The sequence below is a fragment of the Leptolyngbya sp. CCY15150 genome, from assembly GCF_016888135.1.
Taxonomy (GTDB): domain Bacteria; phylum Cyanobacteriota; class Cyanobacteriia; order RECH01; family RECH01; genus RECH01.
On record NZ_JACSWB010000147.1, the window covers coordinates 172780 to 288122 of the forward strand.

At 53.8% G+C, this 115343-nt stretch carries 92 protein-coding genes, 4 tRNA genes and 2 pseudogenes (2 of these 98 only partly in view); 54 read left to right on the forward strand and 44 right to left on the reverse strand.

Annotated elements, in window-relative coordinates; genetic code table 11:
- The 3 genes and pseudogenes from psbB to JUJ53_RS25035 form a co-directional block, all read right to left on the reverse strand.
- Nucleotides 1-301: the 5' portion of a photosystem II chlorophyll-binding protein CP47 gene (psbB, locus tag JUJ53_RS06315; RefSeq protein WP_204151136.1), read on the reverse strand. Its footprint begins 1232 nt before the window's first position; only the first 301 of its 1533 coding nucleotides appear in the window; it begins with the start codon at nucleotides 299-301; the stop codon falls past the left edge of the window.
- 590 nt (nucleotides 302-891) lie between these two features.
- Nucleotides 892-1158 (reverse strand): DUF370 domain-containing protein, encoded by a 267-nt coding sequence (locus JUJ53_RS06320; protein WP_204151234.1) that lies wholly within the window; start codon nucleotides 1156-1158, stop codon nucleotides 892-894.
- Nucleotides 1159-1350: 192 nt separating this feature from the next.
- A pseudogene (locus tag JUJ53_RS25035) lies at nucleotides 1351-1509 on the reverse strand (extracellular matrix/biofilm biosynthesis regulator RemA family protein); the annotation flags it as partial.
- 471 nt (nucleotides 1510-1980) lie between these two features.
- On the opposite strand from JUJ53_RS25035, the gene JUJ53_RS06330 reads away from it, so the two are divergent.
- The 4 genes from JUJ53_RS06330 to JUJ53_RS06345 all read left to right on the forward strand — a co-directional run bounded on the left by JUJ53_RS06330 (nucleotide 1981) and on the right by JUJ53_RS06345 (nucleotide 9596).
- Nucleotides 1981-3726 (forward strand): NFACT RNA binding domain-containing protein, encoded by a 1746-nt coding sequence (locus JUJ53_RS06330; RefSeq protein ID WP_204151137.1) that lies wholly within the window; start codon nucleotides 1981-1983, stop codon nucleotides 3724-3726.
- Nucleotides 3727-4378: 652 nt separating this feature from the next.
- Nucleotides 4379-7168: a hypothetical protein gene (locus JUJ53_RS06335; RefSeq protein ID WP_204151138.1), complete on the forward strand. Its 2790-nt coding sequence runs from the start codon at nucleotides 4379-4381 to the stop codon at nucleotides 7166-7168.
- Between the two features lie 261 nt (nucleotides 7169-7429).
- Nucleotides 7430-9349, forward strand: a complete 1920-nt coding sequence (gene sir, locus JUJ53_RS06340) for a sulfite reductase, ferredoxin dependent (RefSeq protein WP_204151139.1) — start codon at nucleotides 7430-7432, stop codon at nucleotides 9347-9349.
- Between the two features lie 97 nt (nucleotides 9350-9446).
- Nucleotides 9447-9596: a hypothetical protein gene (locus tag JUJ53_RS06345; RefSeq protein ID WP_204151246.1), complete on the forward strand. Its 150-nt coding sequence runs from the start codon at nucleotides 9447-9449 to the stop codon at nucleotides 9594-9596.
- 124 nt (nucleotides 9597-9720) lie between these two features.
- Here the strand turns inward: JUJ53_RS06345 and psaJ are convergent, their stop codons facing one another.
- Together psaJ and JUJ53_RS06355 are read right to left on the reverse strand one after the other, a co-directional pair.
- Nucleotides 9721-9846 carry a photosystem I reaction center subunit IX gene (gene psaJ / locus JUJ53_RS06350; RefSeq protein ID WP_204151140.1) on the reverse strand — a complete coding sequence of 42 codons (126 nt, stop codon included), beginning with the start codon at nucleotides 9844-9846 and terminating at the stop codon, nucleotides 9721-9723.
- Between the two features lie 103 nt (nucleotides 9847-9949).
- Nucleotides 9950-10435, reverse strand: coding sequence for a Photosystem I reaction center subunit III (locus JUJ53_RS06355; protein ID WP_204151141.1), 486 nt, complete (start codon nucleotides 10433-10435; stop codon nucleotides 9950-9952).
- Between the two features lie 687 nt (nucleotides 10436-11122).
- On the opposite strand from JUJ53_RS06355, the gene tsaD reads away from it, so the two are divergent.
- Nucleotides 11123-12163 (forward strand): tRNA (adenosine(37)-N6)-threonylcarbamoyltransferase complex transferase subunit TsaD, encoded by a 1041-nt coding sequence (tsaD, locus tag JUJ53_RS06360; RefSeq protein WP_204151142.1) that lies wholly within the window; start codon nucleotides 11123-11125, stop codon nucleotides 12161-12163.
- Here the strand turns inward: tsaD and JUJ53_RS06365 are convergent.
- Nucleotides 12154-13098: an alpha/beta hydrolase gene (locus JUJ53_RS06365; protein ID WP_204151143.1), complete on the reverse strand. Its 945-nt coding sequence runs from the start codon at nucleotides 13096-13098 to the stop codon at nucleotides 12154-12156. The genes tsaD and JUJ53_RS06365 overlap by 10 nt on opposite strands.
- An 858-nt stretch (nucleotides 13099-13956) precedes the next feature.
- Here JUJ53_RS06365 and JUJ53_RS06370 point away from each other — a divergent pair.
- Entirely contained in the window at nucleotides 13957-15453 is a 1497-nt protein-coding gene (locus tag JUJ53_RS06370; protein WP_204151144.1) for an MBOAT family protein, read from the forward strand.
- Nucleotides 15454-15740: 287 nt separating this feature from the next.
- Nucleotides 15741-16331, forward strand: a complete 591-nt coding sequence (locus tag JUJ53_RS06375; protein ID WP_204151145.1) for a chromophore lyase CpcT/CpeT — start codon at nucleotides 15741-15743, stop codon at nucleotides 16329-16331.
- Between the two features lie 185 nt (nucleotides 16332-16516).
- On the opposite strand, the gene rpsU is transcribed toward JUJ53_RS06375, so the two are convergent.
- The 4 genes from rpsU to JUJ53_RS06395 all read right to left on the reverse strand — a co-directional run bounded on the left by rpsU (nucleotide 16517) and on the right by JUJ53_RS06395 (nucleotide 21672).
- Nucleotides 16517-16696 (reverse strand): 30S ribosomal protein S21, encoded by a 180-nt coding sequence (gene rpsU / locus JUJ53_RS06380; RefSeq protein ID WP_204151146.1) that lies wholly within the window; start codon nucleotides 16694-16696, stop codon nucleotides 16517-16519.
- Nucleotides 16697-17030: 334 nt separating this feature from the next.
- The gene (locus JUJ53_RS06385; RefSeq protein ID WP_204151147.1) at nucleotides 17031-18161 is read right to left on the reverse strand and encodes a CO2 hydration protein; all 1131 of its coding nucleotides are present in this window, start codon (nucleotides 18159-18161) and stop codon (nucleotides 17031-17033) included.
- 37 nt (nucleotides 18162-18198) lie between these two features.
- Entirely contained in the window at nucleotides 18199-19719 is a 1521-nt protein-coding gene (locus JUJ53_RS06390) for an NADH-quinone oxidoreductase subunit M (RefSeq protein WP_204151148.1), read from the reverse strand.
- 93 nt (nucleotides 19720-19812) lie between these two features.
- Complete coding sequence (locus tag JUJ53_RS06395) at nucleotides 19813-21672, reverse strand: NAD(P)H-quinone oxidoreductase subunit F (protein WP_204151149.1); 1860 nt, start codon at nucleotides 21670-21672, stop codon at nucleotides 19813-19815.
- 1479 nt (nucleotides 21673-23151) lie between these two features.
- Here JUJ53_RS06395 and JUJ53_RS06400 point away from each other — a divergent pair.
- From JUJ53_RS06400 to JUJ53_RS06430, 6 genes are all read left to right on the forward strand, one after another.
- A complete protein-coding gene (locus tag JUJ53_RS06400; RefSeq protein ID WP_204151150.1) occupies nucleotides 23152-23460 on the forward strand; it encodes a BMC domain-containing protein in 309 nt (102 codons plus the stop codon).
- Nucleotides 23461-23604: 144 nt separating this feature from the next.
- Entirely contained in the window at nucleotides 23605-23946 is a 342-nt protein-coding gene (locus tag JUJ53_RS06405) for a carbon dioxide-concentrating mechanism protein CcmK (protein WP_204151151.1), read from the forward strand.
- Nucleotides 23947-24009: 63 nt separating this feature from the next.
- On the forward strand, nucleotides 24010-24312 hold the full coding sequence (locus JUJ53_RS06410) for a EutN/CcmL family microcompartment protein (protein ID WP_204151152.1): 303 nt from the start codon (nucleotides 24010-24012) through the stop codon (nucleotides 24310-24312).
- Between the two features lie 236 nt (nucleotides 24313-24548).
- Complete coding sequence (locus JUJ53_RS06420) at nucleotides 24549-26516, forward strand: ribulose bisphosphate carboxylase small subunit (protein ID WP_239124817.1); 1968 nt, start codon at nucleotides 24549-24551, stop codon at nucleotides 26514-26516.
- A 237-nt stretch (nucleotides 26517-26753) separates the two neighbouring features.
- Complete coding sequence (locus JUJ53_RS06425; protein ID WP_204151154.1) at nucleotides 26754-27575, forward strand: hypothetical protein; 822 nt, start codon at nucleotides 26754-26756, stop codon at nucleotides 27573-27575.
- Nucleotides 27576-27851: 276 nt separating this feature from the next.
- Complete coding sequence (locus JUJ53_RS06430) at nucleotides 27852-28724, forward strand: BMC domain-containing protein (protein ID WP_204151155.1); 873 nt, start codon at nucleotides 27852-27854, stop codon at nucleotides 28722-28724.
- 30 nt (nucleotides 28725-28754) lie between these two features.
- Here JUJ53_RS06430 and JUJ53_RS06435 read toward each other — a convergent pair whose 3' ends face one another.
- The 3 genes from JUJ53_RS06435 to JUJ53_RS06445 all read right to left on the reverse strand — a co-directional run bounded on the left by JUJ53_RS06435 (nucleotide 28755) and on the right by JUJ53_RS06445 (nucleotide 31853).
- Nucleotides 28755-29420, reverse strand: coding sequence for a glycosyltransferase (locus JUJ53_RS06435; RefSeq protein WP_204151156.1), 666 nt, complete (start codon nucleotides 29418-29420; stop codon nucleotides 28755-28757).
- Between the two features lie 139 nt (nucleotides 29421-29559).
- Nucleotides 29560-31107: a PP2C family protein-serine/threonine phosphatase gene (locus JUJ53_RS06440; protein ID WP_204151157.1), complete on the reverse strand. Its 1548-nt coding sequence runs from the start codon at nucleotides 31105-31107 to the stop codon at nucleotides 29560-29562.
- Nucleotides 31108-31769: 662 nt separating this feature from the next.
- A tRNA-Leu gene (locus JUJ53_RS06445) sits at nucleotides 31770-31853 on the reverse strand.
- 274 nt (nucleotides 31854-32127) lie between these two features.
- Here JUJ53_RS06445 and murA point away from each other — a divergent pair.
- The 6 genes from murA (at nucleotide 32128) to JUJ53_RS06475 (ending at nucleotide 40688) form a co-directional block, all read left to right on the forward strand.
- Nucleotides 32128-33480: a UDP-N-acetylglucosamine 1-carboxyvinyltransferase gene (gene murA, locus JUJ53_RS06450; protein ID WP_204151235.1), complete on the forward strand. Its 1353-nt coding sequence runs from the start codon at nucleotides 32128-32130 to the stop codon at nucleotides 33478-33480.
- A 169-nt stretch (nucleotides 33481-33649) separates the two neighbouring features.
- A complete protein-coding gene (locus JUJ53_RS06455; RefSeq protein WP_204151158.1) occupies nucleotides 33650-33838 on the forward strand; it encodes a hypothetical protein in 189 nt (62 codons plus the stop codon).
- Nucleotides 33839-34000: 162 nt separating this feature from the next.
- Nucleotides 34001-34174, forward strand: coding sequence for a hypothetical protein (locus JUJ53_RS06460; protein WP_204151159.1), 174 nt, complete (start codon nucleotides 34001-34003; stop codon nucleotides 34172-34174).
- 120 nt (nucleotides 34175-34294) lie between these two features.
- The gene (locus tag JUJ53_RS06465) at nucleotides 34295-37483 is read left to right on the forward strand and encodes a phosphoenolpyruvate carboxylase (protein WP_204151160.1); all 3189 of its coding nucleotides are present in this window, start codon (nucleotides 34295-34297) and stop codon (nucleotides 37481-37483) included.
- 271 nt (nucleotides 37484-37754) lie between these two features.
- Nucleotides 37755-39746: a serine/threonine-protein kinase gene (locus tag JUJ53_RS06470; RefSeq protein WP_204151161.1), complete on the forward strand. Its 1992-nt coding sequence runs from the start codon at nucleotides 37755-37757 to the stop codon at nucleotides 39744-39746.
- A 114-nt stretch (nucleotides 39747-39860) separates the two neighbouring features.
- The gene (locus JUJ53_RS06475) at nucleotides 39861-40688 is read left to right on the forward strand and encodes a biotin/lipoate A/B protein ligase family protein (RefSeq protein WP_239124818.1); all 828 of its coding nucleotides are present in this window, start codon (nucleotides 39861-39863) and stop codon (nucleotides 40686-40688) included.
- 73 nt (nucleotides 40689-40761) lie between these two features.
- Here the strand turns inward: JUJ53_RS06475 and JUJ53_RS06480 are convergent, their stop codons facing one another.
- The 4 genes from JUJ53_RS06480 to JUJ53_RS06495 all read right to left on the reverse strand — a co-directional run bounded on the left by JUJ53_RS06480 (nucleotide 40762) and on the right by JUJ53_RS06495 (nucleotide 45267).
- Nucleotides 40762-41574 carry an ABC transporter permease gene (locus tag JUJ53_RS06480; protein WP_239124819.1) on the reverse strand — a complete coding sequence of 271 codons (813 nt, stop codon included), beginning with the start codon at nucleotides 41572-41574 and terminating at the stop codon, nucleotides 40762-40764.
- Nucleotides 41575-41594: 20 nt separating this feature from the next.
- Complete coding sequence (locus tag JUJ53_RS06485; protein ID WP_204151162.1) at nucleotides 41595-42509, reverse strand: ABC transporter permease; 915 nt, start codon at nucleotides 42507-42509, stop codon at nucleotides 41595-41597.
- Between the two features lie 72 nt (nucleotides 42510-42581).
- A complete protein-coding gene (locus JUJ53_RS06490) occupies nucleotides 42582-43736 on the reverse strand; it encodes a spermidine/putrescine ABC transporter substrate-binding protein (protein ID WP_204151163.1) in 1155 nt (384 codons plus the stop codon).
- A 403-nt stretch (nucleotides 43737-44139) separates the two neighbouring features.
- On the reverse strand, nucleotides 44140-45267 hold the full coding sequence (locus tag JUJ53_RS06495; RefSeq protein WP_204151164.1) for an ABC transporter ATP-binding protein: 1128 nt from the start codon (nucleotides 45265-45267) through the stop codon (nucleotides 44140-44142).
- A 506-nt stretch (nucleotides 45268-45773) separates the two neighbouring features.
- Here JUJ53_RS06495 and mrdA point away from each other — a divergent pair.
- The 8 genes from mrdA (at nucleotide 45774) to JUJ53_RS06535 (ending at nucleotide 55173) form a co-directional block, all read left to right on the forward strand.
- Nucleotides 45774-47606 carry a penicillin-binding protein 2 gene (gene mrdA / locus JUJ53_RS06500; protein WP_204151165.1) on the forward strand — a complete coding sequence of 611 codons (1833 nt, stop codon included), beginning with the start codon at nucleotides 45774-45776 and terminating at the stop codon, nucleotides 47604-47606.
- A gap of 381 nt (nucleotides 47607-47987) precedes the next feature.
- Nucleotides 47988-48377, forward strand: coding sequence for a DUF1830 domain-containing protein (locus tag JUJ53_RS06505; RefSeq protein ID WP_204151166.1), 390 nt, complete (start codon nucleotides 47988-47990; stop codon nucleotides 48375-48377).
- 355 nt (nucleotides 48378-48732) lie between these two features.
- Complete coding sequence (deoC, locus tag JUJ53_RS06510; protein ID WP_204151167.1) at nucleotides 48733-49428, forward strand: deoxyribose-phosphate aldolase; 696 nt, start codon at nucleotides 48733-48735, stop codon at nucleotides 49426-49428.
- Nucleotides 49429-49548: 120 nt separating this feature from the next.
- Nucleotides 49549-50502, forward strand: a complete 954-nt coding sequence (gene recO, locus JUJ53_RS06515; RefSeq protein ID WP_204151168.1) for a DNA repair protein RecO — start codon at nucleotides 49549-49551, stop codon at nucleotides 50500-50502.
- Nucleotides 50503-50702: 200 nt separating this feature from the next.
- Nucleotides 50703-52043: an MFS transporter gene (locus JUJ53_RS06520; protein ID WP_343327902.1), complete on the forward strand. Its 1341-nt coding sequence runs from the start codon at nucleotides 50703-50705 to the stop codon at nucleotides 52041-52043.
- Between the two features lie 163 nt (nucleotides 52044-52206).
- Nucleotides 52207-53361: a glycosyltransferase family 4 protein gene (locus JUJ53_RS06525; protein ID WP_204151170.1), complete on the forward strand. Its 1155-nt coding sequence runs from the start codon at nucleotides 52207-52209 to the stop codon at nucleotides 53359-53361.
- 387 nt (nucleotides 53362-53748) lie between these two features.
- A complete protein-coding gene (locus JUJ53_RS06530; RefSeq protein ID WP_204151171.1) occupies nucleotides 53749-54792 on the forward strand; it encodes an adenosine deaminase in 1044 nt (347 codons plus the stop codon).
- A gap of 162 nt (nucleotides 54793-54954) precedes the next feature.
- Entirely contained in the window at nucleotides 54955-55173 is a 219-nt protein-coding gene (locus JUJ53_RS06535) for a hypothetical protein (RefSeq protein ID WP_204151172.1), read from the forward strand.
- Nucleotides 55174-55230: 57 nt separating this feature from the next.
- Here JUJ53_RS06535 and JUJ53_RS06540 read toward each other — a convergent pair whose 3' ends face one another.
- From JUJ53_RS06540 to JUJ53_RS06550, 3 genes are all read right to left on the reverse strand, one after another.
- Nucleotides 55231-56676: a DUF4335 domain-containing protein gene (locus JUJ53_RS06540; RefSeq protein ID WP_204151173.1), complete on the reverse strand. Its 1446-nt coding sequence runs from the start codon at nucleotides 56674-56676 to the stop codon at nucleotides 55231-55233.
- A complete protein-coding gene (locus tag JUJ53_RS06545) occupies nucleotides 56673-57278 on the reverse strand; it encodes a DUF3038 domain-containing protein (RefSeq protein WP_204151174.1) in 606 nt (201 codons plus the stop codon). The genes JUJ53_RS06540 and JUJ53_RS06545 overlap by 4 nt, the downstream gene beginning before the upstream one ends.
- Nucleotides 57279-57717: 439 nt before the next feature.
- Nucleotides 57718-58002 (reverse strand): DUF427 domain-containing protein, encoded by a 285-nt coding sequence (locus JUJ53_RS06550; RefSeq protein ID WP_204151175.1) that lies wholly within the window; start codon nucleotides 58000-58002, stop codon nucleotides 57718-57720.
- Nucleotides 58003-58220: 218 nt separating this feature from the next.
- On the opposite strand from JUJ53_RS06550, the gene JUJ53_RS06555 reads away from it, so the two are divergent.
- From JUJ53_RS06555 to JUJ53_RS06565, 3 genes are all read left to right on the forward strand, one after another.
- Nucleotides 58221-60152 carry a long-chain fatty acid--CoA ligase gene (locus tag JUJ53_RS06555; protein ID WP_204151238.1) on the forward strand — a complete coding sequence of 644 codons (1932 nt, stop codon included), beginning with the start codon at nucleotides 58221-58223 and terminating at the stop codon, nucleotides 60150-60152.
- A 395-nt stretch (nucleotides 60153-60547) separates the two neighbouring features.
- Nucleotides 60548-60997 carry a YlqD family protein gene (locus JUJ53_RS06560; protein ID WP_204151176.1) on the forward strand — a complete coding sequence of 150 codons (450 nt, stop codon included), beginning with the start codon at nucleotides 60548-60550 and terminating at the stop codon, nucleotides 60995-60997.
- A 311-nt stretch (nucleotides 60998-61308) separates the two neighbouring features.
- Complete coding sequence (locus JUJ53_RS06565; RefSeq protein WP_204151177.1) at nucleotides 61309-62580, forward strand: dihydrolipoamide acetyltransferase family protein; 1272 nt, start codon at nucleotides 61309-61311, stop codon at nucleotides 62578-62580.
- Between the two features lie 108 nt (nucleotides 62581-62688).
- Here JUJ53_RS06565 and JUJ53_RS06570 read toward each other — a convergent pair whose 3' ends face one another.
- Nucleotides 62689-63414, reverse strand: coding sequence for a hypothetical protein (locus tag JUJ53_RS06570; RefSeq protein WP_204151178.1), 726 nt, complete (start codon nucleotides 63412-63414; stop codon nucleotides 62689-62691).
- A 628-nt stretch (nucleotides 63415-64042) separates the two neighbouring features.
- Between JUJ53_RS06570 and JUJ53_RS06575 the strand changes: the two genes are divergently transcribed.
- Nucleotides 64043-65098 carry an OmpA family protein gene (locus tag JUJ53_RS06575; RefSeq protein WP_204151179.1) on the forward strand — a complete coding sequence of 352 codons (1056 nt, stop codon included), beginning with the start codon at nucleotides 64043-64045 and terminating at the stop codon, nucleotides 65096-65098.
- Complete coding sequence (gene fmt / locus JUJ53_RS06580; protein WP_204151180.1) at nucleotides 65095-66120, forward strand: methionyl-tRNA formyltransferase; 1026 nt, start codon at nucleotides 65095-65097, stop codon at nucleotides 66118-66120. The genes JUJ53_RS06575 and fmt overlap by 4 nt, the downstream gene beginning before the upstream one ends.
- Before the next feature lie 11 nt (nucleotides 66121-66131).
- Here the strand turns inward: fmt and JUJ53_RS06585 are convergent, their stop codons facing one another.
- The 3 genes from JUJ53_RS06585 to JUJ53_RS06595 all read right to left on the reverse strand — a co-directional run bounded on the left by JUJ53_RS06585 (nucleotide 66132) and on the right by JUJ53_RS06595 (nucleotide 67642).
- On the reverse strand, nucleotides 66132-66485 hold the full coding sequence (locus JUJ53_RS06585) for a carbon dioxide-concentrating mechanism protein CcmK (RefSeq protein WP_204151181.1): 354 nt from the start codon (nucleotides 66483-66485) through the stop codon (nucleotides 66132-66134).
- A 201-nt stretch (nucleotides 66486-66686) separates the two neighbouring features.
- On the reverse strand, nucleotides 66687-66998 hold the full coding sequence (locus JUJ53_RS06590) for a carbon dioxide-concentrating mechanism protein CcmK (RefSeq protein ID WP_204151182.1): 312 nt from the start codon (nucleotides 66996-66998) through the stop codon (nucleotides 66687-66689).
- 56 nt (nucleotides 66999-67054) lie between these two features.
- Nucleotides 67055-67642, reverse strand: a complete 588-nt coding sequence (locus JUJ53_RS06595; RefSeq protein ID WP_204151183.1) for a hypothetical protein — start codon at nucleotides 67640-67642, stop codon at nucleotides 67055-67057.
- A 179-nt stretch (nucleotides 67643-67821) separates the two neighbouring features.
- Here JUJ53_RS06595 and acpS point away from each other — a divergent pair, with 179 nt between their 5' ends.
- The 7 genes from acpS (at nucleotide 67822) to JUJ53_RS06630 (ending at nucleotide 73500) form a co-directional block, all read left to right on the forward strand.
- Nucleotides 67822-68277, forward strand: a complete 456-nt coding sequence (gene acpS, locus JUJ53_RS06600) for a holo-ACP synthase (RefSeq protein WP_204151184.1) — start codon at nucleotides 67822-67824, stop codon at nucleotides 68275-68277.
- Nucleotides 68278-68641: 364 nt separating this feature from the next.
- A complete protein-coding gene (locus tag JUJ53_RS06605; protein ID WP_204151185.1) occupies nucleotides 68642-68911 on the forward strand; it encodes a transcriptional coactivator PipX in 270 nt (89 codons plus the stop codon).
- 16 nt (nucleotides 68912-68927) lie between these two features.
- Nucleotides 68928-69611 carry a YggS family pyridoxal phosphate-dependent enzyme gene (locus JUJ53_RS06610; RefSeq protein WP_204151186.1) on the forward strand — a complete coding sequence of 228 codons (684 nt, stop codon included), beginning with the start codon at nucleotides 68928-68930 and terminating at the stop codon, nucleotides 69609-69611.
- A 1047-nt stretch (nucleotides 69612-70658) separates the two neighbouring features.
- Nucleotides 70659-71267, forward strand: coding sequence for a cell division protein SepF (locus JUJ53_RS06615; protein WP_343327900.1), 609 nt, complete (start codon nucleotides 70659-70661; stop codon nucleotides 71265-71267).
- Nucleotides 71268-71425: 158 nt separating this feature from the next.
- Nucleotides 71426-72232, forward strand: coding sequence for a pyrroline-5-carboxylate reductase (gene proC, locus JUJ53_RS06620; RefSeq protein WP_204151187.1), 807 nt, complete (start codon nucleotides 71426-71428; stop codon nucleotides 72230-72232).
- Between the two features lie 143 nt (nucleotides 72233-72375).
- Nucleotides 72376-73215, forward strand: a complete 840-nt coding sequence (locus JUJ53_RS06625) for a pantothenate kinase (RefSeq protein WP_204151188.1) — start codon at nucleotides 72376-72378, stop codon at nucleotides 73213-73215.
- Between the two features lie 114 nt (nucleotides 73216-73329).
- Nucleotides 73330-73500 (forward strand): hypothetical protein, encoded by a 171-nt coding sequence (locus JUJ53_RS06630; RefSeq protein WP_204151189.1) that lies wholly within the window; start codon nucleotides 73330-73332, stop codon nucleotides 73498-73500.
- A 109-nt stretch (nucleotides 73501-73609) separates the two neighbouring features.
- Here JUJ53_RS06630 and JUJ53_RS06635 read toward each other — a convergent pair whose 3' ends face one another.
- A complete protein-coding gene (locus JUJ53_RS06635) occupies nucleotides 73610-74632 on the reverse strand; it encodes an isochorismatase (protein ID WP_204151190.1) in 1023 nt (340 codons plus the stop codon).
- A gap of 516 nt (nucleotides 74633-75148) precedes the next feature.
- Between JUJ53_RS06635 and JUJ53_RS06640 the strand changes: the two genes are divergently transcribed.
- The 3 genes from JUJ53_RS06640 to JUJ53_RS06650 all read left to right on the forward strand — a co-directional run bounded on the left by JUJ53_RS06640 (nucleotide 75149) and on the right by JUJ53_RS06650 (nucleotide 79717).
- Nucleotides 75149-77149: a GspE/PulE family protein gene (locus JUJ53_RS06640; RefSeq protein ID WP_204151191.1), complete on the forward strand. Its 2001-nt coding sequence runs from the start codon at nucleotides 75149-75151 to the stop codon at nucleotides 77147-77149.
- A 116-nt stretch (nucleotides 77150-77265) separates the two neighbouring features.
- Nucleotides 77266-78381 (forward strand): type IV pilus twitching motility protein PilT, encoded by a 1116-nt coding sequence (locus JUJ53_RS06645; protein WP_204151192.1) that lies wholly within the window; start codon nucleotides 77266-77268, stop codon nucleotides 78379-78381.
- A gap of 112 nt (nucleotides 78382-78493) precedes the next feature.
- Nucleotides 78494-79717, forward strand: coding sequence for a type II secretion system F family protein (locus JUJ53_RS06650; RefSeq protein WP_204151193.1), 1224 nt, complete (start codon nucleotides 78494-78496; stop codon nucleotides 79715-79717).
- 97 nt (nucleotides 79718-79814) lie between these two features.
- On the opposite strand, the gene JUJ53_RS06655 is transcribed toward JUJ53_RS06650, so the two are convergent.
- The 5 genes from JUJ53_RS06655 to gnd form a co-directional block, all read right to left on the reverse strand.
- A tRNA-Ser gene (locus JUJ53_RS06655) sits at nucleotides 79815-79901 on the reverse strand.
- A gap of 124 nt (nucleotides 79902-80025) precedes the next feature.
- Nucleotides 80026-81687, reverse strand: coding sequence for a GH3 auxin-responsive promoter family protein (locus JUJ53_RS06660; protein ID WP_343327903.1), 1662 nt, complete (start codon nucleotides 81685-81687; stop codon nucleotides 80026-80028).
- Nucleotides 81688-81783: 96 nt separating this feature from the next.
- Entirely contained in the window at nucleotides 81784-82650 is an 867-nt protein-coding gene (locus JUJ53_RS06665; RefSeq protein ID WP_204151195.1) for a sugar ABC transporter permease, read from the reverse strand.
- On the reverse strand, nucleotides 82650-83999 hold the full coding sequence (locus JUJ53_RS06670) for an ABC transporter substrate-binding protein (RefSeq protein WP_204151196.1): 1350 nt from the start codon (nucleotides 83997-83999) through the stop codon (nucleotides 82650-82652). The genes JUJ53_RS06665 and JUJ53_RS06670 overlap by 1 nt, the downstream gene beginning before the upstream one ends.
- A gap of 138 nt (nucleotides 84000-84137) precedes the next feature.
- Nucleotides 84138-85544 (reverse strand): decarboxylating NADP(+)-dependent phosphogluconate dehydrogenase, encoded by a 1407-nt coding sequence (gene gnd, locus JUJ53_RS06675; protein ID WP_204151197.1) that lies wholly within the window; start codon nucleotides 85542-85544, stop codon nucleotides 84138-84140.
- Between the two features lie 449 nt (nucleotides 85545-85993).
- Between gnd and JUJ53_RS06680 the strand changes: the two genes are divergently transcribed.
- Nucleotides 85994-86182: a hypothetical protein gene (locus tag JUJ53_RS06680; RefSeq protein ID WP_204151198.1), complete on the forward strand. Its 189-nt coding sequence runs from the start codon at nucleotides 85994-85996 to the stop codon at nucleotides 86180-86182.
- On the opposite strand, the gene JUJ53_RS06685 is transcribed toward JUJ53_RS06680, so the two are convergent.
- Nucleotides 86164-86307 carry a chlorophyll a/b-binding protein gene (locus JUJ53_RS06685; RefSeq protein ID WP_204151199.1) on the reverse strand — a complete coding sequence of 48 codons (144 nt, stop codon included), beginning with the start codon at nucleotides 86305-86307 and terminating at the stop codon, nucleotides 86164-86166. The genes JUJ53_RS06680 and JUJ53_RS06685 overlap by 19 nt on opposite strands.
- A 373-nt stretch (nucleotides 86308-86680) precedes the next feature.
- Here JUJ53_RS06685 and JUJ53_RS06690 point away from each other — a divergent pair, with 373 nt between their 5' ends.
- The 4 genes from JUJ53_RS06690 to JUJ53_RS06705 all read left to right on the forward strand — a co-directional run bounded on the left by JUJ53_RS06690 (nucleotide 86681) and on the right by JUJ53_RS06705 (nucleotide 92237).
- Nucleotides 86681-87739, forward strand: a complete 1059-nt coding sequence (locus JUJ53_RS06690) for a potassium channel protein (protein ID WP_204151240.1) — start codon at nucleotides 86681-86683, stop codon at nucleotides 87737-87739.
- A gap of 69 nt (nucleotides 87740-87808) precedes the next feature.
- Entirely contained in the window at nucleotides 87809-88471 is a 663-nt protein-coding gene (locus JUJ53_RS06695) for a ribosomal protein L7/L12 (RefSeq protein WP_204151200.1), read from the forward strand.
- Nucleotides 88472-88517: 46 nt separating this feature from the next.
- Nucleotides 88518-88904 carry a DUF423 domain-containing protein gene (locus JUJ53_RS06700; RefSeq protein ID WP_204151201.1) on the forward strand — a complete coding sequence of 129 codons (387 nt, stop codon included), beginning with the start codon at nucleotides 88518-88520 and terminating at the stop codon, nucleotides 88902-88904.
- A gap of 582 nt (nucleotides 88905-89486) precedes the next feature.
- Nucleotides 89487-92237 carry an adenylate/guanylate cyclase domain-containing protein gene (locus JUJ53_RS06705; RefSeq protein WP_204151202.1) on the forward strand — a complete coding sequence of 917 codons (2751 nt, stop codon included), beginning with the start codon at nucleotides 89487-89489 and terminating at the stop codon, nucleotides 92235-92237.
- A 16-nt stretch (nucleotides 92238-92253) separates the two neighbouring features.
- Here JUJ53_RS06705 and JUJ53_RS06710 read toward each other — a convergent pair whose 3' ends face one another.
- The 6 genes and pseudogenes from JUJ53_RS06710 to tig all read right to left on the reverse strand — a co-directional run.
- Nucleotides 92254-93462 (reverse strand): 5-(carboxyamino)imidazole ribonucleotide synthase, encoded by a 1209-nt coding sequence (locus tag JUJ53_RS06710; protein WP_239124821.1) that lies wholly within the window; start codon nucleotides 93460-93462, stop codon nucleotides 92254-92256.
- 24 nt (nucleotides 93463-93486) lie between these two features.
- Nucleotides 93487-93978: a pentapeptide repeat-containing protein gene (locus JUJ53_RS06715; RefSeq protein WP_343327904.1), complete on the reverse strand. Its 492-nt coding sequence runs from the start codon at nucleotides 93976-93978 to the stop codon at nucleotides 93487-93489.
- Nucleotides 93979-94066: 88 nt separating this feature from the next.
- Nucleotides 94067-94948: an alpha/beta hydrolase gene (locus JUJ53_RS06720; protein ID WP_204151204.1), complete on the reverse strand. Its 882-nt coding sequence runs from the start codon at nucleotides 94946-94948 to the stop codon at nucleotides 94067-94069.
- A gap of 42 nt (nucleotides 94949-94990) precedes the next feature.
- The gene (gene clpX, locus JUJ53_RS06725; RefSeq protein WP_204151205.1) at nucleotides 94991-96337 is read right to left on the reverse strand and encodes an ATP-dependent protease ATP-binding subunit ClpX; all 1347 of its coding nucleotides are present in this window, start codon (nucleotides 96335-96337) and stop codon (nucleotides 94991-94993) included.
- Nucleotides 96338-96346: 9 nt separating this feature from the next.
- The gene (gene clpP / locus JUJ53_RS06730; protein ID WP_275415732.1) at nucleotides 96347-97057 is read right to left on the reverse strand and encodes an ATP-dependent Clp endopeptidase proteolytic subunit ClpP; all 711 of its coding nucleotides are present in this window, start codon (nucleotides 97055-97057) and stop codon (nucleotides 96347-96349) included.
- A gap of 703 nt (nucleotides 97058-97760) precedes the next feature.
- Nucleotides 97761-99140, reverse strand: a pseudogene (gene tig, locus JUJ53_RS06735) (trigger factor); the annotation flags it as partial.
- A 678-nt stretch (nucleotides 99141-99818) separates the two neighbouring features.
- On the opposite strand from tig, the gene JUJ53_RS06740 reads away from it, so the two are divergent.
- From JUJ53_RS06740 to JUJ53_RS06750, 3 genes are all read left to right on the forward strand, one after another.
- Entirely contained in the window at nucleotides 99819-100880 is a 1062-nt protein-coding gene (locus tag JUJ53_RS06740) for an aspartate-semialdehyde dehydrogenase (protein WP_204151207.1), read from the forward strand.
- A 201-nt stretch (nucleotides 100881-101081) separates the two neighbouring features.
- Nucleotides 101082-101972, forward strand: coding sequence for a 4-hydroxy-tetrahydrodipicolinate synthase (gene dapA, locus JUJ53_RS06745; RefSeq protein ID WP_204151208.1), 891 nt, complete (start codon nucleotides 101082-101084; stop codon nucleotides 101970-101972).
- A 294-nt stretch (nucleotides 101973-102266) separates the two neighbouring features.
- Nucleotides 102267-104126: a ribonuclease J gene (locus tag JUJ53_RS06750; protein WP_204151209.1), complete on the forward strand. Its 1860-nt coding sequence runs from the start codon at nucleotides 102267-102269 to the stop codon at nucleotides 104124-104126.
- Between the two features lie 57 nt (nucleotides 104127-104183).
- Here the strand turns inward: JUJ53_RS06750 and JUJ53_RS06755 are convergent, their stop codons facing one another.
- The 6 genes from JUJ53_RS06755 to JUJ53_RS06780 form a co-directional block, all read right to left on the reverse strand.
- Complete coding sequence (locus JUJ53_RS06755; protein ID WP_239124822.1) at nucleotides 104184-106034, reverse strand: ShlB/FhaC/HecB family hemolysin secretion/activation protein; 1851 nt, start codon at nucleotides 106032-106034, stop codon at nucleotides 104184-104186.
- 397 nt (nucleotides 106035-106431) lie between these two features.
- Nucleotides 106432-107862, reverse strand: a complete 1431-nt coding sequence (locus JUJ53_RS06760; protein WP_239124823.1) for a glycosyltransferase family 2 protein — start codon at nucleotides 107860-107862, stop codon at nucleotides 106432-106434.
- Between the two features lie 376 nt (nucleotides 107863-108238).
- A complete protein-coding gene (locus JUJ53_RS06765; RefSeq protein ID WP_204151211.1) occupies nucleotides 108239-109420 on the reverse strand; it encodes a bifunctional sterol desaturase/short chain dehydrogenase in 1182 nt (393 codons plus the stop codon).
- A gap of 515 nt (nucleotides 109421-109935) precedes the next feature.
- A tRNA-Thr gene (locus tag JUJ53_RS06770) sits at nucleotides 109936-110007 on the reverse strand.
- 69 nt (nucleotides 110008-110076) lie between these two features.
- Nucleotides 110077-110161, reverse strand: a tRNA-Tyr gene (locus JUJ53_RS06775).
- A 75-nt stretch (nucleotides 110162-110236) separates the two neighbouring features.
- Entirely contained in the window at nucleotides 110237-110896 is a 660-nt protein-coding gene (locus JUJ53_RS06780; protein ID WP_204151212.1) for an SDR family oxidoreductase, read from the reverse strand.
- A gap of 587 nt (nucleotides 110897-111483) precedes the next feature.
- On the opposite strand from JUJ53_RS06780, the gene JUJ53_RS06785 reads away from it, so the two are divergent.
- Both JUJ53_RS06785 and JUJ53_RS06790 read left to right on the forward strand, forming a co-directional pair.
- Nucleotides 111484-112149: a DUF1997 domain-containing protein gene (locus tag JUJ53_RS06785; protein ID WP_204151244.1), complete on the forward strand. Its 666-nt coding sequence runs from the start codon at nucleotides 111484-111486 to the stop codon at nucleotides 112147-112149.
- A 324-nt stretch (nucleotides 112150-112473) separates the two neighbouring features.
- Nucleotides 112474-113562 (forward strand): hypothetical protein, encoded by a 1089-nt coding sequence (locus tag JUJ53_RS06790; protein ID WP_204151213.1) that lies wholly within the window; start codon nucleotides 112474-112476, stop codon nucleotides 113560-113562.
- Between the two features lie 18 nt (nucleotides 113563-113580).
- On the opposite strand, the gene JUJ53_RS06795 is transcribed toward JUJ53_RS06790, so the two are convergent.
- Nucleotides 113581-114483 carry a DMT family transporter gene (locus JUJ53_RS06795; RefSeq protein ID WP_204151214.1) on the reverse strand — a complete coding sequence of 301 codons (903 nt, stop codon included), beginning with the start codon at nucleotides 114481-114483 and terminating at the stop codon, nucleotides 113581-113583.
- 188 nt (nucleotides 114484-114671) lie between these two features.
- Here JUJ53_RS06795 and JUJ53_RS06800 point away from each other — a divergent pair, with 188 nt between their 5' ends.
- Nucleotides 114672-115142 carry an Lrp/AsnC family transcriptional regulator gene (locus JUJ53_RS06800; protein ID WP_239124825.1) on the forward strand — a complete coding sequence of 157 codons (471 nt, stop codon included), beginning with the start codon at nucleotides 114672-114674 and terminating at the stop codon, nucleotides 115140-115142.
- Nucleotides 115139-115343, forward strand: the 5' portion of a protein-coding gene (locus tag JUJ53_RS06805) for a LysE family transporter (RefSeq protein WP_204151215.1). Its footprint extends 398 nt past the window's final position; only the first 205 of its 603 coding nucleotides appear in the window; the start codon lies at nucleotides 115139-115141; its stop codon lies beyond the right edge, outside the window. Before JUJ53_RS06800 ends, JUJ53_RS06805 begins: the two co-directional genes overlap by 4 nt.

Below are 115343 nucleotides of genomic sequence, written 5' to 3' on the forward strand. Positions count from 1 at the left end.
TATGGGCGGCTGCTACCCCTTCAAATGACCAAAACCCTGGATCAACACCCGTTTCACCGGTGATGCTCCATCCACCCCAAGAACCCGTAACCCCTAGGCGTGCCATGAAGGGCATGACGAACATGCCTTGCCGCCACATGGGGTTGAGAACTGGGTCGCTTGGATCAAAGATCGCTAGCTCATATAGAGCCATCGATCCAGCCCAGCCTGCCACAAGAGCCGTATGCATCAAATGCACAGAAATCAGACGACCTGGATCGTTCAGGACGACTGTATGTACGCGGTACCAAGGTAGTCCCATCGACTACGCTCCTCCTAATTCGTGTTTCAACGCTTCCTTCAGGTTTATCCTAATCGGTTTGCCGATTATGCTCACGCAGTACCCATTGTAGGCATAGTGTGAACGTGCAATCGAGCAGCCGGCATACTTGCCGGCTAGTTCTTGAAGCGACCTGCCCCAAGCTCTAAACCAGTTTGACAAGACGTTTGTGAAAATGAAAGTGTATAAAGAAGTGTTCCATAAATCGCCTCCATATGGCAAGGAGGAACATGTACCAAAGCAGACTTATTCTGGGGTTTTCTCCGATCGCGACGGGGCGATCGCTTCTCTAACTTGCGGTAGTTCTCTTACCCACCGTAGGGTTGGGTGAGTATCACCCCGCAGTTCCTGCTACCTAATGTAGATTCTACGGGGTTTTCGGGATTCTGACCTTGGTGGCTTCAGATCGTCTTTGAGATGGCTTGGCGATCGTGAGCATCAGCCAAGGAAGCATATATCACTAGGCGATAGGGTGTATGAGTCGATGGATCCTCGGCAAAATCTGAATGAATGTTACTTAACTTAATAAACTGTCGGGCAGGGCTAGACCGATTGATCCAGGAATGGGGCCGTCAACCATCTTTGGGGGCAGTATCTTTGGGGGTGACAAAGCGATTGGCGACGGTTTCTGGTTGGATAGCCGATAAAATAACGTGCCCAAAATCCATAACAATCACGGCCCTTGTGCGGCGACCATAGGTGGCATCGACCAACTGTCCCCGTTCTCGGGCGTCTGTAATTAAGCGTTTAATGGGAGCAGATTCGGGGCTAACGATCGCCACGACTCGATTGGCAGAGACAATATTGCCAAATCCGATATTAATGAGCCGAATATCCATAGGGTTAGGTGGCTTGCTAGCCGATAGAGCAGAACGAGGCACCTGCGGGTGCATGATCAGCCGATGGGTGATGGTTTCCGCCTGCAGTGCAGACAGGGTCAGATGCCATGTTCCTGGAGCTGGCACGGTGCGATCGCACATCTTGGGTGGGTTGATCGTCCAAGGATCGAGCAGGTGGCTGATGATCACGGTACGAGGCGATCGCCCCTGGGTGGCATGGGTCAACTGAGCCTGATCACGGGCGTGATGGATGAGTCGTCGAATGGGAGCTGAGTCAGCATCGACAATGGCGATCAGTTGCCCTGCTGCCATTGTGTGATCAAATCCTAGGTTGATCAATTGTCCAGTCATAGAAAAAACATGGTGGTGCCTAGGGACTAGGGGATGGTGCTAGAGGATGGGGTGACTACTTCACAACGGCTGCTATGTGCATGATCGGTGTGCTGCGTTGCCATCGTAGCAGTGGGGATATGATCTAGGGGATAGGTCGCTTGAGTCTAAGCTAGCCCTCAACATAACCACATCCTAGGGGTTAAAACGACTTGAGAATCCTAAAAAACAACAAAAATCCAGGATTCTCTTAGAAAATCCAGGATCTCATAAACTTTTTATAGATTTCATGGGGCGTGGTCGTTGGGGCCGCAGGGGTGGCGATAGACTGGAGGCTGGGCGTGATGGTGCAACATACTGGGTTGTGGGCACGAATGCTGGCTGCTCAGCTAGATGGTTGCCCACCCAAGCGTTGAGCCCTAGGTGATGGCTAGCTGCCGTGCCTCGGTGCGGTGCCCTAGGTGATGGATAGAACTGACGAGGGATAGGGCTGTGCAACCGGTAGATTTGACGACATTGACGGCGGTTTGTGCTGAGTTGCGAGATGGCTGGCTGCCGGCGCGCCTAGAGCAGGTCTATCAACGCGATCGCCATATGGTTTCCCTAGCCCTGCGCACCCTAGAGGGCCGGAGTTGGCTGAATATTTGCTGGCATCCGCAGGCCGCCCACCTCTGCCTAGGCGGCCCACCGCCGCGGACGCCGGATACTTTTACCTTCAGTCAGCAGCTTAAGCATCAATTGGGTGGTTTGGCGTTGGTTGCCGTTGACCTGATTCATCCCTGGGAACGGGTGGTGGATTTTCAGTTTGCCCAGCGTCCGGGGGAGCCGCCTTTGTGGCATCTCTACGTGGAGATTATGGGCAAATATAGCAATGCAATTTTGACCCATGCCGATCAAACTATTGTCACCGCTGCCCATCAGGTGAGTCGGCAGCAGTCCAGCGTGCGTCCGATTCAAACCGGACAGCCCTACGAGATGCCGCCTCGCATGTTGGAAGATGCGCCGTCACGGCAGGAATCGCTAGACGACTGGCGCGATCGCCTTTGTTTGATTCCCGGTCCCCTCAAGCGCAATCTGATGAAGGTCTATTGTGGGCTGAGTTCTAATCTAGTTGTGTCGATGCTGGAGATGGCGGATCTGTCCCTAGACTGCACCACTGATGACCTGACCCTTGCAGACTGGCAGCGGCTGTATGAGCGATGGCAAGAATGGCTCCAGTCCTTGCACCAGGAACGGTTTAAGCCGGGATGGCGATCGCAGGGCTATACGGTGATGGGCTGGGGGGTAGTGCAACCTGCTAGTAGCGTCCAGGCGTTGCTTGATCAGTACTACACCGATCAGCGTAATCAGCAGATTTTCGACCAACTGCGCCATCAGATCTCCCAGCGGATCCTCACGCTACAGAAAAAGCTCAATCATAAGGTGCAGGATTTTCAGAGTCGTCTCGTCCTGTCAGAGGAAGCCGATCGCGATCGCCAATGGGCTGATTTGCTGATGGCCTATGGGCATGAATGGCAACCTGGCATGACCCAGATTCTCCTGCCTGATTTTGAAACCCATGAACCGATCGCCATTCCCCTCAATCCTCAGAAAACGGGGGTGCAAAATGCCCAATTGCTCTACAAACGTCATCAAAAATTGAAGCGATCGCGGGAGGCGATCGCCCCCCTGCTGGCCGAGGCCCAGGGCGACGTGGCCTACCTTGATCAACTGGAGGTAGCGATCGCTCAATTAGACGCCTACCGGGAGCCTACGGATCTCAGTGCCCTGGAAGATATTTATGAAGAACTGAGCCAGCAAGGCTACATCAAGGATCCTCGCCGTCGCGATCGCGCTGCCAGTGCCCCTGACCCCGAAAGCTTTCATCGCTACCGCAGCCCCAGCGGCTTTGATGTGTTGGTGGGACGCAATAATCGCCAAAACGATGACCTCACCAGCCGTCTTGCTACCGACTATGACCTGTGGTTTCACACCCAGCAAATTCCCGGCAGCCATGTGCTTTTGCGTCTAGATGCGGGCAGAGTTGCCGATGATGCCGACCTGCAGTTCACCGCTAACATTGCAGCCTACTATAGCCGCGCTCGCCAGAGTGACCAAGCCCCGGTGGTCTACACGGCTCCCAAGCATGTCTATAAGCCCAAAGGTGCCAAGCCCGGTACCGTAATCTACAAACATGAAACGGTGATCTGGGGCTATCCCCAACGGGTATCGTCCTCAGCAATCGTCCGGATGCCGTGAGATGAACGGAACTGTTAAGCTGTTGGGCGACTTAGATCTAATCCGCATCTCATCAAACCGCATTTCATCAGACCGCATCTCATGAGATCAAAAGAGTCACGGTGCTGGCTGATGGTTCCACAACCACGGGTTGACGTACCACAACGGCTGAAAAAAATGGTGATTTATGATGGCTTTCTGGGCTGAATTGGGAATCCTTTTCCTTGTGCTGTTGACATACGAGGGCTTCTTCCTTGCCTTGTTCAAGCAACATCATGGTTCAAGCAACATCATGGATACACGATGGACGCGATCGCCCCTGACTAGACCTGCTGGATCATAGTGATAGGTTTCATTCATGCCGCTTTGATAGCCCCTGGCAACGCTGTAACGATCGTTGCCCGTTAAGATAACAAGCCAGCCAAACTTCTTAGGCTGAAGACCATCAGTGAACTGCAGATGTTCAACCTATGGCGTTGAGGACGTGAGGGGGCGATCGCCCCTATGAGATCAGACTTAATGCCGTCTAGTGGATAAACACCCTATCATCTCAATGCAGAGAATATCGATAGGTTGCAGATGAAGCATCCCTGAGTCCAAAACAAAGGCCCCTAGGGCAAGTACCAGCCAAAGTATTCATTCCCGAGTCTAGCAAGGTTTAGAGGATATATTCATGGCAGACATAGCAGGAAATACCATTCAAACTGCGAATACCACCGCTTTTTCCAGCATCGGCCCTCGTCCTACCCGTGTTGTGGATAGGGTGGGGCCAACCGATCGATTTGATTACTACCGTCTTCGTCTGACTGGGCGCACAAGCGTAGAAATTACCCTCAACGGCTTGCGAGACGATGCAAATGTGCAGTTGGTGAATCGCCGAGGGGACATATTAGCCCGCTCCATTAATTCGGGAACGAGCGACGAAGCAGCCGGACGGACGCTCAATCAAGGTATTTTCTACATTCGAGTATTTACACCCAACGCCCGTGCAAATACTCCCTATCGCCTCAACGTCAGTGGATATGCTGATAATGCTGGAAATACCTTTAACCAAACCCTTGCGATTGATCCTCAAAGTGGCCCTGTTGTTCAATCTGACTACGTCAGCACATCAGCAGATCGCAGCGACTTTTATGAGTTTGATCTCGCTGATGTGGCTGAGGTTGATCTCTCCCTATTCGGGCTGGCAAGCAATACTCGCCTAGTTCTCTTTGATGGCGACAGACGACGGATTGATTTCGCCGCTGGCGGCACTAGCGGTACGGAAGCTGGTATTAATCAGATCCTTGGCCCTGGCACCTACTTTGCCCGTGTCTTACCCATCGGGCCAGACGCTGCCACCACCTATCGCTTTCGGGCTATTGCAAGTCCTGCCCCGGATGGGGCTGGCGACACGTTCCCTGACGCCAACAACTTAGGGGTACTGCCTGAACGTAGTGCCACAACTCCTATTCCGACGATCGAGGAGTTGCTGAATGTCAATGATACGGATGTATATCGCTTCAGAACGTCTAATCGAGCTGATGCCCTGCTCGACGTCAACTTAAATCTCAGCAACGCCGATCTTGATGTAGATTTAGAAATCTTTGACTCTAACTTCCAATTGGTCACGTCAACCGTCGGCAGCAACACGGTTGCCCTCAGTGACGTTTCCTTGGCAGCAGATAGTATCTACTTCATCCGGGTGTCGAAGGTTGATAATGCAGCCTTCAGTTTCTTCACCCTTGACCTAGAAACAGAGCTTGATATTCTTGACCAAGCTGGTAACACCCCTGCCGCAGCGTTCAATATCAACAATGAAGCATCTTGGGAACCGGTGAACGGTTCCCGTAGCTTTAACCTTGTCGACTTTGTGGGGGCAGGTATTGATGAGGATGATTACTACACCTTCAATCTTACCGAAGCCAGCTTCATCGATCTGAATGTGATTCCATCGAATATCGATTTAGACGCTACTGCGGATATTCAACTGTTCCGGCAAGGCCCCGGTGGTATCGGTGACCTTGAGCTGCTAGACACTGTGCGCCAACTGGGTAATGTGCCTGAGCAAGTTGAAGGGGTATTTGATGCTGGCACCTACTTCATTCGTGTTTTTCCAGAGGCACAGTCCTCGTTTGCTTTCTACGACCTCTCCTTAGAAGCAACCTCTATTTCCCTCACTCCTGCTTTCATTAAGGACATTGCTCCAGGTGCGCAAAGTTCTTCTTCCCTAGCTCAGCAAATGGCTGGGGTTGGTGGTAGCCTTTTCTTCTCAGCCAATGATGGATCAGGACAGGCCCTCTGGACGACGGATGGTACCTTTGAGGGCACTCAACAACTGCGGGAGTTCTCCAACATCGGTGACATGGTTGCGGTGAATGGATTCGTCTATTTCACGGCAGCGGATGCGGGGCTCAACAATGGTCTAGAACTCTGGCGCACCGATGGGACAGCGGTTGAGTTGGTCAGAGATATTTTTGTTGGCCCAGAGTCATCCAACATTAGCAACTTCACGGTAGTGGGTGATTTGCTCTACTTCACCGCAACAAATTTTGAAGATGACTTTGACACCAACAATGAAGTGTGGGTTGTGGATACAACCTTCGCTGGGGTTAACCTAGCGAATAGCGCTACCTTGCTTGACGTCACAGGGGACAACGTAGGATCGACTCCTAGCGGCTTGACGGCAGTTGGAAGCTCTCTATACTTCCTCTCTGAAACCGATGTGGGTCCGCAACTCTTCAAGAGTGCTAATGGTGCTGCCCCAGTGGCCATTGATACAGGTAGTGTTAACCCCTTGGGTAGCTTTGCCGAATTTCAGGGCTCGCTTTACTTCACGGGCTCTGCTCCAGTTATTGCAGGTGGAACGCCTAACCTATTTACCCTGGATGCAAATGATGCCTTGGTGGAGGTTGATCCCTTACCAACAACGATTCAGACTGCAAACTTTGGTAATTTGACGGTGGCGGGCGGCAAGCTGTTCTTTACGGCAAGTGCCGCATCGGGTGTTGAGCTCTACGCCTATGACCCAACGCTTAATGTAGGATTTCGCTCGTATTTGGTGGAGGATATTAATGTCAATCCAAACATCAGCGAAAGTTCTAACCCCTTGCAGCTAACGGCAGTGAATGACCTTCTATACTTCTCGGCTGATGATAGTACAGGACGTCATCTGTGGGTGAGTGATGGAACGGGAGGAGGAACCGAGAAACTGCTCTTTAATAACGCTCCGGTTGCAACTCCTACGAACCTGATCGCGGTGGGTACTACGCTTTACTTCACCGCAGATGGGGGGGCTGGATCAGAGTTATGGCGGCTCTTCCCAGACGGTAGCGATGTGGAGCTGGTTGACATTGCTGGCGATGTAGCTTCGAATCCGGGCAACCTCACTGTGGTGAACGGACGCCTCTTCTTCCGAGCAGACACGCCGGACGCTGGTCGTGAACTTTGGGTCGTAGGCTTGCCAGAGGAGGATCTCGCCTAGGGTTTCTCACGCCATCTTATAGATGGGATGCGGGTAGGGGCTTGCTCCTACCCAGACCGCCAGACTTCTGGCGGTTTTTTGCTGGATGTTGGGTGTTTGCAGGTGCTGGCCACTCGACAGACATGACATTTCACTTCGACGATCGTTGTAGCCTCAAGCTTGATGATAAGATCAAAGGAGCTGATTCACCCTAATTCCGACCGAATTACCGGGGATAGTTAGCTTTATCGTTTGTGCTCACTGATCTGTCGTTTGCGTCCCATGGTCACCACTCCCATCCAATCGTCTGCTTCCGTTAAACGTTCGAAGGCTGAAGCGCTCAAAGAACGTAGCCATGCCCTGCGAGAGCCTGTTGCCACGGAGATTTTGCAAGATACCACTCATTTTTCTGAAGATGGTCTGCAGATTCTCAAGTTCCACGGTTCTTACCAGCAAGATAATCGTGATAACCGGGTTAAGGGACAGGAGAAGGATTATCAATTTATGCTGCGAACCCGTAATCCTGGCGGGTTTATTTCATCGCAGCTCTACCTCACCCTCGATCGCTTAGCGGAGGAGTATGGCAATCAGACCCTGCGGGCCACTACTCGTCAAGGTTTCCAGCTTCATGGTGTGTTGAAGCGGAACCTGAAGACCGTGATTGCGGAAATTGTCCGAAATATGGGGTCTACCCTAGGAGCCTGCGGTGATCTGAACCGGAATGTGATGGCTCCTCCAGCTCCCTACAAGAATCGTCCAGAGTATGTTTATGCTCAGGAGTATGCCAATCACATTGCTGATTTGCTAACGCCCCACACCGGCGCGTACTACGAAATTTGGCTGGATGGTGAAAAGGCGGTGACCTCGGAGGTGAATCCTGCGGTGGTGGCGGCGCTACAGCCCAAGGGCAATGGCACTGTATTTGCTGAGGGAGAGGAGCCGATTTATGGCACCTACTACATGCCTCGTAAGTTTAAGTGTTGTGTGACGGTGCCGGGGGATAACTCGGTGGATCTCTACTCCCAAGATGTCAGTCTTGTGGTGATCACCAATGACCAGGGTGACCTAGAGGGATTCAATGTGTTGGCGGGTGGCGGCATGGGACGCACTCACAACAAGGAAGAGACGTTTGCCCGATTGGCAGATCCGATTTGCTATGTGGACAAGGATGATGTCTATGACCTGGTGAAGGCGATCGTGGCGACTCAGCGAGACTATGGCGATCGCGTCAATCGTCGCCATGCCCGCATGAAGTATTTGCTGCATGATTGGGGTGTGGAACGGTTTAGCCAAACCCTAGAGCAATACTTTGGTCAACCGCTCCAGCCGTTCAAGCCTTTACCTGAGTTTGAGTACAAAGACTATCTGGGCTGGCATGACCAAGGCGATGGCAAGCTATTTTTAGGCATCTCCATCGAGAATGGGCGGGTGCATGATACGCCTACCCTGCAGCTTAGAACGGCGCTGCGGGACATTGAGCAACGCTTTGCTCTGCCGATGCTGCTGACAGCCAACCATAACTTGGTGCTGTATGACATTGATCCGGCGGCCAAGTCCGAGATTGATCAAGTTCTGCAGCGCTGTGGTGTGGTGCCGGTGGAGAACCTGGATCCTCTCACGCGCTATTCGATGGCCTGTCCGGCCTTGCCGACCTGCGGGCTGGCGATTACGGAATCGGAGCGGGTGCTGCCCAGCATTAACGATCGCATTCAGGCGGTGCTCAAGCGGGTGGGGTTGCCGAATGAAACCATTGTCATTCGTATGACCGGCTGTCCCAATGGCTGTGCTCGTCCTTACCTGGCGGAGCTAGGGTTTGTGGGACAGGCGTCGGAGGCCTATCAAATTTGGCTGGGCGCGAGTCCTCACCAAACGCGTCTGTCTGAACCCTACATGGATCGTATGGCGATCGCCGACCTAGAGAAGACCCTAGAACCGCTGTTCACCCAGTTCAAGCAACAGCGGCAGGTTGGGGAAAGCTTTGGCGACTTTTGCCATCGGGTTGGCTTTGAGGCGCTGCGGCAGTTTAGCGCTACCTATCAGCCCAAATCATCGCGATCGCCCAACCGCTCTCGCTATCGAATTGGTGTGGGGGATGAGATCTACGCCCAGCTCAAAACAGCGGCAGAACAGCAGGGACGCCCGATGACGGAGGTGGCAACAGAAGCGATCGCTGCCTACCTGAAGACGGTCTCCGATTCCTAAGCCTCCCTTGACGATCGCGCCAGGGTTCTCCACAATGGAGAAAGACTGTAACGTTTTGTAAACGGTTGTGCTGCTAATGACTAACCCTCAACCTTCTGTGACTCCCAAGTTGACAGAGCCGAAATTTGGGTTCAACGACTATTCCGAACGCTTGAACGGACGGGCTGCCATGATTGGATTTGTCCTGACCTTGGTAATTGAGTACACGACGGGCCAAGGTCTTTTGGCTTGGTTGGGGCTGTATTAAGCCAGTTTTAGGCATGAAGTAAAGACACAAAAAAACCGCCAACTTGGCGGTTTTTTTGTACGTGAGCAAGCATCTAGGGTTTTAACCCTAAGTCTGGCAAACCGTTTGGGCCTGGTTGATAGGGTTAGAACGGTGTAAACAACAGGTCTGGGTAGAACCGGTTGAATTCAATCAAGATACCAGCCGTGACCAGCATCCAGGCTGCTGCCAAAACCGGCGCGGTAGACAAATACTTCAAGAGATCCTGCATGAGCTAGACTCCAATCTCAACTTAGGAATAAATCAGTCGTCTCGAAAAAGATGATCCGCTGAGCCAGGAGCGATCGCTCCTACCCTTACGGAAACAGATGTGCCTAGCGGGGAGAAACCGTAATTTCTGCATCCTTAGCCACGAGTTCACCGCTCGAAAATTCTTTCAGAGCAGCCAACGGCCAAGCAAAGCCCGTTAGCATCACCTTGGTAGCTAGAGGAACATCGATCACGATTTCCTTCTCTTCGGCATTCTTTTCACCGCGAACGGCAATTAGGTAGGCACGGCCCACCCAACCAATCCATCCGGCAATGTAGAGGAACATTAGACCTGGAATCATAAATTCGCTGGCATGGCTCCAGCGACCATCAGCCACTAGGTGAGGCAACCCATCGGTGCCGCAGAGGAGGCTGGAATCAGCATATTTTACGAAACGGGCTTTGGCTTGAGGCGTTGTAGCGGCAGCAGCGCGTTGCTGGAAGGCAGCAGACTCACCACAGGGGGTTAGTCCAGCTACATCAGCGGAGGCTGGAGGAACAAAGCCAATCCAAAGACTAATAACTAGAAGTAGAGCAAACAATCGTCTCATTGGAATTGCTTCCCTTTATTACGAAAAACAAAGATTTTTGTACAAAAATGAAGTTATGGATGCGTTTAGCAGTTGAACTTCAGAGCAATCATACTCTTCTGAATGGTCTCAGTAAAGCGCAACATCCCATTCATTTTCATACCCTTTCAAGCATTGAAAATGTTTAGAGGTAACCCATCAGCAATATCAATGGATCTATTAGAGAACATCTCCAGATCTATTGCGATGCATCTATCGGTGTGCGATCGCTCAACCCCTTGATTTAATGGGCAAAGCGGTGGCACAGCTATGTCAACAAAGTCGATCTTGATCAGCCTGTAAGCTGAGTTTCAGGATGGACTAGGCTGGACATAAACCTCAAAATTAGTATCTTCATGAACTGGGACAGAGGTGTATGGTTCTTGATATTTGTTAACATTTAGAGCCGGGCGATCGCTACGTTTCGATACCAGTTTGGAATCTGATCGATTCTGTTAATCTCTATTTCTCTACCAAACAGTGCAGCAAAAGACAAAGTCAAGCTGTAAATCGTTACAGTTATGAAACAGTCATGAGTTTGTGAAGGAGCGATCGCCCCTTGGGTAACCGGTTCATCCTGTAGTCTGAAGGGATGTAGTGGGTAGGATGTCCTACTCCGATGATTCTTTCATACCCTGTTCTTCAGCGGCTCTAATTTTCTATCCCCGTATGGTAACAACCCTCGCTATTGAAACCAGTTGTGATGAAACTGCCGTCGCCATTGTGAGCGATCGCCATGTGTTGAGCAGTGTGGTGTCCTCTCAAATTGACATTCACCGCCAGTATGGGGGCGTGGTGCCGGAGGTGGCGTCTCGGCAGCATGTGGAAACCGTGAACTGGGCGATCGCTCAAGCGCTGGAGCAAGCGGATCTGCCCTGGGATGGCATTGATGGCGTTGCGGCTACGGTGGCACCGGGGCTGGTGGGAGCGCTGCTGGTGGGCCTGAGTGCGGCTAAAACCTTGGCTCTGCTGCACCAAAAGCCGTTTTTGGGTGTCCACCACCTAGAGGGGCATATCTGCGCTTCTTACCTGACGGAGCCGACCTTGGAGTCGCCCTTTCTCTGTCTTCTGGTGTCGGGGGGGCATACGAGCCTGCTCCATGTTCAAGGCTGCGGGCATTACACAACCTTGGGGCAAACCCACGATGATGCAGCCGGGGAAGCCTTTGATAAAGTTGCTCGCTTACTAGACTTGGGCTATCCAGGCGGCCCGGCGATCGATCGCCTCGCGGCCCAGGGAAATCCCCAGGCCTATGCTTTGCCGGAGGGAAAAATCTCCCTGCCCCAAGGTGGCTACCATCCCTACGACTCCAGCTTTAGCGGTCTGAAAACGGCTGTCTTGCGGTTGACCCAGTCTCTCCAAGCGCAGACTCCGGACTTACCGGTGGCGGATCTAGCAGCTAGCTTTCAAGCCACGGTGGCCCGATCGCTCACCAAACGGGCGATCGCCTGTGCCCTTGATCATCACCTCAGCACCATCGTGGTGGGGGGCGGTGTGGCGGCTAACAGCGGCCTACGGCAGCATCTGACGGCGGCAGCGTCTGACAAGGGGCTGCGGGTGATTTTTCCGCCCCTGAAGTTCTGCACCGATAATGCCGCTATGATTGCCTGCGCAGCGGCGGAGCATCTGGCCCACGGACGGCGATCGCCCCTATCTTTGGGGGTGCAGTCACGCATGGCGGTGGAGGATGTGCTCAAGCTTTATGCATGAATGGTCAAAATCTGGCGAATATACTGCGCTACGGCGTCGGGATGTTCGAGCATGGAGAGATGCCCACAGTTAGGGAGCTGTAGAACATTGTGACCACAGCATTCAAACAGGGAATGGAAACTCGCTAGATGGTTCACATACTTGGGTTCCATGACGTCATCTTGCTCTCCCGCTAAGAAGTAGACCGGTTGTGATAACCCTGCTACAAGACGTGGCAGGTCATGAACCTCGGCTTCTGTGGTTGAGTCTAAGAGTGCGCCTAGGGCCGCGGTTGGATGGGCAGCGACCCAATCCATCAGACGCTGGCGTGCCCACTGACGAGAAATCGGCTGGGCCACATTCATGCGGGCAAAGGGAACATCAAGGAGCGGCACGTAGGGCAGCCAGCGAGGGCGTAGCTTGACGAGCTGAGTGCCGGCCATGCGAAACCGCTCAAATTCTTCTTTTAGATAAATGCCACCCCCCGAGTTCACGCAAACGACGCCAGCGATCGCACTCGGTGACTGATGGGCAGCCCAAAGGGCAATGCTACCGCCGAGGGAATGCCCCACAAGCCAGGCATTTTGAATGTTCAGGGTTTGCAGTAATTGCAAGAGGTCTTCGGCGTAGGCGGCAGGTGTATGGGCATACTCCGCCCTAGACGTCGTCACCTCAGTGAGCGATCGGCTACAACTGGCTCCAACGGCGATCGCTTCTGAGCGCTGCTCTAGGGTTTGGGGATGAATGTTGTAATCGGCTATGGGCTGAGACTGACCAAATCCTCGCAGGTCATAGGATAAGCACTGATAGTCAGCCGATAGATGCTGAATGACGGGTTGCCAATAGGCCTGGCTCAGGAGCCATCCATGGACAAAGACCAGCACTGTCGGCACTGCCGTTTCAGACGTTAAAGAATAGGCGTGGGGGAGGCCACGAATGTCAACGCTTCTAACCATATCTCTATACTATCCCGAAGTGCTCCTTCCCCGGGAGCACCTGCTGTGCCTACATCAATGTACCATCCTGGCTCAAGGGTGCCGTGCTCCAGGCACACAGGGGGGGAACGTATCTGCAGGAGCAAGGGTGTAGGCGACGGGGTCTCCCCGCAAAATGTTGTAACGCCTCCGGCCGTTCCGGGAACGTATCTGCAGGAGCAAGGGTGTAGGCGACAGGCCTTGTTGAGGCCTGGACGACATTGGATCTAGAAAGCCGGGTTGTCCACCAAGGCCTCCCTGTTGATTGAGGGCTGTTGATTGAGGGCTGTTGATTGAGGGCTGTTGATTGAGAGCGGAGAGTTGCCAAGAGCTTGGCGTCGGAGGCGAGCTGCAAATCCTCTCGCGACCCGTGGTGCCCATGCCCCTGTCAGCATCACGGGCGACGGTCAGTCTGGTTGTGAGGTTAACGAGTGATGACATCAGCTTTGTTTTGATCATAAAAAGAGTTAAAATTTCTGTGTAATTCAATACATTATGAGGTTTTTCCTGATGTTTTTTAATCGCTTAGCCAACACAGTTTTTACTCGTCCCAAGCGATCGGCTCAGATCGATGGGGATGGGCAGGAGAGACAGGATGTAGCTACGCCTGAACAAATCCAGACGCAAGCCCATCGCAGTCAGCTTATGAACTGGTTTCGTTGGAATCGCTCATCTGCTAGCTAAGTCCGTTGATGGCTCTGGCAAGATTGCTCTGGCTGCACGGCGCGTTCTTCCGTGGAGTGGGGCCAGTCTGCTGGAGGTGCCCCTATACTGGCGATAGTAAAATGAGCGGTGGGATCACAGCCCGATCGCCAGCTCGATCGCCATGGAGCACAAGCAATGACATTACTGTCCATTTTGTATGGCATCTTTCTGCTCAGCGTCCTGGGAGTGTACTGGGCAGTTGAGGGGCGATCGCTGCGATTGTGGGTCTTGCTGCTAGCTAGCTTGGTGTTCTACAGTTCCCTGCAGCTTCAGTACGTGCCGTTGCTGCTCGTCATTGCCTTGGTGACCTTCCGCATTGGGCTAGATCTGGGAGCCCCGCTCGACTGGCGCATTGACAATGTGGACTGGGACTTTGCCCAGCAAGACTGGGGCCGCCGCCGCTTTAGATTGCTGTGGCTAGGCATTGTGGTGAATGTCTTGCTGCTGCTGGGCTTCAAGTATGTACCCTTTGTCCTGTCATCCTTGGGGCTAGCCTTTGCCTGGCCCGCTGCCCAAGCGTCGGCGAGTTGGGTGGCTACCCAGATTATGGCTCCCTTGGGCATTAGCTTTTTCTGTTTTGAATGTATCGCCTATTTGGTGGATGTCTATCGAGGCGCGCCTGCCAGCCAAAGTTTTCTCAAATTTGCTACCTATAAGCTGTTTTTTCCTAAGCTCATCTCGGGGCCGATCACCCGTTTTCATCCCTTTATGCAAGAGGTGCAGGCGGCTCAGTTTCCCAGCACCGTCAAGATTGTGGATGCTCTATGGCTAATTGCCTGTGGGGCGGTGAAGAAGCTGCTGTTGGCGGATCACTTGGGCACGTTGGTGGATCTAAGTTTTGCTAACTTGGAGCGGGCGGGGAGTGGCGATCTATGGCTGGCGGCGATCGCCTACGGGTTTCAGCTCTACCTAGATTTCAGCGGCTATGTGGATGTGGCGCGGGGTACGGCCATGCTCATGGGTTTCTCGCTGCCTCAAAACTTTGACTTTCCCTACTTGACGACCAATATTGCCGACTTTTGGCGGCGCTGGCATATGACCCTCGGGGACTGGCTGCGCAACTATCTCTATTTTCCCTTGGGGGGATCGCGCCAGGGTCTGAGTCGCACCTGCTTGAATTTGCTGATCATTATGCTGATTGCCGGCATTTGGCATGGTGCGGCCTGGGGGTTTGTGGTGTGGGGAGCCGTCCATGGTGTAGCGCTGGTGGTGCATCGTCTCACCCATGCCCTGTCAGAGCGATCGCCTCAGTTGGCTCAATGGTGGCAAAGTATTCCCGGTACGTTGGTGGCTTGGGGCGCGACCCAGTCGATGGTGTTTGTGGCCTGGATCTTTTTCCGCCTGCCGAATCTGCGAGATTCCTGGTGGGTGCTCACCCATTTGTGGGGACATCCGGCGGATGTGCAGTTTGGGCAAAAAATCTATGTGGAAACGCTGCAGATGGGACGGGCAGAAATTGCTGTGATTCTAGGGGCGATCGCCTTGGTGATGATTGCTATCTATGGCGTGCAGCGAGGGCTCAAGCTACAGCTCAATTGGCCGGTCAAAATCCTGCTGGTGCCCATTTGCCTTTTCGCCGCTTGGCTCCTGGCTCCTAGCGAAAGTTCTCCCTATATTTACTTTGACTTTTAGGCAGAAGTGGGCGTTCAAAAGTCTCGTACAATGCAAGGGGTGGCGATCGCTGTCAGTGCCGTGAAGATGGCCTTGTGGGCTGTTGTAAAGCTCGAAGACCCTCACCCCAAACCCCTCTCCCAGGTCGGTAGAGGGGCTCTGAAAACACCTGTATTTTCTTGCTCTCCTTCTCCTCTTGTAATAACAAAAGGGACTGGAGGATGGGGGGAAATGATGGGTCAGTTGGCCTTATAGGTACGCCAAGGTAGGGCGGCGATCGCTCCCTATGTTATTCGTTTAATATGCTCATGACCCATTCTACAGATATCAAAACCCTAGCCCGCTGGATGGCGGCAGACTTTAGTAACCAGCCTCAAGCGTTTGAAAATCCACCCTTTTTCGCCCATATCCGTGTCTGTATGCGCCCCCTGCCGTTGGAGCAGTTGTCGGGGATGAGCTTTTTGGTGGAGCAAGCCTACGATATTAATTTGAATGCGCCATACCGTCTGCGGGTGCTGAAGCTGCTAGACTTGGGCGACCATATTGAAATTGAAAATTATCTCGTCGCGGATCAAGAAGCGCTGTTTAATGCTTCTCGCCACCCAGAACGCCTGAAGGATGTGACGAGCGATCGCCTCCAGAAAATGCCGGGCTGTAATATGGTGGTTCACTGGACGGGCACGTCGTTCAAAGGCGTTGTTGAACCGGGGAAGGCCTGCATGGTGGAGCGCAAGGGGCAGCTCACCTACCTGGATAGCGAATTTGAAATTGACGCCGATCGCTTTATTAGCCTCGATCGAGGGCGGGATCCCAATACGGATGAACATCTATGGGGCTCCATCGCTGGCCCATTCCACTTTGTTCGCTGGGCTAGCTTTGCCGATGAAGTGATGCTGTAGACAAGCTTGATCTGCCGCGATCGCATGGACGCTAGAAGCTTGCTGCCTACGGGCTAGATTGTAGGATTGCTTGAGGTGAAGATAAATGGGGGCGATCGCAATGGGGCGATCGAGAAGGGTCGCATCATCAACGCCCCTTCCTCCCCGCTTCAAGGTTGACAACAGGTGTAGCGATCGCCGCTTGGTTAGCGAAACCGCCGTTTCCGTCGAGCCATCACCGCCTTCCGCTTCCGCTTTTCCTGCGGTGTTTCAAAGTGTCGATGGCTTTTGACATCTGCCAAAATTCCTGCCTTTGAGACCTGACGCTTAAACCGACGCAGTGCTGACTCAATTCCTTCATTTTCTCCTAAGAGCACCTGGGTCATGTATGACTACTCCTTCTAACCTAATCAACAATTTCAGTCCATCTGTGGAACCCGCCCACCTGAAATCAGGATATGTGCGTTAGATCCACACAATCGTCCCGCCGTTTGCTGCGCTAGTTGCAGTCACCAAAATCTTCCATGGGAAAAGAAGCGTCAGGATACTTCAGTTCACCCAGATTGGATCAAACGGCGCTACATTAAATCATTTTCTATTTTAACCAAGGGGCTGAACTCAGCACGATTTTTCCATCAAAAATCTGCTAAGAACAATCGATAGTCGGTTAAGGGCTATGCCTAGATGGGGCACGAATGGGCTCTAGCACGACCTGTCTGGCTAGATTTGAACTTCTTGAATCCGAGATGTGACGAAGCGATTCATCCAGTTTTCTAGGTAGGCTCGATTGGCGCGCCGTTCGTCTAAGGTGGTGGTAGACAGGGGGTAGGGCGCTAATCCTTGAATGGTGGCAGTGGTGACGCAAAACATAGATTTCTGAAACGTCTCACAGATTTTCACCCGTAGATCATCGTCTTGGCGGGTACTCTGCTGATAGAGATCGCGCAGATAATCGGGTAAAAAGTGACGCATATCTTGCATCAGCAAGGTGGGGGGAATGCCGGAACCACCGACAGGGAGAGGGTCGGCAAAGAGGGCACCGTAGGCGAAGTCTTGCTGGTAGAACGGAATTTGGTAGGCCTGAGCGTTGTAGGAAATGGTGCCCGGAAAGGGAGTGCCGCGAAAGAAAATGGCCTCGACGTAGGGTATGGCGGTGTCGGCGAGGAAGGTTAGACCAGCGGAGGGGGGAATGATCTCATGGGTGCGATCGCCCAGTTGGACGTTGTAGACAATGGGCTGGCTGGCCGCTGCCACAAGACCCTCGCGAATATGGCTGACCACGTCAGGAATAGTTGTGATCTCTCCCGCATCGTAGCGATCGGAGAGCGACAAAAACATATCGCTCATGACCCGCCAGAACTGGCCAAGACCGCTGTAGTAGGCCATCATCCGCAGTTGTTCTGGCAAGAAGTCGGGAAATAAGCGATGCAGCCCCAGCATGAATGGATTGGTTTTAAATTTGTCGCGGATTAAGACCTCGGCCCGCTGACGAAAGTCTGGGGTATCGAGGTAGGCATCTAAGCCACCGCCGCCATGCCAAAACATTCCTTTCATGCAATATTCGGCATATTCGTAGTTGATGCGATCGTGCCACCAATGCTGAAGCAGTTTCGTGAATGAAACTTGACCGTTGAAATACTTGAAGAAGGGCAAGATCACCAAACATTGATGGTCGGCAATGTAGTTCAAATTGATGGAATAGGCATCCAGAACAACCCCGTAGCTTTTGAGGATGCCGACGACTTCGGTGACGTGGACGGGGGAGTCGGGAAGCAGGGCCTGCCCCGATTCTAGCTGGTAAATATAGGCAGCAAGGGGATGCTTGGAGGGATCGAGTTGGGTGCTCAGCATGACAAACTGTGGGTGATGAATCGACGTATATAAACCGCTAGGGCAGCAGCCGGGCCGGCTCTATCTTGGCGGTGAGGGCTACGGGCGGTGGCGTCCTCATCGACATTCTGGTCAGGAGCATTCCTGACTCAGATTCACTCCAGCGCACGAGCCAGTTGGGCTGGAGTCCTAAAACTAAAATGAAGGCTACCAGCACTAGGGCCGGGATGCGATCGTTCCAGTTGACCCGGGGGAGTTTGTCAAAGGGAGCATCCAAGCGGCCAAAGAAGACCCGATTGATCATCAGAAGAAAATAGACAGCGGTGAGCCCTGTTCCCACCATACACAGCAGCGTTTGAATCGGGAAGATGGGGAAGCTGCTGCGAAAGACCATAAATTCGGCAATAAAGCCCACCATGCCAGGAATGCCAGCGCTGGCCATGGCCGCTAAAATCATCAAACTGCCAATGAGGGGAAGCCCCCGCTCGGGATTTAAGAGCCCCCGCAAGACTTGGACATCGCGGGTGCCGGTTTTTTTGTACACCACGCCCACTAGGAGAAAGAGCAGGGCAGAGATCAGCCCATGGCTGACCATTTGGGCGACAGCCGCAATCAGGCTCAGGCGGGTGGTGGCGGCGGTAGCTAGGAGGACAAAGGCCATGTGGGCGATGGAGGAGTAGGCAACCACCTTTTTCATGTCCTGCTGGGCGATCGCACAACAGGCACCATAGAGGGCTCCTACGGCGGCCCAGGTGGCTAACCAAGGCGCGAGATAGGCCCAGGCATCCAGAAACATCGACAGGCCAAAGCGCAGGAGACCATAGGTACCCAATTTCAGCAGCACGCCGGCTAGGAGCACCGAGACGGGGGTGGAGGCTTCCACGTGGGCATCGGGCAGCCAGGTATGGAGAGGAATGAACGGTGTTTTAATGCCAAATCCTAGCAGAATGCCGGATAGCAGCAGAAGCTGGGTGCCGAGGGGGAGGAGTTGCGATCGCCCTGGATCGTAGGCAAAGCTGCTGGCTCCCGTAAACCAAACGGTTCCTAAAAAGGCGGCGAGAATCAGCACACCGGATGCGGCGGTGTAAATCAAAAACTTGGTGGCGGCGTATCCGCGTTTCTGCCCGCCCCAGATGGCAATGAGAAAATAGAGGGGCAGAATTTCGATTTCGTAAAACAGGAAGAACAGCAGTAGGTTTTGGGCTAGAAATGCACCGGCCACGCCCACGTTCAACACAAAAATTAGCGCGTAGTAGAAGCGAGAGCGGGGAATGTCTGGGTCTGTGGCAGCGATCGCCACCACGTTGAGCAGCGCGTTTAAAAACAACAGGGGTAGCGATAGCCCATCTAACCCCAGGCTATAGTTCAACCCAATGGTGTCGAGCCAAGGCAGCAACTCGGTAAACTGCATTTCGGTGGCAGTTAGGTCAAACTGACTGCCGATCACGATAGTCCAAACGAGTAAAACGATCGCGAGCACCAGACTCACACTGCGCACCGTGCGCGATGAGACGGTACTCGGAAAGCAGGAAATGACGATTGCTCCTAGGAGAGGTAGCCAAATTAAGGCACTCAGCATCTGTTGTTGTTTTGCTCCCTACATCACGGCTCAAGTAGATGGATGACTGGTGGATCGAGTGGTTGTGATAGGCGACACAGCTTTTATGCAGCCCTAGGATGGCAGATTGACGGTGACCATCAACAACAGCCCCACCCCCAGCAAAATGGTTAATGCATAAAATCGGAATTGCCCTGAGACGTTGTAGCGCAATCCTTGCCCGCTAAAAATGGTCGCTAACCCTACCAGGTTGACGGCTCCATCAATGATGTAGCGATCGATCCAGTCTGATAGCCACGATAACCAGCTCACGGCGGCTACCACCGTGACGTTGTAGATCTTCTCGATGTAAAAGTCGTAGGCGAGGAGATCTTGTAAAAACCTGAGGGATATGAGGGCAGGGCGTGACCAGGCCCGTCGTAGCTCTATGGAAAATCCGATGACACAGCCGATCAGACCGGCTGCCAACTCGATGGGCATTGCGATCTGGGAAAACAAGCTGTCTTGAGCAATTAATGGCGTGATTGGACTCAGCCAAAACTGCCAGTGTTGGGGCACAGTGTAGGCTATCAGGGTGACGATGCTTAGGGTCACCATGGGAATGGCCATGGGCCAAGGCACCTCTGGAGCCCGGCGAGTTTTGGCTTGGGGGGTGCCTAAAAAGACGAGCCGAAACACTCGGGTGAGGTTAATGGCGCTGAGGAGGTTGGCAAAGGCCAGCACGGCCAACAACCACCAAGAGTTGGTCCACGTTCCATCGAGCCAGCGATGCATCGTCCAAAACATGCCCAAGGGCGTTACAGCCACGAGCCCGGCTGAGCCGACGACAAAGGCGGTGGTGGTAGCCGGCATCCGCGACCACAGACCACCCATTTCGGTGATGTTTTGTCCACTGGTGGTCATAATGATGCCCCCAGCACTCATGAAGAGCAGCGCTTTGGCAACGGCATGACTAAAGAGAATCAGCAGGGCAATATCCACATGCCCCAAGCCCACGGCAATAAACACCAACCCGAGATAGGCACTGGTGGAGTGGGAGAGGGTGCGTTTGATGTCAATCTGAGCGATCGCCATCAGCGAGGCTCCAATGGCTGTGACGGTGCCAATGGCGATCAGCGCGTTTGCCGAAACCGGTGAAAGGGTGAACACGGGCTGCAGCTTGATCAAGACATAGGCCCCTGATGACACCACCACAGAATTCCGCAAAATTCCGGCTGGATTGGGCCCTTCCATGGCTTCATCGAGCCAGAGATTTAAGGGGAATTGGGCGCATTTGCCCGTGGGGCCAGCAATCAGGGACAGTCCTAGAGCTGCTGCAGCCCAAGGAACTAGAGGCGTGGCATCTGCCCAGTCTGCCAGCTCAGAAAAGTTGAGCCCTTCGCCATAGCTGGATAAGGCCACTAGCCCCATCAGCAGAATAATATCGCCCACCCGCTTGGTCAAAAAGGCGTCTCGGGCTGCGGTTACTACAAGGGGCTGAGCATACCAAAACCCTACCAAGAGATAGGTAGACAGGGTCAGCATCTCCAGCAAGCCGTAGCTGAGGAAGAGGGAATCGCTGAGGGCAATGCCAGCGAGCGCTCCTTCAAAGAAGCCCATCAGCCCAAAGAATCGGGCTAACGACCAGTCTTTTTCCATGTAGCCTAGGGCGTAAATCTGGGCCAGCAAGCTAATGCAGGTCACCAGTTCCATCGCTCCGAGGCTGATGGGAGAAATTTCAATGGTGAGGGCAATGTCTAGATCGGCTGCGTGGAGCCATTCCAGAGCAAGCTGTTGTGGCGGCTGCCCCCAAACTTGTATAAAGCCAATCGACCCATGCACAAAGGAGAGCAGGGTCATAAAAAGGTTAATATAAGCGCCCGGACGCGGCCCTGTGCGATGAACCATCCCCGCCGACCAGGGTATGGTCACCAGTGCTCCCGCTACGCCATAAAACGGAACAAGCCAAATTGTCTGCAGCAAAAACTGGGTCATTACAGGCGATAGAACAGTTCTACAAAGAAGTTTTAAAAAAGAGGCAAGGACGGTCGAGATCTCACAGGAACAAGGAACATGTTGTTGGCGGCAAAGAGCTAGAGCGATCGCTGCCGAGGCTGAATGAGCCTGTAGATCTCCTTGACCTCATGAATTATCTCAAATATTTGTGACTGTTATTAGAGACTTTTCTTAGAGACGTTTCAGCAAGGACGGTTCCAAACATCATCCTGATTGTGACATAAGACCTCCCCCTCACCGGATGGCTTGCTCCTATCAACTTGATAAGAAGCCGTTATGAAGCGGTGATAGATGAGGGCATGGCGAGTGGATATCCACAGCGATCGCTTGCCTCACTCCCATCGATCGCGGCTCATTGTAACCCTTACTCCCCTAGGGATGTAGGCTCTGCGATGCGCTCCTAGAAGGGCTCCTCCATCAGATTCAACCTGCCAGAGAATAGGAGATGGATGGGTGCGCCGGGATTCTATAGGGATGCGATCGCTGCCTGCAACTGCTGTTCTGAATCGATGCATGGAGCCAAAAAGATATATTTGTTAACACAATTAAGCTGAAGCGATCGCTGTGTTGTTTAGATTTATAGCTATAAGTAACAAAATATGAATCAATCTAACCTAATGTTGAAGGCACTTTTGAACACAAGAAACCGGGGCAACAGCTTGGTACTATTAAAGGCAGATCATCAGAGTTTGTGAGTCAAATATCCTCTAATGTGTTTTGAATAATGTGTTTTGAACCTTTAGTTGATTTGAATCCTTGTCTTCAATGATCATCTTCTCAACTTTAGTTGCCTGAAAGGATGTTCAATTAGTGCTTAGATGATAGAGGCAGACGTTGATCGCTGGATGAAATGGTGAGCATACAATGCATCTAATGAGCTTTATGCACCTTAGATGATGTTAATCTTCACAATTTGACAGTTTTGATGGTAAGGCTAGTGACAAAGCGATCGCAATCATACGAAGCCCCCCAATCTAAATGTGTGAATGTGTGAGTATCGTAACCTCGCCTGTCTTCGGTGAAGCTTGATCGTTGACCCGTCATTCCTAAGTTTTAGTTCTCTTTTGCTTAGGCTAGCAGTCAGATGTACTCAACATGGTGTCTTGTTGAGGCGGTAGGCGCTGTTTAGCGTTCAAGGATAAACAATGCAGCCGGGCAGACCATGGCTCTATCGAAAGAAGGGTCGGTTTGTGGATGCATTCATCCCTCTGATCCCCTATCTCCTTGACCGGTTATCCCTGGTTCGTACACCCAAGAATGGCTGTATGATAAGTCTGGATTATTTTTCGCATAAACAAGAATCATTTTGCTTTATATTGTCAAACCTGATCCACCACCTGTATTCTTAATCTTGGGAATTTTACGGTGCTTTTCTGAATAATTAAAATCGACCATCCCGTCGATCACGTCAGAAAAAGGTTTAGAAGTTTTGTCAGTTTTCTTTGTGGGAGACGAGAGATGCCAATCGCAGTCGGAATGATTGAAACCAGGGGATTTCCCGCTGTTGTGGAAGCGGCTGATGCCATGGTCAAAGCGGCGCGTGTCACTCTAGTCGGCTATGAAAAAATCGGCAGTGGACGTGTCACCGTGATTGTGCGTGGCGATGTCTCTGAAGTACAGGCTTCCATATCAGCAGGGATTGACTGTACAAAGCGGGTGAATGGGGGGGAAGTTCTCTCCACCCACATCATTGCTCGCCCCCACGAGAACTTAGAGTACGTGCTGCCCATTCGCTATACCGAAGCCGTTGAGCAGTTCCGGACTTAAAAGAGTCTCGTTGTTGGTGTTTGCATCAGCACCCTTGGTTTGTCTTCAGTTGTACCTTAAGGTGTCATTCTGAAGATAGGCAGGGAACGAGTGCCACGATACAAAAGTTTGTTCATTACGTTAACTGGAAGGGAGTAAGGTCTCATGTCAATTGCAGTTGGAATGGTAGAAACGCTAGGGTTCCCCGCTGTTGTGGAAGCCGCTGATGCGATGGTCAAGGCTGCTCGGGTCACCTTGGTGGGCTACGAAAAGATTGGTAGCGGTCGCGTGACCGTGATTGTCCGGGGTGATGTCTCTGAAGTGCAAGCTTCTGTGGCTGCCGGTATCGAGAATGTGAAGCGCGTCAACGGCGGTCAAGTTCTTTCCACCCACATCATTGCTCGTCCCCACGAAAACCTAGAGTATGTGCTGCCGATTCGCTACACCGAAGCCGTTGAAGCATTCCGGGAAAGCGTCACCGGTATTCGTCCGATGAACCGTCCATAGACCTGAAGCAGCTTGCTAAGGTTTGTGGAATGGTAGTCAGCGCTCAACAAGATCCGAGGTTCGATGCAGATTGCGAAGGTGTGCGGTACGGTCGTCAGCACTCAAAAAGATCCAAGTTTAACTGGGGTCAAGTTCTTGTTACTCCAATTGCTCGATGAACAGGGAAACCCGTTGCCCGAGTATGAGGTGGCTGCAGATACGGTGGGTGCTGGGGTTGATGAATGGGTGTTGGTGAGCCGAGGCAGTGCTGCTCGACAGGTGAGCGGCAGTGAATCGCGTCCACTGGATGCTTTGGTCATTGGCATTATCGATACCGTCAGCCTAGACAATCGCTTGTTTTACAGTAAACGCGACTCGGATCGCTGACGTTTAGGGTTCGGAGGTAAGGGCGATCGCTTCTGGTTGCTCTTACCTCTAGAATTACCGGCTGGGGGTGAAGTCTAAAAGGCAGCGATCGCTGCATCCATCTAGGGATGTTTGATTGCCGTCTGGAGTTTAGGCAAGGGAAGCATCGCCCTAGCTTACTGGTTTGTATTGCTTAGAAGGGAATGCTTATGGTAGCTCATTACTCCGCTACTCCCCCAACACCATGGTCTAAAAGCTTGGCACAGCCTCAAATTCACGACACGGCCTACGTTCATTCATTCGCCAATATCATTGGTGATGTTTGTATTGGAGCTGGCGTAGTGGTCGCTCCAGGGACCTCCATCCGGGCGGATGAGGGGCACCCATTTTTTATTGGTGAGGGCAGTCGTGTTCAAGATGGTGCTGTCATTCATGGCTTAGATCAGGGTCAAGTGGTGGGAGATAATGACCGCTCCTACTCCGTTTGGATTGGGCAACGAGTCACCCTCACTCACATGGCGCTGATCCATGGCCCAGCCTATGTTGGGGATGATTGCTTTATCGGATTTCGCTCCACCCTGTTCAATGCTCGCATTGGTCAAGGCTGCATCATTATGATGCACGTGTTGATTCAAGACGTGGAAATTCCACCTGGAAAATTTGTGCCATCTGGTTCCGTGATCACGTCTCAGCAACAAGCCGATCAGTTACCGGATGTGCAAGAAGCCGATAGTCGCTTTGTGCAACATGTGGTGGGTGTCCATGAATCCGTGCGATCGCATCCCCATCAAGCGGAGAACGCCGTGCAGGTATCTACCCTGCGCCGTGAGTTAGAGCAGGTATACCAAGCAAGTGGTGATAGTGCTGACAGGGTCAATGATAGCGATGGGCAGGTACAACGTATGAAATTGAGTCCAGAAGTAGTAGAGCAGGTGCATCAACTGTTGACTCAGGGCTATCGCATTAGCACTGAGTTTGCCGATGCGCGTCGATATCGGATTAGTTCGTGGAAGACAGGGCCGTCGATTTCTGCCGGACAGCGATCGGAGGTGATTGCTGCCCTAGAGCGATGTTTGGATGAACATAGCCAAGAATATGTCCGCATGATTGGTGTGGATACGGGGTCTAAGCGACGGGTGGCTGAGGTGATGTTGCAGCGTCCGGGCGATCGCAATGGCAACTCCGCCCCCTCCCAGGATCGTCGCTCCACCTCCAACTATTCGCCCTATCAGTCTGGGCAAGCGATCGCCTCTCCGTCTTCCGAGCCTGTCTCTGGCGATATTGCTGAGCAGGTGCGTCAGCTTCTATCCCAGGGTTACCGGATCGGTATGGAGCATGTGGATGCTCGCCGCTTCCGCACAGGCACGTGGAAGAGCTGCGCCCCCATTCAGTCTACGCGCTTGAATGAGGTGATGGCTGGCTTGGAAGCCTGTATGGCAGACCATGCCGGAGAATATGTGCGCTTGATTGGCATTGATACCCAATCTCGGCGACGGGTCTTGGAAACGGTGGTGCAGCGCCCCGGTGAGGCACCGAAGTCTGTTGCCAGCGGCGGACAGCGCAGCAACGGTGCCAGCTATGCATCGGCACCCTCCGCAAGCAGTGCGGGCCTGAGCCGTGAAGTGGCCGATCAAGTCCATCAACTCCTGTCCCAGGGCTATCAGATTGGTACAGAGCATGTGGATGCTCGCCGCTTCCGCACAGGCACGTGGAAGAGCTGCTCACCCATTGAAGCAACCCGTCCTAACGATGTGATCGCCGCATTAAACGCCTGCATGGTCGAACATGCTGGGGAATATGTGCGGATGATTGGTATTGATACTCGGTCGCGCCGCCGGGTGGCAGAGGTGATGATTCAACGGCCAGGCGATAGCGCTCCCAAGGCTTCTGCATCGAGCAGTAGCTACGCGGCACGAACCAGTACGTCGTCTTCGAACGGTTCTGGATCACGATCCTCGTCAACATCTGTAGGCAGTGATGTGGCAGATCAGGTGCGTCAGCTCCTGTCCCAAGGCTACCGGATCGGTATGGAACATGTGGATGCTCGTCGCTTCCGCACGGGTACGTGGAAAAACTGTGCGCCGGTTCAATCCACCCGCCCTGATGATGTGATGTCAGCCCTGTCTGCCTGTATGGCGGAGCATCAAGGTGAATATGTTCGCCTGATTGGGATTGATACCAAATCCAAGAAACGGGTCGCTGAGATCATGGTTCAGCGTCCATAGCTGACCTCTGACTGACGTCTAGAACTGGCGGTTGCATGAAGGATGCTAAGCCGCCAGGCTAGGCTTGGTTCAATCTGTTGATCAAGCATCATATGCCAGACCTGTGAGACAAGAGAGAACTAGATGCGGACGTCTAGGAGCATCGATCTGTTTCGGTGACCGCGTCTGCTTTTAGATGATGCAGTTTTCATCAATCGAATTGTTTCACGTTCCTGGTTTCCCCAACGAACTGAGTCCATGAGTTTGCCACTCCTGCCACCTACCAATGACACCCATTTCATCCTCAGTGGCGATGTGACCCTGCATCCTGGAACAGCGATCGCTCCCGGCGTGGTTCTTCAGGCTGATCCTGGAAGTCGCATTATTATTGAGGCAGGAGTGTGCATTGGTATGGGTTCGGTGCTGCATGCCTACCAAGGTACGGTGCATCTTGAACAGGGAGTGATTCTGGGCCTGCAGGTGTTAGTGGTAGGAGCAGGACGGGTGGGGCAGAATGCCTGTCTTGGATCAGGGGTGACCATCTTTGCCTGTGATGTGGCGGCAGGATCTGTGGTACCAGCAGGAACGCTCCTCGGGCAGATGGGGCGGCAAGCGGTGGCCCAGGCCGGAACATCGCCCTTCATCTCTAGCCCAACGGCCTTACCGCAGGCGGTGGGGCAGGTTGTGGAGCAGATCGTGGAGCATACCGTAAGCGAAACGCAGTTTAGGTCTGTAACCTTAACCGATCGAGAGCTCAGCGCGGATCCTTGGGAAGACGAAAGCAGTGACGCTGAGAGCAGTCTTAGATCGCACCATCCGTCTACAGGATCTACACCACCAAAGCCGTCTTCAGAGCTATCTCCAGAACCATCTAAGGCCAACGCATCGGCAAGCAACGCATCGGAGAACGGTGCAACGGGGGGCGGCTCCGATGCACCGTCCTCCCAGCTCACCTCCCAGCCAACGATGCAGACCCCCGTCTATGGGCAAGCCTCTCTCGATCGCTTAATGGGCATGTTGTTCCCCCATCGGCAAGCGCTGCAATCAGACTCAGACGAGCCGAATACGCCTAATTCGTAGGGCACAGCTATGAATCTACGAGATAATTTTAATGGCAGGCTAAGATAGAGCTAAGCAACCCATGTTGTTGGGTTCGTCTAGTTTGATTCAGTCGTCTCTGGTGAGTTGACCTTGCTAGAGAGAGCAAAACATTCCCGGAAGCGGGCGGTTATCTAATGTAGCGACTCAATCCGGTCGAGGCTCAATCATGGACGGTGATGATCCGACGCTCATGTCATCTCCATGATGGTCAGCACGCGGTGTAGATGCTCACCCACAGGACGCACGAGGGCAATCATGGAGCTTCGTAATCCACCATCAAAATTTATTCAAGCCGCTGGGCGATCGATCGACTTCCGAGATCAGGCCCTCGGATTGGTCTCGACCCGCAGCTTTCCAGCGATCGTGGGCACTGCCGATATGATGCTCAAGTCATCTGGGGTGAGGCTTGTGGGGTATGAAAAAATTGGTAGCGGTTACTGCACGGCGGTGGTGCGAGGCAACCTATCGGATGTGCGCATTGCGGTGGAGGCTGGAGCTGAGACTGCTGAACAATTTGGCCAATTCATTTCAAAGCTGGTAATTTCTCGACCGTTGCCCAACCTTGATGCGGTGCTGCCCATTGGCAGTCGTCTTGCCAGCATCGTGGAGGGACGCGGCCATAACCGTCTGAGTAATCAAGCGGTTGGCTTGGTGGAAACCCGTGGTTTTCCAGCCATGGTGGGAGCCTGTGATGCCATGCTTAAGGCGGCTGATGTGCAGCTTGCTTCCTACGAAATGGTGGGGGCAGGGCTCTGCACAGCCATTATTCGGGGCCGGGTGGCAGATGTGGCGGTGGCGGTGGAAGCTGGGATGCATGAAGCAGAGCGCATCGGTGAGCTCCATGCTGTGATGATTATTCCTCGGCCGCTGGATGATTTGGAAGATACGCTGCCGGTGGCGAGCTGTTGGATTGAGCGGCCCGAACCGCTGTCTATCCCCCTCGATCTCCAGGATCCTCAGGAAGAAGAGCTAGTTGAACTGCCCGATTTGCGATCGCTTCCCCAGTCTCAGGAAGAAGCGCTAGAACCTCCCATGCAGGATGAAGAGGTTCTAGAAGTTTTTGAGCCAGAAGTAGTACAGCATCCAGAATCTCTCTCCCAAGATTTGCCTGATCACGATCGGGGTTAGGCAGGACAGGGATCTTGGATGCTGCCCGTATTAGCTAACGGATTGGACGGCGAAAAACTCGCAGTGGAGCTGGTTGAGCAGGGAACGGTACATCACGTCTAGTTCGTCTACCGTTGCCGCGCCATCCAGGGCGATCGCTCCTTGGTGAGACGATTCTCCGTCAGGGTGGAGGGCAATCACTTGATCGGCCCCATCACGACAGGCCTTCTCGGTGTTGATCTGGGCGCTGGCCAGCATAGGAATCGTAGTGGCATCCTGATAGCGATCGCTACCTAGGGCATGGTGCGTGTGAATCAACTTAATGAGCTGGCGTTGCTTAAGCTCCAGCCCGACCCAGCCCGATAGCCAAGAATGGGTATGAATCAGCGGATAGAGAATGCCGGATTTACTTTGGTATTGAACAAATGCTTTGACAAAGTCTGGCAACACTTGATAAGTGTCATCGGCAGACAACGGTGCTGCTTCTCCAGCCATCAGTCGAATGGTGCGACATCCGTCCAGATGCTCAACCTCAGAGAGCTGCTCTGGATCGGTACATCGAGTGAACATATCCACCTGCCAACCCATTTGGGCTAGTCCTTCACCCAGCTTTTTCACATAAGCACTCTGAACACTAGCGATACCGTTTGTTGCCAACGTCGCTGGATCAGCATGGACGGAAATCAAGGCAACATGCCCTCTTCGTTTCGCTAACATAGTCTTTAAGTATGAATACTCACTAAGTTGAATCCCCCTAAGCTTACGCTGCTTGGGGACAAAAGGCATCAACCCAGAGACCTACTCCTTTAAGGCAAATTTAACGATTCCCCTCATGAGTCCCAAGATTTTCTGTGGCTCATTCACCGTCCTGATCAAGGTTGGCCGGCGTAGCATGATCGGTGTCGAGCTGAAGCTGATCTAGATTCCGCACCCCAGATGCCGCGTGATCCTCATGGGAATCGGTTTTAGTCGCTAGGCTCGATTCCTTGGATTTGACCTGCATCACAACCAAGGTCATGTCATCCTCGGCGGCGCGACCATGACCGATAAATCGCCAGATTTCATTAAAGAGATGGTCGAGGATGGCTTGGGGCCCCGAGCAATGGTGGCAGGCCCACTGGAAAGCAGCGGTGAGATTTTCTTCATCAAAGCGATCGCCCTGGCGGTTAGCCGCATCGGTGAAGCCATCGGTGTAGTAGATGAGCGTATCGCCTGGGTAGAGCTGGATTTGGGCATCGTAGTACTGGGTGTCTACATCCAGCCCAATCAACATGCCTAGGGTATCTAGCCGGCGAATTTTATTGGTTTCCGCTTGCCAGAGCAGGGGTGGATTGTGGGCGGCGTTGCTGTAGGACAGCACTTGGGTCTCGGTGTCGTATTCGGAATAGAACAGGGTCACAAAGCGATTGGAGTTTTCCAAGTCGCCATACATGACGTGGTTCAGGTGCTGCAAAATCCGGGCGGGGGAGTGGCCGTTGAGCACTTCAGCCCGCAACATGCCCCGCAGCATGGTCATAATCAAGCCAGCCGGGACACCTTTGCCCATCACGTCGCCAATAGCTAAACTCCAGCACTGAGACTCGGAGCGATCGCCCTTGCGAGGACGAATGCGATCGTAGTTGGCAGGAATGAAGTCGTAATAATCGCCACCGACCCGGTTGGCCGTTTGACAAAGGGCCGCCAGATCTACTCCTTCAATGGTGGGACAGTGGCGCGGCAAAAGCTGAAGCTGAATTTCTGCACCAATTTCTAGTTCGCGATCGAGGCGTTCTTTCTTGCGCAGTTCTGCCGTTAACTGATCGTTTTCAATCGCTACGGCGGTTTGGTCGGCCACCAGGCGAATCAGCTTTTGGCGGGTTTCCGTCCAGGCATAGTCTGGATCATGGCTAAAGACATAGAGCCGTCCCCGCTCTGCATTTTTGATGAGAATGGGGGAGCCAAAGAGGCGCACCTCTGGGCCCAAGAAATGGCTCACTTGGGCATCGAGCACTTCTGTAAGGTTCGGCAGCGGCAGGATCACCCGTCCAGAATTGCCCGTTGAGGCGGTGGTAATTTGGCGGGTGGCAGCCTCTAGGGCCCGGCGCACGTCTTGACATTGGCGTCCGTCCTGACAGTGCAGCCGTTCTAGACGCATCTGCCCATTGGGCTTGAGCAAAATCAACGCTCCGCCGTCGGCATCGGTCACCCGGCTAGCAATCAGCGGTGTGAGTTCTAAAAACTGGTTGAGGTTGTTGAAGCTCCGCAGCGCAAAACCTAGGGAACTGAGGAGGTCTTGAATTTTATTTTGTTCACGGTGGAGGCGCGAGACCAATTCCTTCAGCGCAAAGACAGGCGTCATCTCTGACGATGAATCGCCAGGAGGATCAGGAGGGCTTGGCTGTCTAGGAATGGGTGCAGCAGTCATGAACTTAACAACATCAACAGGAAGAATAGATGAACAAAGGATGGATGAGCGAAGGATACAAGCGGAGCGATCGCCCTCTGGCTCAAATGATGCTATGGACGGTAGATAGGCTACATCTCAGGAAGCTCAACCGATTCATAAGGTGACGACCCAGCCTTAGAATCCGAGCTTTGCGCCATCATACAGCAATGCTAAATGATTCTTGCTGAGAAAACCGGAGAACCAACATTTTTCATGACATTGAACATGACATTGAAACTGGTTCTAGATATGAGCGATGGATTGGATGCTTCAGTATAGTTCAGGCATGGTGATCTCTATCTCGCCGGTGGGGCACAGGTCAAGGCGATCAAAAAGGCAACCAAATGACGATTATTGATGCCTGAAGCAGCTTTGATTGCGAGAATGATAGTTATGCCCAGTATTGCTAGGATCTAGTACTCTGAGGCGGAAGTAACCCACCTAGTTGCTAAGGCGGGAAAGCTTGTTTGTCCTGGAATCCCTTTTCGTTCTTCTGTCTTCGTTCTTCTGTCTTCGTTCTTCTGTCTTGCAGTACTAGGCAGCTTGCCAAAAATGAAGGTGACCAGTTGAGACTGACCACCTTCATTAAAAAATCACAGACCGATCGCTTGTCAGGACTCTGATTTTTTCGTCTAAAATTATGCGGAACCCGGGACTTGAACCCGGAAGTCTTTGCAGACACTAGAACCTGAATCTAGCGCGTCTACCAATTCCGCCAGTTCCGCATCAGCTTTTGGCTGCGACTATCAATCATCGCTTGTCTTGAGGCATTCGTCAACCCAGTCAGGGGGGATTTTTTTTGAGTTTACCCATGATTAGGTTAAGGTTGAGTAAACCTTGAATCATGCTTCGTGGTCAGATCTGAGCCAAAGGGCGATCGCCTTTTGTTTCCTTGGTTTTTCTAAAATGTGATATTCAGATCTAGACATTTGGCTGCTTTTCGGTAGAATCAGAACCGAAATCTTCATAACCCTACATAATTTTTGGGAGGACAGACCCATCGCTCCTTCGTCCCGCTCATCTAACTCCGCTTCTAGTGCTGAATCTAGCAACGCGGTGCTTCACATTCAGGGTGGTGCTCGTCTATCCGGGCAGGCCCACGTCAGTGGTGCAAAAAACTCTGCGCTTGTTTTGTTGGCTGGTGCATTGTTATGCCCTCAGGATTGTCGTTTGCGCAATGTTCCTTCGCTGCTAGACATCGACCGCATGATGGAAATCCTAGCCACCCTGGGTGTCAAGGTTGAGCGGGACGGTACTGCATTGGTGATGAATGCCAGCCACATCTCCCAATCTAAGGCTCCCTACGAACTCGTGAGCCAGTTGCGCGCTAGCTTTTTCATCATCGGGCCTCTGCTAGCTCGGCTAGGCATTGCTCGGGTGCCCTTGCCCGGCGGCTGTGCCATCGGTGCTCGCCCGGTTGATCTCCATGTGCGCGGGTTGCAGGCCATGGGGGCCAATGTGCAAATCGATCGCGGTGTGGTTCATGCCTACATCCCAGGGGTGCGTAAACGGCTCCAGGGGGCACGCATCTACCTCGATTGCCCCAGTGTGGGCGCAACGGAAACCTTGATGATGGCTGCGACCCTGGCTGAGGGAGAAACCATCCTAGAGAATGCGGCCCAGGAGCCCGAGGTGGTGGATCTGGCCAACTTCTGTCGAGCGATGGGGGCCAAGATTCGCGGAGCTGGCACCAACACCATCGTGATTTCTGGTGTTCCTAGCTTACACACCACTGACTATGCCGTGATCCCAGACCGGATTGAGGCTGGAACGTTTTTGATCGCTGGGGCAATTACCCATTCCGATATCACCGTATCGCCTGTGGTGCCCGAGCATCTCACCGCCGTGATTGCCAAACTGCGCACGGTGGGTGCAACGGTGCTCGTGGAAGCGCCCAACCGGCTGCGGGTGATTGGGGCCGATCGCTATCGGGCCACTGACCTCAAAACCTTGCCCTACCCCGGTTTTCCCACGGATATGCAGGCTCAGTTCATGTCACTGCTGGCGCTAAGTGAAGGCAACAGCATTGTCATTGAGAATATCTTTGAAAACCGACTGCGCCACGTTGCGGAACTCAGCCGCATGGGGGCAGACATTCGCGTGGAGGGCAACACCGCGATTATCTGCGGTGTACCGAAGCTGTCTGGTGCGCCGGTGGTGGCGACCGATCTACGGGCTTCGGCGGCGCTGGTGTTGGCGGGCTTGGCGGCGGAGGGAACAACCACACTCCAAGGTTTGCAGCATCTCGATCGCGGCTATGACAACTTGGAATGGAAACTGAAGCAGTTGGGTGCTGATCTACGCCGTATTCATGGCGATGCAGAACCAGTCTTGACCTATGCTCCGGTGTAGCGATCGCCCTTAATCTCTAAGTCCATTGGGATTTGGCTGATCGACCCATACCCTCTTCCTATCTAGGGAGGGGGTTTTCCATTAGATATGGTGCAAGTGTGATGAAGCGCGGCAAGATGGAAGATAACGCACCTTTGATGTTGATATTGAGCTTTTTCCTACATACACCATGTCACAGTCTAGATTTCCCTCCGAGCTTCTCCTCAGCGCAGCAACCGTTCCGGTGCTCCTGGGCATCATGGGCGGCAAGCTGATGGCCGATGTCATGCTGAGTGTTGGGCAAGCTAGTGAAGAACTGTTTCGGGGCGATCGCTTGCCCGTTTTGCACAGAACCACGCCGCCGCCGTCTGAGTCCTAACCGGGGCGATCGCTCGGGCATCGCGCGGTGTTCGTTCTCTGGTGGACAAATGTAGCCCGCGATACGTTCTAGTCCGAAAAAATGTATCAAAATTGCCAAAATCTATGGGATATAGCCGGAATTTTGAGCATTTGCGGCTTCTGAGGGATACTAGATTTTGGCTTGGGTTCTACGGGCTGGGATGGCAATCATTCTGACCTGCAAGGGCGATCGCAGCTCCTATCCTTTGGCTATGGCATGACCATTCCAGCGCGGATGTATGCTAGGAGGCTAGACATGAGATGGCGATCGACTATTGTGAGCCTAGGGCTTTGGGATCCTGTTGCCGCAGGCTAAGGGTACTGGCATGATCAGTGCAGGGTTGATAGACCAACCGTCGTTGGCTTTGCCGTTGAAGACCGCCTCGGCCTTAGGGACGTCCCATACAATTATCGAGTATTACCGCTAGGACAGACTATGAGTTCATCTCCTCACCCCTCAGATGATGCGTTTCGTTCCGGTACAGTGGTCGAACCATCTACACCTCCCGCTAGCGATCTTTCTCCAACCTCCACATCGGATCTTCTCTTTCGGCATCGCCTGAGGGTTGTAGAAGATTTATGGGAACAGGTGCTACAGCAGGAGTGCGGCCATGAAACCGTGGCATTGCTTCAGACCTTGAGGTCGGTCTGTTCTCCAGAAGAAGCGGTGATTGAAGGCGCACCTAAGGTGATTGACCTAATCGAACGCTTAGACCTCACAGAAGCTATTCGTGCGTCTCGCGCCTTTGCGCTGTACTTTCAACTGATTAACATTGTCGAGCAGCATTACGAGCAGCGAGGGCAGCAAGAGCAATACCGAGAAGCGACTCAGCGCTACGCTACCCTGCGCAATGGGGAACAGGAAGGCAACGTTCCTAGCCTAGCCCGTACCTATGCCCAGCAGGCCAGCGCCCGTAGTGCGGCGGCAGAACGCGGCACCCAGGCTGAAATTTTAGAGAAAAGCCTGCAGGATTCGGTGATGGCTCCTCGGGAGGCCCGCACCCTACAGGGATTATTTCCCCAGCTTTTCCAGCTCAACGTTCCGCCTCGGCAAATTCAAACCCTGATCGACAACCTCGATGTGCGGCTGGTGTTTACGGCCCACCCCACGGAAATTGTGCGGCATACCATTCGCGATAAGCAGCGCCGCATTGACCGAATTTTGCGCCAGCTCGATCAAATTGAAGAACGGCTGCCCTCGATCGCTTCCTCGTCGTCCCAGGAAATGGTGGATTTGTGGGAAGAACTGACGGAAGAAATCCGCCTATGGTGGCGTACGGATGAGCTGCACCAGTTCAAGCCTACGGTGTTAGACGAAGTAGACCATACCCTGCACTATTTTGATGAAGTGCTGTTTGAGGTAGTGCCCAAGCTCTACCAACGGTTTTGTAAATCCCTCAGCGATACCTTTCCTCGGCTGCGGCCACCCCGCTATAACTTTTGCCAGTTTGGCTCGTGGGTTGGATCAGACCGCGATGGCAACCCGTCGGTGACGCCGGAGGTGACCTGGAAGACGGCTTGCTATCAGCGCAACTTGGTGATTTCCAAGTACATTGGCTCGATAGATCACTTGACGCAGTTGCTTAGCCTGTCGCTGCATTGGAGTGATGTCTTGCCTGACCTGCTCGATTCCCTAGAGCAGGATCAAATGCATATGCCGGATGTGTATGAGCAGCTTGCCATTCGCTATCGCCAGGAGCCCTATCGCCTCAAGCTGGCCTACATCAAAAAGCGGCTGGAAAATACTCGCGATCGCAGCCTGCAACTGTATGAGGGTGACTGCTTCCAAGATGAGCATCCGATTCTCAATCCTGCGATTATCTATCGGTCGGGGCAGGAACTCTTAGCTGAACTCCATCTGATTCAGCGTAATTTGACCGAAACAGGCCTGAGCTGCCAGTGGCTCGATAGTCTGATCTGCCAGGTGGAAATTTATGGGTTCAACCTAGCTCGTTTGGATATTCGTCAGGAAAGCTCGCGCCATTCTGACGCGCTGCATGAGATTGCTGAGTATTTACAGGTTTTGCCGCGCCCCTACGATGAACTGCCGGAGCATGAACGGATCGGCTGGCTGGTGCAGGAGCTGAAAACTCGGCGTCCTTTGGTGCCGACGGAGCTACCTTTCTCTGAAAAAGTGTGCGAAACGATTCGTACGTTTCGCATGGTGCGTAAACTCCACCAAGAGTTTGGCCCCGAGATCTGTGAGACCTATGTGATCAGCATGAGCCACCATGTGAGCGATCTGCTGGAGGTGCTGCTGTTGGCGAAGGAAGCAGGGCTCTATGATCCTGCCCTCGGTGCGGGTTGCTTGAATGTGGTGCCGTTGTTTGAAACGGTGGAGGATCTCAAGCGGGCTCCGGCGGTTATGCGCCAGCTATTTGAGCTGCCGCTTTACCGTGCCTTGCTGGCTGGGGGCTATGAGGCGATGGCTGCAGAGGCTGCTTCCCGTAGTCATGAGGCGGAGATGAATGGATCGGCCCATGCCACCTCGATTCCTGCACCCCAGGGCGATCGCCCCATGGTGTCTCTCCAAGAAGTGATGCTGGGCTACTCGGATAGCAACAAAGATTCCGGCTTTTTGAGCAGTAACTGGGAAATCCACAAGGCCCAGCAAGCGCTCCAGCAAATTGCCGAGGGCTATGGTGTTTCCCTGCGCATCTTCCATGGGCGGGGTGGCTCGGTGGGGCGGGGCGGTGGCCCCGCCTATGAAGCAATCTTGGCCCAGCCGGGACGCAGTATTGCCGGTCGCATCAAAATTACGGAACAGGGCGAGGTGCTGGCCTCAAAATACAACCTGCCCGACTTGGCGTTGTATAACCTAGAAACCATCACCACGGCGGTGGTGCAGGCTAGCTTGCTGCGCAATGGGTTTGATGACATCGAACCCTGGCGCGAAATTATGGAAGATCTGGCGGCGCGATCGCGGGAGCACTATCGCGGGCTGATTTACGAACAGCCGGACTTCATCGACTTTTTCCATCAGGTGACGCCGATTGAAGAAATTAGTCAGCTTCAGATCAGCTCTCGTCCAGCCCGGCGGGGCGGTAAAAAGGGGTTGAGTAATCTGCGGGCGATTCCTTGGGTGTTTAGCTGGACGCAGACGCGCTTCCTGTTGCCCTCGTGGTATGGCGTGGGTACCGCTTTGCAGGACTTCCTAGAGCAAGCTCCGGAAGAGCATCTGAAGCTATTGCGCTATTTTTACTACAAGTGGTCTTTCTTCCGCATGGTGGTGTCGAAGGTGGAGATGACCTTGTCGAAGGTTGACTTGGACATTGCCCATCATTATGTGAAGGAGTTGACGCCGCCGGAAGATCGCGATCGCTTCAATCGAGTCTTTGAGCAGATTGCTAGCGAATACTACCTCACCCGTGATTTGGTGTTGGCGATTACGGGGCATGAACGGCTGCTAGACGGCGATCCTGAGCTCCAGCGATCGGTGCAGCTTCGCAACAGCACCATTTTGCCCCTCGGCTTCCTGCAGGTGGCCTTGCTGAAACGGCTGCGGCAGCATAAGACCGATACCCAGTCTGGGGTGGTGCGATCGCGCTATAGTCGCGGTGAGCTGCTGCGGGGGGCACTGTTGACCATCAACGGCATCGCTGCCGGAATGCGCAATACGGGCTGATGCCTGCTCCAAGACCAAGGCGATCGCCCTTGAGTAGGGAACTGGAACACGGGGGGCGATCGCGGTTGAAACAGTTCTCTACCGCTGTGGATAGCGTTAGGTGATGCTAACAGGACTCCACGATCTACCCATCAGGTTGCGCGATCGCTGCATTATCATAGAACAGCCAACGTTGTTCCTCTCAAATTGTCAAATCCTCGGGACGAACGACGGCTCTGGCTATAGGATATAAGTTCAAACCTGTTAGGGTCGTTGGTGAGCCGATAATCTCATGCTGTGTTGCCTCAACCCTCAATGCTCAACTCCTCACAACACAGATGACGCGACTCAGTGCGCCAACTGTGGACAGCCACTGGTGACCTCTCTGCGGGGGCACTATCGTCCTGTGCAGCTTTTGGGACAGGGAGGATTTGGGCGTACCTATTTGGCAACGGATCAGGATCGCTTGGGCACCCGCTGTGTGATCAAGCAATTTTCGCCCAGGGTGCAGGGCACGAGGTCGCACCAAAAGGCGGTGCGCTTGTTTAACCAAGAGGCGGTACGGCTGCATGAGCTGGGTGAACATCCTCAAATTCCCAATCTGCTGGCCTATTTCGAACAAGACGGCTATCTTTACCTCATTCAGCAGTTCATCAAAGGGCAAAATCTGTCTCAATTGGTGCGGCGGCAGGGCAGTTTTTCTGAGCCCCAACTGCGCGAGGCCCTGCTCGATATTTTGCCGGTGCTGACGTTTGTGCATGACCATCAGGTGATCCACCGCGATATCACCCCCATGAATATTCTGCAGCGGCAGGTGGACAATCGCTTGGTGTTGATTGATTTTGGGGTGGCGAAACAAATTTCCGAAGCTACCGACAACCTCACCGGCACCCGCATTGGTACGGAGGGCTATGCACCCCTCGAACAATTTCGCAGTGGGCGCGCTTATCCTGCCAGTGATCTCTACAGTCTAGGTGCCACCTGTTTATACCTGCTAACGCAAACTCGTCCTGATAGTCTCTACGACCCCCTTGCGGGACGATGGATCTGGCGAGAGTATCTGGTGCGGCAGGAGAAAAGCATTAGCGATCGCTTGGCGGCAGTGCTAGAGCGGATGCTGAAGGATCTCGTCACTGAGCGCTACCAGTCTGCCACGGAGGTGATTCAAGATCTAACCCGAGTGGTGGTGGGGAGTCCGGTGCCGCCACCGCCCCGCTGGCGAGCTGCTAGCCCAGGGATGCCGTCAGGATCAGCGATCGCTTCCCCTCCCACAGCTCCTCCCTTAGCCGAAGACACGATCTCCTCCGTGCCCACCTCCATCTCTGGGATGCCGTCGGGTGCTCCCTCGGGCTCATCCCCAGCCTCTCGTCCTCCCACCTCTGGCCCCACGGAGCAAGGCTGTTTGCATGTCCTAGAAGGGCATTCATCTTGGGTGACGGGCATTGCCCTCAGTCCTGATCAGCGCATCGTGGCTAGCAGCGGTTTGGATGACACCATTTACCTCTGGGATGCGTTTACGGGGCGGAGTATGGCCAAGCTGACCGGCCATGCCCGAGGCGTGAATGTGGTGATCGTTAGTCCCGATGGTACAACTCTGCTTAGCGGTAGTGATGATTACACCATTAAAGAATGGAATCTGAGCACGGGTAACCTGATTCGTACCTTGAAGGGGCACTCGCGGGATGTGAATGCCTTGGCAATTAGCGCCAATGGTAAGCTGCTGGCCAGCGGTGGCGAAGATCGGACGATCAAGCTATGGCAGATGGGTACGGGCACATTACTCAAGACCTTGGTGGGGGTTGCAGGCATGATTAAGTCTGTCGCCATGAGTCCCGATAACAGTGTTTTGGTCAGCGGTGGGTTTGATAACAAAATTAAGTTCTGGAGCCTGAGGACAGGCGAGCAGCTCAAATCTTGGGTGGCTCACCATAATTCGGTGAATGCGGTGGCGGTAAGTCCAGATAGTAAGCTGTTGGCTAGCGGCAGCAAAGATCGCACGGTACGTCTTTGGGATCTGGCCACCGGTCGGTTGCTGCACACCATGGCGGGGCATAATCGAGATGTCAACACGCTGGTGTTTAGTCCTGATGGACGGATGGTGGTGACGGGAAGTAGTGATGCCACCTTGAAGTTTTGGGATGTGCGGGATGGTTCTTTGTTGCGATCGCGTCGGGCTCATTTAGATTCGGTGAATGCGATCGCCCTCAGTGGGGATGGCAAGATTCTCGTGAGCGGTGGTTCTGACAAGATGGTCAAAATTTGGCAAGTCGCTGATTTGCTATGACCCAGGGATGATCTAGTCATCCCCAAGCGATCTGCAAGTGATCTGCAACTGATCCTCTGGCGATCGCCCCTGTCTAACCGGTTCAAGATTTAAGGTGATGGTGCATAACGTCTGATGACTGAAGCTATAGACGCCGTAAAAACGTCTCCGACCTGGCGGTTGATTCCCCATTTACAAGCACCAGGCTCGGTGCAGATGGCCATCGATCGCTGGCTGCTGGAGCAGCATCGTGCCGGACATCATCCCCCGGCGCTGCGGTTTTATACCTGGTCTCCCCCGGCGATTTCTGTGGGCTATCACCAACGGCAGCTTCCCGATCATTGGGCAACGCTGCGCTGGCAGGATGCTCCGCTGGCGGTGGTGCGCCGTCCTTCCGGTGGGCGAGCGGTGCTGCATCAGGGTGATCTCACCTATGCGATGGTGACTTCTGGGCTGAAGGGCGATCGCTCCACGGTCTATCGCACGCTTTGTGAGGTTTTGATCCAAGGATGGCGATCCCTGGGAGTTGCTTTGCACTACGGTGATGCCCAGGGCGGCTATCATCAGCATACGAACTGCTTTAGCCTAGCTACAGCGGCAGACCTGATCACCGCCAGCGGCACTAAGATGATTGGCAGTGCTCAACTGCGGCGAGGGGCGGCCATTCTCCAGCATGGCTCCATGCGCCTCCATCCCGATATCGCCCTAGCGCAGCAGGTCTTTCTCCTGGATAAGCTGGGTGACGAACAACCTCTTTTGCCTGCACCGCTGCAATCCCTAGCCGATGATGTTCTACGCCGGGTGATTAGTCATGCCCTCGCCCAAGCAGCGGAGGCTGTGTTGAATATTCAGCTCCAGGAACAACCCTTGACCATGGCGGAGTGGGAGCAGATCATGGCTGAGCATGATGCAGCTATCTCAGGAGATGGGACGGCAACTGTGCCTGATCAGACCTCAGACTAGAGCTGGATTATAGGACTAGAGACCGAGCTCCACGGCCACGTTGAATCATTCTGTGATGCGTGGGCGATCGCTGCTAACGCTGGGATCGAGTTTCTCCCCGATATCGAACATATTCAGCCAGGAAGGCCAGCAGGGCAGAGGTTGAAATTAACAGCACGCTCAGGGCATTGATATCGGGTTTAACGCCGGTGCGGATGCGGCTGAAAATTTCAATGGGCAATGGATTTGCGCCGCCGCCCGCCGTGAAGCTAGAAATCAGCAGGTCATCCATACTGAGGACAAACGACAGCAGGCAGCCCGAGATAATCGCGGGCATTAACTCGGGTACCAAAATCTTTAGGAATGCCTGCACAGGCGTAGCTCCTAGATCGAGGGCTGCTTCTTCCAGCCGTGGATCGAGGGTGGCCAGCCGTGAGGAGACCACGACGGCAATGTAGGCCAGGCAAAAGACCATATGGGCGGCGATGATCGTCCATAAGCTCAAGGGAATCGCCATGGTGGCTAGAAATACTAGGGTAGCCACGGCGATCGCAATGTCAGGAATAATTAACGGTAGATAGGATACGCCTCGATATAGACTCTTGCCGGGAAAGCGATACTTGGCTAAACCAACGGCCATGAGCGTGCCCAACACCGCCGATAGGGCTACGGCCACGGTGGCTACAGTGACGCTGTCTTGGAGTGCGGATAGAATGCGTCCGTCGTTGAATAGGCGGACATACCACTGCAGGCTGAAGCCTTCCCAACGAGCGCTGTAGCGGGAGGCGTTGAAGCTAAACACCCCTAAGACCAGGATGGGGATGTACATGAACCCAAACATGATCAGGGTGATAATCCCTAGGATGGGGATGGGAAACCGTCTAGGAGGCTGGGACACGGGTTTCATGACATTCTCCTGCAAGACCCTTAGGCTTTTGTAGCGTTGCGATCGCCATATTTCATCAAGAGAGCGATCGCAATGCTGACGGCGACAATCAGCAGCATACTCAGAGCCGATCCCAGCCCCCAGTTGCGCACTCTCAAGAACTGGTTGTAGATCAGTCGCGACATGGTGCTACTGGATGCTCCACCGAGCAGCTCGGGTACAACAAAGTCACCCAAGCTGGTGATGAACACTAGCAAGCTGCCAGCGGCAATTCCCGGTAGGGTTTGGGGGATGGTGACTTTCCAAAAGGTTTGTAGCGGCGTAGCCCCTAGATCCGCAGATGCCTCTAACAAGCGAAGATCAAGCTTTTCCAGTGAGGCATAGAGAATCAGCACCATGTAGGGCAAAAAGCTGTAGCTGAGACCAATACCCACGGCCACTTCGGTATAAAGCCAGTTTTGGGTGGGCAGTTGGAGGAGGGATAAAAAAGAATTGAGAACACCTGTGGGACGTAAAATCGACACCCAGGCATAGGCCCGCAGGAGAGATGATGTCCAAAGTGGCAGCACGAAGGCGATCAGCAGCAGCACCCGCCAGCGCTTCGGCGACTTCAGCGCAATCCAGTAGGACACTGGAAATCCTAAGATCAGGCAGGCTGCGGTGGTGACGAGGGCAAACCCCAGCGATCGCTCAATCACATCTTGATAGGTTTGGTTGAGGAGCTGAATGTAATTTCCTAATCCGTAGGCTGGCGGTGCCGCACCAGGCCGCAGTCCGGGTAGAAAGCTGACATCTAGAATGAGCAGCGTGGGCAGCACGAGGAGCACCACTAGCCATAGACCGGCGGGGCCCAGCAGCAAGGTAGGCTGTATCCACCGCAGCCAGCGCCGAGGTGGCTTGGAGGGGGGACGGCTGGTCTGGAGGGTGCTCGGTGGCGTTGGTGTGGAGGTTGACATAGCTCACCCATGGGCTGGGGTTGAGTTGGGGCTGAAACCAATCTAGTTCAAGCAGGGGCAAGTTGAAGGGGGCTAAGCGCTGGACAGCTCCGTCCATAAGCGATCGTAGAGTTCAATCGCCTCTCCTACTGGGGCGATGCCTTCACATTTTGCCAAAATTTCCTCGGGGGGGAACAGGTCATCGTTGGCTTTGAGGTCGTCGGGCAGTAAGTCGAAGGCGGGTTGAATGGGTGTTGCAAAAAAGAGCCGACTGACGACCTCTGCGGATACTTCAGGCTCGTAGAAGAGGTTCATCCAGGCATAGGCTGCCTCAGGGTTGGGGGCAGATTTGGGAATGACCATGGTATCGGTCCACAGGGAGGAACCGCTGTTGGGGACGACGTAGACGAGGGATGGATCTTCCAGGGTGGCAGCGATCGCATCCACGGAATAGGCCATCACCAGAGCTAAGTCGCCACTGAGTAGCTGATCTTCCCAGCCGAAGGACTGGAAGGACGCCAAGGCAGGCTTTAGCTCTACTAATCGCTGGTAGGCTTCTTCAATCTCGGCTGGGTTGGTGGAATTATAGGAGTAGCCAAGGGAGCGTAGGACGGCACCCATCACTTCACGCACATCGTCCAGCAGCGTCATGCGGCGGAAGAGCTGCTCTTGGTTGTCCCATAGATCGCTCCAATCGCTGGGCTCAAAGTCTAATTGACTGGTGTTATACAGCAGCCCTGTCGTGCCCCAACTCATAGGAATGCTGTGGGCATTACCCGGATCATAGGTAGGATTCTGCCACTGGGGAAAGAGGGTGTCTAGCCCCTGAATCTTGGCGTGATCTAGCTCTGACAGCATGTCTAGCCGGATCATTTCCTCCACCATGTAGTCTGATGGATAAATAATGCTGTAGGCGTCCCCGCCGCCGGCCTGCATCTTGGCGAGCATGACCTCATTGGAGTCATAAATATCAATGACTACTTCAATGCCTGTGCGCTCCGTAAAGAGCTGGGCAAGCCCTTCATCGGTGTAATCTGCCCATGTATAGATGTGGAGGGTCTCAGACTGAGCATTGGCAGACCCACCGTTTGAGGCTGATCCGCTTTGGACATTGGAAATGCCACGGCGGCAGTTAGACAATGCTAAACCAGAGAGAACTGCTGCAGAGGCTTGTAAGAACCGTCGCCGGCTTGTTGAGATCACCCGAGGCGATCGCCCTAGGGAGCGTTGGGGATAATGATGCTTCATGGATAGTGAGTGACCCTCCGGCATACAACCTGGCAGGTGCGTCGATGCTCGACGCGTACCATAGAAACGTAGACGCTACACCTCGTCATGGCTACTCATTCCCAGGAGGATGGGCTGAACCCTGGTTCAGAGAACATAGACCATGGGCGTGGGAAGCTTAAATCAACATGGGATACCCATGCCGTCGAAGAGCGATCGCCACCATGCCCGATGGGCAGGTTTTGATGGTTCACGGCGCAAGGCCTGAGAGATTCTGGGATCTGCGCAGATGACCAGAGCGAAACCCACGCCACGTTAGGTGTTCGATATATCGACAGACAAGATGCCCCCGGAAAATATCATTCCCTGTCTAGGCTTGTCAATGGGGGGCGATCGCCCGTTTCTTTTGCTGACATTCTTCTGCTTACATGGTTAGCGCCAGACAGTCGGTGGCAGACCAGTAGACATGAATGGGCGTGTGGGGTTCGGGCAGGCTTTCTAAGCGATTGGGCTGCAACACCGTGAGGCTATCTCCCGACAAAAGCTCTATCAGGTAATGAACGTGGGTGCCTAAGTACATGACATGCTTCAGGCGACCTTCAAAGCAGTTGCTGTCGGCTGTGGGCAGGTCAAGGCTCACCTGAATTTTTTCAGGACGCACACTCACCACCACGGGGCTATTGGTGTCGCCTGTCCAGTATTCCGATGGTTTGACGCGAATTTTCAGCCCATTTTGAGTGGTGACCTGCATATCGGCCGTGTCGGATGCTTCCACATAGCCCTGGAATAAATTGGTATCCCCAATAAAATCCGCCACAAACGGGGTTGAGGGATGCTCATAAATCTGGCTAGGGGTGCCTATTTGCTCAATTAACCCACCCCGCATCACCGCAATCCGATCAGACAAGCTCAGGGCTTCTTCTTGATCATGGGTCACCATTACAAAGGTGACTCCTAAGGTTTGGTGGAGGTTGGATAACTCGACCTGCATCTCTTTGCGAAGCTTGAGGTCGAGTGCGCCTAAGGGTTCATCCAAGAGCACTACGGCAGGACGGTTGACCAACGCCCGGGCCAGGGCCACCCGCTGTTGCTGTCCTCCCGACAGTTGGGCCGGAAAGCGTTGGGCATAATCATCCATTTTGACGAGCTGCAGCACGTCAGCTACCCGCTGTCGCACCTGAGCCCGACTACATTTTTTGATCCGCAGCCCAAAGGCAATGTTGTCCCACACGGTCATGTGGTTGAACAAGGCGTAGTTCTGAAAGACCGTGTTGACCGGGCGACGGTAGGGGGGCACGTAGGACATCGACTGCCCACGGATATAGAGGTCACCGGATGAGGGTGTTTCAAATCCTGCAATCAGGCGAAGTGTGGTGGTTTTACCACAGCCTGATGGCCCCAAAATACTGAAAAACTCGCCCTTCTGGATGCTGAGATTAACACCCCGAACAGCGGTTTCTCCATCAAAGACCTTGAACACGTTGCAGAGTTCTACATCGATCCCTGCACGAGTTTCAGTTGCACGTTGGCTTTGAGCAACGGTCTGAGGCATGGCATCATATCCCCCAGTGGCGACTGATGAAAGGCGGAATAGCCCTTCGATAGCTTCAATAGCTTAATTGGTTTTTCAAGACTTGTGAATGTCTTGATGATGAATGGGTTGCTCCCCATTTAGACGCTTACCATAACACAAGTTCAGGTGTGATATGGAGGGCTTACTGTCTAATATGCCCAAAAACATGCCTGGACTATCGTTTGGCTCCCTCGATGGGAGAACATCATTCAGCGCTGAAACAAAACGACATCAATCGCTGTACACTAGCTAAGCGGGAGATCTATGGCAAGCTCAGGATAACCAGATAGGCCACTGTGGTCGTCACTTAGGCGATCGCTGATCAAGGTAACGGGCAAGCATCTTTAACCCAAATAGCATTCACACCCTAGCATTCACGTTGTCTGTGCCCTAGGGATGGGCAAGCATTGAGATTACTCTACCAGACTGCACGTTCTGTGCTCGTTGTACATGCCGATGTGCCGAGCGTTTTAGCCACATTGTCTATGACTCTGACCCAGAATCGTCCGAAGCCTCAACTCCGTCAGCGCAGTCCTCGCACTGTGGGACGACAGTACCAGTCTGTGCTTGTTCTTTTGGTGATATCGGTGTTTCTGTTGGGCGGTATGGGTGGCCGTCTTGCCTATCTTCAACTGCTGGAGGGCGATCGCAACCGCCAACTCGCGGAAGATAATCGCATTCGTCTCATCCCGCAGCAGCCTGAGCGAGGTCGCATTCTCGATCGAGAGGGGCGAATGTTGGCCGGTAGCCAGCTATCCTACTCGGTGTTTCTCTGGCCGGTTGCCAATACCGAAGAAGACTGGCAGCCGATTATCCGTCGCCTAGCGACGATCATTAATGTTCCAGCCGATACGATTCAGAATCGTCTAGAACAGTCTGGCTATGGATCTCCATCCTTAGTGCGCATTGTCCGCAGCGTTGACCCAGATGTCGTCACCGCCCTGGCGGAGCTAAGTTCTGACCTCAATGGTGTGCAGGTACAGCCAGAAACAGAGCGCTTTTATCCCTACGGTGAGATTGCAGCCCATGTGTTGGGCTACACCGGAGAAATGAGTGATGAAGAGCTGATTGAGCGTGAGGACGAAGGCTATCGCCTAGGGGATATTACTGGGCAGATGGGTGTGGAAGCTGCGTTTGAACCCCTTCTGCGGGGGCAGTGGGGCGGGCAGCAGGTGGAAGTCGATAGCTATGGGCATGTGCTTCAGGTGCTGGGGCAGAAGGAGTCGGAGGCGGGCAGTGATGTACAGCTTACGTTAGACCTCAAGCTCCAGTGGGCGGCGGAGAAGGCCTTGGGCGATCGCATTGGAGCCATTGTCGCCATCGATCCGCGCAACGGCGAAGTGTTAGCCATGGTCAGCCGTCCGGTGTTTGATCCCAATATTTTCTCCAACAACATCACGACAGCTCAGTGGCAAGCGCTGCAGGAGCAGGAATTTCCGTTTGTGAACCGAGCCTTGCAGGGCTATCCTCCTGCCAGTACGTTCAAGATTGTGACCACAACCGCCGCGATCGAATCGGGGAACTACAGCCCAGATACGGTGTTGCCGACCTTTCCCTTTATTCGGGCCGGTGGTATTGAGTTTTGGGATTGGAACAATGCTGGATTTGGCCCCCTTGGATTTACCGGTGCCATGGCCTACAGCAGCGATACCTTTTTCTACCAAACCGCCATGCGCATGGGTAGCCAGCCCCTAATTCAATGGACACGTCGCTTTGGCTTTGGGCAAAAAACCGGCATTGAGCTGTCTTCGGAAGAGTCATCAGGGTTGGTGCCTGATGAAAGCTGGAAACTTGAAAACATTGATGAGTCCTGGTTTCAAGGCGACACCATCAACATGTCTATTGGTCAAGGCTATCTGCAAGCGTCGCCCCTGCAGGTGGCGATCATGTTTGCGGTGGTGGCTAATGGGGGCGATCGGGTCACGCCTCATCTGCTGAGAACGGCTGAGCCTGTGGAGCGGTATCGCGAGAGTTTGGGCATTAGTGAGGAAACCTTGCGAGTGCTGCGCCAAGGCTTGCGAGAGGTAATTACCTATGGAACAGGGGCTGGGCTGAATGATGGCAACACGCCACCGATTGCAGGGAAGAGCGGTACGGCAGAAGATCCGCCGCGAAAATCCCATGCCTGGTTTGGAGCCTATGGCCCTGCGGACAATCCAGAAATTGTGGTAGTTGCCTTTGCTGAAAATGATGGTGGCGGCGGTAGTTCGGTGACGGGGCCGATGGTGCGTCAGGTATTGAATGCCTATTTTGGTGATGCACCGTTGCCAACGCCGCGTACCCCACCTCGTCCCGTGGATGATTCGTTAGATCCTTAGGGGCTAGCGTTGAAGCCGATGGTGTGGATGCTGAGACTTCAAACGCTGAGACGTTGGATGCTGAGACGCTGGATCCTGAAACTAGCAATCGCGTTTAGCTCCCTAAACGAGCGGCAGCCCTGAGGTGAAAATGGGCGTGGGTGCGTTGGGGCGGCGGGCTAGATACAAAAAGTTTTAGGTTCTTAGAAAAAGTACACCAATCCCTCAAAATTCCTCAACAGAGCAGGGGGAAAACCTTTCGGGGATCAGGGCAGATGAAACGATACTGCGCCGCTAATCCGAGACAGAGTATTGGTAGTCGGGTTTACAACTGATCTAAATCGCAGAGTGTTAGGTTAAAGGCGCAGTCGAATTTTTGGCATACCTCTCCTCCACAAGCTTATGGCTCAGATTCTTGATTCCCTTCCCACAGGCGTTGATAACCCTATCACGTGCTGCTACGTAAATGCTACCAGTAAGATTCAGATCGCTCGGATTACCAATGTTCCCAACTGGTATTTTGAACGGGTTGTTTTTCCTGGACAGCGATTGCTGTTTGAAACATTAAAGCATGCCCAACTGGAGATTCATACCGGTATGATGGCAAGCGCAATTTTGTCGGATACGATTCCCTGCGATCGCCTCGAAGTTGAGGAAGCAGAAGATGGATCGATTCGCTTTCTTGATCGCCGTCAGCCGGATGATGAAGCGTCTGACTACTCAGCCCCCATGCCGGTGGCTTCGGTATCTACGGCACCTCAGGCTTTGGCTGTGGCGTTATCGGCCGATTAGTCTTGGTTGTGTTCCAAGAGCGATCGCTCGTTGGTAATGTGGTATTACATCTGCAGGTTCAGAATCCTTTGCATTTTAGGACGCCCAATTGCTTAAAACCCTAGGCTGTCTAGGCATCTGATGACTTTTTTTGAATAATGGCTTTAGAAACACAAGAAACAATGGGGACATACCAACCGTATGTCCCTTTTTTCTTCGGTGTGGCGGGGCCTAGGGGTCTACTCGTTCCCGTCGTCTGGTCAGCGATCGGGGCGACACATGAGCGGGATAGCACAGTTTACGAAACATCCGATCACCCATACCTTGAGGGGAGATCTAAGCGACAATGGAGAATGGTGTTGCTTAGGGATTGATCATGGCCGCTGCTCATTCAGACCTTGATATTGCTCCCTTTATTGATCATGCCCTGCTCGACGTGACGGCTACGCCTGAACAGGTGGCTCGGTGCTGTGATGAAGCCGATCGCTTTCAGTTTGCCTCCGTTTGTGTCTATCCCATCCATGTGCAGCAGGCGGTGGAATATTTGCACAATAAAAATCCTAAGGTTTGTTCGGTGATTGGCTTTCCCACCGGCGCAACCACGGCGGCCGTTAAACTCTATGAAGCCCAAGAAGCCGCCGACCATGGTGCTACCGAGTTGGACGTGGTGATGAACATTGGCTGGCTGAAAACTGGGCAGAGCCAACTGCTGCATCGGGAATTGGCAGATATTTGTGATGCCACGGGGCAAACGGTGAAGGCGATTTTAGAAACCCATCTCCTCACCTACGAAGAAAAGCAACTGGCCGTTGATGTGTGCTTAGATGCCGGGGTACAGTTTCTGAAGACCAATACGGGCTGGTTTGGTGGCGTCACGGTGGAGGATGTGAAATTTCTCAAGGCTGCAGCCCGCGATCGCATCGGCATTAAGGCGTCCGGCGGCATTCGTACCTTTGAGCAAGCCATTGAACTCATCCTGGCTGGTGCAACCCGTCTGGGCACGTCTCGTGGCCCGGCCTTGATTCAGCATCGGCAGGATCCCAACGCCGAGAGTTCTGCGTCAGCCTATTAGTCGTCTCTTAGTTGTCTTGAAGAATCTAGCGCTGAGGGTAGACGTTACCTCTTGTTTGTGACTGGATCCCCGAGTGGTCATAGTCTGTTCGTGCCCCGTTCGCGCCTAACCCCATAGTTCATGCCCAAAACCTACAAGGCCATTGGAATTAACCTCAAAGGGATGCCTCTCGGTGAGAGCGATCGCTTGCTGACGTTGCTCACCCGTGAGCAGGGGCTAATGCGAGTCGTAGCTCCTGGCGCGCGTAAACACCACTCCAAACTAGGCGGGCGCAGCGAACTGTTTGTGGTCAACGACCTGCTGATTGCCACGGGACGGAGTCTTGATAAAATTGTCCAAGCAGAGACCATTGAATCGTTTCCAGGGTTAAGCCGGGATCTGAGAAAGCTCACGGCAGGGCAATATTTAGCAGAGCTGGCTCTCGGTCAAGCCATGGGGGATCAGCCCCAGGATGAGCTCTTTGACCTGGTGGTTGAACATCTGGGGCGCATTGCTGCCTTGCCAGGGGCCTTGGCGATCGCCACGCTCACCCATGCCATGTTTCACCTGCTGACCCTAGCCGGCCTGTCTCCCCAAGTGCAGCTTTGTTGCATGACTCAGCAACCCCTGAGTCCAAACTTTAGCCAGGCAGGATGGCGGGTTGGGTTTAGTCCGGCTGCAGGTGGTATTGTGCAGTTAGATCCTGCTGTTGGTCTACCGAGGCATCCCGATCGCCCTCGCCGCCCACCGATTCAGCCACCGGATCAAATGGCATCGCCTACGATCCCTAGGCATCGTCATCCCGCTCGCGTTCAGCCCGCGATCGCCTCCATGGGTGCCTTGGAACTCGCCGTCTTACAGCGACTTTCCCAACCGCACCTCATTCAAGCCGACGGTCGGCTGATGATGGGGGGCACGATGGATGGCACGGCTGCCGCTGCGGCATCGCTGGTGGAAGCCGACCCGATTCCCCCTGATGTCTGGCTGTCTCTAGAGCGACTCCTGCGCCACTACGCCCAGTATCATTTCGATCGCCCAATTCGGTCGGCCGACTTAATTGAAACCTGTTTTGCAGGTGTTCCCCCCGCGCCCTAACGCCATCCACCCTCCGCTATGCCGTTGTCAGATTTATGAAGCGATCGCCCCCGTCTGATTTTGACTATCCCGTCTTTCATTCCAGTCGGCTTGAGCCAGACGGTGGTGATGCATGGAATGCGGCACCTGAGGTTTCTATCCCTCCAGAGCGATCGCCCACGATCCAGCCTGATCCCGCATCTCACCACGATTCAGCCCCTATGCCCTCTCCCCTCCCATCTTCCCCGGAGCAAGACTCTGGTTTCTGGCCAGTTTTAAGGAACCGTAACTTTCTGCTGATGTGGATTGGGCAAGTGTTTTCCCAACTCGCAGACAAGGTGTACCTGGTGCTGATGATTTCGATCATCGCCAACCACTTTCAGGGGCCAGGGCAAAGCATTAGTGGATGGGTTTCGGCGATCATGATTGCCTTTACCATTCCCGCCATTTTATTTGGCTCCATTGCTGGCGTCTTCGTCGATCGCTGGTCGAAAAAAGCTGTTCTAACGAGTAGTAATCTCCTGCGGGCAGGATTGGTGTTTCTGCTGCCAATTTTGCTGGTCATCTTCGAACCCTGGGTCGAGATCTCTCAGATTCCTGCAGGATTTGCGGTTCTCCTCGTCGTGACTTTCTGTATCTCGACCTTAACCCAGTTTTTTTCCCCTGCCGAGCAAGCAACCCTACCGTTGATTGTGCCGTCTAGGCATTTGTTATCGGCTAATTCTCTCTACACCACCACCATGATGGCGTCGGTGATTGTCGGCTTTGCTGTGGGAGAACCATTGCTGGAAGCTGCGGGGCAGTGGGTGGAAGCGGTTGGTGCATCTGTTGGTTTGGATTCAGAGGGTGGAAAAGAAGCGATCGTTGGACTAGGCTATGGAATTGCGGGATTAATTCTCCTGTTTTTGAACACCAACGAAGCGGCCCTCGATCCCCATCGAGAACATCCCCATGTCTGGCAAGATATTCAAGATGGGGTGAGGTATCTGGGCAAAAACGACCGTGTGCGAGCGGCGCTGATTCAGTTGGTGATGCTGTTCTCTGTCTTTGCTGCCCTAGCCGTACTGGCTGTACGACTGGCGGAAGTGATCCCCACGATTGAATCAGATCAATTTGGTTTCCTGTTGGCAGCCGGCGGCGTTGGTCTGGCCATGGGTGCAACGGGTATTGGCCAATTTGGACAATCTATGCCCCGTGCGCGCCTGAGTTTGTATGGGTCTCTCGGAATGGCGATCGCCCTCTGTACCCTTGCTTTGTTCACCCAACAACTGTTGCCAACGCTAATCATTATTGGACTACTGGGCATGTTTGCTGCCATTATTGCAGTACCCATGCAAACCACCATTCAGGCTGAAACTCCAGAAGCCATGAGAGGCAAAGTTTTCGGCTTGCAAAATAATGCCGTTAACATTGCTCTAAGCCTGCCCTTAGCCCTAGCTAGCGTAGCGGAAAGCTATCTCGGCCTGCAAACTGTCTTTGTTGGTTTAGGCGGGATGGTTGCCATGGGAGGTGTCTTAACCTGGTATATTTCCCGTAAGGGATCAATAAAAACCAGCTCTTAAATAGCTTCTTTCGATTGAAATTCAGAATAGCCTCAGGCTGCTCGTCAGAATAACATAGCTCTCAAACGGCATACCGCTGAGACATAGGGATTATGACATCAAACCTTTGATCTGACTGCATCTGTCGTTCGTCCCACTTTTATATCATTTCAAATTCACTTGAATGCACATCGCTTGGCTTGGAAAAAAATCCCCCTTTTGCGGGAATGTCACCTATGGTCGAGAGATCACCAATGCGCTAGTTCATCGCGGGCATCGCGTCAGCTTTTTACACTTCTCCCAAGCAGATTCCACTGAATCGACGGCCCACAATCAGGGGCATGATGAAGTATCGATCCCATTTTTATATAAATCCCAGATTGCCACGATTCCCTCTCCCCGATCGGGCAAGGTCTTGTTTGATGCCCTACGGGATTTGAAGCCAGATTTAGTTCATGCCTCGCTGACCCTCTCCCCGCTTGACTTCCGCCTTCCCGAGATCTGCCATGAACTCGGCATCCCCCTCGTGGCCACCTTTCATCCTCCCTTTGATCGCAAGCGGCGCAACCTCACGTCTAGCACCCAGCATCTCACCTACCAGGTCTATGCTCCATCCCTAGCGCAGTACGATCGCGTCATTGTGTTTTCCTACATCCAGCGCGACCTCCTGATGAAGCTGGGCGTGCCGTCCGAGACTGTTGCGGTGATCCCCAACGGTGTGGATGTGGAAAAATACTCCCCCGGCTTCTCCAATATCAAACGCGAAGTTCAGGCTGAACGGCTATTTGTTTACCAAGGACGGGTTGCCCTTGAGAAAAATGTGGAGTCATTACTCAGGGCGTGGCGACAGGCTGATCTAGCACCCAGTAGTAAGCTGCTGATTGTGGGCAATGGCCCCCTTGCGCCGTCGCTGCGGGCCTTTTACGCCTTGGATAGCAGTATTGTTTGGCTGGGGTTTATTTCCGATGAAGCGCGGCGGATCGAGATCTTGCGGGGAGCTGATGTGTTTATTCTGCCTTCCCTGGTGGAAGGTTTATCCTTGTCTTTGCTAGAGGCGATGTCCTGTGAAACGGCTTGCCTAGCCACCGATGCCGGTGCTGATGGCGAGGTGCTAGAGACTGGCGCTGGGATTGTCTTGAATACCCAACGCGTTGCCACCCAACTGCAAACGCTGATCCCAGTTTTCCAAGATCATCCCGAACTCGCTGCCCTTCTCGGACGAAAGGCACGACAGCGCGTGTTGGATCGCTATACCCTCAGCAACAATATCACCGCCCTAGAACACCTCTATGACCAATTGGTGAAGCGATCGCAGGTCTTTTTGGGCACCTCTGTGTAGCCATTCTGTATTGCGATTCGATGAATGTTGCGGCTTAGACAGATTAATTTGTCTATCATTTTATTAGGTGCTTACTCCTAGCACTTAATGAAACTTCACTATGTGTTGCTGTTGTCGGTCGATGCCGCTCCATCCCATTTGGAGATCAGGCTCGGCCGATTCTAATAAAACTGAACAACGTGGATCGCATCGCATATCCCTGATTGACGGACAAAACTTGTTAGCCAAATTCTTGAAAGCCCTCACCCCAGATCTCCCCCCAGTGGAGATCCGTAGGGGTGAATCAACTCCTCTCGATCTCTAGGAGGGCTTGGGGATAAGGGCTGTAAGCTTTTGTCAATCAACCAGCGAAGACTCAGTCAACCTAATCTAGTATCAGAGGTTCTTGTGGCTTTATACGCAGAATTGCATCGCCATCTCGGTGGCTCCGTCGTGCCGAGAGTGCTGTGGCGGTATCTCCATCGCCATCATCCCGATCAGGTGTCCCAGTTTCAAACCTACGATGACTTTGAAACCTTTTTCACTCGCCCACGTAATACCCTGGATGAATATCTAGAGCTGCACACCTTGGTGGAGCATGTGCAAACCCTGGAAGCCCTGCCCTACTTTGTATATCGTTTGATGCGCGGGGCCTATGTGTTTGAAAACCTAGCCTACCTGGAGTTGCGGTATACCCCCTACCTACGAACGCCCAATCATCTCAGTCAAACAGAACGGATCGATCAAATGGGAGCGATCGTTGAAGCGGTGGGGCAGGCTAGTCAGATTGGTGAGTATCCCATTGTGACTAGCCAAATTTTATGTATGCATTCCCGGCTACCCTACGAGGTGAATCGGGCCATTGTGGATCTGGCTGCCCAGATGCCGCAGTATGTCTGCGCCATTGATTTAGCTGGGGGCGATGCTCACTATGCTGAACGCCTAGATGAGTATGTAGAACTGTATCGCTACGGGCGATCGCTTGGGCTGAAAACCACTGGGCATCTTTACGAAACGCCCCAGGGTTGCTATCCAGAACTGTTGCCCTACCTGATGCGCATTGGCCATGGCATTCAGATTCCTTTGCTGTATCCTGAACTGCTGCGGCAGGTGGCAGCCAACCAGCAATGCTTAGAAGTCTGTCCCACCACGTATCTCAAAACCGGGACGTTGGAGGATATTGAGCAACTTAAGGTCGTCTTCGATCGCTGCTTTGAAGCCGGCGTAGACATTGCCATTTGCACCGATAACGCTGGGCTCCACAACAAGCGCCTGCCGTTTGAGTATGAAAGCCTGCTCACCCACGACATCATTGGCTTTGAAGAACTCCAGACCTGCCAAGACGCGGCGTTTAAACATGCCTTTGCCTGGACGCATCAACAACAGCCTGCTTCCATTCTGAGTAATGTGTTGCGTCCCGAGCCCAAACTTGTGGGGTCGAGCAATTCCTAGGCATCTCCGTGGGCTGAGCAGAGCTGAAGCCCACGCCTCTTCTGGTGGTGCATTGAAGCAAGCCAATCGGAGTGCTATGGTTTGGGAGTTAGAGACGCGGTTGCCCTGTGTCTCGATCCCCACAACCTAACCCTTCGTCGATTTGATAGTGATCCCGCTGCTATGACAGAAACCCCGTCTCACCATCAGCCCCACTGGGCTATGCAATTCCTCCAGCTCTTAGCCCTGTTTTCCATGGCGATTTTGCTCAGTGGTCTAGCCACGAACTACGTCTTCCATCGACTTCGGCTATTAGCAGGAGATGGGGTGAGCTGCACGCGCTATCTACCCGACGGTGGTGTTGAGCGGCTTTATGGTGCTACGCAATGCGATCGCAACTAGTTCGGTCTAGGCTGGCGAAGCAAAGCTCAGAGGCAAAGATTCAGGAGCCAAGGAGCACTAGAACCCTTGCCACGGGCTCACCTGGAGCACACCATCTTGAGTAATGACCACCAAAAACTGTCCTTGATCGTCTTGGCGATCGCTGTCCGTCGCTGCTGCGCTGAGGGTGGGCAAGGGTGTTTTGCTCAGAAACTCTGATGCTGCATCATCCAGAGGTTCATAATCAACGACTACGCCATCGGGGGTCATGTTGACCCGATAGCTGATGTCTGTAGAGAGCGATCGCCGATCGGCATCCTCCAACCCATCCAGGATCAGGTCGTATAAGTCCCAATTGAGGTTGGCGAGCTGGGCAGGATCCGTGATTTCAGTCCCCAATTCTACGGGCTCTTGCTCTGCCGATGCCTCCGGCAAGCGGCCGTGCCATGGGCTGACTTCTACGGCTCCAGCGGGCGTAAAGACCACTCGATATTGGGCCACGGGCTCCTGTTGTGCTGCCTCTGGATCCAGCAAGGTGTATTGCAGATCGGGCAGGGGTGTTTCATCGACCCGGACTAGGGCGGCATCGTTGACATATTTAAAGCCCAAGACATCGCCATTCTCAGCCACCGCCACTCGGTAGACCAGCGCATCTTCAAAGCTATGCTCCTGAGTCCAGCTATCAAACAGATTTTCCTGAAGCTGCACCATTAATTGATCAACTACATCTGGCTCGACAATCAGCGGCGCATCGCTAAACAGCACCTCGGTTGCTTCATCGCTTGCGGCATCTAGGTCACTGCCTGCATCCAGGGATTCTGCTTCTTCGGAGGAGGCTTCGCTGGGGGGATTGTCACCGCTGGCCACCGTATCCGTCGAGTTGGCTTGCACATCGGTGACCGCTTCTGAAGGCGATTCCTCCGATGGGCGAAACTCGGGTACCGGCACAAAGAAGAAGGCGATCGCGGCGGTTGCTAAGCCGGCCACGCCCAAAGCTGCTGGTAACGCTCGTTTGGCCAAAGGCTGTTTGGGAGTGGTTTGACGCTTGCGCACTGGCGTCAGGCTGAGCGTTAGCCCTGGAATCGTTTGGCTATCGGCATAAAACTGATCGATAGCTTCTACTAAGTCAAACAACTGCACCGTCATTAAGTCAAAACTGATGGACTCTGACTGGGTGCGGGCCGGATCATCCGTCAACGCTTGGGGGTAGATGGTCAGGCGATGAAAATTGGACGAGACTTGTTCGATGACGACGGGTTTGGCGCGATCGCCTCGCTCACGGCTGTAGGGTACACCGCTCAAAAATTGCTGGGCGTAGGCGCTGGCGGTGGCGATGAGCTGCTCGAAAAACTCACGCCCGCCTTTGATGGAGCGATCGTGACCATTAAACCGACATTCAAAGCTCGTCAAAATAGACAACAGGGGGCGTCCGGCTGAGTCGCCATTCCCCAAGCCCACCTCTTCTCCCCAACCATCGAGGGTGAGGGTGCAATTTGGTAAGCTATACAGCCGCTGAATACTCATGCCACTTCCCCGTCAAACACACTACTCCAAAGGCGCTGAGTTCCTGATGTACCGGTGCAAAATAGGAGCTGACCGAGTAATAGGAGAGCCAGTTCATTCAGCTTTTCATCCGTATCGTAGGCCATGACGCCAGCCCGTTTTGGATTCATCCGCGAGCGGAAATGGGCCCGAAAGCGCTCCAAATATTCTGCCAACCGGAAGTGATGATCGGGCGACAGTTGCTTTTCCTGAAGCTGTTGATGGGCAAGCAACAGTTGACGAATCAGCACGGTTAATCGACGGGCCAGGCTACAGGCAATCAGCACCAAGGCTTTGCCCTCTGCCAGGGTGAGAGGACGACGTTGGCTATTGCGACGAAACGGATTGGTGCTCCGCAGCCGCCAGAGCATGACCCGATTTTTAATAATGCTTTGCAGTTCTAGCTCTTTGGCGGCCTTGAGGATGGCTTCTGAACCACTGAGGTCGAGCGCTTCAATCGCCAATAGAATCAAGTCAATCTGCAAACGGGCCCGACGCGGACAGACTCCATCCGCAACTGGCATATCTGGCAGGATATCCAAAATCATAGGCACCGGCTTGGCAGGAGGATGGTGTACTTGCATTACCCTCGCGAAAACATTCAGCAGAATTGTATCAAAACCGAGGATGACTTTTAGAGAAGACGGGCAGAAAACCCCTAGGGTAACCCAGTGTATTTTCTAACCGACCGGTAGGTCACCGTTGCGATCGCCAAGGCTACCCCCATGGAAGGTCGCCCAGACATTCCCCTAGTCTGCCCTCAAACATGTTCTTGATGAACATAATGCTAGGCTACATTCTCCAGAGGTTGACTCCGTAGGCAGGGATCTAGCACAACCGCGCTGATGGGTAACGTGCGGCCTTCCAATGGTAGGGTGTTACGCGCCAATTTGGGTAAATCTGACGCAATTTTGTAGACGGCGATCGCTTGGGTAGGGTTGCAGGATGGAGGCTGATGGTGCAACCGTCGTTTCCAGCGTAGGTTGCCAACGTAGACCCTTGAGTCTGACGGAGGCTGCTGCCCTAAGCTTCAACGGTGACCCCGCGCCAAAAGGCAACATAGCTTTTAATATTCTGAGCCGCCGTCTTGGGCTCCGGATAATACCAGGCTGCATCTTTATTGGTTTTGCCATTCACGTCCAGGGTGTAATAGCTAGCAACGCCTTTCCAGCCGCAGGTCGTGTGGGTTTCGCTGGGGGTGAAATACTCCATCTGCAAAGCATCAGGCGGAAAGTACTGGTTGCCTTCAACAACTTCACAGCGATCGCTCTCAGCAATCACAACTCCATTCCAAATTGCTCGGGGCATCGTTTTACTGTCCTTGGTGACTAGGGTTTAGATCTAGGGCGCGTGGGCCACTGTTCTTATTATGACGGGCGTAGCCAGTAGATATTCTGTCTACCGCTATGTCAATCTAGCAGCATTCCGCAGTACGCTAGACCCAGCATTGTAGGAGACGGATTGTGGCTCAAACCCCCGCAGCTCACTATGGTTTAACGGCGGATGACCAACAGCGTTTGGCTCCCATGATTGACTATCGCGCCGTGCGATCGCTTCCCGAGATTTGGGCGATCGCGGCCCAGCGTCCAGATGTGGCCCAGCAGGTGGCCCTCCATGCACCTCACAGTAAGCCCGAGGTGCGTATCACCTATAGCCAGCTCCATGAACGGATCCAACTCTGCGGCGCGGCGCTGCAGCATTTGGGAATCTGCAAGGGCGATCGGGTGGGCTTGATTGCCGACAACAGTCCTCGTTGGCTGATTGCCGATCAGGGCATTATGGCTGCGGGAGCTGTGGGCGTGGTGCGCGGTGCCCAGGCAGCGGTGGAAGAACTATGGTTCATTCTTAAAAACAGTGGGAGCACGAGTCTGATCGTGGAGGATCAGGCCACGTTTCTAAAGCTTAAGGCAGGTTTGGCAGAGCTGCCGATCCAGCGGGTGATGTGGCTGAGCGATGAGCCGGTGCCCACCGAGGATTTGGGCTACCCGGTCTTCAATTTTTCTAGCCTGCTGGAGCAAGGGGAGGGGCGATCGCTGCAGCCCGTGCCCCTCGACCCCAGCGACCTGGCCACCCTGCTCTACACTTCCGGCACCACCGGACATCCCAAGGGCGTCATGCTCACCCATGCCAATCTGCTACATCAGGTCACCACCCTGGGTGTTGTGGTGCAGCCCAAGGCGGGCGATCGCGTGCTCAGCATTTTGCCCACCTGGCACGCCTACGAGCGCTCCTGTGAATATTTTCTGCTTTCCCAAGGCTGCACCCAGGTCTATACCAGCCTGCGCCACGTGAAAGAAGACCTGAAAACCTTTCAACCCCATTTTATGGTGGGTGTGCCTCGGCTTTGGGAGTCTATCTATGAAGGCATCCAGCGGCAACTGCGCGAACAGCCGGCCTCTCGCCAAAAGCTGGTCAACACGTTCCTCACCAACAGCCATCGCTACATCACGGCTAAACGCACCTACAGCGGTTTGAATCTGGAGCACCTGCACCCTTCAACCCTCGAACGGATGCTGGCAGGACTGGAAGCGATCGCCCGCTGGCCCCTGCATCGTCTAGGCCATCGCTTGGTCTACAGCAAAATCCGTGGCGCAACCGGCGGCAACATTAAGCAGGTGATTAGCGGCGGCGGTTCCTTGGCAAAACATTTGGATACCTTCTTTGAAGTGATTGGTGTGGAGGTGCTTGTGGGCTATGGGCTTACCGAAACTGCGCCAGTGCTCACGGCACGTCGCCCTTGGAACAATCTGCGAGGATCTGCCGGGCAGCCGGTTCCCGGTACCGAAATTCGCATCGTCCATCTCGAAACCCGTCAACCTCTGCCGGTGGGCGATCGCGGCCTCGTGCTAGCCCGTGGCCCTCAGGTCATGACGGGCTATTATCAAAATCCTGAAGCAACGGCCAAGGCCATCGATGCCGACGGCTGGTTTGACACCGGCGATCTGGGACATCTCACGGCAGGCGGACATTTGGTGTTGACCGGACGCGCTAAGGACACCATTGTCCTCACCAATGGCGAGAATGTAGAACCCCAGCCCATTGAAGATGCCTGTGTGCGCAGTCCCTATGTTGACCAGATTATGCTGGTGGGCCAAGATCAGCGCTCCCTGGGGGCTCTGATTGTGCCCAACTTAAATGCCTTAGAACTTTGGGCCAATCAGCAGGGTAAAACCCTTCAGGTACCTGAAGGCGTCAGCCTAGACAAACCCGACCCCCAACCAGGGCGATCGCCCCTGTCTATGGAGGATGGGATGATTCAAAGCCTGTATCGCCAAGAATTAACCCACCATGTGCAAGATCGGTCAAATTACCAAGCCAACGATCGCATTGGCCCCTTCCGGCTGATTCTGGAGCCGTTTTCTATGGACAACGGCATGATGACTCAAACCCTGAAGATTCGTCGCCCTGTTGTCTACGATCGCTATCGGTCGCTGATCGACGAGATGTTTGAACATTAGCCAGCCGATTTGAGACCCAGGCAACCAATTCCGTCAGATTGCGTCGAAATCATCCAGGCGGCAATTGTCGGCCATTTTAGGGACGCGATCGCGGTATGATCAACGGGACGTTTAGCCCACCTTCATCGATCGTTCTAGGCATGGTGCGATCGCCCAACAGATGATCCTAAAGCTATTGGCCCTGACATGAAGGCTGAATTGCGTCATCAGGCTGCGATCGATGTCATAACGCTCTATATCAATGCGGCATCACGCTACCGTGACGCAGTCTGACGACAGACCTTACCGGGCTGTCATCCAGCGCGGCAGCTACCGGTATTCGTGAGTGGCCGTGCTAGGGTCGGTGCATCCGTCTTACAACTCATGTTACTCCCAAGATTTCTACGCAGTTGCCCATGGAAGCTTCACAATCACACCTATTACTGAAACGGCTGATCAACATCAAAGTTGTTGTGACTCCCCGTTGGAAAGAAGAGGTTCAACAACAGTTGCAAACCCAAATCAACCAACTGGATGGTCAGCTTCAGCAGCTTGAGGCCCAAGGACAGCGGATGGTGACAGAGGTTCAGAAACAAAGTGGGTCATCGGATGACCCCGCCGTGAGCCAACAAATTGGCAGCATTCAAACCCAAGTCAACCAAAAGAAAAGCGAGTTGCTAGAGAAGAAAAACCAAACTCTACAGCAGCTTCAACAGGTGCAGCTCCTAGAAATGGAGCAAGAAGTGGGTCAAGGGCAAATTGAGAGCTTCTTCCGTATTGAGAAGGGCGATAACCTGATCCGCAAAATGCAGGTGGAAATCCTCATGCGGGATGGAGTGGTGGAAGATATCCGTGGCGATCTCTAACCTCATCCTTCGTTGACCTATGGGGCGATCGCTGCACCCTGATTGCGGGCAAGCGATCGCCCCTAAAGCTTTACTGGGTGACCTATCTGGGGGCATGATTCATCCCTCCAGGGCCAGATTTGGGGAACGATGAACCGGTCTCCAGTCCCCCATTGATGTTCCGTAATGAAGCGGTTTCAAGCTACAATCTAGGATCGCGACCGTGAATTGGCGAGGGCGTCTAAGAACACCTCTGCTGCGTTCATGGGTGCTACCCTGCTGGTTTGCGAGAACTTCGCAGTGCTGTTGTTGATCGAGTCAGACGCTACCCCATGATTCATGAAGTATTCATGCCCGCTCTCAGCTCCACGATGACCGAAGGCAAAATTGTGTCTTGGGTCAAATCACCGGGAGACAAGGTAGAGAAGGGTGAAACCGTCGTTGTTGTGGAATCCGATAAGGCCGACATGGATGTAGAGACCTTCTATGAAGGGTATCTGGCCAGCATCATTGTCCCGGCTGATGAAGTTGCGCCCGTGGGGGCTCCCATTGCCTTGGTGGCAGAAACCGAGGCAGAGATTGAACTAGCCCAGCAGCAGGCCAGCGCCATTCAGGCAGGAACAGCAGCACCGGCAGCTTCTCCAGCCCCTGCGCCTGCAGCAGCTCCAGCGATCGCCTCTCCCACAACCTCCCAAAATGGAGCCGTTAAGTCTGGCCGCTTGGTGGTTTCCCCCCGGGCTCGCAAGCTTGCCAAGGAGTTCAAGGTTGATCTCAACACCCTCCAGGGTAGTGGCCCCCACGGCCGCATTATTGCCGCAGATATAGAAGCGGCTGCGGGTAAAGCTCCCACTCCCCAGCCCACCGCTATTGCACCGAAGCCAGCGGTGGCAGCCCCTGCGCCGATCGTGCCCGCTCCCGTTGCTGCGCCCCTTGGGGAAGTCGCCAAGTTCAACACCCTGCAGCAAGCGGTGGTGCGCAACATGATGACGAGCCTCCAAGTGCCCACGTTCCGGGTTGGTTACACCATCACCACCGATGCCCTCGATGCCCTTTATAAAAAGGTGAAGTCAAAAGGCGTCACCATGACCGCTCTGTTGGCGAAGGCCGTGGCGGTAACGCTGCAGCGCCATCCCTTGGTGAATGCTTTCTATACCGAACAGGGCACCAGCTATCGCTCGGAGATTAATGTAGCGGTGGCAGTGGCCATGGAGGGCGGTGGTTTGATTACCCCTGTCCTGCGTCAGGCTGATCAAGTAGATCTCTATTCTCTATCGCGCACCTGGCGAGATTTGGTGGAGCGATCGCGCCTGAAGCAGCTTCAGCCCGACGAATATTCCACCGGTAGCTTTACCCTGTCTAATCTAGGCATGTTTGGCGTCGATCGCTTCGATGCCATTTTGCCGCCGGGTCAAGGTTCAATTCTAGCCATTGGAGCCTCTCGCCCCCAAGTGGTGGCCACGGCTGACGGCATGATGGGGGTGCGCAATCAAATGCAGGTCAATCTCACCTGCGACCACCGCATCATCTACGGTGCGGATGCCGCCGCCTTCCTGCGGGATTTGGCCCAGTTGATTGAAACCAATCCCGAATCCCTCACCCTATAGTTGTCCCGCGAGTGTGACGCAAGACCGCCCCTTGGATCTAAAACGAGTCAAGGGGCGGTTTTATATAGAGCGTCTAATGGTGTGGTTTTTGAGTGACGGCTCCTCTGGCTAACGATAGGCCTGGGGCCCTGTCCAGATATTATTGACTAGCTCTCCAAAGACCACAGGGCGATCGCCCACGTCGGCCTCCACCGTTTGCCCATGGAGATTCACGGCCCACACCGGCCACTGCTCTTCGCCCATATGGCCGGCCCGGAAAAGCACCCGGTCGGGATCAGACTGGCTCCATCCCAGCAAAATAGCGTTGCTATAGTTCACCGGGGTGGGGGCAATGGTGTGGGCTTGGCTCTGGTGCTGATCCCAGACGACGGCATAGTCGGACGCTAAACCGGTACCAAAGAGCGATTCAAATTCCCGAGCCAGGATGCGATCGCCCGCCTTCGACCAAGCAATGGGAATAATCATGGCGATGCTGCCAGGATGTTCGGCTTCGTCTCCCGAAACAAAGGGATTGTCGGCTAGGGGCGATGAGGCGGTAATCACCTGCAGAGCACCGGTTTTCAGGTTTTCTAGAAACAGCACGCTAGCCACTTGGGTCTGCGTGGGATCAGGCTGGATGCGGAGCTGAATGCGACTATAGGCAGCGTAGCAGCCATCAGGAGAGACCAAGGAAGGACTGCGGTAGTAACGCAAAATGGGCGATCGCTGCGCAGGATTCTCCGTGACCATGGTCATCACCCAGGTCCAGGGGACTGGGTACGGGCTATTCAAGGGGTCTAGGCGGGTGGAAGGTTCGGTCATGGGCAGTACCATCAGCAGGCGTCGTGCTGACATGGGGTTAGCAAAAAATGAAGCGTATTTAGGCGATGGCGGTAGGGAAGCCAAGATGCTTCTCTTGGCAAAGCATAGGGTTTTGCCTCCGCTCTCCAGAGCGATGACGGGGATCGCTTTCCCGTCATCGCCGGTGGCACACTATCTACCTCAAACTATTCCCACTCCGGTGAGACTGTTTCCGGTGGAAATAGCCATCACGGTACTATGGGATAGACATAGCTATGGATAGGCTCGATAGCCATGAAAACCGGTAGGCTTGATGGTTGTACCGCAGGGGGTGGCACAACCCTGAAGGATTTGTACCTGCGCAGTATTCGCACTACCCAAGCGTCTTGGCTACCATAGCCAGATGCACAGATCTGTAGCTCTTTGCCTAGGACTCAGCCGCCTCACAGTAGCAGCCGCCTAAGCTCTGATGTATGGCAACGCCATACAGGTTGATATGCTCCTAATTACAGGTATAGCAAGGGAAGAGGGAACTGCCATGGAAAACGCTGAAACTCTTTAATAGACTTAACGTATGCAGCGTTACATAGACATCAATCGTTAGATTCTGTCTGTGGCCAGCAGTTCTGGGATGTCCCACTCTTCGTTTGCTCTTCGTTTTAATTGTTTTACTGGTTCAACTATGGTGCCCTCGTCTCAGCCTCCCCATGACTCTCCTCCCCCTCAACCACCTCCAGAGCGATCGCCCGGTCTGCTGTATGGCTTGTTGGTTTTAATCTTTCGCCTATTACTGTTGGGAGTTGGGGGAAGCCTAGCTGTTTTGGTAGGTATTGGCGTTGCGCTGTGGCGACCCGGCACCGTTCCTGATCGGCCCATGTTAGAGGTTCTGTTTCGCCAAGTGTCTGCATGGCGCAGTGGAGAATGGTATGCCCCTGTTGAGCCAGAATCCACGTTGCCACCTGCGATCCCCCGGCTGGAGTCCCTTCCTGCTCCATCAGATGTCAATGTATCGGATGCAGAGCCTGACTCGGGAGAGACGGAGACCTTGGAAGAGCCTCTGCCGCTTGATGAGGAAGAACGGGAAGCGGTCGCTACAACCGTGGCTGAATTGCAAACCGAGGTGGAGGCCTTAGGCGATCGCCTCCAAGACTTGGAAGTCCAGCTTGATGGAGCCCCCCGCTCGGGGCCCGTGGAAGAGCGACTGCGCCGCCTCGAACGTCGTTTAGATCCTGCTAGTGCTGAGTCTTCGTCGGATGAAACGGCTGGTTTAGATGAGACGGCTGATGTAGACGGGCCGGCCGAACAGCCGGCTGATCCTCCGGCAAGGGCTTCAGAGACAGAGGCTGCTCCGATCACCACGACATCTACCCCTAGCCTCTCTCCAGACACCCTGCGGGTTACTCTCCCGAGCGATGCTCTATTTCAGACCAATGACGCACGATTGGTCGATGGGGCCGAAACGTTGCTCGATGATATTGCCACGGAGCTGCAAACCTATCCCACGGCTACGATCCGTATCGGCGTTCACACCGCTCCTACCCCAGACAGCACGGACGGTCTGCCGCTATCCTTTGCGCGATCGCAACAGATTCGTGATGTCTTAGCGCCCCAGCTCGGCCCTAGCTATCGCCTGGTGGCGATCGGCTATGGTTCGACTCGTCCGCTGATCCTGTCCACGGATCTGTCTGCCCAGCAGCGCAACCGCCGCGTTGAAATCACCATTGATCCCCGCCCATGAAGATCGTGTTTTTTGGTACGCCTGACTTTGCCGTGCCTAGCCTAGCGCGCCTCCTGCAGCATCCCGACCTGCAAGTTTGTGGCGTTGTCACCCAGCCTGATAAGCGTCGAGGGCGCGGCAAGAGCCTCTCTCCCTCTGCCGTCAAAGCCTTGGCGGTGGAGCATCAGCTTCCGGTTTGGCAACCCCGCCGCCTCAAAAAAGATCCCCAAACCCTAGGTGAGCTAGCGGCTCTCAACGCCGATGCTTTTGTAGTGGTGGCCTATGGGCAACTGCTATCGCCGCAGATCCTAGCCATGCCGCGACTGGGATGCATCAATGGGCATGGTTCCCTCCTGCCCCACTACCGAGGGGCTGCACCTATCCAGTGGAGTTTGGTGCAGGGAGAGGTGAAAACTGGCATCACCACCATGCAGATGGATGTGGGGATGGATACGGGCGCTATGTTGCTGAAAGCTACCACGCCCATTCATTGGTGGGATACGGCGGCGACGGTGGGCGATCGCCTGTCCCACCTAACGGCTGATCTGCTGATCGAGACGCTACTGGGGCTAGATGCCGGTACTCTGGAGGCGATCGCCCAGGATGATGACCAAGCCACCTATGCACCGCTAATTCAAAAAACTGACTACGACCTAGACTGGTCTAAGAGTGCGATCGCCCTTCATAACCAGATCCGTGGCTTCTTTCCCAACTGCGTCACCGAGTTTCGGGATCAGCCCCTCAAAATCCTGCGTACCATTCCTATCCCGCTGCCTAGTGACGACATGCCGGATGAGTTCGCTGGCCTACCGTCCCAACTCGCCTCGTTAGATATTGCTGCTGCCAGCCAAACTAGCCAACTCGGCGATATTGTTGCCATCCTCAAAAAAACCGGCCCCATCGTGCAGACGGGAGCCGGTTGGTTATTGCTGTATCAAGTACAGCCCGCTGGGAAGAAGCCTCAGTCGGGTTGGGACTTTGCCAATGGATCGCGGGTGATGCTGGGCGATCGCTGCCTCTCCCGTGATCTGACTAAAGATTAGCGGTGTAATACCTAGCGATTAAACGAAGACCCTAGAATGCGCGGTTGTTCCACAGCATCCCGGAATTCGGCAACGTCATCACCGTAGGCGATCGGCAGCACGCACTCCACGTTTTCGTGGGGGCGGGGGATAATCACCCAAGATTCTAGAGCGCCCCCGTAGACGGTTTCGACGGCAGCAATGCCGGCCTCCATCGCCGCCTTGACTTCCGACACATCTCCACGAATATTCACGGTAAACCGGGCACTTCCCACCCGGATATAGCCCACCAAGGTGACACGCCCAGCTTTCACCATCGCATCCGCTGCCGCCAGCACTGCGGGAAATCCCTTCGTCTCAATTGATCCAACCGCAGACAATGACATGTATGCTCTCCTAACCATCGATAAACAATGCTGGTGGGCCTGCTTCTATCCCCACCGACGGCGCGAATAGTTTGTATAGACTCAACTCAATTCTACGGGCCTACGTCCCCAAAAACCCGGGACTTGTTGACCAGATAATCGGTTGAACGATAACAATTTATAAGCGCTGTGTATAGTTTTATTTATGCCTATGCCAAGGGCTTAATAGACTCGGAAGGCTTCGACTTGATCGGTGTAGTGGATGGGCAAGACTGACACAATGTTTTCCGGCGGATTCGGCACGGTGTAGTGGGTCATAATTTTGCCCCCGAAGCAAGCTTCTCCCGCTTCTAGCCCGGCTGCCATGGCAGAGGCTACCTCCGAAACGCTGCCACGAATGGCAATGTAGAAGTTTCCCCGCTCTGCCTTATCAAAATACACCAAGGTCACGCGCCCTGCCTTGAGCATGGCGTCGGCCGCTGCTAAGGTTGCTGGAAACCCCAACGCTTCAATGACCCCCACGGCTTGTGGCATTGCATCGTCTCCTTCAAGACATAAAACGTAGACAGGCGATCGCCTGCAGCCTTTCACTATACCTTGATCAAGCCCGGTTGCGCGATCGCTGCAATGACTCGTATACATCCCGAGTCTGGCTGTGACCATTGGTAATGGCATTCCCGAGGGTTGCCCCAACAGAGGTTGAGATAGACCTCGGTGCGAGCTGCTTCCAGTTCTGCCCATTCGGTTTGGTGAATCCATTGCTCCACTTGGTCGGGCGTTGCTGGCTGGGGATCATGGCCGGCCAACCAAAATGACATGCCCTGGGTCACCCGTTGCCAAAACTGCAGCACCGCCGCCGTTGCCTCAATCAGAATCTGCTTATCGTCTGGAATGGCGATGAGCTGGCTATGGAGTTCCGGCGATCGCAAGCTTTGGTCACGGAACTGATGGGTGCGCCAGATTAGCCCAGACACCTGATGTTCAAGCTGGTATTGATGAATTTGTCCTTGGAAGTCTCGGTAGCCAAACACTTTGCTCAACTGTCCTGCCCCGATCGCCTTGGCCACAACGGGGTTATCCAGCCGTTTCTCCGACGACAGCAGGAGCCGCTCTCCTTTCCAATGCGCTCGCAGCTCTTGATCGAGAATCTCGATGAGGTCTTGAGTGGTGTAAGGCATGGACGCAGGTGTACAGCAACAACAATGGGATGATAGGCGGACGATCACTGGGAGATAGCTGGGACGCTACATCAGTGGCGATCGCCCCCTGAGCCTATTCTACGAGGGTCATCCAGAGAGTGAAATTCCTGGGCCATTTTCCCGTACAGTGATGATACTGGCAGGTCAAAAGGTTCCACTTGCACATTCGGATTGGCACGGATATCGTTCTCATCTCTCGCGTCAGATCACTGTTTGAGCGCTTCGGCGATCGCTTCCTTCAACGCGTGTATACCATCGCCGAACAAGAGGAATTTCACCGTCGCTGCGCTGAGCGGCATCCTTCGGAGAATGCCATCGGCTTCTTGGCGGGGCGCTGGGCAGCCAAAGAAGCGGTTGTTAAGGCTCTTGGTACCGGATGGCGCGGAGTTCGATACACTGACATTAGCATTGGCCTCCAGCAGAGCGGAGCACCGGCTGTTATGCTGACGCCAACCCCCCAAACCCAACCTTGGCTTCAAGGTAGTTGGCAGCTTAGCCTAAGCCATGATGGCGACTATGCGATCGCCACCGCTCTTTGGAGTGGAGACCTGCCCCAGGAGTCCCTCCATGCCCCCTCGGGGGCTACCAACCCATATCCTTCGGGAGATGTTTAGGTGGGATGGTCATCCATCTAGGTTTCGATCTAGTCTTTAGCTCTTAGAGAAAGACGGCTCATCAGACCCTCAATGAGCGATCGTGGCCGACGACTGTACTATAGCTCTAAGCTACCCATGCGATCGCTTTCCCTAGAGTCTACCGAACGATCTACCAACATTGCTGTCTTCGATCCTTGACTAGGTCGAGATACGCTGACTCAACTAACGGATGATGTCATCCTAGCGTTCATCTATCGCCGGTCTAGCCCCCGTCTCTACCGTGCCCATTCATCCCACAGCGGTCATTGCTGATCGTGCCTTCAGACTCTATCTCCACCGTCGTGATTCATGGCGACCCAATTGCTAGTCAACCTAAACTTGAATGAGCACTGAAACCTATCTTAATCATCCAACCTTTGGACTGCTGTTTAGAGTGTGCCTAGTTGACAGCAGCCAAGAGCTCTTTGCTACGCTATACGCCCAGCGCCTGTTTTTTGTGGTCAAAACGGCAGCCGGCGGCTTGCAGTTTGATCCCATTGGGCGTAGCGATGCCCGTATTCTGGTTGAAAATCGTCTGCGCAGCCTTCGACGGGAAGGAGCCTTGAAAGACTATCAACTGCTCCAAAAAATCCATAAGCAGACGTTCCAATAGTGAATCTAGTGAATCTATGACTCGGTTGTCCTTGAGCGGCTCTCTACCCGATCGCATAGCCCAGCTTCGCCAAACCCTTCCCCCCCATGTGCGTCTCGTGGCTGTGACCAAGCAAAAGCCGGTCGAAATGATTCGCGCGGCCTATGCGGCTGGGGTGCGAGATTTTGGGGAAAACCGGGTGCAAGAAGCTGAGGAAAAACAGGCCCAGCTCGCCGACTTACCAGACATCACCTGGCATTTGTTAGGGCACTTACAAACCAATAAGGCCCTCAAGGCCCTTGAGCACTTTCACTGGATTCACTCCCTGGATAGCCTCAAGCTAGCGACCCGGCTGAATCGCCTGGCCGAAGAGCGATCGCTCCGTCCTACGGTGCTACTGCAGGTGAAATTTCGTCCGGATCCCAACAAGTATGGCTGGGATCCTTTAGAGCTCCAGTCCGACCTTCCGGCTCTAGATCAACTGTCTCACTTGGCGATCGCTGGCATGATGACCATTCCGCCTTTGGGGCTTTCTGAGGCAGAAACATTGGCCGTATTTCAAGACGCCCAGCAGTTTTTTCAAACGGTGCAGCAGGCGGGGTATCGCAACCTTGCCTTCCACCATCTTTCTATGGGCATGTCTGACGACTATCCCCTAGCTATTCAAGCTGGAAGCACGGTCATTCGCCTCGGCCGCGTGTTGTTTGGCGATCGCCCCTAAGACTACCATCGGCAGTTTGGGTGATTGGGGGAGGTGAAGCGCGATCGCCTCAATCCTCATCGCCTCAATCCTAAAGATATCTATCGATAGCGTTAAAAGCTGGACAAAACTGAAATCGCCCCCTAGACTTGGCGTAATGGCTAGGTATCAATCTAGTCCAAGCGTTGTTCTATCCCCTGAGATCGGCGCAAGGAATGGATTCCAAGTTAGGTTCTCTCCTGTTTTCATCTTGTCCTGAGTCTGTGAAATACCCTTGTAACTTGGTATGGGCGGATGTCTAGCCTGTTTGGCAGGGGTGAGCGATCGCTTTTCTGGATGATAGGGTCTATCCCTACTGCCCAATAACGCATAAATCGTTTAGGATTAGGACGCGAAACACCACTAGGAAATCCGCCGGACAATCACCTCAAATTCTTGAATCGTGGTTTGTTCGGATCAATGGCTAGGGATGTTCAAGAGCGATTAAACCCTGGGACTGCCATCGGCTTGATGAAGGCCAGTGGCGGTGGATTACGTCAAGACGGTATGAGGCACCTTGGGGCCTGTCCCTAACCATGCTAGGTTTGGCGTTGGGATAGAGCAAAAGTTGTTGATTAGACCATGTTCAACTTCTTTTAATCAATCCACGTTAAAGATAGTTATTGCCTGCCTTTCTTGTCTCAGTCTCATAGGGCGATCGCTCCATGGGATGCCCCATGAACCATGAGTCTCACGCCCTAAAGTATTGGGGTCAAATTCAGGGCAATGGTCTCAAAAGCCGCCTCCATTCAGTGCCCAAAGCTTGAAGTTTTAAACTTGTCGTTTTACGGTTTTGCCTTTACAAAAGTAATGTATACTGATGACGCAAATCCAAGAGGCGATGGGCAGGGTGCTCTGGCTGGCAGGGATGAGTTCCATATAAACCATTTATAAAGCTCTGATCCCAGTTTCTTTCGCAGAAGCGTCTCTCACGTTCAATCGATAGCTTTCGCACGTAAAGGTATAGTTTGACGTAGGGCTGGGCATAAGTTTTCTTAGTTGATCTTAGATTGCGATGGAGCGTAAACAGTGAACAGCATATTCACTAAGCTACGAGACTTTGTTGGTCTGAATGACCCCGGAGACTACGAGTACGAGTACGAAGAAATGGATAGCGGTGAAGAGTACCAAAATCTTTACCAGCAAGAAAATAAGGAGACGGTTGCAGAGGACTCTCCGCGTCGCCGTCGCCTGCGTGAACGGTCAATCATTTCATCTGGTGAGATAGGAACAAGTTCCACTATGAACTCTGCTATGAACAATGTGATTGGTATGCCTGGCGCTGCGAACGGAATGTCTGAGGTGGTGGTCATGGAGCCTCGCACCTTTGAGGAAATGCCTCAAGTCATTCGCGCCCTGCGGGAACGCAAGTCGGTGGTTCTTAACCTAACCATCATGGATCCAGACCAAGCTCAGCGAGCCGTTGACTTCGTCGCTGGCGGCACCTATGCCATTGACGGTCATCAAGAGCGGATTGGTGAAAGCATCTTCCTGTTCACACCGAACTGTGTGCAGGTTAGCACCCAGGCCGGCAACCTTGGCGACCTAACGGGAGCTCAGCCCCAGGCTCGTCCAGTTGCTCGCCCCACGGCTCCAACCCCAGCTTGGGCCACGGAAGCACAAACTCGCATGGCATAATGCCGTTGATTGTTTACCATCCGTCATCCAATTAAGATCGTTGAGAGTTGGGGGGAAAGTCTCCCATCTCTCACCCCTTAGCCAGCCTCTAGAAAGGCACCGTGAGGATCTCATGGTGCCTTATAATTTTTGGGGTTATGACAAAGGAAGTTTCGTTCGTGTCTAGCAAACTTGGGGTTATTGGTGGCGGAGTTATGGGGGAGGCGCTCCTGTCTCGCCTAATTGAGCAGGGTACCTATCACCCTGACGACATTGTGGTGAGCGATCCCTCTCCGCAGCGCCGAGAGATGATGGAGAAGACCTATCACATTGCAGCTTGCGCCGACAACCAGCAGGTTATAGACCAAGCATCCCAGGTTTTATTGGCTATTAAGCCTCAAGTTTTTACCGCCGTAGCTGCTGACCTAACGCCCTGTCATCCCGATCAGGTTGTGCTATCGATCCTGGCAGGAGTACCCCTACAGCGTCTAGAAGCCGCTTTTCCAGGACAGCCGGTGATTCGGGCTATGCCCAATACTCCTGCAACGGTAGGCGCTGGCATCACGGCGATCGCCCTAGGGCAGCACACCACATCTGCCCATCGTGATCAGGCCCACCAAATTTTTCAAGCCGTGGGTGAGGTGGTGGATGTGCCCGAATCGTTGATGGATGCCGTGACGGGGCTGTCTGGGTCGGGGCCAGGGTATGTAGCGGTGATCATAGAAGCGCTGATTGATGGCGGTGTGGCCGTTGGCCTACCCCGGGCCACCGCCACCCAGCTTGCCCTGCAAACGCTACGCGGTACGGCCGAGTTGCTGCAAACCACGGGTTTACATCCAGCAGAACTGAAAGATCGGGTGACCAGTCCCGGCGGTACAACCATTGCTGGCATTGCTCAACTCGAACAGGCGGGGGTGCGATCGGCTCTGATCAAAGCGGTGCAGGCTGCCCACCAGCGATCGCAAGATCTGGGACGCTCTAGCTAATCCTCACCGAAGTTCGATGACGCTATGAGTAGAAAACGCTATGGACAGGCAGGATGCGTTAGCGACAGCGTAACGCATCCAAGCTCCATGGGACGGTGCGGTGCTTTGCCTAACCGCACCCTACGACAGAGGTACAACGGTGGATGACTCCGCCCTCTCCTTGCTTTGCCCTTGCTATTGGTAACTCCCGCCTGCACTGGCTGTGGGAGGAGCCGTCCCAACCTCCACTGGTTTGGCATACGCCCCATCTTTCTAGGGAAGCGATCGCCCACTGGTTACTCCACCGCTGCCAGGCCCAAGCTTTGCCGGACGGATTTCTGATGGTGGACGACGATCGCAGCCTGCTGCGCCTCCAGCAACCGCTCTGGAACGGGCCGCCACCGCTGTTGCACATGGCATCGGTTGTCCCAACACAAACTCGACTGTGGCAAGATTCGTATACCCCCGTTCACTGCCTGAGCCTGGCAGATGTGCCCCTGAGCGGCCTCTATCCCAGCCTCGGACTCGATCGAGCCATTGCCCTCTGGGGGCTGATTGCCCAGCAGCGATCGCCCGCCCTGGTCATTGATGCCGGCACCGCCCTGACCTTCACCGGAGCCGATGCTCACCGTCGCCTGGTCGGCGGCGCGATTGTACCGGGGCTGTCGTTACAACTGCGATCGCTCTCCCAGCAAACCGCTGCTCTGCCCTGGTTAGACGCTCAAGCCCTGCACCAGCCTGAGCGCTGGGCCAGCACCACCGAGGCTGCCATCTACAGCGGCGTGCTCCACACCCTGCTAGCCGGGCTGACAGATTTTGTGCAGGCTTGGCAGCAGGACTATCCCACCAGTGCGATCGCGCTCACCGGCGGCGATGCGCCCCTGCTCTACCGCCACCTCCAGCAAGCCACTCCTGCCCTGGCCCAAACCCTTGATCTCCTGCCCAGTCTTCTCATGATGGGACTGCGATCGCTGACCTGCGAGTCTATGAAGAAACGTAATTGAATCTAAACCTTGGTTACGAGATCCCCAGTCTCAGTACTGCTCAAAAGCTAGGGAATGGTACGGTTATGTCTACGGTTTTAAGACTCACATTGGGAACACAGTAAGGCAAGTCCTATGTATAACAAAGACTCCCGCAAAGATTGGGTTAGCGCAGCGGTCACGGCTGGTTTAGGCGCAGGCATCGTCACCACCTTTGCCATTAGCCAAGGGCAACATCCACTGATGGCTCTAGGTATCACTGGGTTCGCAATTGCAGCAGCATTAGTGATTGATCACTACTCATAAATGTGGGTTCGATGACGGTATAGCTCTCGCCGGTAGGGTAGACACTGCCTACCCTACTAGCGCATCCTCCACCTACTCAATGAGCGCTGATCAGCGATCGCTCAACGGACTAAGCCATCATGGGCATTGGATCGGTTGACTGTACGCGATGCATTCCCGCCGCTGCAAATCGCTGGAATGCTTCCTCTGCGGCATCCGTAAAGTCCACCACTCCCGGCACCACCACGGGAGACATGCAGTCTTCTAAAAGATAGACCCGCTGGGCGATCGCTGGATCAACGGCTTGAATGCGGGTCAGCAAATCATCCACCGTCCAGGCCACGCAATGGCTCTTAGCCTGCCCAGCAATATAAATCGCATCAAATGAGAGCAGATGATCCATCAACCCTTGATTGGCTTGAGCGATCGCTTGTTGTTGATCATCCTGCATAATTTCTGGCTTGAGCACAGAATAGTTTTCCGTCAGCGGATGATCGCCCTTGAGTTCAAATCGGGTTGTCCATTGGCGCGCAATGGAATGAAAGAAACAGGCCTCTTCCACTGCTGCCACCAAGGCGTGGCCAATGCCCCCCAGCATGGAATGATAGGGCCAAATCGTGAGCGGATATTTACCATCCTGGGAGAGCTGGCGCACGTAATATAGCCCGTAGCGTTGCAGAGCCTCAACATCGCCTTGGGTAACCTGGGGAGCGATCGCTGGATTGACGCGCCAACGCCCCTGCTCCACATCCGTTGCTGAAATCATGGTCATCGCCGGTGGATGCTCGCCCTGCTCGTTCACCCAAAATACCGCATGGAAAATTTGCAGCGCCGTGTGGGTGTCGAGGGTGGGAATAATTTCGGTAATGGCTCCTAGATTACGATAGATGAAGTCACAAAGCCGCACATTATCGGCGATCGCTCCTGTCCCCGATCGCCCGCCCACAAACAGCTCAAACTGCGGCAGGCAAAATGTATTTTGCACATCAATCGCCAAAAGGGCAATGCGGATATGATCCTGGCTAGACGGCGGAATGTCATAGCACTGGGACCAAGCCGCGGCCTGGGCAGCCCGTTGCTCGTAGGGCACTGGCCACACAGCGCCCACCTTAGACGGATCAAAATAGTCAGGCAAGGGTAAAGCGATCGCCATCGTTGTTGAGCATCTCCATATCATCCCGTTGTCTCTAGGGTACCTATAGCCACGGCGCTTGTGGGTACTTGGAGTACAGATTCCCCTCGCCATGATCGCCCCCGACTCTACCCCATCGCTGCTCTCCAGCACGAGCATTCCTAGGCTTCACGCCCATGGAGCTTTTAAAGCCGTGCTTGCGATCATCTTCATCGAGTAAACGTTATGATTTGGGCAACATTGAGTAGCGGGGCATTGAGCTTGTCTAGTCCTGAACACCATTCCGTTTTGGGAGAGGCTATCATCTAGGCATGACAATCGTTCAACGGCTTGGCGTAGCGATCGCCATCCCCTTAGCCGTTCCCCCACCGTTCCTTCTTCAGACTGACCTGGCAAGCGCCTGGGTTTGTCTAAGCAACTCAGCCGGTGCTCATCCGTCTCACCCACCGCACCCTTAAAATGCTGCCATCGATTATGAAGCTCTGATGAAGGGTTCTGGGAATACTGACTCATACTAAGGAGATTTCGACAGTAGATATGGCTAATTCCTCGTCGCGGCGTGCCCTAGTCGTCCAGCATAATTTCTCTCCCTTCAGCAACAAACTGGTTCAATCTGGCTATGCAGATACCGACCAAATGCAGCAGGCGTTGGTCGAAAGCCGCAAGTCTGGACGGCCTTTGACTGATGTTTTAGAGGTGATCACCGGCAAACGACTGCCTCCCGATCTCATTCGTCAGTACAAGAAACAGCAGCTTTTTGAGCTGAAGATTCTCTACGGCGTTGAGTCCCTCGACCCTGAAATCAGCCAAATTTCTACGAGTCAAGTCGCGACGTTGATCGACAACCTGATTCCCATTGACGTATGTCGGCGCTATCAGCTCATCCCGCTCTCAAGAAATGATGAGGAGCCGCCTTCTGTCCTCATTGCCATGGTGAATCCTGATGATCTTGGTGCCCAGGATGACCTCAATCGGATTCTGCGCCCCCAGGGTTTAGCCCTGCAGCGGATGGTGATCACCAATGAAGATTACCAACGCATCATCTCCAAATATTTAGACGAGAAGGTTGAGCAAGACAAGCAGCGCGAGCGTGAGTCCAAGGTTGACGTTAAATCTGATCTAGAAGAGCTTGAATATCTTGAGCTGGAAGAAGACCTCGGCGATGCCGAAGCCAACCTAGACGATGCTCTTCAGGATGCAGAGGCTGCTCCGGTCATTGCCTTGGTTAACAAAATCTTGGTCAAAGCCCTGCAGGAAGAGGTCTCTGACATTCACATCGAACCCCAAGAAGAGCATCTGCGTATCCGCTTCCGCAAAGATGGGGTGTTGCGTCAAGCCTTCGATCCGCTGCCGAAGAAGATTATTGCTGCCGTCACCGCCCGGTTTAAAATCATCGCCAGCCTAGATATTGCCGAGCGCCGCTTACCTCAAGATGGACGGATTCGCCGGATCTTTGATGGACGGAAAGTAGACTTCCGGGTCAATACGCTGCCCAGCCGCTACGGGGAAAAGGTGTGCGCCCGGATTCTCGATAACTCCTCAACCCAACTCGGGCTCGATAAGCTGATTACGGATCCTGATAGCCTGCATATTGTTCAAGAAATGGTAGCGCGTCCCTTCGGGCTGATCTTGGTGACGGGGCCCACCGGTTCCGGGAAAACCACCACCCTGTATTCTGCCCTAGCGGAGCGGAACGACCCCGGTGTTAACATTAGTACCGCGGAAGACCCGATTGAATATTCTCTGCCTGGGCTAACTCAGGTGCAGGTGATTCGGGAAAAAGGCATGGACTTTGCTTCCATTCTGCGTGCCTTCCTGCGTCAAGATCCTGATGTGATTCTGGTGGGTGAGACCCGTGACCGAGAAACGGCGAAAACAGCTATTGAGGCTGCCCTAACTGGACACTTGGTATTAACCACTCTGCACACCAACGATGCTGCCAGTGCGATCGCTCGTTTAGATGAAATGGGCGTAGAGCCGTTCATGGTGTCTAGCTCCCTCATTGGGGTCTTGGCTCAGCGCCTGATGCGCCGCGTTTGTTTTGAATGCCGTATTCCCTATACGCCCACGCCAGAAGATCTAGCCCGTTTTGGTCTAAGCGTTGCCCGGGACTCAGAGTTCACCTTCTATCGGGCTAACAGCCTCCAGCCGGACGAAATTCAGGCAGCTCGGGAACGGAATGAACTGTGCTCAACCTGCAGCGGCATTGGCTATAAAGGACGATCCGGGGTTTATGAGATTATGCGCATTACCGAAAATCTGCAAACCCTGATTACGCAAGGAGCCCCCACCGAGCGTATTAAGGAAGTTGCCGTGGAAGAAGGAATGCAAACCCTACTGGCCTATAGCCTCAACCTCGTGCGACAAGGGGCGACGACCCTCGAAGAAGTGGAACGGGTCACCTTCACCGACACCGGCTTAGAGTCTGAACTGAAGGCGAAACGCAAAACCTCACTCACCTGTCGAGTATGCAGCGCCGAACTTAAAGCAGAGTGGCTCGACTGTCCCTACTGCACAACTCCTCGATTCCAAGACTAGCTATGTCAGGTCTGCGAAAATTCGCGGGTATCTTAACGTCATTACATCATGCATCGCTTGAGGCAGGAGATCATCCCGCCCGCCAACGTTAGCCAACATTTGGAGGATCGTAGACCATGGATCTAATGATTGAAGATCTGATGGAACAACTGGTAGAAATGGGAGGCTCAGATTTACACCTCTCCGCTGGTCTACCACCTTACTTCCGGATTAGCGGACACCTCACCCCTATTGGCGATGAGCCCCTGACCTCTGAGCAATGTCAGCGACTCATCTTCAGTATGCTGAACAACAACCAGCGGAAAATGCTGGAGCAAAACTGGGAATTAGACTGCTCCTATGGGGTGAAAGGATTGGCTCGATTCCGGGTCAATGTGTACAAAGATCGAGGCACGTACGCAGCCTGTCTACGGGCCCTCAGCTCTAAGATTCCTAGCTTCGACAAACTAGGCTTGCCAGATGTGGTGCGAGAGATGGCCGAAAAACCTCGGGGGTTAGTGTTGGTCACAGGGCCCACCGGCTCCGGGAAAACCACCACCCTAGCTGCCATGATTGACTTGATCAATCGCACTCGGGCAGAGCATATTCTCACCGTAGAAGACCCGATTGAGTTTGTCTACGAACCCATCAAGAGCCTGATTCACCAACGGCAGCTTGGGGAAGATACTAAGAGTTTTGCCAATGCGTTAAGAGCAGCCCTGCGGGAAGATCCAGATATCATTCTGGTGGGTGAAATGCGGGACTTGGAAACGATTTCCCTCGCTATTTCGGCAGCAGAAACCGGTCACCTTGTATTTGGTACCTTGCACACCAGTTCCGCTGCTCAAACCGTTGACCGGATGATCGACGTCTTTCCTTCAGAGCGCCAAACCCAGGTACGGGTGCAGCTATCCAACTCCCTAGTCGCTGTTTTCAGCCAAACCTTGGTGGCCCGTAAAAATCCAAAACCCAATGAATTTGGGCGGATTATGGCTCAGGAAATCATGATTGTGACTCCAGCCATCTCCAACCTGATTCGGGAAGGTAAAACCTCTCAGATTTACTCGGCCATTCAAACCGGCGGGAAACTTGGGATGGTGACCTTGGAAAAAGTTTTAGCCGATCTTTACAAAGCGGGCAGCATTACCTTCGAAGCTGCGATGTCGAATACATCTCGCTCTGATGAGCTGCAACGGTTGATTGGCCCAGTCGCCGGTACTCCCAGTGGCAAGAATGCTTACGCGAATCGCTAAGGTTTGCTAGGATTCTGGCAAGAGCGATCGCCCCTTAACCAAGAGCGATCGCCTGCCATCGTCAATAGCCTTCATAGTCTTCTGTCTCAATCCTTTCGCCTTCACATGAGTTATGCCTACTTACGACGTTAAAGCTAGAGATTCTAAGGGGAATCCAAAGCGGCAAAAAATCATTGCTAGTTCTCCTGCCGAAGCGCGCTCCACCTTGCGAGAGCAGGGTCTTTATGTTCAGGAGCTGAGTGAAGCTCAGGGCATGATGAACTTTGACTTAGAGCAGTTGTCAACCGCTTTGACATCTGTCTCTGTCAAGGATAAAGCCATTTTTTCTCGGCAGTTTGCAGTACTCATCAATGCGGGGGTAGCCTTAGTCCGCAGTTTAGGAGTATTGGCAGACCAATGTCCTAACCCAAAACTCAAAAAAGCGCTGCAGCAAATTAATGCGGATGTTCAACAGGGGACGAACCTGTCGGACTCGATGCGTAAGCATCCCCAATGTTTTGATGGTCTGTACGTCAGTATGGTGCAGGCGGGTGAAGTGGGGGGGGTCTTGGATGAAGTGATGAACCGCCTCGCCAAGCTTCTGGAAGACGTTGCCCGGTTGAATAACCAAATTAAATCTGCGATGACCTATCCGGTGGCGGTGGGGTTCATTGCTGTGGTCATTTTCATCGGCATGACCGTCTTCTTGATCCCGATTTTTGCCGATATGTTCGAACAGTTGGGTGGGGACTTGCCCTTCTTTACCAAACTCATGATGGCGGTGAGCGACTTTTTGCGCACGCCCATTTATGTAGTCGGTATTATTGTGGTGGTGGTAGCCATGGTGGTGTCGTTCCGCCAATATTACAAAACCCGCATTGGCCGTGAAACCATCGATCGCATCTCTTTGAAAGCACCTTTGTTCGGTGACTTGATTCAAAAAAACGCAACTGCTCGCTTCTGCCGCACCTTTGGGTCTCTGTCACGGTCGGGGGTACCGATTTTGACAGCGCTAGAAATTGTCCGCGATACGGCTGGCAACCAGGTGATTTCCAATGCCATTGACCAAGCGCGGCGAGAGGTGCAAACTGGCGGCATGATTAGCTTGGCGCTTCAGCGAGAGCAGGTCTTCCCGATCATGGCTATTCAGATGATTAGTATTGGGGAAGAAACTGGAGAAATTGACTCCATGCTCATGAAGGTAGCGGATTTCTATGAAGATGAGGTGGAACAGGCTGTAAAGGCGCTCACCAGTATCATGGAACCGATCATGATTGTGGTTTTGGGGGGGATGGTTGGCTCCATTCTTGTGGCGCTGTACCTACCGATCTTTAAGATCATGGATCAGATTGGCTAGAGACGTGCTGCATTCTAACAGGTTAGAAAGTTAGTGCGAGACATGAAGACAGAAAGCGGAGGATATCCTCCGCTTTTGTTGTGTTGATCATGTTGAACGGAGAGGGGGGGATTCGAACCCCCGTTAGGTTTGACCCTAAAACAGATTTCGAGTCTGCCGCATTCAACCGCTCTGCCACCTCTCCAGGGCTCGGTTTACACAATGGGGCTGCGATCGCAGCGTTATGTATTCTCACAGCTTACTAGTTTAGCCTATCTTGTCCCAGCCTTGCGCATTGTCTGACACATTCACCAGGCAAGGTGGTGCCCCTAGAGGACGATTTCCTGCTCAACTTCAATGCCATCCATGAAGGAGCGATCGCCGCTGATATGGGGAAACTTAAGCTGGGCATCGGTCATGCCGGGCTTGATCTGACGGGCATAGAGGATGGTAAAACTACCGGGCGCTAACAGTCGCAGTCGGGGCTCACCGATTTCACCGGATGTGCGTTTTTCGCCATAGCTGGCATTTTCGAGTTGTAGATAGCGATCGCACTGATCCAAAAATGCTTGGGGATCCTCTAATGGACTGTCGGCTGACACTTCTACATTGATCACATAGTAAGCAAAGGTGATCTGCTCTGATAGGGTGATGCAAAAGTCTTTAAGCTGTACGCCATGATCGCGCTGGGCGGCTTGCAGGGCTCGTGTTGCATGGTATTCGGTCGTTTTTTCTGTCGTGGCTGATAGGGTGCCGCCCTGGCGATAGCGAAACACAATCAGCGGTGCTTGTTCGTAGAAGCCGATGACCTCGACCACATCACCCAGGTCATAACGGTAGAAGCCGGCGTAGTTAGTAATCAAAATGCGGTAGAACTCGCCAACTTTGACCTCAGTGGCTAACAGGGTTTTGGGTTGCTCCACCTGCCATTGATCGGCGGGAATAAATTCAAAGAAACCATTGTCGATGGCTAGGATTGCTCCTTCGCTCTCGAAATGCCAATGGACTCCAAAGGTGGCTTCCGCTGAGGCGTAGGTGCCGCCAAAAATTGGTAGATCGCCAAAGTGGTCAGCAAAGCGCTGGAAATAAAAGTTAGACGTGCCGCCCTTGGCTGTGATCACAAAGGCGAGATCAGGCCAGATTTGCCGAGGTGTGAGCGTACCGGTGTCTTTGAGGATCTGACGCAGTTCAGCGGCACGCCGAGGTTGGGGGCGGATCAGTCGTTCTAGGGTTTGGCGTAGATCCGGTTCAATCGATAGATCCGTGGGGATAGTACCGGCGGCTAGGTCGTCTAGGAGGCGATCGCGGAATCGATCTAGATAGTCACACAGGCGCAGCACCAGAACGGGAAAGGTTGCGCCGATCAGCCCTGTATGGCGCTTGTTCATGGCAAAGAGCAGGCATACATAGTGACGGGCAACGGGATTAGAAATTTTGAGGGCATCATAGGGCTGGGAAAACACGTAGCGATAGATGCGATCGCTTAACCGTAACCCGCTGCTGCTGACATGGCCGTAGGGAATACCGCCTTGGGTGACACCTGTACTGATCACGGCGGTGGTGACCAACAATTGGCCCAGCGGACGCTTTTGCTGGCGAGCTAGGGTTAGGGCAAACCCCATGGCGACTTGATTGGTGCGATTGATTAACCGCTGGGATCGCTTGGTAACCACAATAAATTTACGATCGCCCGTGGTACCGCTGGTGACATTGAGACCTATCAACGGATCGGGGGTGACAATATTGTGCTCTCCATTTGCAACCCGCTGTAGGTAGGGGTTGTATTGGCTGTAGGGCCAGATGGGCACCTGTTCACGAAATTGATCCACTGTTTGAATCTTGGATAATCCTAGAACTTGCCCCACTTCCGTGGTTTCCTGAACCCGCAATAGCTCTAGCAAAAACTGTTCCTGAACCGCTTTCACCCGTCGGGTTTTGCGAATGAACTGATCCCGGAGTCGCCGGGTTACCAGTGAAACCAAGACCAACACCAGATTTAGCATTCTTCCACTCTCATGTCATGCATCGGATCTATGTCAGTCAACAGTGTCCCATACACCGCTTCATCCACCGCAAAGTAGCGGCTTTTAGGAGTTACTAGTACGCAGTTGTAGATAGACCAGGGCGATCGCCACTCCCAGTAACAGGGTGGCTGCTGCGGCTGCGTAGCCCCAGTCGAACTGGGCAAAGGCTTGGTTATAGATATAAAACACTAGCAGATTGGTGGAGTTGAGGGGGCCACCGCCGGTGATCACGTAGGGTTGCTCGAAGCTGCGCAGGGTGAAAATTGTTGTGGTGACAGCAGCAAAGACGAGGGTGGGGCGCAGGCAGGGTAGGGTGATGTACCAAAAGGTTTGCCAACGCCCAGCCCCATCGAGCCGAGCTGCTTCATAGAGGCTCACGGGAATTGTTTGCAGGCCCGCAAGGAAGACGACTAGGTTGAACCCCAGTTGTTTCCAACTGCTGAGGACAATGAGCACGACCATCGCCCATGGCGTACTGCTTAACCAAGCAATGGGGTTGATCCCCGCCACTCCCAGCAAGGTATTCACGGGGCCATCGGTTTGGAATAGCCAACGAAATCCCAGACCTGTGGCCACCAATGACGTGACCGACGGGATGAAATAGGCGGTGCGCAAGATGCCTTGGAGGGCGATCGCTCGATTCAGTCCTACGGCCAACAGCAGGGGCAGCACTAGGCTGGGGATCACGGTGCCGATGGTGAAATAGAGGGTATTGCCGATCACCTGCCCAACATCGGGATCGGTTAAGAGCCGCTGATAATTCTGGCTGCCCACCCACTGTAGACCGCTGCGGGTGAAGCTGCCGGTGGTAAAGCTGAGAACCACTAAATACAGGATGGGAAAGCCTACAAAAACGCCCAGCAGCAAAAGGGCTGGCGTCAAAAACAGCCAAGCTGTGCGACTGTCCTGGGAGGCAGCAGAGGTTGGCATTAGGTATTGTCCTGCAGCAGGGTTTGGGTTTCTTGAACGATCGCTTGAATGGCTTGTTCTGGGGAGAGGCGATCGGTGAGGGCTGCGTGTAGATAGCGCTGCAGGATCTCGGAAGCTTGGGTATAGTGCGGAACGGCGGGTCGGCGCACGGAGCGCTCTAGCATGGGTAGCAGGTCGGGATAGTGGTGATAGTGTTGCAAAATGGCGGGATCGCTGTAGAGGCTGATGCGGCTAGGTAGATACCCCACGTCTAGGGCAAAGCGCCGCTGGATCTGCCGCTGGGTGAAAAACTGTACGGCCGTCCAGGCCGCGTCGGCATGGGGCGTTGAGGCAGCGATCGCCAACCCCCAGCCTCCCTGACAGCCTCGACTTTCCTGCCCTGGGGCATGAACGACAGGGGCGATCGCCACCATACCGCTGACGGGTGATTCACTGGAATTGACCGTGGCCCAGGTTTCTGGCCAATTGCGCAAGAACGCCGCTTCACCATCTTGAAACAGCCGGTAGGTTTCCTCTTCGCTGTAGGTGGTCACCCGCTCCGGAGCAATGCCCTGGGTGATGGTGCGGCGCAAAAACTGGATGGCTTGCAGCGCCGCTGGACTATCCAGCTCCACCGCGAGGGTGTCGGAATTAATCCAACTGCCGCCATAGCCCGCCAACACCTCCATAAAGGCCGCCGTTAGCCCCTCAGATGATCGCCCCTGCCAGAGATAGCCCCATGTGGCCATTTGTTGCGATCGCAAGGCTTGAGCTGTGGTCACGAGGTCATCAAAGGTCGTAGGCACCGGTAGATTAGCTTGCTGCAGCAGATCCTGACGGTAGTGCAAGACGCCAATGTCTGAGCGTAGAGGAATGCGATAAAGGCGATCTTGGTAGCGCCCGCCTTCCAGGTCATTGGGCAAAAAGTCGGCGAGATCCTCCGCCGAGGGGCGATCGCTCACATCCAGCAACCAGCCTGCCGCCGCAAATCGGGGCACCCAGATAATATCGGCATACACCAGATCAAAGGTGGGATTACCCTGCTCAAAGGCATCGGCATAGATAGCTTCTAGGTCATCGGTGGACTCGTGGGCTTCCACCAAGGCAATGCGAATATCGGGATGCTGACGTTCAAACTCAGCAATCACTGGCTGCCAGCGCACCGACTCGATGCCCGACAGCGCCATGGTTAGGGTAATGGTGGATGACCCAGCCTGGCAGCTCACAGCTAGCCCTAGGGCTACCAAAAAGAGTCCGATTCCCAAGAGCAATCTACGTACCCAACGGGGCATCAACCAGCTAACCAACCAAGATAGGAGCGATCGCACCATCGCTAACGGTAACCCATGGGAATCCTGCATGGTGATCATAGGACAATCCCATGCAGAGCGCCAGGATCCTGCGCCCCCCTAGGATGGGGGGCGGGATGCTAATCAAGATGCTAATGGGGTCGCTACATCCCTGAGGATGGTCATCAGACGCCTCTCAGGGGATCCAGCAGCGATCGCTTAGAACCAGTTGGCGTGGAAGACCCCTGGCTTATCCGTGCGCTCAAAGGTGTGGGCACCGAAGTAGTCGCGCTGGGCCTGGGTGAGGTTTTGGGGGAGGCGATCGCGGCGATAGCTGTCGAAATAGTCGAGGGAGGCGCTAAAGGCCGGCACGGCAATACCCAACCGTGCTGCCAGACCAATCACCTCACGCCATGCTTCCTGGCGATCCAGAATCGTTTGTTTGAATTCTGGTGCTAACAGCAAGTTGGGCAAGTTGGGATCATCCTTGAAGGCTTTGGTGATCTTGTTCAAGAAGCCTGCCCGAATGATGCAGCCGCCTTTCCAAATGCGGGCGGTTTCGCTCAAGTTCAAGTCATAGCCAAATTCCCGTGATGCCGTACTTAAGAGCGCCATCCCTTGGGCATAGGAGCAAATCTTGGAGCAATAGAGGGCATCGCGCACCTTGTCGATCAAGGCTGCCACGTCGCCGTCATACTTGCCGGTTGGCCCCGTAAGCTGCTGGGCGGCCGCCATCCGCTCATCTTTGATAGACGACATGATCCGAGCATTCACGGCCGCTGTAATCGTGGGAATGCTGACGCCCAATTCCAGCGCGCTGACCACCGTCCAGCGGCCGGTACCCTTTTGCCCTGCCGCATCTTTGATCAGTTCCACCAAGGGCAGCCCTGTATCCTCATCCATCTGGGTGAAAATGTCGGCGGTGATTTCCACGAGGAAGGAGTTGAGTTCATCCGTCGTGTTCCAGTCGGTAAACACCTCATGGAGCTGGGTGTGGGTGAGTCCAGCGGTGCTTTTGAGGATATCGTAGGCTTCTGCAATGAGCTGCATGTCGCCATATTCAATGCCGTTGTGCACCATTTTGACGTAGTGCCCGGCTCCGCCTTGACCGATGTAGGTGACGCAGGGGCCATCATCGACCTGGGCAGCAATCTTGGTCATGATGGGCTCGATTTCGCTGTAGGCGGCTTTGCTGCCCCCTGGCATCAAGCTGGGGCCGTTGAGAGCACCTTCTTCGCCACCGCTGACGCCCATGCCAATAAACTGTAGTCCTGCAGCTTCTAGGGACTCTACGCGGCGATCGGTGTCGGTATACAGCGAGTTGCCGCCATCAATGATCATGTCCCCCTCATCCAAAAGTGGCTTGAGTTGATCAATCACTGCATCCACAGGGCCGCCAGCTTTCACCATGATCAGGATTTTCCGGGGACGCTCTAGGGCTTGGACAAACTCTTCCAAGGAATAGGTGGCCTGAACATTTTTGCCCTGGGCGCGGTTGGCCATGAAGGCCTCTGTTTTGTCGGAGGAGCGATTGTAGACGGCGATTGAAAAGCCGTTGCGCTCGACATTGAGGGCTAAGTTTTCGCCCATAACGGCTAAGCCGATTAAACCAAAGCTCTGTGCCATAGAATTTTTAGACCGTTCTGCAAGTGCTGAACAACATACTGTGTGTGTGCTAGAACCTCAACTCTGCCGGTTAAAGCATTGAGGCAAGCTCTGCGTGAGGACGTGATGAACAGGAGTGTGACGTTGACATGGAACCTGAACGGGGGTAGCCCCCATCCGGCGCAGCGGCAAGGCTGACACCATGTCTGGATTGAGCAGGAAGATCCACCGTCTAGATATCGGGTGTTTTACTCTTGTCTACATGGGCGATCGCCCTCAGGGAGACGATGATTCCAGCTAGTCTGAATCGGGTCGTCTAAACCATCTAGTCAGACAAGACGACCTATGAGAACTCCACCGATGAGCAAGCGGCCATCGGCGCTGCCTTCCATCAGAGTAAACAACGTTTTTGGATTTACGGGCTGGAACAAAGGTTTTTTTTATGGTATCGATGCAATTTGCCTGACAGCGTGCCAAATGTTGCAAAAAAGCGATCGCCCCTAGCCTGCCGTTTTGGGCAATACGAGGGGCGATCGCGTTTCAAACTCCTCAACGGGCTGGTAAGGGTCAACACCGTTGAGGGCTATATAGACACAAAAAAGGGAGCGATCGCTCCCTTTCGTGCTCTGAGGCTGGGTTATTACATCAAGCCAATTTGAGTGAGGATGCCTTGACCGGTCAATAGTTCAGTTGCGAGACCAATCACAAAGCCCATCATGGCAAGGCGGCCATTCCAGGTTTCTGCAAACTTCGTGAAGCCAAACTTGGTGTCTTGGTTTTCCATGGTTGTAAATCCTTTGTCTAGCGCGAATCCTTATGTCATAAAATTTAACACACTATTCGCAAGTCTGCAACATTTCGACATAGAAGTCTCTTGACTGAAATTCACCAATCTGCATTGTCTATTGTTGTCCAGGGATCTTCTCTATGCTGTGACGTCTATGTCGTGATGGCGATCGCTGGTCAGTCTAGAGCAACCCTGCTGGCTTGACCCTTGAGCCGATGGGCTATCACAAGTTGAACCTGCTGGCGTTGGTTTTTGCTGGGGTTCTGGTTGGTCTCTGGGGCGATCGCACCGGTTAGAACCATGACTTGCTATGCTGTCTCGGAGGTCCTTTCGCCAACGTAGAGGATATAGGGCTGTGCCGTCGCGGTTTATGCAAGAGGATCAGCGACTCCATAACGAACTGGCCTTGGGGTTACTATTATTTTTTGGGGTGACGGTCGTCGGCACCGTGGGCTATCGGGTGATCGAGGGATGGCGCTGGCTAGATGCCGCCTATATGACCGTGATCACCCTAGCGACCGTAGGGTTCTCAGAAATTCAGCCCTTGAGCGATCAGGGGCGCATCTTCACCATTTCTCTAATTTTCATGGGAGTGGTGAGCATTGCCTACATCGCCAATCGATTTACAGAAGCGATCATTCGCGGGTATTTTCAGGAAAGACTGCGACGGCGGAGCCAACAGCGTTTGATCGACACTCTTTCCCAGCACTACATCATTTGCGGATTTGGGCGCACGGGGCAGCAGGTGGCCCTGGAGTTTGCCGCGGAAAATATTGATTTTGTGGTGATTGATGCCAGTGCGGAGGCGTTGATGGAGCGAGGTGCAGAAGCCTATATCACCATTCAAGCTGATGCTACGTTGGATGAAACGCTCATGCAGGCTGGCATCCAACAGGCGGCTTGTTTAGTGGCGGCCCTCCCCTCCGATGCGGAAAATCTCTACACCATCCTGTCGGCCAAGACGCTGAACCCGAACATTCGGGCGATCGCTCGTGCAAACACAGCAGAGGCTCTGAAAAAGCTACAGCGGGGTGGCGCAGATGCGGTGATTTCGCCCTATATTACCGGCGGTAAGCGCATGGCGGCAGCGGCCCTCCGTCCCCAGGTGATGGATTTTGTGGACGGTATTTTGACGGGTTCTGAGCGATCGTTCTACCTGGAAGAGTTTCTTTTGGAACCGGAACACTGTCCCTGTATCGGTCTCACCCTCCATCAAGCCCAGTTGCGATCGCAGTCTGGAGCTTTGGTGCTAGCGATTAAACGGGCCGATCAAACCTTGGTGCCCGGGCCCACGGCTGATACGGCGCTGCAAGCTGGAGACCTGTTAATTTGCATGGGCACGGAAGAACAACTGCGGCGGCTGAATCAACTCATGGGGCCGATCCGCCATCGCCCGCCGCGCAAGCCACGCTTTCCATCCAAGTCCTAGAATCAACCTCCTAGAATCAACTCCCTGTAAAATGTGGACAGGTTCCTGCCACCAATCCTGATGCTGTCGATGCTGTCTCGCCTGCGCATACAACAACTGGCGATCGCCCTGCTGCTCACCCTGGGCCTCACAAGTACGGTGCTGTCGCTACAGCGCTGGCGAGAGCCCAATCTCCCCCCTGCTGAACGCCAAGAGCTGCTGGCTGCCTTTCTGCTCTTGGGGATGGCTCCCCTAGCGGGGGCGGCATGGCTAGGGCGATCGCTCCAGCAAACGGCTCAAACCGCTCAAGACCGCCGGCTGCGATCGATCTTTTTCGAAAGTCTTCGGCTGAGTCAGGGGCGGGTGAATGTTCTGACGTTTTCCATGCAGTCCCACCTCTCTGGTAGTGATGCTAAAGCCTACCTGAGCGATCGCGCCCGAGAGTTTAACGCCACCTTTGATGTGGATGACTCAGGAGGGCTCACCTATTGTTTTGATCTGGGCGACTATCCAGCCGCGCTGTCCGGTGTTGAGGTGACCTACAGCGTCCTGATCATGGCGATTCCCGATATCCATCGCCGGCAGGTGATCCGGGTTTTGCAAAAGCTTACGGGGCTGAGCTGGAGCGATGTGAAAGCCCTGGCGAAAGAAACCCCTGCCTTGGTGAAAACGAAGCTGTCGTTGCCCCTTGCCCAAGAGTTTCGCAGCCGTTTGGAAGCCGTTGGCGCAACCGTCAGCATTGTGGTGGACTAGCCGGTTTCCAGCACCCACTATCCTCAACGGAGGTCTTGCAACCGTTATGAGTCGAGTGTTCGTCGCGATCGCCGCGATCTTAGCTGCCCTTGATGTGGCTGGAGGAGCCTTTGCCTCCCATGCTCTCCGCCCCCAGGTGAGCGATCGCGCCCTAGAGATTTTCGAAACTGGGGTGCGCTATCAGATGTATCATGCGCTGGCCCTGCTGTTGATTGGCATCTTGCTGGGGCGGGCTCAGTCGGGTCAGGTGCTGCTCATTGTGGCAGGGTCGCTGTTGCTGGGCGGGATTGTGCTCTTCTCCGGTAGCCTATATCTGCTCAGCTTTAGCAATATTCTTTGGCTGGGGATCATCACCCCCATCGGCGGCGTGGCCTTTTTAGCCGGCTGGATTTGCTTGGCGATCGCGGCCTTCACGACGAAATTTCAAACCTAATCTCAAACCCAATCGTCTAGACAGAGGTTCACGATGGGCAATGTAAGTTCTCCCCCTTAGTCTACAATTCAGAGAAACGAGTGAACATGACTCAGCACGACCCATCATTCTTTAGCGTTACGTTACAGATGCGCGCATAAACCACCCAGACTTGCTTGCAGGATAGATTCTAATGAATCCTTAATACGAATGGTGTAGGCTATGGAGAAAAAGGTCAGGTTGTTGATGCGATCGCCGAGTTGCCACACCCCTTTTGACTCTTGATCGCTCTAGCTCGACTCCATACCCTCAGTTTCTCCGTCCGGTGTCTGTGCTGAACCACCCCCACGAAGCCAGCTCGTCTCACTCCAGCACCTTGTTCCCTCGTCTGACGTCTCATAGGTTGGAAACCTCTACGGAGTCTGAGGGCTAGGATGCTAGCTCAACCATCCTAGGTTCAGGTGCTCTGCCATGATTTAGGGCTATAGCTTATGAGCCCATGGGTTACCACCGCTCAACATTCAGGGTGCGATCGCCAGAGATAGCTATTGGATGCACCCCTGCGAGATCGATTGCCGTATCTACACTACCCCACCAACTGTCATGACCCCTTCATCTCCGCATCTATCTAATCGAGATAACGACGGAACTCCCAATCGGGGAACGTCTCGGAGCGCTGACTATGACGTAACCTCCCAAGTGATCACGACCACGGTCGTCGAAGACCATGCTGCCTTGACGACAGACGTGGAATCACAAGTTGCTACGGTGCAGGCAGCCGCAGGCGTAAGTGCGTCCGTCATTGATCCAGGGCAAGGGTCAGATGATCCCCAGTTGGGTTCCGGTTCAGCACTGACCACCACCAAGGGATCCTTCACCTCGTTTCTGGCTCCTCTCACCCAAGACACCTTCCGTCGGGTGGTCACCGACGTCGAGCAAAAGCTACGGGTGGTCAACGATACCCTCTCCATGCTGGAGGTGCAGGGGTTTGAAGCTATTTTGGAGGAAATGCTCAGCTCCATTACCTACAAAACCGCTGAGCTCCTGAATGCCGATCGGGTTAGCATTTTCCTGCTTGATAAGGAGAAAGACGAACTGTATTCCATCGTGGCTAAGGGAGAGGGCCAGGGAACCCTAGAAATCCGCATTCCTGCGGACAAGGGCATTGCTGGGGAAGTGGCCATGATGCGGCAGGTGGTGAATATTCCCTTTGACTTTTTTGATGATCCGCGATCGGAGCAAGCCCGCATCCAGTACGAAAAAACCGGCTATCGCACCTACACCATGCTAGCCATGCCCCTGCTGGATGAACAGCATCCCGACAGTGACGGTGAGCCAGAACTGGTGGCAGTGGTGCAAATGATGAACAAGCTCCGGCCCAATTGTGAACCGGGTCATCCCCTGAGTGACCGGATTGATCAGGTGGGCTTCACCACAGGGGATGAAGATCTGTTTAGGGAATTTAGTGCCTCTATTCGTCTCATTCTCAAATCATCCCAGTCATTCTACGTGGCGACTCAGCGGCAGCGGGCTGCCAATGCTCTGATCAAAGCAACGGAATCCCTCAGCAAGAGCAGTTTGGATCTCGACGACACCCTGAAACGGGTGATGGATGAAGCCAAGCTGCTGATGAATGCCGATCGCAGTACCCTCTGGCTCCTCGATCGCGATCGCCATGAGCTATGGACGAAAATTTCCCAGGCGGATGGCTCCTTGAAGGAATTTCGGGTGCCGGTGGGCGTTGGCTTTGCGGGGCATGTGGCGGAAACCGGCGAAGTGCTGAACATTCCCTTTGATCTCTACACCCATCCTGATTCAGAAGTTTCTAAGAAGTTTGATCAGCAAAACGGCTATCGCACCTGTAGCCTGCTCTGTATGCCGGTGTGGAATCCAGATGGGGAGTTGATTGGGGTGACCCAGTTGGTCAACAAGAAGAAGCAGGCTGACTTACCCCCCTACGATGCCGCCAACTGGCCCGACGCGCCGGAATGTTGGCGGGCTAGCTTCAACCGCAATGACCAAGAATTTATGGAAACCTTCAACATTCAAGCAGGGGTGGCGTTGCACAATGCCAAGCTGTTTGCCATGGTGAAGCAGCAGGAGCAGATGCAGCGGGACATTTTGCGATCGCTCTCCAATGGTGTCATTTCCACGGACAAGGAAGGCAAGGTGATTGCCGCCAACGAAAGCGCCTTGGAACTTTTGGGGCTAGACCAATCGGTGTCCATCGAAGGGCGATCGGTGGTGGACTTGATCACCATTGAAAAGGCTGACTTTTCCCGCTGGTTTCGAGGAGCCCTGGTGCCCCATGAGCTGAAGGATCGCCAGCAGTACTATCCTGACCAGACGCTCCATCCTGTTCATGGAGAAGAGTTTCACAGTGTCAACCTGTCGATTAATACCATTGCCGATGCCGCCGATCGCGATCGCGTGTCGGGAGCCCTGGTGGTCATGGATGACATCAGCGATGAAAAGCGCCTGAAAAGCACCATGTATCGCTATATGACCCAGGAGTTGGCCGAGCAGCTCATGGAAAATCCTGATGCGGCCAAAATGGGGGGCGATCGCAAGGAAGTCAGCGTCCTGTTTTCCGATATTCGCAGCTACACCACCATCACCGAAAGCCTGCAGGCAGAGGAAGTGGTGGAGATGCTCAATAAGTACTTCGAAGCTATGGTAGATGCGGTGTTTACCTACAAGGGCACCCTCGATAAGTACATTGGCGATGCGATTATGGCGGTGTATGGATCGCCCCTACCCCTGCAAGACCATGAATGGATGGCGGTGCAAACGGCTTTAGAAATGCGGCGGCGGTTAGCCCTGTTTAATGAAGAGCGCGTGGATGCTGGTCAAGTGCCGATCCGGATTGGTATTGGCGTCAACTCCGACAGCGTGATTAGCGGCAACATTGGCTCTAGTAAACGCATGGAGTTTACGGCGATCGGTGATGGGGTCAACCTTGGGTCACGCTTGGAGGCGGCTAGTAAGCTCTATGGCACGGATATTGTTATTAGCGAAACCACCTACCGCCCCTGTGCCGATCGCGTTGTGGTGCGCGAGCTGGACTACATCACCGTCAAGGGCAAGACCAAGCCGGTTGTGATCTACGAACTGGTGGGAATGCGCAACGATCCGATCCCGGAGGTGAAGCAGCGGGTGATGGAGCATTATGAAAAGGGTCGGAAGTATTACCTCGACCGTCAGTTTGCCCAGGCCATGGGTGAGTTTGGTATGGCGCTGGAAGCTGACAAAACGGACAAATCATCGGTGCTCCACCTCGATCGCTGCCAGAAGTGGTTGCTGAAGCCGCCGTCCGAGGATTGGGATGGCTCTTGGACACTCACCGAGAAATAAGCCCCAACAATCAACTCTAGGGTGCATACCATATGGCTTCGACGCGCTGAATGAGGTCGTTGGCATAGGCTCGACGCTCCTCTGGCGTGGTTTGTGGGCAGGTTGCCGTGATATGGCCTAGCTTTCGTCCAGGGCGAGGGGCTTTGGTATACCAGTAGAGCCGAGACTGGGGTAGGGCGGAGAGCGATCGCAGCCGATCGGCATAGGCTGCCTCGGGGATGTCTGTGCCGAGTAGGTTGACCATGACAGCCCCCGGCACCGTGAGGGACGCATCGCCTAAGGGCAGCCCGGCTACGGCCCGCAGGTGCTGTTCAAACTGGGAAGTTTGGCAGGCATCCAGGCTGTAGTGACCGGAATTGTGGGTGCGGGGTGCGGTTTCATTCACCACAATCTGCTGGTCGGCGGTTAGGAACAGTTCAATGCCCATGATCCCCACCATTTCTAGGCTGGTCATGAGCTGGCAGGCGATCGCTACGGCTTGCTGCACCACGGCTTCGGGGAGATCTCCCACCGCCAACACCCGCCGACAAATTTGATCCACCTGCTGAGTTTCCACCACAGGATAGGTCACCACCTCTCCGGTCACCGAACGGGCCACCATAATGGCTAACTCCCGCTGGAAGGGAATAAAGGTCTCCAGCATCCAGTCGGTTTGGGATTGTTGAATCAAATCCAGGGCCTTGGATACCTGGGAGCGATCGCGCAAAATTTTCGTACCCTGGCCGTCATAGCCATGTCGCCGAGCTTTGAGGACGACCGGTAGACCCAACTGCAGGAGATCGTCCGGTGTCACAACCTGGGGCAAGGCAACAAAGTCTGGTGTGGGTAGACCATGCTCTCGCAGGTAGCGCCGCTGATCGTACTTGTCTAACAGGGGTGTGAGGGCGGCCAGAGAGGGACGAAACAGGATGCCCTGCTGCTCTAGGGCCGTCAACGCGGCTAGATCAATGAACTCATTCTCAAAGGTAATCACCTGACATTGCTGCGCGAGCCGAGCCGTGGCCTCAGCATCATCAATGGCTCCATAGACCACGCCCCGAGCGATCGCCACCGCTGGATCCGTCGGCTGGGGGGTCTGAACGCGTAGGCCCAGGTCTAAGGCCCTTGCCCCTCGCTCCATCATCCAGGCAAGCTGCCCTCCCCCAATCACCCCAACCTGATAAACCGGAGGAGAGGAGGTGGCAGAAGAGGTAGAGTGGGGCGATCGCATTGTAGGGATATCCATAGGCTAGGGAAAACGGCAGATGGTCTACCGGCAACCCAAGGAGTCGCGGGTTTTGATGCCGGTGGTTGGATTGGTGCCCGTAGCGTAGGCGCAAAAATCCTTGACCTGCAGCCGATCTAGGATAGCATCACTAAAGTCTGCCCCGGTGATATCCACCTGCTCGAAGGTAGAGCCTAGCAAGATGGATTCCACTAGTACGGCATCACTCAAGTCGGTATCAAAGAACTTGGACTGATCTGCCATGGCATTGGTCAAGTCTGCCCCATGCAGATTGGTTTTGGTCAGCACCGAGGCGCTCAACACAGCTCCCCGCAGGTCAGCGTTTGAAAAATCGGTAAGCTCTAGGTTGGCATTGGACAGCTCCGCCGCCTGCAAACTCTGCCCCGAGAAATCCTGTTGGGTGAGGTCAGCGTTGCTAAAGGAGAGCGGTGTGCTCCAGTCTGCCCAAGCAGGCAAACTCACGCCCCAGATGGCGATCGCTGCCAGAAGGGCCAGCAGCTTGGTGGTGACGTTCATCATGGGAGGTGTCCTTCTAGGTGACAATAAACGGGCAAGATCGGATGACAGCGGCTGCCTTAAACGTGAGCACTTAGGTCAAGGTGGCTTAGACCGGAGCCGGGGTGCGATCGCCCAATTCCAGGAAGGCAGACAGCACTTGTAGATAGGTGTTGGCATCTTCCAGCATGGGAAAGTGGGAGGTGCGGGGAATCACCACCTGCGTCACATGGGGACTCAGGGCCGCCGCTTTTTGCCCCATATCGGCTGGAATAATCTGATCATACTGCCCCGAGATCAGCAGAGTACGCGTCTTCAGTTGGGCAAACTCACGGGGCATCACCTCGGTGGCAGCTTTGCTCACCGAGGTGTAGATGGTACCCATGGCCGCTGCATAGTCCGCCATCAGAAAGTCGTTGAGAAATGACTGGCTTTCGTGGCTAGGAATGGAGCGATGCAAAAATCGAGCCATGAACATACGGTGGGCTAGGGGAATCTGTCCTAGCCATGCTGGGCGAAAGCTCACCACATACCCGCCAAAGCGATAAAACGCTTCAAAGGCCTGCTTGTCGTAGTCAAAAATGCCGCTACAGGTTAACACCGCTTCTTTGACCCAATCCCCATGGCGGTTGAGAAACAGAGTCGCCACAGAAGCCCCCATGGAATGGGCATTGAGATACACCGGACGCGATAGCCCCAGGGCCTCTAGGAGCATCGCCAAATCATCAGCATAGCTGTCTAGTTCATAGTCGTCGATCAGATCCGCTGGCGGTGGCACAGGCAGGAGCGATCGCCCAAAGCCTCGCATATCGTAGAGCAGACAATCGAAGTGGGGCGTTAAGGCCTGTGCCGTGGTTCGCCAATAGCGCCCCGACCCAGCCCAGCCGTGGAGGAACACCATCACGGGCTTTGATCCTGATGGTTGGGGGCGATCGCCCGCCGTGATCCACTCATAGTAATGGTCAACACCACGAACGGCTTGATAGGGCATGGACTTAGTTTAGTAAATGATGCACAACAGGCTCAGTAGCCCTTAAGCAGATTCAGGCTTAGGCAAGGATGATGGATGCACCAGCAGCTCAGCCGTTGAGCGTTTTTCCACCATCTCCCGAGTAATCACACAGCGGGTCACGTCTTTCCGAGAGGGCAGCTCATACATGATTTCTAGCATCAGCTCCTCAACAATACCCCGCAGAGCCCGAGCTCCAGTCTTCCGACGATAGGCTTCCCGAGCGATCGCCCGCACGGCATCGGGTTTAAATTCCAGGGTGACGTTATCCATCTTCAGCAGTTTTTGATACTGCTTCACCAGCGCATTGCGTGGCTCGGTCAAAATCTCTGTGAGGGCTTCCTCATCGAGGGGATCCACCACCGCCATCACCGGCACCCGACCGATGAACTCAGGAATCATGCCAAACTTGACCATGTCATCGGGTTCAACATGCTTCAGCACTTCTGAAGCCCGCCGCTCGCGCAACTGCTGATTATCGGTGGGTTGGACAAAGCCCATGGAACGCTTACCAATGCGCTGCTCGACCGCCTTGTCGAGTCCCACAAACGCTCCACCGCAGATGAACAGAATGTTCGTAGTGTCAATCTGAATGCAGTCTTGATAGGGGTGCTTGCGGCCGCCTTGGGGAGGCACATTAGCCACCGTACCCTCTAGCATTTTCAGCAACGCTTGCTGCACGCCTTCCCCAGACACATCTCGGGTAATGGAAGGGTTTTCGCTCTTGCGAGCAATCTTGTCGATTTCATCCACGTAGATGATGCCGCGCTGGGCTTCTTCTACGTCCAGATCCGCGACCTGCAGCAGGCGTAGCAGAATGTTTTCCACATCTTCCCCCACATACCCGGCTTCCGTCAGCGTTGTTGCATCTGCTACGGCAAAGGGCACATCTAGAAGTTCTGCCAAGGTTTGGGCCAGGAGCGTTTTACCGCAACCCGTGGGGCCAATCAGCAGAATATTAGACTTCTGAAGCTGGATGGAGTCATCTCGTCGGGTGCCGCCCAGCGTCATGCTTTGCTCGTAGCTAAGACGCTTATAGTGGTTGTACACCGCCACGGACAGAATCTTTTTCGCCTGATCCTGACCAATGACATGGGCATCCAGATGGTTTTTAATTTCCTGAGGCTTAGGAATTTGACTTAGGGATACCGATGACGCGCGCACTGGGCGTTTTTCGGTGCGTTGCTCTCGACGAGGGGTTGGTTGGGGAACCGTGGAACTGGAGTCGTATAACTCCTCATCTAAGATTTCATTGCATAGGTCAACACATTCATCGCAAATATAGACCCCTGGCCCAGCAATGAGTTTACGAACCTGCTCCTGGGATTTGCCACAGAACGAGCATTTTAGATGGGAGTCATACTTAGGCATAATACCCTCTTAGTTCACAGCAGTGATGGTGGTTCCTGAGGCCAGGAGATCCTGACGAGAAATGACTTCATCAATCAGTCCATAGCCTTTTGCCTCTTCCGCAGACATGTAAAAGTCGCGCTCAGTATCGTCTTCAATGCGCTCGATGGGCTGCCCGGTATGCAGCGCAATGAGTTCGTTGAGCTTGCGCTTATGGTACAAGATCTCCCGAGCTTGGATCTCAATGTCTACCGCTTGCCCTTGGGCTCCACCCAACGGTTGGTGAATCATGATGCGAGAGCTGGGCAACGAAAGGCGCTTCCCCTTGGTTCCACCGGATAACAGAAATGCACCCATGCTGGCGGCCAGCCCAAAACAAATCGTTACAACATCTGGACGAATTTGCTGCATGGTGTCGTAGATGGCCATCCCTGCCGTCACAGAACCACCGGGAGAGTTGATGTAGAGCTGTACATCTCGCTCTGGATCTTCCGCGTCAAGATAGAGCAGTTGTGCCACAATCGAGTCGGCTACAGCGTCGTCTACCGGTGTGCCCAGAAAGACGATGCGTTCCCGCAATAGGCGAGAGTAGATGTCAAATGCTCGTTCTCCCCGCCCTGATTGTTCGACCACCATCGGCACCACCCCGCTAACCCCAACGGGTGAGAACCCTGTGGAGGTGAGGTCTGAGGAGCGGTGTATATTGTCAACACTATGACCCACGAACTGAGATACCAGCATATAAAGATTGTGTTGTTGTCCTAAACAATTTGACCGAATGACCTAGAGCGTTGAGTAGATCTAACGTTTTAACCGTGATGGAATGAGTCTAGAGTCATCGCGCAATCGCTGGTTTCAAGAGCGATCGCGACTAGATGAACGTACTCATCCGCGATGTAAAACGTGACTGACTATCATGCCCTACACTCGATCATTATGCCTTAACTCACCCAAGTCTGGTGGGTGTTGTGCTGACCAAGCCCTTGTGACGGAATGCCAAGAAGGTTCGTTCTCAGGGTCATCAGCAATTTAGCACAGTGCACCGGGGAAACTGCAAGTGTTTCCATGCTGAAATAATTACACAAGAACGCTACCCCTAGTGTCTTGCAGAGAAATTTCTCGCTTTAAACCGAGCTACCTCTCTGCAAGACCGCTGGCTTAGCTCTTCATGGCAACCAATGGATGGCATCTAGGCGCAACCTCAACGGTCTTTCAACCGTCGGTTGCCCACAGGATGCCCAGGGTAGCTCTCCTAGGATTTCTTCTTGCCAGCAGAGCTACTCTTCTTCTTAGACTTGGGTTTTGCATCGGGGGGCGTATCTGCGTCATCGGGGGCAGCGATCGCTTCTGTCGCTTCTTCTGCCGTTTCTTCCGGTGCTTCGACAGCCTCAACAGCTTCTGTCACCTCAGCCACCTCGACGGCGTCTGTTTCAACAGCGTCTGTTTCAACCGTGGCTTCTGAGGCCAGTTCTAGGGCCTCCTGCTCGGCTTCATCCACCGCCAGCGAGCCTTCCGGCACTAGGTTAACCTGGCCATGCTCTTCCACAAAGCCTAGAACTTTCTCGCGCAACAGATCTTCCGTGATCATGTCTCGCAAACGTCCCATATCAAAATTCTGATCGGGATTCTCCGCCACAATGTTGTCAATCCGGGCCTGCAGGTCGGTCTCCTCAAGCTTGATGGATTCTTCCTCAGCCACCTTAGACAAGGCAAAAGCTTGCCGTAGACGGGTTATGGCTTCCGGGCGAGACTGTTCGCGTAGCCGGTCAACGATTTCTGGCGTGAACAGTTTCTTGACATCCAACCCTTGCTGGCTGAGGTTCATAGCTGTCTGGGTCAGCATAAAGTTGAGCTCGTCCCGAAGGAGGGTTTCGGGTAGGTCTACCTCCACCTGCTCTTCAAGGGCAGCCAAGAGCGCTTGCTCTTTGTTCTGCTGGGTTGCGTCGGCTGCTCGCTTGCGATGAGACTCTTCAATGGACGCCTGAAACTCTGCCATCGTCTCGAATTCACTCACATCTTGAGCAAAGTCATCATCGAGTTCTGGCAGTTCTCTGGCCTTAATTTCTTTGACGGTGACCGTAAAGACCGCTGGTTGCCCCGCTAATTCTTCTTGGGGATAGTCTGGCGGGAATGTGGCAGTTACCTCTTTTGTGTCTCCAACATTCATGCCAATGATGCCATCAATGAAGCCTTCAATGAAGCGTCCTTCTTGCAGCTCTAGCTGAAAATCGGTGGCGCTACCGCCAGAAAACTCCACGAGTTCATCACTACCTTCTTCAGCCGGTACACGCCCTACGAAATCGACGACGGCGAGGTCTCCAAATTGGGTGGGGCGATTTTCCACCGGCACCAAGGTGGCTGCCCGAGTACGGAAACCCTCGATCGCTTCCTCGACGGTTTTAGGATCAAACGCTACTTCCTCGGCTGTGACGGTCAGTCCTTTATAGGTTTTGAGGGTGACATCTGGAGCAACGTCAATGGAGGCTGAGAAGGTGAACGCTTCGCCAGGCTGAAAGCTTTGGATTAACTCATCAAAGGATGAGCGAATCTGATAGTTGCCGATCGCTTCAATCTTTTCCTGCTCAATGGCTTGCTTCAGCCCTGATTCCATCAATTCTTCAATCACAGACGCCTTAATTCGCCCTTCGCCTAAGCGTTGAATCAAGACCTGGCGTGGCACTTTACCTCGACGGAACCCAGGAATATTGATTGAGCGCATGAAGCCTTGAATGGCTTTGTCGTACGCTTGTTTGGACATTTCGGGCGTAATTTCAATTTCTAAGCCAATTTGACTGGCAGGTAGTTTTTCCTGGGTAACTTTCATCAGCAATTCTCTTGTTTTAGTGCAGCGAAAAGGTGAGTGAGGGTGAGTGGTCGCCTTGGGAGATCTCAACCGAACATTAGGGACATGGAGGGGTCACGTGGGCGTTTCAGACATCACACCTAAGACCAACCCAACCCAGCCGAACCCGACTAGGCCGCAGTATGCTATATTAACTGATTCCTGTTCCATCTCAAGCGCTCTGAGGCGAGAATCTTGTTCGGCCATGGGCTAGGAGCATTAAAAGTAGGATGGAGCGATAGGTTTGCGCTGATGCCGGATCTCTTCATCGTGCAGGATCGTCAGGAACAAGACTTACGAGCGGGTGTCATAGATGGCAACCGTTGCCTGACCCTAGAGATGGGAATTTAGGGTATAGTGAGAGGCATTCGATTTCATAGTAGAATCTACGCTGGGCTTCGACAGAAAATTTTATAGAGACTTTCTAATGTCTGGGCAGCATGTCTAGGCAAGTGAGTAAGAACGCCTAGGCAGTTGTACAAGGGCAGGGTTTAGATCTAGCGCTTAGAGCCAAGTGCGTGCAGCGGGCCACAACGTCCACCGTTGCCCTAGGAACAGGCTGATGCCGACTCCACTCCACAGTTCTGGGGTTGATCTCGACATTGATGACACATTTTTATTGAAACAGGATTGTTAACAACGTGAACGGAGGGTTTTAATTTGCCTCAATCCTATCGAGTTGCCATTTTAGGCGCGACCGGAGCGGTGGGTACCGAGCTCATCGAGCTATTAGACCAGCGTCAGTTTCCTCTATCTGAGCTACGGCTCTTGGCTTCGCCTCGGTCGGCGGGCAGTCACCTTTCGTTTCGAGGGGAAGACCTTCTGGTGCAAGCAGTGGGCGATCGCTCCTTTGAGGGCATTGATATCGTCCTAGCGTCAGCCGGAGCCTCGACCACTAAAGCATGGGCTAGTCAAGCGATCGCAGCGGGAGCTGTGGTCATTGATAATTCCAGCGCCTTTCGCATGGATCCCCAGGTGCCCCTAGTGGTGCCGGAGGTGAATCCCGAAGCGGCAGCGCAGCACCAAGGGCTGATTGCCAACCCCAACTGCACCACAATTTTGATGGCGGTCGCTCTCTGGCCCCTGCATCAAGTCAAACCCCTTTGCCGAGTTGTGGCCGCTACCTACCAGTCTGCCAGTGGCGCAGGGGCGCGGGCGATGGAGGAAGTGAAGCAGCAGGCCCAAGCGATTCTCAATGGGGAAACGCCGCCTACGGAGTTTTTCCCCTATCCCCTGGCCTTCAATCTCTTTCCCCACAATTCGCCGTTGAGCGATGATGGCTATTGCCAGGAAGAGCTGAAAATGGTGAACGAAACGCGGAAAATCTTTGGGGTGCCAGAGTTGCGGATTACCGCCACCTGTGTGCGGGTGCCGGTGCTGCGAGCCCACTCGGAAGCGCTCAACCTAGAATTTGCAGAACCCTTCCCTGTTGATCAAGCGCGATCGCTGCTGGCTAAGGCTCCTGGGGTTAAGCTGGTGGAAGACTGGTCAGCCAACTATTTCCCCATGCCCATAGATGCTAGCGGTCAGGATGACGTACTGGTGGGGCGGATTCGCCAAGACCTCTCCCATCCCCATGGGTTAGAATTATGGATCTGCGGCGATCAAATTCGCAAAGGGGCGGCTTTGAATGCGGTTCAGATTGCTGAATTGCTGGTGGAGCGTGGCTGGGTGCGATCGCCCGCTTCTCCGAGTGAACTGCTGAAGTCGTCCTCCCGCTAAGCGATCGCTGGCTGGAGTCAGGACAGGTGAACCACTACCCGACCGGAGGACCTGTGGTTTACTCTGTAGAAAGATATACGCCATGGTTTAGCCCCGGTAAGATTCTGGCTCTCTAAGATCCTGAACAACGATGAGACCCATGGGTCTGGGGCGGCGGCGAATTCAAGAATTAAGCTCTACGGCGTGAGGAGTAGATCGAGTGTGATAGAGTTTGGACGAGTGTTGACGGCAATGGTAACGCCGTTTCAATCCGATGGCAGTGTAGACTATGCAGTAGCTGAGGCTTTAGCTGCCCATCTCGTCGATCATGGGTCAGATGCCCTGGTCGTCTGTGGTACAACGGGTGAATCGCCCACTCTGACGTGGGACGAAGAGTTTCAACTGTTTCAGGTGATTCAGCGAGCTGTGGCCGGAAAAGCCAAGGTTATTGCTGGAACAGGATCAAACTCCACCAAGGAAGCGATCGCAGCTACCTGTCAAGCTGCTAAACTAGGGTTGGATGGCTCTTTGCAGGTTGTGCCCTATTACAACAAGCCGCCTCAAGAGGGCCTGTATCAACATTTCCAAGCGATCGCTCAAGCGGCTCCAGAGATGTCGATGATGCTCTACAACATCCCAGGGCGCACCGGACAAAATCTGCTTCCGGAGACCGTGGCTCGCTTAGCGGAAATCCCCAATATTGTGGCCATAAAGGAAGCCAGTGGTAGCCTTGATCAAGTTAGCCAAGTGCGACGGCTAACCCCGCCAGAGTTCAGCATATACTCTGGAGATGATTCCCTAACCTTGCCTTTGCTTTCCGTAGGTGGTACCGGCGTCGTCAGTGTAGCCAGCCATTTAGTAGGCGATCGCCTTCAGGCTATGATCCAACAGTTTGAGCAAGGACAGATTCAGTCTGCCACTCAACTTCATCTAGACCTGTTTCCACTTTTCAAAGCGCTTTTCCTCGCCACGAATCCCATCCCGGTCAAAGCGGCACTCACGCTTCAAGGTTGGCAGGTTGGAACACCTCGTCTGCCCCTGACTGAGCCATCAGAGTCGGTGATTGAAGCTCTCCAGGCAACGATGCGCCCCCTAGGGTTGCTGTCTGCCTAAGCTAAAGCCACCAGCGTTGCATCGCTAGGACATGGACGCAACCAAGTTTTGAACAACTGAATAGGTGTGCTTCTCAAAACAATTGAATAGAGTGTGATACTTTCCCAGGTTTGCAGCACCGCTGTGGCTTCCTGATGTCTAGCCATGCATATCCATGAATGTCTTACCTATACGGTCGAGAATTCAGATGTTTTTGTTGAGATGTCCAACCCCCTTTAGCTCCACAACCTGAGGGCGATCGCCTCCCTGTTTTCTGCTACGTCATTCCAATCTTCTCTAGTAAAAAGGACCTTTATGAGTCAAAACAATTCCCAAGCACTAAAAATCATCCCCCTTGGTGGTTTGCATGAAATTGGCAAAAATACCTGTGTTTTCGAAATCAACGACGAAATTTTGTTGCTTGATGCAGGTCTAGCATTTCCCACCGATGGGATGCATGGTGTCAATATTGTGCTGCCAGATATGACCTATCTGCGCGAAAATCGGCACAAAATCAAGGGCATGATTGTCACCCATGGTCATGAAGACCACATCGGCGGCATTGCGTTTCACCTCAAGCAAATTGATATTCCGGTGATCTATGGCCCACGCTTAGCCCTAGCCTTGCTGGAAGGCAAGCTGCAGGAAGCTGGAGTTGCCAATCAAACCGAACTGCGGACGGTGCGTCCTAGGGATATGGTGCGCATTGGTAAGTCGTTCTTGGTGGAATATATTCGCAACACCCACTCCATGGCCGACAGTTTCACTGTGGCTATTCATACTCCCCTTGGCGTGGTGATTCACACCGGAGACTTCAAGGTTGACTACACCCCCGTAGATGGGGAACACTTTGACTTCCAACGCTTAGCCGAACATGGCGAAAAAGGCGTGCTCTGTTTGATGAGCGATTCCACCAACTCCGAAGTGCCGGGAGCAACGCCATCGGAGCGATCGGTTTTCCCTAACCTTGACCGCGTTTTTGGGCAAGCAGAAGGACGCCTACTGGTGACCACCTTTGCCTCATCGGTTCATCGAGTCAATATGATTCTGGAACTGGCGAAGAAGCATAAACGTGTGGTGTCAGTGGTGGGGCGATCGATGCTCAATGTGATTGCCCATGCTCGCAACCTTGGCTATGTCAAATGTGAGGATGATTTGTTTGTGCCCCTGAAAGGTCTTAACAAGTATCCCGACGAAAATGTGTTGATTCTGACCACGGGCTCTCAAGGTGAACCCATGGCAGCCCTGACCCGCATTGCTAACCAAGAGCATCGTCAGGTGAAAATCCGCACGGGTGATACGGTAGTATTCTCTGCCAACCCCATTCCAGGCAACACCATTGCTGTGGTCAACACCATCGATAAACTGATGATTCAGGGCGCGAAGGTGGTTTATGGCAAAGGTGAAGGTATCCACGTCTCTGGCCATGGTGCCCAAGAAGATCAAAAACTGATGCTGGCGCTGACCCGTCCTAAGTTTTTCCTACCGGTGCATGGTGAGCATCGCATGTTGGTGAAGCATAGTAAGACGGCTCAAAGCATGGGTGTTCCGGCAGAAAATATGGTGATTATTAACAATGGCGACATTGTTGAACTGACCACCGATAGCCTGCAGGTAGCTGGAAAAGTGCCATCGGGCATTGAACTGGTTGATGCATCCCGCAGTGGTGTGGTACATCAACGGGTGCTGGAAGACCGGCAACAGCTTGCTGAAGACGGCATGGTGACGGTGGCAGCGGCGATTGGCTGGGATGGAAAACTTCTGGCTCGCCCCGAAATTCATATTCGTGGTGTGGTGTCTACCGCTGAACCCTCTCGGTTGGAAGATCTGGCGCGGGATACGATTCAGTCTCTATTGAGCGATCGCTGGAGTAATTTCATTCATACCTTTGAGAAGAATGAAACCGATGTTGATTGGACAAAACTCCAGGCCCAGATTGAGGTAGAACTACGGCGCTTGTTGCGTCGTGAAATGCGTAGCAATCCTATGCTGGTCTTCTTGATGCAAACGCCGGTTGAAGAAGAGGCTAAGCCGAAGGCCAAGCGGACTGTGGCTAAAAAGCCAGAGCCGGAAACCAAAACCAAGACTGAAGAAGCTAAAACCCCAGCCCAGCAGCCGATTAAGACTTCTACACCGTCTAGACGGCAGCGCTCAACGGCTAAGGTGGCGTCCTGAAGCCAGCTAAGTTAAGAGCTGCGGTATTAGTAGGGGGTTGGTTGAGTCACCAACCCTCTAGAACCGATAATCTACGCTGAAATACAGACCATCGTCTTGGAAATTATTGCCGCGATCGCTGAGATCAATCAGCGGCAGTGCATAGTCAAACCGTAGATTGAGATTGGGTACTAGTTCCCATAGGGCCCCTAAGCCAGCGCCCACCAGAAAGGTTTGCTCAGGCAGAGTATTGGGATTGTCAGGATGGTTCCAAACGGCTCCCATGTCGATAAACGGCGCTAGTTGGAAGACGGATAAGCCTGATGCATTGCGGGTCAGGGTAATCCGGTCTTCGAGGGAAACCCGAAAACCATTGTCTCCCGAGCGGGCATTTTGTCGAAAGCCTCGTACAGACTGTCCGCCGCCGATGACAAACTGTTCCGACGCCAACAGGCTATCGGGAGAAAGCTGTAGATCGGCCTGGAGAATGATCAGGTGATCATCACCCAATCGCTGCACCCGTTGCACCTGACCTAGCCAACTGACGAAGCGGCTATCGGGGACAGGGGATGAATTCGTCGTAGCATTCAGTAGCTCGACGCCGATATTAAATTGCGATCGCAAGGCCCAAGCCCCTGCCACATCTCGGCGCACATAGTCTTGCCCGAGACGAAAAACACTGGTACGACTGGTGCCATCCTCGTCGGGCCCAATCCCAAAGGGTTGGGGAATATTATTAAACAGAAACGTCTGTCCGTCTTTATGGCTAAACCCTAAGGACAGGGCAAATTCTTCCCGAGTAGAGCGTACCAAGGGCTGACGAAAACTAATTTCATAGCGCTCTGATTCCCCACGAATGCCGAATTCATCAAAGGGAGACTGAACAATCTCATTGCGATCGATCACGGTACGCAGGGCCAGGGTGCCGTTCATGGGATTGAGCGGCATGCGATAGTTGATGTCAAAAATATGGGCTCCATCACGGGTGGTGCGATCGTAGGAGAGGCTGAGGCTATCCCCTAGACCCGTGATATTGCGATGGCCGATATCGGCACCGACCCGCTCGGATCCAACGCTGGGTGGTGAATAGTTATCCACACTTGCGCCCCCAAACCAGGGCGACGCCTCATCCACCCGCACAATCAGCACACTCTGCCCCACCTCACCGCTGGCCCGCAGACTGGCTTCAATATTGTCGAAAAGTGGATCAGCTCGTAGCAGCCGCAACTGTTCTTCCAACTGCTCAGCCTGGAGAGGGGTACCGGCTCCTAGCTCAATGCGATCGCGTACGTAGCTCTGGCGTAGGCGCTGGAGTCCTTCAATTTGGATTTCTGCCAAACTGCCTTCCACCACCTGAATGCGCACGACGCCATCGGTAATGGGTTGGTCTACCAAAATAGCCCGAGATGTAAGATAGCCATCATCTAGGTAGAGCTGGGTAATCGCATCGGCGGCCTGTTGGAGATCAGTTAAGGTAACCGTTTGATTCTCCAAGGGCTGAATGATGGGCGCGAAGTCCTGCTGATCAAAAATGGTGCTGCCCAACACCTCTAGGGTGCGGATGGGAAACTGGACATCCGGCTGACTTGGCAAACCCGTTGGCGGACTGGGGTCTACTTCTGGCTGCAGCACTGGCTCGTCAGCATCGGGCAGGGTCAGATCGGGGGGCTCTTGCAAAAAGCGATCGTCCGGATCTGACTGCTGGGCTACATAGACTGGCGATAGCTCAGCCGCAGAATCTAACGGTGTAAGACTCTGGGGCATTCCTGGCGTGGGGAGCAGCTCAGAGGGAAGCGTGGACGGACTAAAAACCTGGGTATCTAATGGTTCTTGAGGTTGAGGAACAATGGGTGCTGCGATCGCTTCCTGGGGCATACCCATTGCAGCGATCGCAAGTCCTGACATCCAAACTGATAGGCGCTGAACCATGAAACTTCTCCAGTAATGACCATACCGATTCAACACCCTATCGGTATCTACCGAGCCATATCAAATCCGGTTGAATGTCTATGGCTAGGACATTGGCTAGGACATGCTGGCTTCGATCCCTCGCTTCGCCGCCCCCTTGATCAGGGGCTACAGATATTGGGGTACCACCCAAGCCTTGAATGAATAGCGCGCTAACCGGATTTGAGATAACAATCTCTTACACAGACTGTAACTTGCTCTATCAAGCAGGTTTGGTGTTCATCACTAAAAGTTTACGCTGGGATTGTCGATGCTGGCTGCCCCTGCCACCGCAATTAACCCTTAGCTGTCATCTAGGAGCTGTAGGAGGCAGAGAATCGCCAGTAGAATCGCCAAGATCTAGGACAGAACCTAGGGACTAAGACTGTCCTGGCATATCCAGCAACACCTCATCGGTTCCTTGGTGGGCAGTTTTCACCCACTTCAGCCGTTTGGGGCGTACCGAAATGCGTGCCGTGGTGCTGGCGACCACCAGCAGCCAATGCATCATGTAGAGAGTACCGCGTAGGGATTGTACAGCCGTACGCCACAGCGGCATCTCGGGACGCAATAGGGGCGATCGCTCACTGCCCAAGGCTTCTTCTCTGAGTCGATAATCACTGCTGTGGATGCGGCGCAGACCGATCACCATGCCAAAGAGTGAGAGCAGCACCGTCATTCCCGTTAATGGGCTGAGCAGCGGTGGGCTACTGCGGGCGATCGCCATCAGCGTATCGGGAACTGCCGCCGTGGGCAGCAGATACTGCATGAGCCAGAAAACCAGCAAATCAATGGTTTTGCCGACGCCCAAACGATTGCGAGACATGAGTCGCCAATAGTCTAGATAGCGCTGATAGCCGCCCTCTGCCCAGCGACTGCGTTGATGCCAAAGCGCGATCGCCTGGGTGACGCCCTCTTCTTCCACTGCCGGCACCATCAGAAAATCAATATCCCAGCGGTCGAAATGCAGTCTGAGAGTGAGATCTAGGTCATCGGTGATGGTTTCTTCATTCCATCCGCCGCAGCTATCCAACGCCTGCCGCCGCACAAATTGACCATTGCCTCGCAGTTCGCCCACGCCGCCAATGGCAATGCGCTGCTGCTGGAAATAGCTATCCAACGCCATTTCTGCTACCTGACCCAGGATCCAAAAATTCCGAGGCCGGGGATGCCCCTCATTTCCCTGCAACACGGCCTTGCGCACCTGCACCGCTCCCACCTGCGGACGGTCGAATAGCGGTATCACCCGGCGTAGGAGATCCATGGGTACTTGAGCATCGGCATCAAATACCGCAATGAATTCACCTTTAACCTGGGGATAGACTTGGTTCAAAGCCCCTGATTTGCCGCCACCGGCATCGGCTGGACGGTGTACCACATGGAGCCGGGGATAGTTCAGAGCGAGCTGATCCAACAGTTCCGGTGTGCGATCGGTGCTGTAATCATCAATGATCCACAGGTCGTAGCGATCGCTGGGATAGTCTAGGTTGCAGAGCGATCGCACCAGAGAACCCACCACCGCCTCTTCATTTTTGGCCGAGACCATCAGCGAGACATAGGGATAATCATCAGGATTGTCATGGGTGAGGGCCGAGGGTACCGACCGCGGGCGAGCCACGATCAGGCGCAGGGTATGCAGCCCCACCAGCAGGGTCAGCCCTAGAACAAACCAAATGCCCCAGGAAACTAAATGAAGCGTAATCGTCACTGCCCATACGGCTGATAGGGCGATCGCGGCTTTGGGGCGACGTCCTGCCAGACCTCGTTCAAAGGATGCCTTGAGGTTGCCAGGGTGAACGTCATCGATCATAAAAGACTCCAAGGGTGCCAATGGGTCACGTTGATTGGACGGCTCAACAGGTTGAGAGGGCGGATCAGACCAGGAATTCTCCGGCATAGGTCTTGAATTACGGGATGAGTGAACAGTGCTGGACTGACGCAGAAGCACGCAAGCCTCAAGGGTGAAGCATCTGGAGGAGACTCACCCTCGATCGATCTCACGACGCCAGTCTGGCAAGCGGTTGACGGGAAATCTGAGAGAATGACCCAAATCACCGTTGCCCAATTGTGCCATAGCTTACTATTGTGACCGTTACGATGGATGCCGTGGCGATCGCCCCCTTTTCACCCATGAGTTCCTTCATCCATCATAAAGTTTTGTGTTGATGGCAGTTGGCCCGGAAGACCTAGGGAGCAGGTCGCGAAAAAAGTCGAAAATAGAGCGATCGCCCCCATTCCTTGAGCGGAAACACCAAGTAGGTGAGGGGATTAATCGTCACAATAATGGTGCGCACATCCCGCTTGGCCAGGAAAACAACCATGCGGGCCACCCATCTCGGCGACATGATCCCCACAGGGTTGAGGTTACTTTTGAACGGCCCCAAGACAATTTTGCGAATGATACAGGGAGCATCCAGCCGTCGCAGGGTAATTAGATCTCCAATCAAACGCTTTGAAATTTCGTAGAGAGGGCTAAAGGCTGGGCTCACCTCCGCCTCTGATGTGTTGATCCAAAGCTCCTTGGTGGCCCGGTCGGTGGAGTCATTCACCGTACTCATGAACACATTGGCTAGCCGCCATGCCGACAGGGCATTGACCTCTAGAGAGGCTTGGACGCCCTCTGGGGTGCGATCGCCATGGACATTGAGCCCGTGATTAATAATCAAAATATCAACTTGCTTGAGGCGATCGCGCAGCTGATCCTCGTCACCAATCTGCCAAGATACGACCTTCATGCGATCGGTCTCGGTGAGGCGATCGGAGGAGGTGAGGGCAATGGTTTTTGCCCCTTGGCGAATGAGTTCTTGGATCAGGGACTGCCCCATGGATCCCGATGCGCCCGTAACCGCAACCACCTTGCCTTTCAGCGATAAGCTTGTTCCCAACACTTTATCCACCACCGTCAAATATCCCGAGAAGTAGGCATTCCCTTGATCAAAGTGGTGCCGCCAGTGATACGTGCGATTGACCGCCCACACCGAGGGAATTTGGGTAAGGTCGCCGGGCTCGTGGGTGAGATCTGTCCACATCCCGTATCCCTGAGAACGAGCGATCGCCCCTGCCATAAAGCCTAGCGCATAGAGACTGCCCAGAAGCATAGCTGGCTGATGGCTGGCCCATGCCACCAACGCTGTTACGGCAAACATCACCAGGGATTCTGGCACATCGTTGTAAAGCTGAGAGCGACGATAGACGTCAAGGTTGGCAATACTCAGATCACGACGGTAGGCACGATGATGCAACATGTGCAGTGACTGCAGGGGTGGCCAGTAGTGACCAGCAACATGGTAGACATCACGAACCAGCTCCGCAAGCACAATAGAGCCAAGCCCAAGCCCAACTGGAAAGACGAGTGAAAACAGATTCATTGCAAAACGATTATGAATGCGTAATTTAACATGGTGAATGAAAATCGTTAGGCAGGTTTATGCCGTAGCTAACGAGTTGAACCATGACGGATAGACCCATCCCGCCTCCACAGATCAAAACCTGATCGCTGTCTGTATTAGACCTCATTAGACCTAGTAATTAGATCTAGCGGAAGACGGCTAGCGCTTTTTAAAATCCCTCCCCCAACCTGGGAGAGGGATGGCGGGCAGGCAAGATTGTAGTGACAACGGCCTGGATGAATCCAGCCGTTAGGTCGATCTATCCCATGGCATGGTCACCTGTCTTCAAGAATCTCATGCTTAACGCCAGATGCCCATCTTTTTCCTGCCTATCTTCTGAAGAGATAGGAGAGCGATCGCAAAACGACTTTCCGATGCAGGAAGTACCGGCGTCTTGAGGTATCTGCGACTCTCAAAAGACAGCATGGATACATGGATACCAGGAAACTCTCAATGACCTAAAGTTCCTGAATGCTATGTATAGTGTTTCTCAAAGCCCGTGACGAGGATTGAACTCGTGACCTCACCCTTACCAAGGGTGTGCTCTACCACTGAGCCACACGGGCAGTTCTTTCGCCAATCTCATGATAGCAACTGCATCAGGGATTGACTCAAGAAAACGTATCTTGATGCTGTGGTGGGCCGGGCTGGATTCGAACCAGCGTAGGCGTAGCCAGCGGATTTACAGTCCGCCCCCATTAACCACTCGGGCACCGACCCGCCCAATCCACAATTAAACATCGTAGCATAGGGTTTTGCATTCCCCAAACAAAAATCTCTTTTTTTTAGGTTTTTTTAGGCGATGCTGGAAAACCATTGCTCTAGGGACTGTTGGGGCGCATCGGGCTGGGCAATAATTTCCACCAGTTTGTTTTTGGCGCTAGGCTGCACCAACGCCTCCACACAGACCTCAGCCACCTGTTCGCGAGACAAGCTGCCTTTAAATAGGGTATCTGCCGCCGCCATTTGAAGGGGATCGGTTGGTGCGGTACTTTTGAGCCCGCCGGGACGAACGATGGTGTAGGTTAAGCCACTGCCCTGCAGGTAGGCTTCCGCCTGTTTTTTCCACACCAAAATCAACCAAAAGATGTTCAGGGGATGCAAAAGCTGCGACACACATAGCGATGACACAAACACCATATGCTGAACCTGCTGGCGCTTAGCCGCATCCACCAAATTCTTGGTGCCTTCAAAATCCACGCGATAGGGCAGAGTTGGATCCCAACTGGGCTGGGCCCCCGTGGCGCAGAAGACCACATCACAGCCCGCGATCGCTGCATCTAAGGTTTCTGGCTGCAAAACATCGCCCACCCACTGTTCTGACCAGTCGGACAAGACAGCGGCTGCTTTTTGGCGATCGCGCACGAGCGATCGAGTGGGAATTTGGCGTTGTTCGAGGGCCTTTACGATCAATTGTCCTGTGCGCCCCGTAGCGCCGGCTACAAATGCTTTCACCAAGATGTTCCTTAAAATAGAGTGTTACTTAAACGTGGTTCTGTTTTATGGTCTAGGTATGCCCTCGGGGCACCTTACCGTTGGGTCTGAGGAGACCACAAGACCTAGCCTGATCAATAGTGATCATTATTAACTGTTTTTCCGGCTAAAACCCATACCACCATCAATCGATGACGGAGAATCTACTTGGGCGACATGAATGTCCAACTCGACGATCTTCGTAGAATGCCGTAGATCTAACCTCATAGGAGGAAACATCTTGTGTGAATTTCATCTATTTTTCCGTAGATCAAGCGTGTTAACGAGTAGAACACCGAAGCTATGCTAAATGTAAATCGCGTCTGATTTGCTCTGCCCCTGTCCAAATCATGGTCACCAGACGATGGATTCTACCTCAAGGCTGGGCAATCTAAGGCTAGTCGTCTTCAGAGATTCCTCGTTTTAGGCAGGAGTTGAACTGAGTGAGCTATCCTCAAGCATTGAGGGCGATCGCCCATCAGGTGTCTTGTTCAATGTCGGACTATATTGCCTATCCCTGGATCAGGTAAGCAATTAAAACAATGCTACTTTTCAAGGAACTTGAAGCTATGCAGGCCCATTCAGCAGAACACCAAGCTTTTGAGACATTCGAGACATTTGAATCTGTTATGGGTCTAGACATGGTGACTGACCCCGCTGAACAGCCTGTAGAGCTTGCGGCGGCAGCGGCAACCCATTTTCGCGGGCAGTATGCCAACTGTATGGCCATGTATGCCGATGCTCAGACCGTTGCCGACTATCTAGACATTCACTCCGAGTGGTTTCACCGCTGCGCCCACCCCATGAAAACCGATGCCCTTGGGGATAACGGCTATGCTTTGACCATTGGTCGGTTTGGCTCCTTTGGGTATGAAGTGGAACCCAAAATTGGTCTACACTTGCTGCCCCAAGACGAAGGCGTTTACCGGATTGAAACCATTCCCGTTCCCGACTACGAAGCACCGGGCTATCACGTTGATTTTCGGGCAGCGCTACAGCTTGTGGAAGCCGTCTCTGAAACCGGCACGCCTCTAACGCAGGTGGAATGGGAACTGGATCTGGACGTGGCTATCTATTTTCCTCGATTCATCCGGGCTCTACCCAAATCTCTCATCCAAGGCACCGGCGATCGCCTCCTGAACCAAATTGTCCGCCAAGTCTCCCGCCGCCTCACCCACAAAGTGCAAATGGACTTCCACCAAACTCGCGACATCCCGTTTCCTAAGGCCTCTTAGTTTTAGACTAGGACTAGTCGATGCAGACATCGGCTTCAGGTTTTAACGGGGAATTCGAGTATGGACAGTATTGATTGGACAAGCGTCATTCCTGCAGGGCTAGCGATCGCCATTTTTGCGGGCGGATTGTTCATGCTGGTGTCTGGCGTTTGGGCATCCCGCGATCAGTAGTATCCCAAGTATCCCAACGCCCCAACATCCGAGGGGCGATCGCCCCAGCAAACGAGTTAACATACCGTAATCATAGTTTTCCCAGCAGCATCGGGATCAGGTGCTGGGTCTTGGGCATCCTAATCAATAGGATGTTCTCAAGCAAGTGCCACGATGACACAGCACCCGATTAGGTCACCCCAGGAACCCCACATTTCTTATCAACTCTGGGGGATGGCGATCGCGGGCTTGTGTTTGAGTGGCATAGGCCTACTGCTGCCGATCATGACACCGATCATGATGCCGCTGTTGATGGTGGTTGCTGTCGGGCTATTGCTGCAGATTTATAACCAGTCTCGCAAGAACCAACAGCTCCATAAAGCGCTTCACCGCTATCATCAACAGCTCGCCAAGCTAGAAGCCCAACAGCCTAGGTTTCAGCCTCTGCTGGATGCGATTGCTGATGAACAGCAGCAGCGGCAAGCACTAGAACGAAGGCTTACTGAACTTCAACATCAACTGGATCAGCAACAGATCCAATACCAAGCATTAGACAGCCAGCTACAGGCGGTGCAAGAGGCGTTAGACAAGGCTCGCAGCCAGTCACAAGCTAGCGAAGCCAAGCTCCTAGAGCTTACGCAAGAGAACAGCGCCTATGAGGACTGGATTGAAGAGCAAGAGCAGCGGGCCAAGGATCTTGAAGCCCAAGTCACGTCTCTTGGGACAGAACGCGATCGCCTCCAGACCCACCTCACTGAGGCTGGGGCTAGCATCGCAACTTTAGAGAGCGATCGCCTGCAGCTAGAGGAAACCTGTCAGGAAGCTCAGCACCAGATAGCTGAGCTAGAACAGGAGCTAGAGGAAACCTGTCAGGCAGCTCAGCGCCAGATAGCTGAGCTAGAACAGGAATTAGAACCCTATCGCTTGACGCCGCCCATCTACGCTAACCGTCCTCCGCAGATGAGCAACGAGAAATTTGTCCGCCATGCCGATATCCAGCTTTTAGACTTTCCCCGCCCTGAACAGCTTGCGGAACAGGCCAAGCATCATTACCATCGCCGCAGCAGTGACCCGACCCCGCGCCCCGTGTCCCTGAATGGCATCGTCGATTATCTGAGACACGAATTCACTAACTACGATCGCTTGTGTGAGGAACTAGGTTCCTATAGCCGGCCGGCCCGCAATATTCTCAAGGCCAGAGTCAATGCCCAGATTTGGGAGCGTCTCTCGGAGATGCGGCTCACTCTTGATGATGTCGTCTGAAGCATCCCAATCCAGCGACTATTCCTTGGGCGTGGCGAGGGTCAAGCGCAATCCCATGCCAATCAATCCCATGCTGGCCAGCATCACCGGCGTAATCGGCTGTTGGAAAAACAGCAGGGCCAGCAGCGCGACAAAGATCGGCACGATGCTATACACCGACGTGGCCGTGCGGGTTGGGCCGATCGCTCCCACACTGAGGTTATAGAGCAAGTAGCCTATCCCCGAGGCACCGATACCCATGTAGAGCACCGATCCCAGCGATGCAGGGGAGATCGCGCGCCATGGGCCGCCTTCCCACGCCGACAACAGCAGCAATTGCACCACCCCAAACAGCGCTGCGTAGTAGCTGATGGTGAATCCAGAGTACCGGGCTGAAAGCTTTTTGATGATCAGGGTGTAAATCGCCCAGCAGACCACCGCCGCCAGCATCAGACCATCGCCCCGATTGAACGTGAGGTGCAGGAGAGTGCTGATCTGCCCACGGGTGAGTAGGAACAGTACCCCAAGCACGGCCAGACCGCAGCCCAGATAGTTTTTCAGCAGCAACCGTTCCCGAAGGGCGATCGCTGCCAGACTGCCGGTGACCACAGGACTGAAGGCATTAATGATGGCGCTGTTGGCGACCTCGGTGTAGCGCAGGCTGGAGAAAAACAGCACATGGTAGCCCACCACGCCAAAGAGACCCAGCAGGGCCATGGGCAACACATCTGCCCGCGCCAACCGTAGGGACTGGCGACCATAGTGTCGCACCAACAGACTTAAAAACACAAGGGCGATCGCATACCGCCAAAACGATGTGGTGATCGGGCCCATATCCAACGTGGTGAACTTCCCGGCCACAAAGCTACCTGCAAACAGAGCGCTGGTCACCAAGGGTAAAAGAATTCGCCGTCTGCCTTGCCCGAAGAGTCCCTGACCCATGAATGTCCTCAAATCAGCCCTTAGCTACTCTAGCAGCAGGGTTTACAGCTCGATCGATCAGTCTCCGATCGCCTCCGAATCTAGACGATGGTCAAAATCCCATAAAAACATTGTTTTACAAGTCAAATATCGGATCTCAATTTAGAAAAGAAAGCTAAGATCGTTTTTAAGTTTATAAACGAATGATCATGCTGGATTCTGTTGACTATCGAGTGCTGTATCACCTAATGCGCCAGGGACGGATGACTTGGGCAGATTTGGCTGGAGTGCTATCCCTGTCGTCTCCAGCCGCTGCTGATCGCGTGCGGCGACTGGAAGAGCGCGGCGTGATTACCGGGTATGCGGCGGCGATCGCCCCTGAGCTGATTGGGCTAGACCTATTGGCGTTTATCTTCGTGACCCTTGAGCATCCTCGCCACTGTGAAACGTTTGTAGAGCGTATCCAGGCCATGGACGATGTGCAGGAATGTCATCACCTAGCCGGAGAGGATGACTACATGCTGAAGGTACGCTGCCGCCACACGCGCCATCTTGAACAGGTGATTAGCCATCACATCAAAGGCATTCCCGGTGTCGTGCGCACCCGGACAGCGATCGCCCTTTCAACGATTAAAGAAACCACTCGCCTTCCCTTAGATCTTGATGGAGGCACACCATGAGCGATGTTTTACTGCGGGGTATTGTCATCGGGTTGGCGATCGCTGCCCCGGTGGGCCCCATCGGTCTGCTGTGCATCCGTCGCACCTTGGCGGCGGGACGCTGGGCTGGGTTAGTATCGGGCATGGGAGCTGCGACCGCCGATGCAATCTATGGCTGTATTGCTGGGTTTGGCCTAACGTTCATCTCACAGATGCTCATCG

Coding starts and splice junctions, on each gene's coding strand:
- JUJ53_RS06385 (WP_204151147.1), bottom strand. CDS start 18,161: ATGCTGAGCACCCAACTCGATCCCTCCAAGCATCCCCTTGCTGCCTAT.
- JUJ53_RS06485 (WP_204151162.1), bottom strand. CDS start 42,509: ATGTCAACCTCCACACCAACGCCACCGAGCACCCTCCAGACCAGCCGT.
- JUJ53_RS06480 (WP_239124819.1), bottom strand. CDS start 41,574: ATGAAACCCGTGTCCCAGCCTCCTAGACGGTTTCCCATCCCCATCCTA.
- JUJ53_RS06800 (WP_239124825.1), top strand. CDS start 114,672: ATGCTGGATTCTGTTGACTATCGAGTGCTGTATCACCTAATGCGCCAG.
- JUJ53_RS06685 (WP_204151199.1), bottom strand. CDS start 86,307: ATGGAAAACCAAGACACCAAGTTTGGCTTCACGAAGTTTGCAGAAACC.
- clpP (WP_275415732.1), bottom strand. CDS start 97,057: ATGCTGGTATCTCAGTTCGTGGGTCATAGTGTTGACAATATACACCGC.
- JUJ53_RS06355 (WP_204151141.1), bottom strand. CDS start 10,435: ATGAGACGATTGTTTGCTCTACTTCTAGTTATTAGTCTTTGGATTGGC.
- JUJ53_RS06440 (WP_204151157.1), bottom strand. CDS start 31,107: ATGACTGCTGCACCCATTCCTAGACAGCCAAGCCCTCCTGATCCTCCT.
- mrdA (WP_204151165.1), top strand. CDS start 45,774: ATGACTCTGACCCAGAATCGTCCGAAGCCTCAACTCCGTCAGCGCAGT.
- JUJ53_RS06320 (WP_204151234.1), bottom strand. CDS start 1,158: ATGGATATTCGGCTCATTAATATCGGATTTGGCAATATTGTCTCTGCC.
- JUJ53_RS06665 (WP_204151195.1), bottom strand. CDS start 82,650: ATGCCAACCTCTGCTGCCTCCCAGGACAGTCGCACAGCTTGGCTGTTT.
- JUJ53_RS06405 (WP_204151151.1), top strand. CDS start 23,605: ATGTCAATTGCAGTTGGAATGGTAGAAACGCTAGGGTTCCCCGCTGTT.
- JUJ53_RS06545 (WP_204151174.1), bottom strand. CDS start 57,278: ATGCAAGTACACCATCCTCCTGCCAAGCCGGTGCCTATGATTTTGGAT.
- JUJ53_RS06690 (WP_204151240.1), top strand. CDS start 86,681: ATGCAAGAGGATCAGCGACTCCATAACGAACTGGCCTTGGGGTTACTA.
- JUJ53_RS06590 (WP_204151182.1), bottom strand. CDS start 66,998: ATGCCACAAGCCGTGGGGGTCATTGAAGCGTTGGGGTTTCCAGCAACC.
- JUJ53_RS06765 (WP_204151211.1), bottom strand. CDS start 109,420: ATGAATCTGTTTTCACTCGTCTTTCCAGTTGGGCTTGGGCTTGGCTCT.
- JUJ53_RS06790 (WP_204151213.1), top strand. CDS start 112,474: ATGACACAGCACCCGATTAGGTCACCCCAGGAACCCCACATTTCTTAT.
- JUJ53_RS06555 (WP_204151238.1), top strand. CDS start 58,221: ATGATTGACTATCGCGCCGTGCGATCGCTTCCCGAGATTTGGGCGATC.
- fmt (WP_204151180.1), top strand. CDS start 65,095: ATGAAGATCGTGTTTTTTGGTACGCCTGACTTTGCCGTGCCTAGCCTA.
- JUJ53_RS06625 (WP_204151188.1), top strand. CDS start 72,376: ATGACTCCGCCCTCTCCTTGCTTTGCCCTTGCTATTGGTAACTCCCGC.
- JUJ53_RS06410 (WP_204151152.1), top strand. CDS start 24,010: ATGCAGATTGCGAAGGTGTGCGGTACGGTCGTCAGCACTCAAAAAGAT.
- JUJ53_RS06565 (WP_204151177.1), top strand. CDS start 61,309: ATGATTCATGAAGTATTCATGCCCGCTCTCAGCTCCACGATGACCGAA.
- JUJ53_RS06435 (WP_204151156.1), bottom strand. CDS start 29,420: ATGTTAGCGAAACGAAGAGGGCATGTTGCCTTGATTTCCGTCCATGCT.
- sir (WP_204151139.1), top strand. CDS start 7,430: ATGGTCACCACTCCCATCCAATCGTCTGCTTCCGTTAAACGTTCGAAG.
- JUJ53_RS06645 (WP_204151192.1), top strand. CDS start 77,266: ATGGATCTAATGATTGAAGATCTGATGGAACAACTGGTAGAAATGGGA.
- JUJ53_RS06535 (WP_204151172.1), top strand. CDS start 54,955: ATGACAGAAACCCCGTCTCACCATCAGCCCCACTGGGCTATGCAATTC.
- JUJ53_RS06785 (WP_204151244.1), top strand. CDS start 111,484: ATGCAGGCCCATTCAGCAGAACACCAAGCTTTTGAGACATTCGAGACA.
- JUJ53_RS06465 (WP_204151160.1), top strand. CDS start 34,295: ATGAGTTCATCTCCTCACCCCTCAGATGATGCGTTTCGTTCCGGTACA.
- JUJ53_RS06335 (WP_204151138.1), top strand. CDS start 4,379: ATGGCAGACATAGCAGGAAATACCATTCAAACTGCGAATACCACCGCT.
- JUJ53_RS06455 (WP_204151158.1), top strand. CDS start 33,650: ATGTCACAGTCTAGATTTCCCTCCGAGCTTCTCCTCAGCGCAGCAACC.
- JUJ53_RS06490 (WP_204151163.1), bottom strand. CDS start 43,736: ATGAAGCATCATTATCCCCAACGCTCCCTAGGGCGATCGCCTCGGGTG.
- JUJ53_RS06635 (WP_204151190.1), bottom strand. CDS start 74,632: ATGGCGATCGCTTTACCCTTGCCTGACTATTTTGATCCGTCTAAGGTG.
- JUJ53_RS06595 (WP_204151183.1), bottom strand. CDS start 67,642: ATGCCTTACACCACTCAAGACCTCATCGAGATTCTCGATCAAGAGCTG.
- JUJ53_RS06700 (WP_204151201.1), top strand. CDS start 88,518: ATGAGTCGAGTGTTCGTCGCGATCGCCGCGATCTTAGCTGCCCTTGAT.
- recO (WP_204151168.1), top strand. CDS start 49,549: ATGCCCAAAACCTACAAGGCCATTGGAATTAACCTCAAAGGGATGCCT.
- JUJ53_RS06670 (WP_204151196.1), bottom strand. CDS start 83,999: ATGATCACCATGCAGGATTCCCATGGGTTACCGTTAGCGATGGTGCGA.
- JUJ53_RS06795 (WP_204151214.1), bottom strand. CDS start 114,483: ATGGGTCAGGGACTCTTCGGGCAAGGCAGACGGCGAATTCTTTTACCC.
- JUJ53_RS06365 (WP_204151143.1), bottom strand. CDS start 13,098: ATGGTTAGAAGCGTTGACATTCGTGGCCTCCCCCACGCCTATTCTTTA.
- JUJ53_RS06375 (WP_204151145.1), top strand. CDS start 15,741: ATGACCCATTCTACAGATATCAAAACCCTAGCCCGCTGGATGGCGGCA.
- JUJ53_RS06390 (WP_204151148.1), bottom strand. CDS start 19,719: ATGCTGAGTGCCTTAATTTGGCTACCTCTCCTAGGAGCAATCGTCATT.
- JUJ53_RS06475 (WP_239124818.1), top strand. CDS start 39,861: ATGACTGAAGCTATAGACGCCGTAAAAACGTCTCCGACCTGGCGGTTG.
- JUJ53_RS06540 (WP_204151173.1), bottom strand. CDS start 56,676: ATGAGTATTCAGCGGCTGTATAGCTTACCAAATTGCACCCTCACCCTC.
- JUJ53_RS06610 (WP_204151186.1), top strand. CDS start 68,928: ATGACTCGGTTGTCCTTGAGCGGCTCTCTACCCGATCGCATAGCCCAG.
- psaJ (WP_204151140.1), bottom strand. CDS start 9,846: ATGCAGGATCTCTTGAAGTATTTGTCTACCGCGCCGGTTTTGGCAGCA.
- JUJ53_RS06755 (WP_239124822.1), bottom strand. CDS start 106,034: ATGGTTCAGCGCCTATCAGTTTGGATGTCAGGACTTGCGATCGCTGCA.
- rpsU (WP_204151146.1), bottom strand. CDS start 16,696: ATGACCCAGGTGCTCTTAGGAGAAAATGAAGGAATTGAGTCAGCACTG.
- clpX (WP_204151205.1), bottom strand. CDS start 96,337: ATGCCTAAGTATGACTCCCATCTAAAATGCTCGTTCTGTGGCAAATCC.
- JUJ53_RS06630 (WP_204151189.1), top strand. CDS start 73,330: ATGTATAACAAAGACTCCCGCAAAGATTGGGTTAGCGCAGCGGTCACG.
- JUJ53_RS06495 (WP_204151164.1), bottom strand. CDS start 45,267: ATGCCTCAGACCGTTGCTCAAAGCCAACGTGCAACTGAAACTCGTGCA.
- JUJ53_RS06520 (WP_343327902.1), top strand. CDS start 50,703: ATGCCCTCTCCCCTCCCATCTTCCCCGGAGCAAGACTCTGGTTTCTGG.
- JUJ53_RS06430 (WP_204151155.1), top strand. CDS start 27,852: ATGGAGCTTCGTAATCCACCATCAAAATTTATTCAAGCCGCTGGGCGA.
- JUJ53_RS06715 (WP_343327904.1), bottom strand. CDS start 93,978: ATGAACGTCACCACCAAGCTGCTGGCCCTTCTGGCAGCGATCGCCATC.
- gnd (WP_204151197.1), bottom strand. CDS start 85,544: ATGGCACAGAGCTTTGGTTTAATCGGCTTAGCCGTTATGGGCGAAAAC.
- JUJ53_RS06640 (WP_204151191.1), top strand. CDS start 75,149: ATGGCTAATTCCTCGTCGCGGCGTGCCCTAGTCGTCCAGCATAATTTC.
- JUJ53_RS06560 (WP_204151176.1), top strand. CDS start 60,548: ATGGAAGCTTCACAATCACACCTATTACTGAAACGGCTGATCAACATC.
- JUJ53_RS06605 (WP_204151185.1), top strand. CDS start 68,642: ATGAGCACTGAAACCTATCTTAATCATCCAACCTTTGGACTGCTGTTT.
- JUJ53_RS06395 (WP_204151149.1), bottom strand. CDS start 21,672: ATGACCCAGTTTTTGCTGCAGACAATTTGGCTTGTTCCGTTTTATGGC.
- deoC (WP_204151167.1), top strand. CDS start 48,733: ATGGCCGCTGCTCATTCAGACCTTGATATTGCTCCCTTTATTGATCAT.
- JUJ53_RS06550 (WP_204151175.1), bottom strand. CDS start 58,002: ATGCCCCGAGCAATTTGGAATGGAGTTGTGATTGCTGAGAGCGATCGC.
- JUJ53_RS06400 (WP_204151150.1), top strand. CDS start 23,152: ATGCCAATCGCAGTCGGAATGATTGAAACCAGGGGATTTCCCGCTGTT.
- JUJ53_RS06695 (WP_204151200.1), top strand. CDS start 87,809: ATGCTGTCTCGCCTGCGCATACAACAACTGGCGATCGCCCTGCTGCTC.
- JUJ53_RS06705 (WP_204151202.1), top strand. CDS start 89,487: ATGACCCCTTCATCTCCGCATCTATCTAATCGAGATAACGACGGAACT.
- JUJ53_RS06470 (WP_204151161.1), top strand. CDS start 37,755: ATGCTGTGTTGCCTCAACCCTCAATGCTCAACTCCTCACAACACAGAT.
- JUJ53_RS06505 (WP_204151166.1), top strand. CDS start 47,988: ATGGCTCAGATTCTTGATTCCCTTCCCACAGGCGTTGATAACCCTATC.
- JUJ53_RS06370 (WP_204151144.1), top strand. CDS start 13,957: ATGACATTACTGTCCATTTTGTATGGCATCTTTCTGCTCAGCGTCCTG.
- JUJ53_RS06760 (WP_239124823.1), bottom strand. CDS start 107,862: ATGATCGATGACGTTCACCCTGGCAACCTCAAGGCATCCTTTGAACGA.
- JUJ53_RS06710 (WP_239124821.1), bottom strand. CDS start 93,462: ATGGATATCCCTACAATGCGATCGCCCCACTCTACCTCTTCTGCCACC.
- JUJ53_RS06720 (WP_204151204.1), bottom strand. CDS start 94,948: ATGCCCTATCAAGCCGTTCGTGGTGTTGACCATTACTATGAGTGGATC.
- JUJ53_RS06585 (WP_204151181.1), bottom strand. CDS start 66,485: ATGTCATTGTCTGCGGTTGGATCAATTGAGACGAAGGGATTTCCCGCA.
- JUJ53_RS06750 (WP_204151209.1), top strand. CDS start 102,267: ATGAGTCAAAACAATTCCCAAGCACTAAAAATCATCCCCCTTGGTGGT.
- JUJ53_RS06575 (WP_204151179.1), top strand. CDS start 64,043: ATGGTGCCCTCGTCTCAGCCTCCCCATGACTCTCCTCCCCCTCAACCA.
- JUJ53_RS06650 (WP_204151193.1), top strand. CDS start 78,494: ATGCCTACTTACGACGTTAAAGCTAGAGATTCTAAGGGGAATCCAAAG.
- tsaD (WP_204151142.1), top strand. CDS start 11,123: ATGGTAACAACCCTCGCTATTGAAACCAGTTGTGATGAAACTGCCGTC.
- JUJ53_RS06570 (WP_204151178.1), bottom strand. CDS start 63,414: ATGTCAGCACGACGCCTGCTGATGGTACTGCCCATGACCGAACCTTCC.
- JUJ53_RS06525 (WP_204151170.1), top strand. CDS start 52,207: ATGCACATCGCTTGGCTTGGAAAAAAATCCCCCTTTTGCGGGAATGTC.
- JUJ53_RS06425 (WP_204151154.1), top strand. CDS start 26,754: ATGAGTTTGCCACTCCTGCCACCTACCAATGACACCCATTTCATCCTC.